Raw genomic sequence first — 115343 nt, forward strand, 5'->3', positions numbered from 1 at the left:
CGAATTGATAATTCGCTCGATGTCGACCTTCGCGTTTTGCGAGGTCGCGGAGAAATAACAGCCCCAAAATTGGAGGAAGGCGAGCGTTTTAGAACCGGGACGCCTCTTGCGGTTACGGCTGTGCGGGGTACGCAATTTCGCGTCGGTTACGACGAAGAAAGATCGCTCGCACTTACTGAAGTGACCGAAGGTCTCGTCGAAATTTCTGCTGGTGGTGCTGCGGTTTCAGCGCCGGAAGGCGCCGGCGTTGCGAGCAATTTGGGAGGCCTTGGCCGGCCTGAGGATTTGCTCAGGGCCCCTGAGATTTCTGATCGAAGTGCGACTCAAACAAAAGAGTCCGTGAGTTTCGACGTCACACCCTTGGACGGTGCGGTGGCCTATCGCACCCAAATCGCGAGCGATATAACGTTCACCGATGTTATTGATGAACTGATCTCCTCAGATATCGCGATTGAGTTTTCAGGCATTGAAGACGGACGTTTTTCAGTCAGGACGCGCGCGATTGCGCAAAGTGGTCTTGAAGGCTTTTGGCAAAGCGAAGATGCATCGTTCCGGCGCAAGCGTGTAGGAACCTCTGCTGGTGCAGAACCGGCGCCATTCGCAGATGCCTATAAGTTTGCTTGGGTCCCGGTAGGATCGGGCCCGTCGTACACAGCCTTCCAAATGTGGCCCAAAGGTGTGCCAGAAGCCTTGATCGTTGATGAAGTCGGACTTGAGATTTCCGGCCTTTATGTCAGCGATGTGGAGCCTGGTGTCTACACATGGCGCGTTGCAACATGGGTGATTGATGAAGGCGAAGTGATCAAGGTGTGGAGTGAGCCACGCGATCTGACGGTTAGCGAATAGGACCATTTTGTTTGGCGGGACAAAACTGCTTAAGTCGAGGCTTACTGCTGAATGGGTGATCCTGTTTCTAGCGATGCTTGCGCTTCTTGTGGCTGGGCACCAGCGCGGATGGACAGAGCGGTTTGACCTATTTCTTTTGGACCTTGAAGGGCAAGCCAACGCCCCTGCAACCGACCCTTCGATAATACTCCTGAAGATCGATGATCGCGCGCTTGAAGAGTTGGGGGCATGGCCTTGGGACCGCGCGGTTCATGCAGAGCTCATCGAGCGGATTAACTCGTTTGGCCCGCGCGTGATTGCTTACGATGTGTTGTTTGTTGAACCTAGCAATGAAAAAAGCGACGTGGCGCTTGGACAAGCTTTAGCGGCCAGTGGCAAGGTAACATTGCCTCATTCCTTTACCAGCAAGCTGAATACCTTCGATGGTCAGGCGCCATTCTATCCAATCGCGCTGTTTCGCGGGAGTGCGGCGGATATCGGCCATGTTGCGCTCTCGCCCGAAGAGGACGGAGTGGCCCGGCAATTTGACCTGTCATTCAACATTGAAGGTGAACGGTTCCCCCATTTGATGGTTTCGAGCTTAGCTCTTGATGGGGCAAGCCCTTGGTCGGATGACATGCTCCCCGATTCAGCTTTCGTGCGTTATGGCGCCCGAGGTGAATTTCGCGAAGCATCGGCGGCCACAGTCTTGGACGGGAGCGCCGTTCCAGAATATTTTAAGGACGCCATCGTCCTTGTCGGAGCAACTTCGCAAGGGCTGGGTGATCGATATTCAGTTCCTTCTTACGCCGGGGGCATTCTGCCCGGATTGGAAATGCAGGGCGCGTTCGCCAATGCAATACTCACTGACAATTTGATCCAACGTTCGCCTGCCGCGTGGACGCTGGCCGTGCAGATATTCGCAATTGTCCTTTTGTTCGCTGGCTTTTGGCGGTTGTCACCGCGCTCGGCCTTGATCGCGGCCATTGGCCTTATTGCGGGGCTCTTTGGAGTCTTCTTCGCCACATTAATGGTGTTGAATATCTGGATTCCCGTAGGCGGCGCTTTGCTAGCCATTGTGATCTCTTACCCATTGTGGGGATGGCGCAGGCTCGCCTCGGTAAGCCGGTTTCTCGAAAGCGAAGCGGCTGAACTCAGAGGCCTTGCCAGCCTTCCCATTTCCGAGCGATCAGAGGGTTTTGATGTGGTGGCACAACAAGTCACTTTGCTCAAACGGTTGACGAAAGGGGTATCTGGCAACCTCACCCTTATTCAGGATGTTATCAATGCCTCGCCTGATGCAATGTTAGTGACCGATGGTAGGGGTGCGATTTCGATGGGGAACTTTGCCGCACAGGATCTGTTTGGACCCATAAGCCAGATACAGGGATTCCAGCTCAATGAGTTGCTTTATGAATCCGAAGGGCAATTCAATGATAAGCGCGACGAGCTTAGCCTTGGAGATGGACGCACATTCTGGTTAGTCGCAGCAGATCTGGATGCCGATGTGGGCTCGCAAGTGCTTTCATTGCGCGAGGTGACACAGATCAAAGAGGCGGATCGCCATCGGCGCGAAACACTGGAATTTCTGTCGCATGATATGCGCTCGCCCCAAGTCGCGATCATCAGCCTTGCGCAGCAGCAGGACGCGGTTCTGGAGGCGTCAGATCGTTTTGGCCGGATAGAAGACCAGGCTCGCCGCACACTGAAGCTGACCGAAGATTTCGTCCAGATTGCGCGCATTTCTAATGAAGGATTAGAGCGCGAAGAGACCGAGATGAATTCGGTGCTGCAAGAGGCCGCAGATCGAGCGTTCCCATTAGCGCATAAGAAACGAAGCAAAGTGGCGTTTGAACCTGGCGAGGAACCGTTCTTTGCGCGGGTTGATCCTTTTGCCGTAGCAAGGATGCTGGACAATTTGATCAGTAATGCAGTCAAATTCTCGCCTGATAATTCGCAAGTCACACTTGGCCTTAGCACGGGGGCAAACGGGCGCATTGTTAAGTTGACCGTCACTGATCAGGGACCAGGTCTTTCACCAGAACGCCGTGCCGATCCTTTTGCGCGCTTCGGTGCACGTGATGCGAGTGCAGGGCCCAGTTCAGGCTTGGGTCTCGCTTATGTAAAACAGGTGGTTGACCTTCACGATGGCGAAATTGCGATTGAAACCGTGCCAGCTGGCGGCACCAAATTTGTGATCAGCCTTGCCAGCATGTGAGTTGATGAAAGCTCAATTGGCTAAGGCACGGTCGACCAACAATCCAGCCAGTTGGTCAAGCTGCGACAAATCATCAGGACAAGCCAAAAACTCACCAGACGACTTGGCCTGCACTGCTCCGCTGGAGCGGGCATAGATGACCAAACTAGCGCTCACCCTGGCAGGTTTGCATTTATGATACCAATGACTGCGAAAATTGGGTTTGTTTGGCTGAGTTGCTGTTTCGCTATCTGACACAGCTTGTAGGCCAACATCAGCCTTGCGCTGAGAAACAGCAAAGTCCGCAACAAAGTCTGCATTTGGCGCGAACGAAATACCACGCTCGGCAAACTTCCCGGTCAGTTCTTCATGGAAGCGACCTCTAAGGCTCGCCGCGCTGCTCTCGTTCAGCAACTGGATTTCAGCGATCGGTTGCGTACTGCTCCGCGCCGATGTGACAATCGCAGGGGTTGAAACCGCGCAAGCAGACGCAAAAAGTGCTGCCAGCAGAGCAGGTGTCATATGCATGATGGGGGCTTTTCCCTGTTTCATCATTGCGCTGCGTCTCCCTGTGCTATTACCGCATGGTTGCGATCACTCAGGTAGCGCTTCTACCTCAAAATGATCCATCCGGTAACCAAAACCAAAAACGGTTCTAATAACAAGCCCAGATTCAGGGGTAAGGCCCAGTTTTGAACGGAGGCGTGATATATGCATGTCGATGGTGCGAGTTTCGACATCGATATTGCCACCCCAGACGCGTGAGAACAAATAGCTACGCGACAATGGGCGATCGATATTCTCGAACAAAAGAACCGCCAGATCATATTCTTTCGCGGTGAGGGTAACTGCTTCACCATCGCGCGAGATGTTGCGTGCGTGGTGATTGACGACAAACGGACCAAACTCCGCTGTATCCCGGATCTCTTTGACAGCAGTGCGCTTGGCAGCAGCTTCGATACGGGCCTTGATTACCTCTTCGCTCTCGGGCTTTACGATATAATCAACCGCACCTGCCTCTAGCCCAGCGACAATGTCACTTTTGTCCTGTCGGCTGGTAAGCAAGATAACGGGTGGGGGAAACTCTATGTTTTCGGCTGCCCATTCGAGCACCTCAAATCCGGTGCGGCCCGGCATGTTCCAGTCCAACAAAACGACATCATAGGTGTCGCGCTGCAACGCCTTTTGAACATCCAGCCCATTGGTGAATTCATCGACAATATGGCCCGCTTTTTGGACCATGGCCGAAACCTGATCGCGGATGTCCCGGTCGTCGTCTGCGAGCGCTATGCGCATCTTCGAGTGCTCCTAAATCTCAAATGTAACATGAACAGCCTGTTACATTTGATCGCCAATGAATCCAGCCTTTGCGGCTGTTTGAGAGGTAGAAATTACATGTTTTTACCCGCGTGGGCATTTCTTGGGTGAGGCAAGCTTTCATCCCAAAAAGAGTGAGGCGAGCCCCGGGGGGTTAGGATGGGGCCCGCCTCAAACGATTGACTTAGCCTTTGAATACGCTGCACCCGAAGTGCCTAGTCAAACGTCAGTAATTACGTTTTTTGAGTCGTTCAATTTGCAGGGCTTGTCGACACTTCGAGCTTTTGTGCTTCGACGGAGGTCGCTTCGCTGCCCGTGCTCATCGCGGCGAAGTATATTGCCAAAAGGAATGATGCGAGGACTGAAAACCCACCAATTCCGATCGCAAGCCAAAGTGTACTTGCGTCTGGTGCTTGGTCGTTGGCCCTGTGCTCCATCCTTGCATATCCCCCATTCGCGACTCTTATCCGCGCTTAGTAGGAACTTATTCCTTCCAGCACCCGTAAACACTTGCAAATTGTGGAGGGTCAATGAGGCTTAGCGTTTGGCGAGGCCCGCAAGATGCGCGATAATTTCATCCTCAGATACAACGTCTGCATATTTGGCCTGCATGTCGAAGAGATTGGCTTCATGCGGGTCTTCGTGCCTGTCACCGCACGCGTCGCGCACAACAGTCGTAATGAAACCGTGGCTCATTGAATCGACGCATGATGCGCGAATGCATCCGCTGGTTGTGAGGCCGGTCAGTATGACATTGTCCACGCCAAGGCTGGTCAGCGTTGAGGCAAGAGAAGTTCCAAAAAACGCGCTTGGATATTGCTTTGAAACAATCAACTCGTCTTCTGTTGGCTCTAATCCCTTGGGCCAATCCCCCATTGGACTGCCTTCGAGGAAATAGCGCAATGGAGTCGCCTTTTCGAAAAAGCGGCCACCGTTGATTGCTTTAGGGTGATAGACGACGTTTGTGAGAATGACGGGAATGTCGGCCTCATGCGCGGATTTGCGCACTCTAAGGGCCGAAGCGAGCGTTTCGTCGACATCGGCAAAAAGATCGCAGGAGGGATCAAAATACCCTTGGACGAAATCTATCAAAATTAAAGCTGGTGATTTGCCGAAGCCGGCCTTGCCAGCATATGCTTTCGCGTAATTTTGACCCAATCCATCCGTCATGTGCGTGCCTTTATTGTCCCAGTTTGTTCGATCAACCAGCGGGAGCCTATGGTCAAGCGCGAAGCATCGAATGAGCGGATTAATCGAAAACCTCCGCGCACGAATTGTAACGCGTTGCGAAGTTTCGTTTCTCGGCTAAGGTCTCTTTTTAGAGAGTCGTAAAAGGGGAAGGCTTTAAGCCATGAGACATCTTTTCCAATCTGCCGTCCGTGCGATCGCATTGATCTCATTGCTAATGGGCGTTGGCTTTAGCGTACCAACCGCTGCGCAAGATGATGAAAGCAGTGCTCTTTCTTCGCTTCCCTTGCGGTTGATCGGCCCGTCCTATGTTTCAGGGCGCATTTCTGATTTTGCTTTCTTCAAAGGCGGTTCGCACCACTACATCGTAGCTACCGCTTCGAGTGGCCTATGGATGACCAAAGATGCAGGCACGACTTGGACGCCGATTTTTGATCGCGAGGGTTCATACTCAATCGGTGTTGTAGAAATTGCGCCTTCGGATGAGAACACGATCTGGGTCGGCACAGGCGAGAACAATGCTCAACGTTCGGTTGCGTTTGGCGACGGCGTTTATAAATCCACCGATGGCGGCAAGTCTTGGAGGAATATGGGGCTCAAAGAATCAGGTCACATTGGCCAGATTTGGATCAACCCTGAGGACTCCAACCACGTTCTTGTCGCAGCCCAAGGTCCGCTTTGGTCCGAAGGTGGCGATCGCGGGCTTTATAAGACCACCGATGGCGGGGAGAACTGGGAGCTTATCCTCGAGCTAGATGAGCACACCGGCATCAATGAATTTGTAGTACACCCTGACAATCCCGACTTGATCACCGCTTCCTCCTATCAACGCCGCCGGCATGTTTGGGTGTTGATTAATGGCGGTCCGGGTTCTGGTATCCATCGGTCGAACGATGGCGGCGATACTTGGAACAAGGTTTCTGCAGGTCTTCCGGGTAAGGACGATGTGGGCCGGATTGGCCTTGCCATGGCTCCTTCTGCGCCCAACACGCTCTATGCGATAATCGAAGCTCAGGACGATGAAAAAGGTGTCTATCGTTCGACCGACTTTGGCCAGAATTGGACCAAGCGTTCAGGCCACATCACGAGCAGTCCGCAATACTATAACGAGATTGTCGTTGATCCTAAGGACCCCAATGTCCTTTATTCGCTCGATACGTTTTCAAAGCGTTCGACCGATGGCGGCAAGACGTTCAGCAACCTTAGCAATGCGACGCGTCACGTTGACGATCATGCGCTTTGGATTGATGAAGGCAACACGAGCCACATGATCATGGGCGGCGATGGCGGCGTTTATGAAAGCTGGGATGGCGGTCAGAAATGGCGCCACTTCCAGAACCTGCCCATTGTGCAGTTCTACCGCATTCAACCCGACAATGCCGCACCGTTTTACAATGTGTGTGGCGGCACGCAGGACAATAACTCGCTGTGTGGTCCATCGCGCACCACGGTTGTTCACGGCATCACCAATTCCGACTGGCACATCGTGCTCGGCGGGGACGGATATAAGCCGCAAATCGACCCGCGTGATCATAACCTTGTTTATACGCAGTACCAATATGGCGGGCTTGCTCGTTATGACCGACGCACTCAAGAACGGGTGTTCCTCGCCCCGCAACCAGAGCCCGGCGAGCCAGCGTATAAATGGAACTGGAACACGCCTTTGCTGATCAGCCCGCACAATCCCGATCGGATTTACTATGCGGCTGAATACCTCTTTGCTTCCAACGACCAAGGCAATTCGTGGGAGAAGATCAGCCCTGATCTCACCCGTCAGATTGACCGCAATGCTCTGGAAGTCATGGGCCGTGTGTGGAGTGTCGATGCGATTGCAAAGAACGCCTCAACGTCAATCTACGGCGCGGCGATTGCTTTGTCTGAAAGCTCGCTGGTCGAGGGACTTATCTATGTCGGCACTGACGATGGCGTGATCTCGGTGACGGAAAACAACGGCAGCGATTGGCGCAGGCTCTTGAGTGTTCGAGGCGTGCCAGAGATGACTTTAGTTGAGGACATCATCGCCTCAAACCACGATTCCAATGTCGCATATGCGGTGTTCGACAACCACAAGCGCGGTGATGATAAGCCTTACGTTTATCGCTCGAGCGACCGGGGCCAGACTTGGACGTCGATTGCAGGCAATCTGCCGGGCAAAGGCTCTGTCCACACCATCGCCGAAGATCATGTTGATCCGAACCTGCTGTTTGCAGGCACGGAATTTGGCTTGTTCTATTCGCAAAATGGCGGTGGGAGCTGGCAGCAGCTCAAAGCCAATTTCCCGACCATCGACGTTCGGGATATCGAAATCCAGAAGCGTGAAAACGACCTCGTCGTGGGCACCTTTGGACGCGGTGTCTATGTGCTTGATGACTATTCGGCATTGCGCACAAGCGCATCAAGCGTTGCGTCGAACGAAGCCACGCTGTTCGAAGTGCGTGATCCTTGGATGTATATCGAAGGCGACCTTTGGGGCACTTATGGCGGCGCTCAGGCGTCGAACGGCGACAACTTCTGGTTCGCTGAGAACCCGCCCTATGGCGCGGTCTTCACCTACACGCTTCGCGATGGACTTGAGACACGCGCTCAGAGCCGCCGCAAGGCAGAACGTGAGATCGAGAAGACGGGCGGGGATACGCCGTACCCATCGTGGGAAACCCTTCGCCAAGAAGACCGCGAGGATGAACCAGCTATCATCTTTACAATCACAGATAGCGAAGGCCAGATCGTGCGCCGTATGACAGGGCCGAAATCCAAAGGCCTTCACCGGGTTGCATGGGACCTTCGCTATCCTGCGCCGGGCCCTGCGCGCTTGTCGGCTGGCGAAGTCAGCATCTTTGGCAGCCCGCCAACAGGGCCGCTTGTGGTGCCGGGCCAGTACACAGTCCAAATGGGCAAGCGCATCAACGGCGTGGTCACACCTTTGGGAAGCCCGCAAAGCTTCACTTTGAAGCCGCTTGAAAACTCACCAGAGCTTGCCATTGATCGGGCCGCTGTCCTTGCCTTCCAGCAAGAGACCGCCGACCTGTCACGCGCAGTATCGGGTGCAGGCGCTGCCTCGCGTGAACTGTGGGGTCGCGTCGCTCACCTGAAAGTTGCAGTAGAGGCTCTTACCCAGCCCAATGAAGCACAGCGCACCACGATCCAGCAGATCGAGATCATCCTCGATCAATCGGACATGGCGCTGTTTGGTGACCGTTCGGTTGCCAGCCGGAACGAGCCTGTGCCGTTCTCCATTGCTCAGCGCGTGGGCCAGATCGAAGGCTGGGGTTGGAACCACCAATCGCCAGTCACCGGCTCTGATAAAAGAGCGCTCCAAATCGCGAAAAACGACTTTGCAGGCGTCCTTGCCCAGCTTCGCGATGCCGAGCTGCGGGTTGAGGCGCTTGAGAGCGAACTGGCTAGCCTTGGCGCGCCGTACACGCCGGGCAGCGGGGTTCCCAGCTACCCGCAATAAGCCGGGCACAACAATCCGGGTAGGCCAAACGCAAAAAAAGGGGCGGGTGAGATCATCTCATCCGCCCCTTTTGTATGTCTCGAAAGGTCGGCGTCAGGCTTCAGCCAAGGACCCCGGCTCACCATGTGCAACAGTCATGCGCTTGCGCGTCTTGATCGAACCGCCACGCCGCGACACATATTCCATCGTCTTGAACTCAGTCGTCCATTGGTTGCGGGTCACATCACACATGACATAGCCGCGCTGTGCATTGTGCCATTTGAGGCATTCGTTCTCTTTCTGGATCTGGGCGGTATCGCCGCGCTTATCCTCACCATCGCCGCCCGACGAGATAGAGGTTGAGACAAATTCGGTCGCAATCGGTTTTGCGCCCGGACGCTGTCCATCAAGGTGAAGCTCGCCAGCATAATTCTGGTGCTCATCACCCGTTAGAACAATCACGCTGTCGCGCCCAAGTTCTTTGACCTGCGCGAGCACACGGTCGCGCGGGGTTTCATATCCGCCCCAACTATCCAGATTTCGTCCCTCGCCATCGCCAATGCGGCGGTCGAGGTCCATCATCATGATCTGCTGCGCCAGCACCTGCCATTGTGCCTTGGAAGACCCCAGCCTTTCAAACAGCCAGTCCTCCTGTTGCTTGCCCAGCACTTGCGCGGCGCGGTCATCAACACCATCACAATATTGTGCCCAGCGGTCATCGCATGGCTGATCAGTGCGGTATTGGCGGGTATCGAGAAGGTTCAGGTCGAGCAAATCGCCAAAGCGTTGCTGGCGGTAAATCTGCATCCGATTGCCCAGCGGCATGGAAGACGCGCGCAGCGGCATATGTTCGTAATAGGCCTGCATCGCCATTTGTTGGCGCAGAGCAAAGATCGAAGCGGGCGTGCCGTCCTGATCAATATCCGCGACCCAATTGTTGTCGATCTCATGATCGTCCCACGTCACAATCCAAGGAGCAGAGGCGTGGGCAGCCTGAAGGTCTGGGTCCATCTTATACTGCGCATAGCGGCGGCGATAATCTTCGATCGTGTGGATCTCTTGGCCAAAGTGGGGCCGTACATTCTCTTCCACCCCGCCATGCCAATTTGCGCGTAGGCGGTCGCCGCGATATTCGTAGATATAATCGCCATAGCAGAAGACGAAATCTGCCTCTTCGGCGGCAAGGTATCGGTGCGCTGTGTAATAGCCTTCTTCGTAGTTCTGGCATCCGGCAACGGCAAAACGCAGGCTATCAATGGGCTGTCCCATGGCGGGCGTTGTCTTCGCCCGCCCAATTCCGCTGCGTTCATTGCCAGAATAAAAGCGGTAGAAATAGGGGCGGTTTGCCTCAAGCCCGGCAACGTCAACATGGACCGCATGGCCAAGTTCAGGGCGAGCCACGGCCGTTCCTTCGGCGACCTTATTGCGCATGCGTTCATCGCTCGCCACCTCCCAGCGCACTTCGACAGGCGCGGGCAGCATGCCATATCCGGGCTCAAACGGTTGGGGCGCAAGGCGGGTCCAGATGACGAAGCCATCGGGCTCAGGTTCCCCACTCGCGATGCCAAGCTGGAACGGGTATTGCCTAAAAACCGGCTGAGCAATCGCGCCTGTAGCGGTCACCAAAGAAAGCCCAAGAATGGCGGAGGACCCGAAGGATTTGAGCGCCAGACGCCGAGAGAGTTCTAACCGCCGTGATCGATTGTCATTCATTGATGAAGGTCCCGATTAATTGTGTCGCTGCTTAGTGGCTCCACCATATTGCAGCTTGATGGCTTTAAGGGCGTCTTCTTAGCGCAACAAAAGAAAAAGGGCAGGTCTGTTAAAGACCCACCCTTTTGCGACGCTGGAAGCGCTCTTTTGTATGCCAGCGTTAGAAGTTGTAGCCAACTTCCACGCCAACGAGGCGCCGAGCACCCGGCGAAATGAAGGAACCACCAAACTCAATCGCGGGAATGACCTCGTTGAGGTATTCTCGGTTCAATGCGTTTTCTGCGAAGACCGTGGCCGTAAAGTTCCCTATTTCAACGCCTGCACGAAGGTTAAGAACCCCAAACGCTTCACGCTGGGCTACGCTGAAATCGGCGTCACCGACAGATGCCGGCAACGCAAGAGCAGAGCCTGGCAACAGGCCAGAGAATAGCGTCGGTGAGGTTTGATCTTGGAACGAGTGGAACGATGTCGGTCCGGTGATCCGATAATCGGCGCGCACGATAAGATCCACATTGTCGCTCATCGGAGTGTCGATTTCGGTGCCCAGATTGATAGTATAATCTGCGGTGTAGGGGCTCTCATTACCCACGGTTGAAGGACGCGAGCTATTCGCTTTGATTTCGCTCTCTGTCACATTGACGGAACCGAAGAATTTCCAGCCCTCGACGATTTCAACGCTTGAGTTGAATTCAAGGCCATAAACCTCGACATCGTCAATGTTGGAGACCACACGAAGCAGACCGAACGAGCCAACGAAGAATTCGAAGAACTGCATGTCGTCAATTTCTGTGTAGTAACCCGCAAGATCGAAGGTTACGCGCCCGTTCCAAAGCTGTCCTTTGACGCCTGCTTCAAAAGCGGATGAGACCTCTTTGTCGTACACATCATTGATGCTGACATCCGCGCCGATAAACTGGACGAAGTTTGCATCGATGATGGCAGACGAGCCTTGGTTGTTAAAGCCGCCTGACTTAAATCCAATGCCCCAGTTGGCATATAGGTTGAGGTCTGGGCTCGGCTGATAGCTAAGGCTAACTTTTGGCTGAAGTTGTTTAAAGGTCTCGCTAACTGGGCTGAACGCGCCAAAGGCAAGGCCGGGATTGATCGGACCGCCCGTGAACGGGTCAAGCGCGCCGGCAGGCACAAGGCTTTCTGACGAACGGTCTTCGACATCGTACCGCAGCGCAAGGCCAAGCGTTAGGTCATCCCACTCATATTCAACATTACCAAAGACGGCATAAACCGTGGTGTCGAATTCATCATTCAGCAGGAGGCTGGTTGGGTTCGAACTGCCAGGCGCATTGAACAACGTTTCGCTAACTCCAGCACCTGTGTCGCCGCCAATGCTGACGCCGGTTTCGCGGTCGATATTAAGGAAGTAGGCACCGATCTGCCAGCTGAGTGCATCGCCGCCGTTTGAGGCAAGCCTAATCTCAGCACTGATGTCCGATTGTTCGCGGATTTGAAGCTGCGTGCCATCGCAAGTGGTCGGACTATATGCGCCGAAAGTCGATCCATTGGCCGGTGCAAAGATAAACGGCACGGGAATTTGGCCGATAAAGCCGGGCTGTGCCACTGGAAATCCGGTGAGCTCAGCTGTCGTTGCAAAGCAGCTATCAACGACTCCTTGGGCGGCGGGGTCTGCTGCGTTGATGAAACGTGCAAAGTCGGCGCTGGTTCCATCGGCGGTTAAGAGCTGATCAACGTCAGAATACAAAGCCCAAGCGGTCAATGTCATATCGCCAAAGTCGTGCTCTACCTTGGCAGAAATGTCGAAGCTGTCCTGTTCGTTGGTAGGGCGAATATTGCCGTTATAGACAAAAGGATGATCGTTCACGTCTTCGAAGAAGGCCGGATTGGTTCCGCCAAATGCGGGGATATGGAATGAGGAGTTGAAGTTGATTGAAGCACCGCGAAGCTGCGAGTAGCGGGCCTTCACATCAAGCTCGGTTGCCTCTCCAAGATTGGCAATTAGTCGGCCATCGACTGACCAAACTTCCTGATCGTCAACAACGTCAGCATCCAGGAAGTCATTGCGGAAGAAACCATCAGTGGTGCGATAATACCCTGACGCAACGAGACCAATGTTGTCGCCAAGGGGGCTTGAGATATATGCAGTGCCCTCAAAAGTGCTATCGTTGGCGTAGGATGCTCGAACTCCGCCTTCTACAACGTCGCTTGGCTTGATGGTTTGAAGGACAATCGCGCCTGCTGCGGCGTTGCGTCCATAAAGAGCGCCTTGAGGGCCCTTGAGGATTTCAACTTGGCGCAATGTCCCTTGGTTTTGGTTTAGCTGAGCGGTGTTGGTCTTGAGGATGCCGTCAACCACAAGAGCGACAGAGCTCTCCGCATCGCGTGCGCCATTAATACCGCGGATGTTGATCTGGGTGTCGCCTGCTTCTGCTGTTCCGGTCACGATTGTGACACCCGGCGTTAGCTGAGAGAAGTCTGCTGCGTTTTGCGCGCCGGTCTTTTGAAGCGCATCCGCCGTAAGGACGGTCACTGAAGCTGGCACGTCTTGCAATCGTTCGTTTTGACGACGGGCAGTCACGATGATGGCGTTGTCATCTTCTTCGGCTGCGGTGTCCGGGGCGGAATTACTCTGCGCTGCGGCAGGTGCAGCGACGGCTAGACTTATGAATGAAGCTGCAGTGAGCAGTTGAAACTGACGCATGTGAATTTTCTCCTCCAATCGCTCCTCTCCCGTGGAGCGATCTCGTGACACGTTTGTTCTTTCGGCACCTAACCAACTGTCCCAAGCTTGGGGTTGATCAAAGTGGATCTCGCCACTTTCCAAGACGGCTTGAACAGACCGCCTTGCAAGGGCCTTGCTTTATTGTATACAATTAAACGGAGTCAAGTTCATTGATGCCCTATTTGCGAGTTGAGGATTATCCATGACCAAAGCGTCAGATCGCGCCTATGAAGCGATCCGTGGGATGATCCTTTCGGGGGAGTTGTCCTCGGGAGATCCTTTGCGTGAAGAGGCATTGGCGCAAGTTTGCGGCGTATCACGGACACCCATTCGCGAAGCGTTGAAGCAACTTGAAGTGGATATGCTTGTCACTCGCACCGAGTCGCAGCGCAGCTATGTTGCGGATTGGTCTCTGGATGATGTGGCCGATGCCTTTGAACTTCGCGCGATGTTAGAAGGGCATGCGGCAAAGCTGGCGGCCGAGCGAATGACGGATGAAATCCTGATCGCATTAAGGTACTGTAATAATGCAATTTATGAGGCGATTTCTAAACCTGATCCAGATGTTAACGCCTTCTTGGATCATAATCGTGAACTGCATGCTTTGGTTCTTAAGGCTGCCGGATCGCGGCGTCTTACGAACCTTTTGACAGCCCTTATTGAGCAACCAGTCGTTTGGCGTACGGCGCACCACTACGACCCCAAGGCGTTCGAGTGTTCGCACAGTGAACACGCCGATCTTATTTCCGCCTTTGAGCGCCGCGATGGGGCATGGGCTGAAGCCATCATGGCAGGTCATATCCGCCGTGCCTTTCATGCCTATGCCGATGCACACAAGGGTATGACAAAGGGTGTAGGCGAGACCGAGCGAGGTGCGGCATAGTGGCAACAGTGTATACAAAAACCATCGAAATCGTCGAAGTGAGTCCGCGCGATGGGCTCCAGAACGAGAAGGTTTTGGTCTCTACCGCTGACAAGATTCGATTGATTGAAGGCGCGATTGCCGCTGGCGCGCGCCGGATTGAAGTCACCAGTTTCGTCAATCCCAAAGCTGTCCCGCAAATGGCAGACGCCGATGAGGTTTGCGCCGGACTGCCTCAGCGTGATGATGTGACCTACATCGGTCTTGTCATGAACCAGCGCGGGGCTGATCGCGCTTTGGCAACGGGGCGAATTGATCAATTGGGTGCGGTTTGTGTGGCGACCGACACTTTTGCCATGCGCAATCAGGGGCAGACGTCTGACGGCTCGGTCGAAGCGGCGAAGGCGATTATTGAAAGCGCTAAGGCGGCTGGAAAGGCGGCTCAGGCCACAATTGCGGCGAGTTTTGGCTGCCCGTTTGAGGGTGAAGTTGCTGAGCGCCGCGTTATTGAAATGGCCAAGGCTGTTGCTGAGGCAGGGCCAGTAGAGATCGCGTTTGCCGACACAATTGGGGTGGGCAACCCGGCTCACGTCACCCGTCTGATCGCAGGGGTGAAAGAGGCTGTTGGCGATCTGCCGATCCGTATGCATTTTCACAACACGCGCGGGACGGGTCTTGCCAATGTGTGGGCCGCGATTGAAGCGGGCGCCTCGACCATTGACGCCTCCATCGGCGGGCTGGGCGGTTGTCCGTTTGCGCCCGGAGCGGCTGGCAATGTCGCCGCCGAAGACGTCCAATATATGTTGGAGCGCGCCGGGATCGATACAGGGCTCGACCTCACCAAACTTATCGAAACCAACACCTGGCTTGCCCCCATTATGGGCAAAGACCTGCCAGCCATGGTTGCCAAATCCGGCGGTTTTCCGACCGCCCAATCTGAAGAGAAGGAACTCGCCTGATGCGTTACCGTCTGGGTGTAGATGTGGGTGGCACGTTCACCGACTTGCTGTTGTTTGATCAGGAAAGTGGTGCGTTCTGGCGGCACAAGACGCCATCGACTCCGCATGACAGCTCGGAAGGCATTTTGAACGGTGTGCTCGCCATCACAAGCGAGGCGGGCGTTGATCCAGGCGATATCGAGTTCTTTTTGCACGGCACGACGGTTGCAACCAATGCGGTGCTGCAGAACAAGGGCGCGCGGGTGGGTCTCATCACCACAGAAGGTTACCGCGACATCATGCAGATCGCGCGCAGCTTTGTGCCCGGAGGCCTTGCCGCGTGGATAATATGGCCAAAGCCGCAACCTCTCGCAGCGCTCGAAGACACGCTTACCGTGGGTGGCCGGATGGATGCCGATGGCAATGAAGTCCGCCCCGTTGATGAAGCGGGCGCCCGCGCTGCTCTCGAACAGCTAAAGGCGCAAGGCGTTGAGGCGATCACGGTCAGCCTCATCAACGCCTATGTAAACGGCGCGCATGAGAAACAGATCGGCGCAATTGCGGCGGAAGTGTTCGGCGCGGATGTGCCGATTTCACTCAGCCACGAAGTGCTTCCCGAAATGCAGGAATATGAGCGCACGCTCTCAACCGTTGCGAACGCGGCGGTGCGTCCGGTGGTGGGCAATTACATCTCAAACTTGCGCGACAAGCTGGTAGAGGCAGGCGTGAAGGGTAAGCTTTCATTGCTGCGCTCTGACGGCGGATTGATGAGCAGCGAGAAAGCGCAAAAGCACCCTGTGAACATCCTTATGTCGGGCCCAGCTGGCGGTGTGACGGGCGCCGTATGGGTGGCGAAGAACGCAGGGCTTAAGAACATTCTCACCCTCGATGTCGGCGGGACCTCGACCGACGTTGCTCTTATCGAAAATCTCGAACCGCGCCGGGTGCGCACGACCGAAGTTGGGCACCTTTCCGTGCGCGCGTCGGCTCTCGATGTGAAGACGGTTGGGGCTGGGGGCGGCTCTATCGCTCACGTTCCGGAATTGACCGGCGCGCTTCGCGTGGGACCTGAAAGCGCAGGCGCTGTGCCGGGGCCGGTGGCCTATTCCAAGGGAGGCGAATTGCCGACCGTGACCGATGCCAATGTGGTGCTTGGCTATCTGCCCGAAGATCTTCTCGGCGGATCGTTTAAGCTTGACCGTGAGGGCGCGAAAAAGGCGGTGCAAACCATCGCCGACGCACTTGGCGTATCCTTGATGGATGCAGCGCGCGGGATCATTGATATCGTCAATGAGAACATGTTCGGCGCGCTGCGCATGATTAGCGTTCAGCAAGGTTATGACTCGCGACACTTTGCCCTCATGGGCTTTGGCGGGGCAGGGCCTTTGCATGTGAATGCGGTGGCGAAACTCATGGGCTCCTGGCCTGCGGTCTCGCCTGTCTCGCCCGGCGTTTTGTGCGCTCTGGGCGATGCAACGACACGGATGCGGACTGAGACAGCGCGTTCTTTCAGCAAGCTTGCGGACCAGACCGATGTGGCGGACCTCATCGCATTGCTCGATGAGATGGCAGCACAAACGCGGGCCGAATTGGAAGCGGACGGCATTCCGTCAGACTCCATCACATCCGAGTTCGAAGTTGATGTGCGTTATGCAGGTCAAGCCTTTGAAGTTCCGCTTACAATCGATCAAGCGACCCTGCGCGAGAAGGGCATCGAAGGCATCCTCGCCCGCTTTGATGAAGAGCATAATCGCCTCTTCACCTTCAACATGGATACCCCGCATGAGATCGTGAACCTGCGCGCAGTGGCTCTTGGCGAGTCGCTTGAGCTGGAGGCGCAGGAGCTTGCCAAAGGCAATGGCGACCCGTCGGCGGCCAAGGTCAAAGATCACACGCTTTGGATGGACGGAGAGGAGCGCGCCGCTGTCATCTACGACCGCGGCAAGTTGCTCCAAGGGGACACCATCCCCGGACCCGCCATCATCACAGAGATGGATTCCACAACGCTTGTCGAACACGATTGCACCGCAACCATCGATGCGGTCGGCAACATCCTCATCAACCCTACTGAGATGGAGGGCTAAACGATGCCAGCACAAATCATCGAAACCAACACAACGCCTTTCAAAAAGCTCGACCTTGATCCGGTTACGCTGGACATCATTGAGAACGCGCTACGCAATGCGCGGATCGAAATGGACGCGACGCTTGTGCGCACCGCCATGTCGCCCGGCATTCGTGAGCAAGGCGATGCATTCCCGCTGATCGCTGACCCATCGGGCAAGATGATCGTGGGCCAGTTCGGCAGCTTTATCGGCGGCTTCCTCAAAAGTTTTGAGGGCACCATCGAAGACGGGGACATGATTTTCCTGTCCGATCCATACTCCTGCGAAGGCGCGATTAGCCACTCGAACGATTGGCTTGTCATGCTGCCGGTTTTCAAAGACGGACGCCTTATCGCTTACACCGCCATGTTCGGGCACCAGTCCGATATTGGCGGCATGGTGCCCGGCTCCATGCCGATCGAGGCAACTTCAATCTTCCAAGAAGGCGTGCGCATTCCGCCCGTTAAGATCTGGAAAAAAGGCGAATATAATGACGACTTGATGAAGCTCGTCATGCACCAAACGAGGAAGCCCGATTGGTGTCAGGCAGATTTGAACGCCCTTATCGCAAGCTGCCGTGTTGCCTCCAACCGCCTTGTCGAGATGGCAGAGCGGTTTGGCGATGATGTGTATTATTCCGCGACGCAGGAACTGCTTGCGCGCAACCACCGCGCGATGAAAGCGCTGATCGGGCAGGCGATCCCAGAGGCGAAGAACAGCTTCGAAGATTTCATCTGCGACGATGGTAAGGGCTATGGCCCGTACAAAATCAAATGCACCATGTGGCGCGAGGGTGATAAGGTCATCCTAGACTTCGACGGCACCGATCCTCAAAGCGCGGCCTCGATCAATTTCTATCTAAACGAGAACATGTTCAAGATGTTCTTTGGCATCTACATGATCATGGTTTTCGACCCGCAAATCCTGTTCAATGATGGGTTCTATGACCTCATCGAGGTCCGCATTCCCGATGGATCATTGCTCAAACCCAAATTCCCCGCAGCTCTCTCAGGCCGCACCCACGCTTTGGGCCGGATTTTTGACATTCTGGGCGGACTTTTGGGTCAGGGCACACCGGAGTTCCTCAACGCGGCTGGCTTCTCGTCATCGCCTCACCTGTTTTACTCCGGGTTCGATAACCGCGAGGGCAAGAAACCGGATTGGTTCCAGCTGTTCCAAATCGGCTTTGGCGGCATTCCGGGACGGCCCCTTGGCGATGGTCCGGACGGTCACTCACTCTGGCCGGGCTTTACCAATGTGCCGAACGAATTTTTGGAACGGTATTTCCCGCTGCGGATCGAGCGTTATGAGACTGAAAAGGATAGCGGCGGCGCTGGGCTTCACCGGGGCGGCAATGGCATTCACATGACCTATCGCTTCCTCGCGGACGGGGCGATTGCGATCCACGATGACCGCTGGTTCGTGCCCCCATGGGGCGTGAATGGCGGCCATCCGGGTAAGCGCGCGACCAAGCTGCTCGAACGCGTCGATGGCACCACCGAAATCGTCGGCAATAAGGTCGAAGACGTTGAGGTGAAGGCGGGCGAACAGCTCCACTTTATCACTTGGGGCGGCGGAGGCTGGGGTGACCCGCTTGAGCGTGATCCTGAGCTGGTGGCATTGGAAGTGCGCCAAGGTCTGGTCACGGTTGAGGGCGCACGCGATTACGGCGTCGTCATCACGGACACGCATACGGTGGACGCAGGCCCAACCGATGCTTTGCGCGGCGAGATGAAAGAGGGCCGCGGCGAGCTTTCCCTCTTCGACTACGGCCCCGGCATCGAGGCCCTTCGTGCCAATTGCGAAGAGGAAACCGGACTCAAGGCCCCGATCCAACCTTCGTGGGATCAGCAACGTCATGGGTGAAGCGGCGAATACAGGAGCGCTCGTCGGCCTTCGCGTTGTAGAGATGGGACAGCTGCTGGCTGGCCCGTTTTGCGGCCAATTGCTGGGCGATATGGGCGCAGACGTCATCAAGATCGAGGCGCCCGGCAAAGGCGACCCGATGCGCGTTTGGGGGCAGGGTGAGGAAAAGGTCCAGTGGGAAGTGATCGCGCGCAACAAGCGCTCTGTCACCTGCAACCTTCGGGTTCCCGAGGGGCAAGATATTGCCCGCCAATTGATCGCAAAGGCGGATATTCTCATCGAGAATTTCAAGCCCGGAACGCTGGAGAAATGGGGCCTTGGTCCCGATGATCTTCACGCGATCAATCCCGGCCTCATCATCGCGAGAATGTCTGGCTATGGTCAGACGGGGCCTTACTCAACCCGTGCCGGATTTGGCGGCATTGGAGAGGCGATGGGCGGTTGGCGCTATATTGTCGGCGATCCTGATCGTCCGCCTGCGCGCATGGGCATTTCCATTGGCGATACGCTTTGCGCGACTTACGGCACGATGGGCGTGCTTGCCGCGCTGCACCACCGTGAAAAAACCGGTGAAGGTCAAGTGATCGATACCGCCCTTTACGAAGCTGTGCTTCAGGTCATGGAAGGTTTGGTGCCCGAATATGACGAGAACGCATTTATCCGTGAACGCTCTGGATCGATCCTGCCCGGCATCGCGCCAAGCAATGTCTACACCTGCTCTGATGGTCCGTTTATGATCGGCGCCAACAATGACGCGATCTTCGCCCGCTTTGCAAAGGCGATGGGGTGTCCAGAACTTGCCGAAGACGAACGTTATGCCACGCACCTTGCGCGCGGTGTGCATCAAACCGAGCTCGACATATTGATCAATGAGTGGACCGCCACTTTAACGATCGACGAACTCGACGCGCTGATGATCGAATATTCAATCCCTGCAGGCCGGGTTTACACCGCCAAAGACATGCTCACCGACCCGCACTTTCAAGAGCGCGAGGCGATCATTGAGGTTGAGACTGAGGGGCATGGTAAGCTCAAGATGCAAAACGCATTCCCGCGCTTTTCCAAAACCCAAGGCGGTTTCCGCCGATCAGCGCCCGTCACACCGGGGCAGCATAATGCCGAGGTTATGAGCGAGGTTTTGGGCTGGGATGCTGCAGAGATTGAGGAAAAGACCAAGAGCGGGCTCATGTAGCTTGGCATTCCATTAACGGCTTGGGCAACAATCCTGTTACGTTGAAGGCTGTACGGGCCTACTTTAAGAGCGGCTTCGAATGCTGGCCAAAGGTTAACCGGCGAACGTTGCGGCTTGCGCCGCCCGTGCCTTGATCTCATCAAGACCAGCTCCGTCTGGAACGATCCAACTGCCCCCTACACACAGTACATTCTTCAAGGCGAGCCATTCGGGCGCTGTCTCAGCCGAGATGCCGCCGGTTGGGCAGAATAGGCATTGGCCAAATGGCCCTGACAAAGCCTTCAAAGCTGGAATGCCGCCTGATGCCATCGCTGGGAAGAATTTGAAGTGTGTGAGCCCTAAATCCAACCCTCGCATAATGTCACCAGCATTGGCGATACCGGGGAGGAAGGGAAGGCCGCTGGTTAGGGCCGCTTCGCCCAGATTATGTGTTAAGCCGGGCGAGACGATAAATTCTGAACCGGCTGCGCGCGCTTCTTCCAATTGCCGGGCGTTTGTGACTGTGCCGGCGCCCACAATTGCGCCGGGAACAAGGTTCATTCGCTTAATGGCTTCCAATGCGTCAGGAGTGCGAAGCGTTACCTCAAGCACTTTGAGACCGCCTTCCACCAAAGCGGCCGCCTGTTCGCGCGCTTTTCCGACATCTTTGACGACCAAAACCGGTATTACGGGCGCGGTCTTCATCACCCTTTCGATTTCGCTCGGATCGTAATTTTGAGTGTCGCTCATTCGCTTGTCCTTGGCTGTGTGCAACGCTGATGATCGCTGCTGCACAATATGTGGGAGAGTATAGAAAATTCCCCTTCGTTGAGCGAGGGAAAATCACAGCACCGAATTCGTATTCAAACACTCGCATGACCTATGCGGCGTGATTAACAGAATTGATAGCAATCTGGGTTAGGTCCCGTGGTGAATTTTTCGTTCATTCATACGAGGGCAAATACGCAGGTGGCCGAATGACAGGACTTGCATCAGTTACCGATGGCAAATGCCTGCTTGGCGCGACCGGCTTTGTGGGCTCTGCATTGCTGCGCCAGACGCAGTTCGATGCGTGCTTCAACAGCCGCACAATCGGTGACATTGAGGGCGGCGAATTCTCACACCTTGTATGCGCGGCGGCGCCAGGTTCCATGCTTGAGGCCAACACTGTGCCTGAGCGTGATCGCGCGTTGATGTCTGAGTTGATGGAGCGTCTTTCAAAAGTGAAGGCGCACCGGTTCACATTGATCTCCTCCATCGCAGTGTTGTCGAACTTTGCAGGCCAGGATACTGAAAACACGAATAGTTTCCAAGTCGACCTCGCCTATGGACGTCATCGCCGCGAGCTCGAAGTGTTCGTGGAAGAGCACTTTGACCAAAGTTTGATAGTACGACTTCCCGCTTTGTTCGGACATGGTTTACGCAAGAACTTTATATTCGATTTGCTTAATCCGGTGCCTTCGCTGTTGACGCGGGAAAAACTGATGAGCTTGCGGGAAGGATTGCCGGTCGGGCTCTCGGATTGGGTGGGGGAGCTGTATGGAGAAGATTCATCGCTTGGCCTGCTAAAACTCAACCGAGAAGCGCTGAATGCTGATCCACGGCGGCGCATTTTGGATTGCGCGGTGGATGAGCTTGGAGCCAGCGCAACCCAGTTTCACAATCGCGAGACGACTTACCAATATTACGAAATTGATCGACTTTGGCGTGATTTTGATATCGCCACAAAGGCGGGCCTTTCGCATCTGCATCTGGCCAGTGAGCCTGTGCAAGCCAAGGAGATATACAAGCGTTTGGCCGGGCGCGAGATGCCCCAGACCAATGCGCGTCTCCACGAAGAAGATATGCACTCGGCGCATGGTGCGCTTTGGGATCGCGAAGGCCCCTATCTCTTTGGCGCAGAGACGGTTCTAGAGCGTTTGGAAACGTTCTTCGAAAGTGAGAAAGCGGCAAAGGATGGGGCGGCGGCATGAAGTTTGCGATGTCGAACATTGCCTGGGCTCCCGAAGAACGCTTGGCGGCGTATACTGCGATGGCGGGTGGCGGTCTTACAGGACTTGAAATTGCGCCGGGTCTGTTCTTTCACAAAAGCACCGATCCCTTTGATCCGGGTGAAAATGAGGCGCGTGAAGCCTTGACCGAGATGGCCGATCACGGGCTCTCTTTGGTCTCTATGCAATCGCTCCTATTCGGCGTTCAAGGCGCCGGACTTTTCGAAGGTGAGGCAGCGCGCGGGGCGTTCATCAACGGAATGGAACGGGCGATTGATCTGGCGGGCCGCTTTGGCATTCCAAACCTCGTTTTCGGGTCACCTGCACAGCGCCGTGTCCCCAGTGGTATGGCGATGAAGAGAGCGATTGGCGAAGCAGCCGAGATCTTTCGCAAACTGGGAGACCGAGCGGCGCAAGCGGGCACATGCATCACAATGGAGCCCAATCCTGCTGCATACGGGACAAACTTTCTGAACACTCTTGAGGAAGTTGTTGAGTTTACGGCAATAGTTGACCACGCTTCGATTGCCGTGATCCTCGATCTTGGCGCCATGCATATGAACTCTGTTTTTGAGGCAGTTCCTAATAGGCTCAAAACGCTCACGCCAATGCTCAATCACGTGCATGTCAGTGATCCTGAACTTTCCCCGGCTCCAAAAGATGCGCAGGGATTGGTGCCCATCCTCGCATCGCTCGATGCAAATGGATACACCAAGGCAGTCTCAATCGAGATGCGCCGGGACAATAGCGGCATGAAAGCGGTCAGTTCCTCCATTGCATCGCTTGGCAATGCGGCGCGCGCGGCTAGGCTTGAATGGGAGGATGCTCATGCATGAACCCATCGCTGCAGATTTTGTTAAACAACGCGAAGATACCGTTGTATCTATCTGTTTCGCCACACCTAAAGCGAATGCCAAAACCCTTGAAACGATCCGCAAGGTCGCGGCGGCGCTTGATGAAGTGTACCGTTTCCGCGAGACCATTCTCGTGGTCGAAGATAACCATCGCGATGCGTTCCTGCCTCTGGTTGAAGACGTCAGAGATGTGCGCCTATTTGTCGTGCGCAAAGGCACAGAATATTACGAACGCAGAGTAATCGCCGCCGAAGAGGCAATCGGTGATCTTGTCCTGATCGCTCAAGAGGATGAGGTTGCAGACTTGGATGTGTGTGCTTTCCTCGATCACGCTGAAAGTGCCAATGCAATCGCGCTCGCCAATTGCGGTAAGCGTCAGCCCATCAAAACCCTCTTAAGCGCGCCGTTCATCGCTTTGGGGCGGCTTGCCGGCTTTACCGTTTATCCAAGCGATTTTCAGTCAATTGCGATGCCGCGAACACTTCTTAATCACATCCTTGCGCATGATGAGCCGCGCCTTGCCTTGCGTTATCCACCGCGTGATCCGCGCCTTCCCACTTCGTCATTCAAAGCGTCCAACGAAGTTTCCTCACGAGGGGCATTCAAGGACATTGGGCGGCGAATGCAATTGCTCCAAACGCTGTTGGTTTATTTGACGCCAATCATCCTGTCAGCGGTCGCGATTTCGTCAACGATCCTGACCCTTCTCGGACTTGGCTATGCAGCTTGGATAATCGGCGCTGTGATCGTTGTGGATACGCTGGCGCCGGGATGGCTTACGACCAATATTATGCTTGCGGTGAGCGCCGTCTTCATGGGTGTTTCGACCTTGGGGCTCAGCCTCGGCTTGCAGCATCTGCTGCGCGGGCAGAACCGTGAGAAAGGTGAACGCGTCTCTGAAGAGGTGAACCGGATTGACCTTTTCGGAAAAGTTGCAGTTGACCTTAACGTTGAACTTGAGAGTGAAGACTGGGCTCGGAAAAACGGCGGCTTTGACCCACAAACAAAGGGTACAGCTGGCTGATGGCGCGGCCTTTTTCCACCACATATGATTACATTGTCATAGGCGGCGGTTTCTATGGCTGCTGTCTTGCGCTGTACCTGCGATCAATCTCGGACAAAGTGCTTTTGGTGGAAGCGTCAGATGCATTGATGACGCGTGCAAGCCGAGTTAATCAAGCCCGGGTCCACACAGGGTTTCACTATCCGCGCTCGGCGGTGACTGCGGTTAAGTCGATGTTGCTGCATCGCAAATTCCTCGAAGATTTCCCCGAGGCAATCGTCGATGAATTTCAGATGCTCTACGCCATTGCAAAACGACGCTCCAAGGTCACAGCCAAGAAGTTCCACCGCATGTTTGGCGATATGGGCGCACCGATTGAAATCGCTTCACCTAATGATCGCGCACTGTTCGATGCTGATATGGTTGAAGAGGTATTCGCATGTTTCGAAACCGCTTTTGACTATTCAGTCCTCGCGAGCCAGATGGCCGAACGCCTCGATGCGGCAGGGATCGAGGTACGGCTTGCGACACAGGTTAACACCCTCGAGGCAAAACGCGGCGGTGCAATCGCAGGGCTTAGCGATGGCCACGAAGTCACCGCGCGATATGCCTTCAACATCACCTATGCCCAGATCAACAATCTTCTGGAAAAGGCGAGCTTACCCAAAGCATGCCTCAAATATGAAGCCGCAGAGCTTGCCCTGATTACACCGCCTGACCAGCTTCGGGAGCGGGGGGTCACGGTGATGGATGGTCCGTTCTTTTCGGCCATGCCATACCCGTCCGCCTCGCTCTATTCGCTTACTCATGTGCGATACACGCCGCACGAAAGTTGGAGCGATGACGTTGGACCAAGTGATCCTTATAAGCACTTCGCTCAGCGGCATTATGAAACACGCTATGCCTTTATGCTGCGTGATGCCCAGCGGTATTTGCCGTGCCTTGCAGGTTCGACTTATGATCGTTCGATCTTCGATGTGAAGACAGTGTTGGTAAAGAACGAGCAGGATGATGGCCGCCCGATCCTATATCACCAATCGCCAGCAAGTAGCCGGGTGATCTCAATCCTAGGCGGCAAGATCGACAACATTTATGATCTATTTGAAGCGGTAAAGGGCACTGCGCCAGAGTTCGGTAAACTCCATTCTGGTTTCGTGCTTGGGGCACAGTATGCCTAAGCGCAGTTTGAGTAATTCAGGTGCGTCCTTTGGCTCGCTAGCCTCTCTCCCAAAGCAGCAATATAGATGGCTGCTCTTGGCGGCGCTTGGCATAGTGTTGCTGGCTTTGCGAGGCGCCTTGCTCCTCTATGATCATAGCCTGCATTCCATCGACGGTGCGATGCAAACATGGTATGCCGCGGACAATTTCGCCGACGGCGCGAGGTTAGGCGATGACTTTCAGTCTTACCTTGGGATCACTATGATCCTTTCACTTTTGCCGGTGTTTATGGCCTTTGGTGAGACCCTTTGGGCCTCGACTTTTTCGGCATATGCATTGGTGATGGCAGGATGCTTTGCAGGTGCCTACGCGATTATTTGGATGCTGCGCCCCGTACCACGCAAACAAAATTGGTTGTGGACGATCCTGCTGATTTTCACCTTCTACTTTGCTGGCAAATGGGTGGCTGGAAGCGTTGGATTACCGTATCCTGCGACCTTTGATCCCGGTGTATCGTTAAGGCCACTTCGCGGGGCGTTGCCATTCTTTGTTTTGCCTGTCTTCGTATGGGCGGTGCGCCGTATTCATTCGGCCGGCCAAGCGCGTTACGCTTGGGCGTTGGGTCTTGTCGGTGGACTTGGCCTTTTGTGGTCGAATGACGCCGGTATCCCGCTTGTGATCGCAAGCGCAATCGGCCTCAGTGTGGCCCTGTTTCAGAAGCCCTTTCTCCTTGTAAAGTCCCTAAGCTGTTTTGCCACTGGCGTAGCAATTTCGGCGGTGCTGACGCTTGTGTTGGTGACGCATGGTCAGCCGTGGGGCTGGCTTCAGTACAACTTCGTCGATGTGCCAAGTGATCAATATTGGTACTTTGCCCCATGGAATCGCGAGGCGCGAGTATTGGGCATCACCGATTTGCCCAACCTATTCCTGCAGGGGCAACTGCTTTCCACACTCAGTCTCAACTTGTTGACAGCCTTTGTGATTATCGCAGGTGTAAGGCGGGTGATGAGACGCGGATCGGTTTTGCGTCTGAGTGCCTTCATCTTTGTCGGGGCAAGTGTGCTGGGAACCGTGATTGTTCCGCAGATCGGTGGTCATATTGGGGCTGAGTACAATGCGGCGACGTTTGTCCTTGGGATATGTGCGCCCCTGATTGTGTTCCAAGATGTTCTTATCCCTTTTGCGAAGCCGATCTTACGTGCGCCTCCAAAATGGGCGGTTCCTCTTGTTGCTGGCATTGCAAGTCTTGGCATGATCGCAGCGGATGCGGGCCAGCTGGTTCAAACGGTTTCAAGCACCGACCGCACGGTTTATGCAGAAAAGCTGGGATTTTATGTGTCACCTCAAGCGGCGCAAGATCTTGCCGCTATGGAGCGACTATCGCTGGATTTGGAAAGGCGCGGCTTTCCTCGGGACGAGCGCCTCTTGTCGGTTTACACATCTGCGCTTGATATTGCGGCGGGCACGAAAAGCCCCGCGCCAGTGGGCTCTCTTATCCATGCTCTGGGCGAGGAAAACCGCATCGACTATATCGAGGCGCTCACCAGAAAATCGGTCGCGGTCACAACGATTGCGCCAGACTTTACCGGCTGGGCAGGCTGGAATGAGAGGGCAAATTGGCGGTTTTTTAAAAACTTACGCGACCAATACCTACCTGTCGCTCGCAATGATCAACATGTGTTGTGGATCCGTACTGGCGGCTTGCCTAGTTGGCATGAAGGTCAATGCGAGGTTGCCGATTGGGGTTCTGCGCGGATGGAGGTCACAATCTCCAGCCCAAACTCTGGCCTAGCGTCGGTTTTTATAGAACGTTCAGGCTTTGATGCCGGATCGCGCACCGCCTTGTTAACTGTCTCAGAGGATTCCCCCTTCACGCGTTCAGTCAAGGCGCCGCAATGGAGTGATTTTCCGCGGTATGGCGTCGCAAACACGCGGCAAATAGAGGTTTCTGCTCCCGTGAAATCAGGCGAGCAGACGCGCCTTACATTCGAGGTGCTCGATGGGTCGGTAATCGGGTGGGGTGAGTGTTTCGTGCGCGTTTACGAGCCTATCGACTATGCTCAATTGCCGAGCCTTTCTGCCGGTATTGATCAATTGATCGGGGAGGCGGGGCAATGAACGAGGTGCTGCGCTTCTTCGTTGTCACTGTGCTGGGTGTGATACTGGATATTGGCATTGCCTATGCGCTGCATGAACAAGGCGACGTGCCTCTAGCTTGGGCAGCTGTGATCGGCTTTGTATGTGCAGCAACCATGAATTACGTGCTCCATCAACTTTGGAGCTTTCAGGGCGGAACAGGGGCATTGTCTTTCGCACGAGCGGCGAAATACGCAGCAGTCGCAGGGGTTACCCTTGGGGTTCGGGTGATGGTCGTTGCATTGCTTGCCATTTGGACGGGAGGTGCATACGCGCTGCTAATCCTGATATGCGGGGCCGGGGTGTCGTTCTTCGTCAATTTCACTTTGAGCAAGTGCTTTGTGTTTGAAAGAAATTCTGCACAAGGAAGCGCTTCATGACAGGCACGGTCAACCTTGATGACAGTGATTGGGAAGTGCCTTCCTATGACGCCGCGATCTTTGCTGAAAAGGCGCACAAATATGCGCTTGTCATCCCAGTCATCAACGAGGGAGATCGCATTCGAGGCCAGCTTAGCCGGATCAAGGATGCTGAGCTTCCAGTTGATGTGATTGTCGCTGATGGGGGGTCAAATGACGGCTCCCTCGATGCAGAGTTTGTGGGCCCGATTGGTGTTCGCGCAGTACTTACCAAAACCGGGGCGGGTAAGCTAAGTGCGCAGCTGCGTATGGCGTACGCATGGTGCCTTCGTGAAGGTTATACGGGCATTGTGACGATTGACGGCAATGGCAAAGATGGAGTTGAGGCGGTCGCTGAATTCGCCGCGAAGCTCGATCAGGGCTGCGATTATGTTCAGGGGTCGCGGTATCTTCCCGGAGGTGAGGCAGAAAATACGCCGCTAGAACGAACAATCGCCAATCGGTTGATCCATGCGCCGGTTTTGAGCTTGGCTGGGCGACACTTTTTTACCGACACCACTAACGGTTTTAGAGCCTATTCCGCGCGCTATCTCACTCACCCGCAGGTTCGCCCGTTCCGCGATGAGTTTAAGGTCTATAATCTACTCTTTTACCTCACTGTGCGAGCAGGGCAGTTGGGACTGAAGGTCGATCACGTTCCGGTGGTCCGGCGCTATCCCGAAAATGGCAAGGTCCCGACCAAAATCGGCGGCTTTGGCTCCAAACTTGCTCTGCTTGGCGAGACGGTGACTGCCGCGACCGGAGGGTATACTCCTGATGCTTCTTTGACCCAGAAAGCTTCACTCGGATGGGCCGGGCTTATTGCAGCATTTGTGCTTTTGCCGCTCTTATTCAGTGTCATTGCTGCGCCCAATTATTCACCTGACAGTTGGGCCATGTATGAACTGAGCAAGACTGTGTTTGCTGATTTCTACCGGTTCAGTCATTTCCGCAGTTACGCCAGCGTTTCCGAGTATTCGAGCGCCTTTGCACCGCTTTGGCCGACACTGATCGCAATGGTTGATGGCGCGGTTGGAACCGGTGCGCGCACGGGGCTGTATCTCGCTTTCTTAAGCTATTTCGCCTTCTCATGGACGTCTGAGCATGTCGGTCAAAAGCTCACCGGCGTGCGTTGGATTGGCCTAGCTATGGCGATGATTCTGCTGCTGGGCCCCAGCATGGTTTGGAACGAAATCGAGGCGGGCCGGACAATACCTTTGCAATTGCTGCTCTATGCTTTGGTCTTGAACGGCTTGATGGCTGGAAGAGAGATGAACCTCGCTCGCGCCTTGGGCATTGGTTTTGTCGCTGGACTGGCCGTTATGAACCGATTTGATGCCGTTCTCTTGCCGGTTCTTTTGGCCCTCGCGCTTCTTTGGATCAAACGGAGCCCTGCGTGCGCCCTTGCATCCTTGACGGCTTCGATTGTCGCGGTGTCACCTTGGATCGCATATTCTCTCAGCACCTTTGGGACAGTGTTTGCCACCGATAATTCAGCCGTTGCATTGACGCTCGATCAGAACGCGTTTGTGACCGATTGGTGGCCCGCGCCGCGGCCGGATTGGTCAGATGACCCCAATGCATGGACAATGAAAGTCTCCGGCCATTTCGGCCAATGGATTGTGAATGGAGTATCGCTTATTCTCACCCCTCTTGGCGCTGTCTTTGTGTTAGGAGTGGGCGCTGCCGGCGGTGTGCAAATTCTATGTAGTAAAGCGCCATTGGCCCGGTCATACATGCCGCGCTCCAGCGCAATCCGGCTAACAGTGATCTTTGCGGTTATTCTCGTATGTATGATGGTGCCGCAAATTGTCACAGGATACCTTGAATATCGCTATTATTCTGCGTTGCTTTGGACGTCATTCTTAGGGCTTGCCGCGTGGCAGATTGCACAGGGCCGAACCCATAGACAGCGACAATGCTATGCTAATTGTTTTGCTGGATTGGCAGCGCTTTGGGTCGCAGGGTTTGCGGCGTTCCAGGTCACAGGAATGACCTTAGCACAGCGCTCCACCGAAGCCGATTGGGCGCAATTCGAGGCGCCTAGTGACATCGAAGTTCTTAAGCAATGCCTCGGCGAGGATCGCGCTGCACGCGTCTTGGTGATGGGAGATGATGAGTTCGCGGCCAAAGCGGGCGCTCTTGCGTCCCTTCATACCATGATGGAGCCGCGCAATATGGTTGAAGGGCGTTTGGATAACGGTGGACGAGCTCAATTCTTGCGGTCGTGGGATGTGAAATATGTCCTTAACCGGAGGGGTGAGGGTGACGCCCTGACAGAGACTTTTCCCGAGTTTGAACAAGTCGCAGATTGCGATGCACGACTATTGAAACGCGCGTATTAAAGTTCAGCACAGAGTCAGTTTGAGGTGATTGCTTCCCGACGCGCGCGAATAGACCGCGTCTTCGCCCCAAGTGTTGATGATCGCCAGTCCAATCCCTCCGCCTGTCGCCGGATCTGGGCCGGTGATAGGTGCGACGGTAAAGGGATCAAATTTCGGACCGTCATCCACCATTTCAACTGTTATTACGTCTTCATTGCCTTGAAGGATAAGCAACAAGGCGAGGTCTTGTGATTTCCCGCCGTGGCGCAGAGAATTTGTAACGAGCTCTTCAACCAAAATAACGAGTTTGATCTTGAGGCGTGGTTTGCAATCCAGATCCTCCAGAAAGCTACGAGCGAATCTAAGAGAATGCGCAATCGGAATCGCGCAATTGCTATCTTTTGTAACAAACGCCGAAAATCGTCTCCATTGCCCCATGTTTCTATGCTAACACAGCTTCAACGGGGGAAGAAACATGCGAAACCTATTTTTACTTCTAGCCGCAATCTTTGCGATGGCAGCCCAACCTGTTGCAGCACAAGCTGTCGCAGAACGAGAAATCGGGCGGATCAAGAATGTGACGCAAGGCGGCATCGAAGTCGTGCGGGATGGTAATAAGCTTACAGGCACCTCGGGGTTTCGTTTACGCGAGGGCGATATTGTTGTCACACGCTCGGGGCAAAGGGCTGGCATCACATTCGTTGACAATACGCGCTTGGTCATCGCTCCAAAGAGCCGGATGATTATCTCTCGCTATCGTTTCGACCGGGCCCGGCGCACGGGAGAATCCCAAATGCAGATTGACCGCGGCGCAGTGGGTGTTGATTCCGGCGAGCTTGCTCGCTCTGGCCGGATGAAATTCAAAACACCGACTTCGACATTGGGTGTTCGCGGAACCACTTTTGTCATCGAAGTGGATGAGTGATGCGAAAATCTCTTGGACTTACCGTATGTATTAGCGCTCTCGCATTGGCGGGGTGTTCGGTCGCTAAAGAGCGTGTGACGCTGCTGTCACCGGCGCAAGATGGCAAAGACATTGGCGGTGTCGTCATCGAGTATGATGACGGCCGCGAAGCTTATTTGGGCTTCGACAGTCAGCAGGCAAAGCTTCGGGGCGAAAAAGTGCCGCACCTCGTCAGGCAGTATGACGAGGCCGATCCATTTTACTCTGACCTGGCGAGCAGTCTTCCCGCGAACGTTGTGCGTGAATATTTCTATTTCGCGCTTGGCAAGGATGAACTTGCTCCTGCTGAACTGGATCGATTGCAGGCATGGCTCAATGAGAACATTCAAAACCGCCCGGGACTTTCTGTAGAGATCGCAGCTCATACGGATGTCTCTGGCGGCGAAGAATTAAACACGGGTCTGGCAAAGAGAAGAGCCGCCGAGGTGCGCAAGCAAGTCGAAGAGCGCATTAAAGAAGGGCAAATCGCGGTGAAAAGCGAAGATATAGAAGAGCTTCCCGGCTCTTTATGGTGGGCGCAGTCGATCATCGATTCCGGGCAAAACTATGTCCCCGAAGACTACCGTGTGGCTGTGGTGACTATTCGTTAGTCTGCGGCTCCTTGCCCAAAAATCGAAGGGCGAGAATTGTAAGGTCGTCGGCGGGGTCCATGCCATGTTCGTATGAGCGGACTTTGCCGGCAATTGCTCTTGCTTGCTCGGGAGCGGATTTGTTTCCGCCCGAGCCAAGCACTTCGAGCACCCGTTGCAATCCAAAGCGGTCTTCCTTTTTGTTCATGGCATCGGTTGCGCCATCGGTGATGATGACCAATGTTTCACCTGCCTGAAGTTGCAGTGTTTCAACGCTGTATGGGAAGCCATCAAGCGTGCGAAGGCGAAGACCGCCGCGCATTTTCACGACTTCGACACTGCCATCGGTTTTGACACGCATGGGGTCTTCATGGCCTGCGTTGACCATTTCGACATGACCTGTCGTACAATCAATGATGCCCACCAGCATGGTAAGGTCCATCTCCTCATCCTCTTCGGCCATAAGGTCAGAATTCATCTGACGCACAGCCGCCTCCAGATCGCAGTTTGAACGCAGGAGATTGTTCTTGGACACTGACTTGGAAAGCGCCATGAAAAGCGCTGCACGAAGGCCTTTGCCGCTCACATCCCCGACGAGGAATGCCAGTCGGTTGCCTTCTAATTCCATTGCATCATAGAAATCGCCGCCTACCGATTTCGCTGGCTCCAACACTGCGCCGATTTCCGTCCGAGTGCCCAACTTTGCAAGCCGTGCGGCACTTGGCACCATGGTAAGTTGAAGCTTGCGTGCGCTTTCATTCTCTTTCTCCTGTTCGGCTGTGAGGACGCGCTGCTCTAACAATTCAGCGAATGTCAGCGCATAGCGGGCCAACACCAGAGCGATGCCTGCACAAAGGGCGATGATGAGAGGGCGAGCAGGGTCGATTAGCAACCCTGCGCTGTCATAAGCTGCAAATGAGCCGATCGGCAGCAGCGCGGCCAAAATACCCGCCGGAAGAAATAGCCACTTGGCCAAACCAACGCCTGCTACAATCAGCATCGCGACAAGCAGCAAGGCGAAGGCAAATTCCAGTCCTTGAGCCCAGCCAGGCCGCGACAACCAGTGCCCGTTCAAAATCGCATCGACAGCCTGCGCTTGTACAAGTGTGCCTTGCATCTCACTTGCGACAGCTGTTGCGACGATATCGGTTGTGCCGGTTGCTCCAAAACCGACGATGACTGCCTTTCCTTTCATCTCTTCGACATCGAACTTGCCGTTCAATACGTCGAGCGCGGTGATAACATTCGCATCCCAACCGGCAGTCATTTTGAACTCAAGGCTTGCGGCCTCATCAGATGGAATGATCTGCTCACCCATTTTAAGGCCATTGTCAGTCCATTCGGGTGCCTCCTGCCCAGTTTTCATGTTCGCGATTTGCAAGGCGAAGCCTGCGACTGTTGTTTGTCCAGCCATCACTGAAAGGGGCACTCTGCGAACAATCCCATCGGCATCCGGCGGGCCATCGACTACCCCTCTTGCGAGAGCCGCTGCATCGAATAATGGGATGCTTGTGAGCAAGAACTGAGCTTTGGCAATATCGCGAGGCGGCGTCCCGCCAAGGGCCTCAAAGGTGAGACCATCTATGCCGCGTTCTTGATCGGTGGTGGTTACACGGGCCAGCACCGTCGGCGCTTCTTCGATAACGCTCGCTAGATATGGGTCTCCACCGGGCAATTCGAGGACTTTGCCACGGGTCGCAGCATCCAACGCGTCTTCGTTGTAAAGTTCCAGAAAATTGCTTGGGTCAAGGCGATCGGGTTCTACGAAAAAGATATCGATGCCAATCGCGGCGGGCTGCGCGTAAGCGATGTTTTCGATTAATGCGGCCACATCGGTGCGCCGCCATGGCCATTGGCCTTTTGCCTCGACACTTGCATCGTCGATCATCACGACGACAACATCATCGCTTGAAGCGTGGCGCGGCCCCCATTGCTGCCAGCTGTCAAAAACAAGGCGGCGCTGAAATTCTCCGCCCAGCACACTCACCAATACGCCAACAAGGGCGCCGGCGAGGACCGCTGCGGTGATTATGCGCTTGGGTTTGGACTGCATCTGCGGTCTAGTCGCGCAAGCTCAAAGCTCAACGCACAACCCATCATATGAACACAGTACGTCAAGCGGTTTGCCCTCGCGCACGAGCTCTTCATACCGTTTCGTTTCTGCATGCATCCGGCTAATGTCAGCATCGGAATATGTTGGCTCGTGATGGAACAGAGCAAGCCGTTTGGCCCCTGCCTGATGGCAAAGGTCAACTGCGACAATGTTGGAGGAATGCCCCCAATCCTCTTTCATCGAAACACTATCGGCGAGCGAATACATCGTATCGGCGATAACCAGATCCGCGCCCGACATGAATGCAGCCATGTCGTCTTCTTCGTCCATCTTGTCGATTTTATATTCGGCATCAGTAGAATACACCGCGCTGCGTCCGTCCGCGTCGGTGAAGCGAAAGCCATAGCTGTCATGGCTATGTTCTTGACGGGTCAAAGCAACGGTCAGTTCGCCAACTTGATAGTCTTTGCCCGTTTCAAGTGTGCGAAATTCGATGTCTGCTTTGAGCCAGTCGAACGGCACTGGGAAGGAAATTTCCTCTTGTTGGCGCCGCAAAGCGGTTTCGGCATCGCTGTGTCCTGCGTGAATGATGACTTTCGTGCCATCCACGAATGCGGGCAGAAAGAACGGGAAGCCCATGATGTGATCCCAGTGAAGATGGGATAGGAAGAAATGCCATTCCTTTGGGCGGTGCCCATCAGAAAGCCGTCGCAACGTGTCGAGACCAAGCTCGCGTAGTCCCGAGCCCATGTCGCAAATAACAAAAGCGCCTTTGCCTACGTCGATCTCGACACAGCTGGTTGCGCCGCCATATCCTTGACCGACTGCGAATTCGAGTTCGTTATGCGCAAAGTCGAGAGCGGCTTGTTTATCCGCAAAGCTCCTACCTTCAGCCAGTAGGAGCGCGTCAGCCACCTTGTCAGCAATGGTTGCCGCCTTAGGCGCAACCGGTAGCGAACCACGCGTTCCCCAAAACCGGATCTGCATATTCCCCCCTCATTGTTACGCTAATTCCCGATTGCGTCTTCAATCGTATCAGCCACCCTGAACACCATGTCATAGCGGCTGATGGCAAGAATTTCACGCATCGTATCATTCGGGCAGGCAAGCACAATAGTGGTGCCGCGTTCATTGGCGGCGCGCTGCGCCAAGGTCAGGCCGCGTAGGCCCCGTGATGACATATATTCAATACAAGATAAATCGATGATGGCGGTTTCCAACTTGGTTCCAACCGCATTCACGAGGTATTCTTTGAAAGCGTCGGCGCTGGTTTCATCAACCCGGCCACTGGGCAAGAGCACCAAAGCGCCCTCTTGTTCCCTGCTCGTCCATTGCAATACATCAGCCGACATATCGATTGCATAGCGTGAGTTAACGCGATTGCCAAACGATCTGCTGGCTATTGGCAAAGTCGCGGCACAGGGCGGCGCTGTGTTTGCGCCGTATGGACCAAGTACGGGTGCGATTTTGGCAAGGTTGTGCATAAGCGGCCTGATTGGTTTTCTACGCTCGGCATGAAACCATGAGATTGTGAATTTTTTCCTATTCTAACCCTTTTTTCCAATCGCATAAGCGTGATCACCAACTGTTCATTGGGCAGGCTCCGTACTTGTCCTTAGTTAGTTTACCGTTTGAGCAAGGGGAAAGGACATAGGTGCGCCTTTGCCCTTGCTCGCCCGCGGTAAACCTGCTTTCCAAGCCGTGATGACAGATCAGCGTCTGTCAGGGGTCTAGGGGGATTGGCAATGGCGGATGACGCCACCGGAAAAAAGCGCTTAGGCGCGTTTGCACGCAATGTTCGAGGACTTCGAGAGGCGGGCACGGTGCAGCTTATCAGCATGGTCATCTTTGTGCTCTTCTCGGTCTTTATCGCCCGTTACAGTTGGGCATTGCCCGGCGATGGTGAACCGACGCCGCTTACCAATGACGCGGAACGTGCGCTTTACGACACTCGCGCCTATCTCGCCGCGGACTTGGTTGACCAAGATGACCGCATCGTTCTTGTCGTCTATGATGATGAGGCGCTCATCAATCTGGAGAAGCGTTCTCCTTTGCCGCGTGATGCATTGGCTGAGGCATTGCGCAATCTGGACGTTATGGGGGCAAAGGCGATCGGGATCGATGTGCTCTTCGACCAACCTCAAGCCGAAGACCCTGAATTGGTTGAAACCTTGCGTGCGATGGAGACACCGACATCGGTTGCCTATGCGACGCTTGCCACCAATAAGGCTGATGTTGTCTTTCAACAACAGCAACACCTCGATGAATTTATGCAAGCGATTGAGGAAGGCGGCACCAACGCAAGGCGCGCCAGCATCCGCTTGGACGATGAATTTGGCGCAACACGGGTCTGGCCCAATATCATTCCCGACTTGCCGCCATTATTGGGCCGGGCAATGCTCGAAGATGCCGGTGGGCCGTTTGAGGGATTTGAAGGCTATGAAGGCGCAATCGAATATCGCCGCGCATTGAAGGCCGATTTTGCTGATGATGTGGACCCTGAAGCGCCAGTTGAAGGGCAAGTTGAGGAACCCTTGTTCTTCTCACTTTCAATCGAACTGTTCCTAGATTTAGATCCTGATGTGGCCCAATTTGTCGCGCAGGAAATTGAGGGGAAATATGTCCTGATTGGCGGCGATATCCTTGATTATGACCGGGTAGCGACACCGTTTACGTCTTGGACTGGGTTTGAGCCCTCGGGGCTATCTGTGCATGGTGAGCTCATCGCGCAAATGCTCGACGGAAAGCGCCTTACTCAGATCCCTGTGTGGAGCATCTGGATCATGGCTCTTGTCGTCGTGGGAAGCGCGATGGTGGTTGCGCTTCTTGAATGGTCTGCGCCAAAACTCGTGCCGCTCATGCTGGGGCTAGGCGCTATTTATGTCGGCCTTCCATTCATGCTTCATTTCCATGAGGTGGACACCTATGGTTTGCCCGCCGTGGGTTGGCTGGTCGCCTGGATTATCACCTTCACCGTAGTGACCGCAGCCGCACGTTCAGCAGGCGCGGCGCAGCGCTCGTTCGCGCAAGGGGCGCTTGGCAAATACATCCCTCGCGATATCGCTGAGGCGATCATTGATGATCCCGACCTGCTCTCCCTTGGGGGACAAAAGCGTGAGATTTACGTCATGTTTTCCGATCTCGAAGGCTTCACCAAAATGAGCCACGCGATCGAACCAGAAATGGTGGCGAAGCTGCTTAACCGCTATCTTGAAATGCTCAGCAAGGTGGTGCTCGACCATGGTGGAGTGATCGACAAATATGTCGGCGATGCGGTGGTCGCGTTTTGGGGAGCACCAATTGCGCGCGGCGACGATGCAGAGCGCGCATTGAAAGCAGGCTATGCGATTTGGCAGGCGGGTGAGGATTTCCGTAAGGAAGTCGCAGCGATGGACGCCAGCCTGCCCAAGATCGGTAAGACCCGCGTAGGGCTTCACTTTGGCGAAGCGGTTGTTGGCAACTTTGGCGGGGAAACTCGCATTCAATATACCGCGCTTGGCGATTCCATGAACACCGCCGCACGGCTTGAAGCAGCGAACAAACCGCTTCAATCGAGTGTTTCCGCCAGCCGCGAGATTATCGAACAAGCCAATTTGGATTGGTGGGTGCCGATGGGCCGTATTGTCCTTCGTGGGCGCGCGCAGCCGGTTGATATTTACCAGCCCAAGCCAGGTTTTCCTGAAGGCGATCGTCGCAAACTTGAAGAGGTTGTTCAGGTTTCAGATAGCAACCCTGAACTAGCATCGCAGTTAATAGATCAGGTGGTCGCTGGTCATTCCAAGGATTCGGCGCTAGAAAACTACAGCAATCGAATTCGAAATTTGAACAATGGGGGAGCATATGTTCTCGGTTAAATTTAAAGCCCGCGCAGTGGGCCTAGCGCTTGCGGGCGCATGTTTGTCAGTGTCAGGGGCTGCTGCTGCTGGCGTTGTTGTGAAATCATCTGGCCCTTCGGCGGGAACATATCCCGTGGGTAAGAAGGTGGCCGATGCTTCTACAATCACGCTTCGCGCAGGCGATAAGATTACGGTACTCGTCAATGGCGGTTCGAAAGTCATGCAAGGTCCCGGTACTTTCCGCGTTGGTGAAGGTGCCACGCGAACCCGCGCTCGTTTTGCACGACTGACGCGTCAAGGCGCATCAAATCGCGCCCGGACAGGAGCCGTTCGTGGCGGGGCAAAAGGATCGGTCAGAATGCCAAATTTGTGGCTCGTGAATGTCGCCGCATCGGGGACCACTTGCCTTTATGATCTTGAGAACGTGCAGCTTTGGCGTCCAACCGCCGATGAAGGCGCCACCTACACTGTCGCTGAAAAAGGGGCTGATAGGCAGGTCGAGGTCAATTTCGTAACAACGGAACCGAACCGCGCTCTCGATCCCGAGGGTTTGAAGCTTGCGGATGGTTCGACATACACGATTACCGGCCCAGCAACCGACGAATCCAATGCGCAAACGGTTGATGTGAAGATTGTTGCTTTGACAGAAACATATCGCCAGCCCGACCAACTGGCAGCGGCCCTCGCTGATAATGGTTGCATGGGGCAATTGGCTGCTCTTGGCGATACCGCCGAAGCAGAAGCGTCCTAATCGGCCGCTTGTAGAGACTAGGGTGCCGGGCGGTGATCGCTCGGCGCTTCGCTTTTGGGGCAGCCCCGATGTCAGAAATCGAGCGTCCTTCCAGTCTTGCTGATGTCCTTGAGGCACAGCGTCCCCGCTTTGTACGGTTCCTTGTCGCACGAACACGTGATGCCGATGTGGCAGAGGACCTTTTGCAAGACGCGCGCGCCAAGCTTTTGGTTGATGCAGGCGATAGGTCCGTCTCCAATCCAGTTCCCTACATTTTTCAGATGCTCGCGAATCTTGTGGAGGATCGACGCCGCTCTGAACATGCTCGGAAACAGCGCGGCCGTGATTGGGGTGATCGCGGGCAAGGGCTTGAACCGGACCGCGCGGATCATATCACTCCTGAACAAACTGCGAGCGACCGCGATATGTTGGTCAAGACGCTAGAAGCGCTGGGTGAAATGCCCGAGCGCACGCGATCAATATTTCTCGCCTATCGTGTCGAGGGCAAAAACCAAAAGCAGATCGCCTCCGATCATGGAGTTTCGCTCAGCAGCGTCGAAAAACACCTGCAACGCGCCTACCGTGCGGTTATCGACATTCGCAGCAAACTTGATGCGGGTTTGTAATGAGGTTTCCGTCTCATCTTGTATGGCGCGTTAACAGCGTGCCGCAAACACCAGCTATTGCATGGGTGTTGGGGCCAGGGGCAAGGCGTAGATCATGAGTGACGAAGCAAAACAAGTCGCTGCAAAGCAAGAAGCGGTCCATTGGCTGCTGCGCACTCGTGCTGGCGATATGGATGAAATCGAATGGGACGCGTTTACCCGGTGGCTTGAAGTGTCGAGCGATCATGCGATCTTTTTGGATGAGGCCGAGGCCGCGGACGATTGGACGGTTGAGAATACCGCTAATCTATCAGCTTCGCTATCAGAGCTTTCCGAGAGTGATGCACCTCAGCCGGAAGCCGCCAATGACAATCAGATGATGCGTTTCTTGCCGCTTGCTGGGATGGTTGCGGCTGCTGTCGCCATATTTGCATTGTGGCCAAGCGCGGCTCCAACCGCCACTTTGATCACCACGCAGCCGGGAGAAACCCAAACCGTTGCGGTCTCTGATGAGATTGTGATGACCCTCAATGGCGGAAGCAAGGTTACTTTAGTCGAAGCAGAGACCCGCGTGCAAATCGCGCGCGGTGAGGTTTCTTTCGCTATTAATGCCGACGAACCATCTCCGCTTCGCGTCGAAGTCGCTGATCTAGTGCTGACGGATTACGGGACCATTTTCAACGTCGTGCTAAACGACGCGTCGGTCAGTGTCGCGGTTGCAGAGGGCATTGTCGGCATCAACCCGGAGAACGAAAATGTCCAGGTACAGGCCGGCGAAAAGGTGACGAAGGCTCTTGATGACGGCAAACTTGTTCGCGAGCGTGTTGATTCAGAAACCGTTGGCACTTGGTCACAGGGGCGGCTTGAATTCGATAACACGCCCGCGCAGGAAGCCGTCGCAATGTTAGAGCGCAGCATTGGCTCGCGCGTAACATTGGCTGAGGTTCTAAAAGGCGAAACGCTCACGGGCACGTTGATTGTTTCGGAAGATGACAGCGAAACTGTTGCGCAATTTGCCGAGTTCCTTGGAGCGCAGGCGAGGCCTGAACGGGTTTCCGGAGCGAGGACGGTTTGGGACGTGCGCTGAGCGTCGGGGATAGGTCGCCAAGATGCTTGCCGCCTTCTGCTTGATGCCTTCTCTCGATTTTCATAGGTAACAATCCATGGAAAGCAGGCGACTTGAAACGCAGATAAGACAGCTGCGATTAGCGACGGTTGCAGCGTTCTTGGGCGTGCCATTAGTTATCGGTGTACAACTGGCGCCCGTCTCCGCTCAATCGCACCAAGAGGTCAATGTACCTGCCGGGCGTCTGTCTAGCGCGATCCGGACCCTCTCGCGCCAAACAAGGGTTAGCATCGTCAGCTCTGATCGCGGCCTTCGATCAATCCGTTCGCGCGCGGTTCGAGGCAATCTGAGCGCGGAGGAGGCGCTTCGTCAACTTCTGCAAGGGACGCCGTATCGCGCCGCAAGCGTTCGCGGCGGCGGATTTCGGATCGAGAAACGCCCACCTACACGCATAGCGGGATCGCGGGTCTTAGCGCGGGCCACGCCGCCACCGCCACAACCGATTATTGTTGAAGCGACCAAACGCTCTGCCGCCTCAACCGATTACGCTGGTGGTCTAAGGACTCTCGATTTGACGACACCGGGCTTAATATCTGGGGCATCTGGGCTGGATGATTTGTTGGCCAATGTTCCATCTGTGAATGGTACGGCACTTGGTCCAGGGCGAAACAAAGTGTTTCTGCGCGGCATCGCGGATAGCAGTTTTAACGGACCGACCCAGTCCACAATCGGCCTGTATCTGGGTGAGCAAAGGATTATCTTCAGTGCGCCCAATCCCGACCTTCGACTTGTTGATGTCGAAACGGTCGAATTGCTCGAGGGGCCGCAAGGCTCGCTTTACGGGACCGGCACGCTAGCGGGTTTGTTGCGTATCAATCCGCGAAAACCTGACCCCACTGCACTGGAGAGCGAAGGTTGGGTAGGCGTGGGGTTTACCTCAGGAGCAGAGCAGAGTTGGGATGTGGGGAGTCTCTTTAACCTGCCTGTCAGCGACAGCGCGGCTGTGCGGGTGGTTGGCTATGGTGGCCGGGAAGGGGGGCATGTCGACGACGCAGCCCGAAATCTCTCAAACATCAATTCTGCCAAATTCTATGGAGGGCGCGCGGCGTTAGCATTTGATCTGGGGCCGGATTGGAATGCGACACTGTCTGGCTTTGGCCAGCAGGTCGATGTTGACGATGGGCAATATGTTGACGCGGGTTTGCCCGGTTTATCGCGCGCAGACCTCATCGCGCAGCCATTCCGCTCACGCATCTATAGCGGAGCGGTCACTGTGCGTGGTTATCTTGGCGAGGTTGGGATCGTGTCTACCACTGGGCTTGTCGACAACACCCTAGATACAACTTTCGATTCAAGCGCACTCACCCAGCGTCCCGGAAGCCGTCAGGCCTTCGAAGAAACCCGCGATATTCGCCTCATCACTCACGAAACCCGCATCTCTGGCGGCGATCTTGAGGGGTTTAATTGGGTCGCCGGTTTGGGTACACTGCGCACCCGTGAAGATGTCACCCAACTGATAGAAAATGTGCAAGGCGATGTGAATGACCTGCCACCATTTGCTAGGCAGCGTTTCAAGCTGGACGAGGTCGCAGTGTTCGGTGAGGGAAGCATCCCGCTCACCTCAGAAGTCTCGGCCACTGTAGGTGCGCGCGTGCTCTACACTTGGAGTACGGGGGAACGATCATTCGGTCAAAACACCGTAGTAGAGCCGCGTAATGGCCCCACCCGTCTTTTGCCCACTCTGGCGCTATCATGGAAACCTGACTCGCAGATGATAATCTATGCGCGGTTGCAAGAGGGCTTTCGCACCGGGGGCGTGGCAATTGAACGCAGCGAAAACGGTGACCCTAACACCGCGCAATTTGACCCGGATGAAATCCGTTCAATCGAATTGGGCGTGCGCGGGTCAACGTCAGGCAAGGTCAAAGTCAAATACTCGGCCGTTCTTCACAGCTCCGACTGGGATGATATTCAGGCCGATCTGATCGACATGCAGGGCTTTCCCATCACTCGGAATATCGGCGATGGGAATGTTATGGGGGTGGATGCCAGCCTTGGGTTAGAGACGGGTTCAGGCTGGCATTTTGATTTGGCTGCGGCATACAATGCGTCCCAAGTGGATCGCTTGGCCCCAATGGATGCGCCGATCAGTAGGACGACTATCCCTAATGTTCCTGAATTTGCGCTTAGCGCAAGATTGGCGCGCGAATGGGAGATTGGCGATACTGAGAAAGCAGGAGCAGCACTCGATGCGCGCTACACCGGGGAATCGTTTCTCGACCTCGATCAACAGGTTCGTGCGGAACAAGGTGAATTTGGTTCGTTGGACTTAACTGCTTGGTGGAGCAAAGGCGGCGTCGAAGTACGGTTGGAGGCGCTCAACCTTACGAACACGCAGGGCAATCGGTTTGCGTTTGGCAATCCCTTTAATGCAAGGCGTGAAGATCAGGAAACGCCGCTAAGGCCGTTTACCGTGCAAGCCCGGATCAGCATAAAGCGATAGGTTTGTTCTGCTTGAGTTTAGAGAAGCGAAACCGCACCTTTCCTCCCTATGAAAGCCAGCACAACCACATTCACAAAAGCCTGGTTCGAAGGAGCGCCCCTGCTTTGTCAGTGTGAGAATGCGTTTTTGCGCGCGCGACTGAGCTTGATAAAGCTCCTTTATTAAGCCTGCTCACTTTTTCTCGCAAAAAGACTTGCCGAGCGAGCGTGCTTGGGTTCAAGCTCTTATCCAAAGCACAGATCAGAGAGGACACCCCATGCACAATTTTGGCGGTATGCAGAACGAGATTTACAATGCAGGGCTGCAAGGGATCCTACCCGATTTCCCAGTTGATTTTGCGACTTTGGAAAAGCGCGGCCAGCAAGCTTTGGGTGAAATGCTGACCAACTATGTCGCAGGCGGTTGCGGAGATGAGCATACGCAGGAGAGCAATTCCGGCGCGTTTCACCATTGGGGGATGATTCCGCGCATGATGGTTGATTGCAGCGAACGTGATTTGTCCATCGACCTGTTCGGGATGAAGCTCAAAAGCCCGCTGTTTATGGCGCCGATTGGCCTAACAGGAGAGGCTACACAGGACCGGCACGGCGATTTGGCCGCCGCGCGCGCCTCTGCCGAAGTCGGCGTGCCATTTTGCGTCTCGACCCTTGGCAACGACCCGATGGAGGGTGTGTTCAAGGCTTGCGGCGGCACGCCCGCCTTTTTCCAACTCTATACCCCGCGCAGCCGCGAACTTGCGACAAGCTTGATCAAACGCGCTGAGGCTTCGGGGGCCAAGGCGATTGTGGTCACACTCGACACTTGGCTCACCGGCTGGCGTCCGCGCGATCTTAATGCATCCAACTTTCCGCAGCTACGCGGCAAAGTCATGCAAAATTACTTTACCGACCCAGTGTTTAGAGGAATGCTTGAGAAGCCGCCCGAAGAAGACCCCAAGGCGGCAATCATGTTGTTTGCGGCTATTTTTGGCCAAGTCCTGACCTGGGAAGACATGGAATGGTTCAAATCTGTGACCGACCTTCCCATCGTCCTTAAGGGCATTTGCCATCCCGATGACGCGCGCCGGGCGGTCGATCACGGGGCGGATGCGGTCTATTGCTCAAATCATGGCGGGAGGCAGGCCAACGGAGGCATCGCTACCATCGACTTGCTAGCCGATGTGGTGAAGGCGAGCGGCGATTTACCGGTGCTATTTGACAGCGGCGTTCGCTCTGGCAGCGACGCAGTCAAGGCGCTTGCCCTGGGCGCGACAGCTGTCGGTATAGGGCGGCCTTACACCTACGGCCTTGCGATTGGCGGCGCGAAGGGAGCGGCGTGGGTGCTGCGCTCTATGCTCGCGGAAGCTGATCTGCTGATGGCTGTCAATGGCTATCCAGATCTGGCTGCCGTTCGTGAGGCCGGAGCCCAGCGCACAGACCGAGCGTGATCACAATTATATGATGGTTCAACCGGATAGGGCAGGCCACCAAGGTGGATGAAACCGGATGTTAATTGTAAACTTCTAGCACTGGAGTTAAATTTCGACTCAGTTTTCCACAGGAACGGTGTTAGCCTCGGATTCATAATAAAACGCGATTCGGGGACGCGACAAAAAATGGAACGACCAACCATCATCTCATCTGGTCCAGACGCTATGGGCCGCACTGTATGCTTCGGAAATGAAAGTTCACGCAGAGCGCGCTATGGGCGCATCCAGCCTATGCCATCGAAACGGACATTGACGCGGTTTATTGCGGGCCTTTTCCGGTTGCGTTAAACCTCGCAAGCAAGCCCAATTCAGAATTGTCGCGCGTAGTCACGGCGCCGATTTGGCAACCGTGACCAATTTTGTTTCGGTGTAGCCGAGATACCCTTCGACCCCGCTTTCAGAACCAAAACCGCTGTCACCGATCCCGCCAAAGGGCGTTTCGGGTGATCCGACGGCGAAGTGGTTGATGGCGACCATGCCTGCGCGAATGGAACTGCCAAGGTAATGGCTTTCATCAAGTGAACCGGTGAAAGCATACGCGGCTAACCCATAGCGCAACGAGTTTGCGATTCCGACGGCCTCTTCGATCGTGTCGTAAGGAACAATCCCTGCGACCGGGCCGAAGGGTTCTTCGTTCATAAACCGGCTGGTCGCAGACGGTCCTGCGATCACGGTGGGCGCAAAGAAGTACCCTGGCCCTTCAAGCGCTGCGCCGCCGCTGACGATTTCGCCCTCGCTTCCGCCCATTGATGACATCAGGTCAGCCATCGCCGAAACACGGCCATGGTGGGCAAGCGGTCCCATATCGACGCTATCATCGACGCTCGCATCGCCAATTTTGAGAGCTTGTGAACGAGCCGCAAATTCGGCGACGAACTTGTCGTAAATGCCGCGGCCAACAAGGAACCGTGTGGGTGAGACACACACTTGTCCCGCGTTGCGGAACTTGGTTGCTGCGCATGCAGCGACTGTGCGCTCAAAATCTGCGCTTTCACCGATTACCACTGGCGCGTGCCCGCCGAGTTCTGATGTAAACCGCTTCAATCCTTGTGCAGCCAAAGCACCCAATTGTTTGCCCACTGCGGTGGATCCGGTGAAACTCACTTTCCGCGTGGAAGGCGCGGTGATCAGATGCTTGGAGATCATCGCTGGATCGCCATAAACAATGTTGAGTACACCTGCTGGTAGTCCTGCATCAACAAAGCACTCCGCGAGCATCTGAGCAGTTGCTGGCGTCGTTTCGGCAGGCTTGAGAATGGCACTGCAGCCAGCTGAAAGTGCACCAGCGATCTTCTTGGCTGGCAGGTTGATTGGGAAGTTCCAAGGAGTGAACAGAACCGCTGGACCAACAGGTTCCTGCGTCACGCGTTGCTCAAGCAGATTATGGCTGCGCACTGGAACCAACCGGCCGCCTTGGCGTTTTGCTTCTTCGGCAAGGAATTCAATCAGGTCGGCTGCGCCCGCCGTCTCTCCCACTGCCTGCGCATGAGGCTTTCCCATCTCAAGGGTCATCACGCGGGCAATGATCTGTGTGCGTTCGCGCAAGAGATCGGCGGCCTTCCGGATTACGCGGTAGCGCTCAATCGCTGGCGTTTTTGACCACACGATGAAAGCGTCACTAGCAGCGGCAAGTGCAGCGTCGAGTTGCTCTTTGGATGCTTTGGGCGCGCGGCCGATTTCTTGCTCATTGGCGGGGTTGATGACCGCCATCGATCCATCGCCGCCGCTCTCAACCCATTCGGCCCCGATCAGCATTTTGATTGTGGGATAGGTCGTCATGGCGGCTCCTTGGTGCGCAAGTTAATTCAATTGAAATTGGCTAGCAGAAGGGGCGCGGTTTTCAATCTTTGTCAGCGCCGTCCTAACTTTGCGATCGATTATTGGCAGCTTCCCCAAGATGCACGTCTTCGCGAGGTTATTATCACGATGCGCACAGACGCAGCGGAACATCGCGATGTGATTCATAATTTCGTCGATGCGATCGACGCCAAGAGAGGCTGATCTCTCACCCTTACTTTGTAGCCTTGACCATTTTTCTCTCCTGCTGTCTGAGTGCCAGACAAGCAGGAGAAAAGTTGAAATGAAAACCAGAGCCGCCGTCGCCTTTGAAGCCAAAAGACCGCTTGAAATCGTCGAGCTTGATTTGGAAGGGCCCAAGGCGGGCGAAGTTCTCGTTGAGCTTATGGCAACGGGCATTTGCCACACGGATGCCTACACCTTGGACGGCCTCGACAGCGAAGGCATCTTCCCCAGCGTTCTGGGTCATGAAGGCTGCGGCGTGGTTCGCGAAATCGGCTCCGGAGTGACTTCGGTGGCGCCCGATGATCATGTGATCCCGCTCTACACGCCTGAGTGCGGGAAGTGTAAATTCTGCCTCTCTGGAAAGACCAATTTGTGCCAAGCGATCCGGGTGACGCAGGGCCAAGGCCTGATGCCCGATGCCACTTCTCGCATGAGTTATAAGGGGCAGACGATATTCCACTATATGGGGTGTTCGACCTTTTCGAATTTCATCGTTCTGCCAGAGATTGCGGTGGCGAAGATCCGCACCGATGCGCCGTTTGATACGGCTTGTTATGTGGGCTGCGGGGTGACCACGGGTGTGGGCGCGGTGACAAAGACCGCGAAGGTCCAGCCCGGCGACAATGTTGTTGTCTTCGGCCTTGGCGGTATTGGTTTGAACGTCATTCAGGGCGCAAAGATGGCAGGGGCAAAGCGCATTGTCGGCGTCGATATCAACGCATCGAAACGTGAATGGGGCGAGAAGTTCGGCATGACCGACTTCGTAAACCCAAAAGAGACACCCGATGTCGTTGGACACCTGGTCGAGATGCTTGACGGCGGCGCGGATTACTCCTTCGATTGCACAGGCAACACCGACGTCATGCGCGATGCGCTGGAGTGCTGTCACAAGGGGTGGGGCACCTCGATCATTATTGGCGTTGCCGAAGCGGGCAAAGAGATCGCTACGCGCCCCTTCCAATTGGTCACGGGCCGCAATTGGCGCGGTACTGCCTTTGGCGGGGCGAAGGGACGCACTGATGTGCCAGAGATCGTCGATTGGTACATGAACGGCAAGATTGAGATCGATCCAATGATCACTCACCGCCTAACGCTGGAAGAGATCAATAAGGGCTTTGACCTGATGCACGCAGGTGAGAGCATCCGCAGTGTGGTGGTTTTCTGATGGCATCGAAGGTCACTCTCTCTGACAAGTTTGCCCTATTCGATGAGCAGTGGGCCCCGCGTTTGGCGGCGCGGTACAATGGCAATGAAGTGCGGATCGCCAAGGTGGAGGGAGAGTTTCATTGGCATTCCCACCCTGATACCGACGAGCTTTTCCTTGTGATCGAAGGCGAGCTGGACATGGAGTTCAAAGACCGAACCGAGGCTATGATTGCGGGCGATTTGATCGTCGTCCCCAAAGGCACCGAACACCGACCATGCGCGCGCAAAGGCGAGGTGAAGCTGCTTGTGATGGATGCAGATGGCACGCCCAACACCGGCGATGAAGCCACAGCGTCCAAGCCGGTGGAACTTTAGATTAAAGCCCGGCCTAAACGAGCCGCATCGTCACATATGGTTGCCGGAGACCGCATAGCCGTCATTCATCTTTTTACGGACAAAGTTGAGCCCCAAAAGCAGCGTGTTTATGTCTGGCCGTGCGAACGGGACGTTTGAGATATCCATCACGCGCAGATTGCGGTCCTGATCCACCACGAACAATCCTGGCTCTGCGAAAGGACCGGCAACGTCTTTGCCGTTGTGAGGGCCAGAAATCATCAAACCCATTTGCTGCATCTGATCGACCGACAATCCATAGCCCACGCGGTAGGTCGATTTGACCTGCGCGATTTGATCGCTTGCCCGGTCTTCACAGTCGGAAGATACCGCAACCAATTCGATGCCCAGTTCATCAAATTCCGCGCGGCGTTTTTCGAATTGCTGCAAATATCCAGTGCAGACCGGGCAGTGTTTGCCGCGGTATACAATCACTAGCTGCCAGTCATGATCACCACCGGCTAAACCAAGGGTCATCGCCCCGCCGCCCAGCTGCGGAACGGTGATTTCGGGGAATGTGCTGCCGGGAACAAGCGGGGTGATGGGCATGGGATGGCCTTCTTTCTTGGTTTGGGAGATGCACGGCCGGGTGACGCCCTGGCAGTGTTAGAATTTGCCTTACTAATTCATATTTTTGGCAGCGCTAGCTTTGAACGACCGTCTGCTCAATCGCGCCAAAGATTGAATGGTTGTCCTTATCACGCATTTCGACCTTCACCGTGTCGCCGGGGACCATAAACGGCGTTTTCGCAGCGCCGTCGGCAATGGTTTCGATCATGCGGATCTCTGCAATGCAAGAATATCCGAGCCCGCCATCGGAAACAGGCTTGCCCGGGCCGCCATCGCTGCCCTTGTTCGAGATTGTACCAGAACCAATGATTGCACCTGCGCAAAGCGAACGGGTTTTGGCCGCGTGGGCGACCAATTGTGCCATGTTGAAGGTCGCATCAACGCCAACTTCAGCGCGGCCAAAGGGCTCACCCTTATAGTCCACCATGAGTGGCAAGTGGACGAGGCTGTCACGCCATGCATCACCCAGCTCATCCGGTGTCACCGCAACGGGGCTGAACGCGCTTGAAGGCTTTGATTGGAAAAAGCCAAAACCCTTGGCAAGTTCACCCGGGATAAGACCGCGAAGACTAACGTCATTGACCAGCATGATGAGCTTGATGTGTTTCGCTGCATCCTCAACCGAAACGCCCAACGGCACATCATCTACCACAACCGCGATCTCGCCCTCCATGTCGCAGCCCCATGCAGTGTCACCCAAGGGAATTTCGGCGCGTGGCGGCAGGAAGCTGTCCGAACCGCCCTGATACATCAACGGATCGTGGTAAAAGCTCTCTGGCACCTCGGCACCTCGCGCTTTACGGACCAGCTCAACGTGATTGATATAGGCGCTGCCATCGGCCCATTGATAGGCGCGCGGCAGAGGCGAATGCGCTTGGCGTTCGTGGAACCGTTCGCACGGCACCGCTTCGTGTTCTACATCACGCGCGAGCACTTCGAGTTCAGGTGCAACCCGTTCCCAATTGTCGAGCGCAAATTGCATCGTGGGCGCAATATACCCCGCAGCGCAGCACCGCGTTAGGTCTTTGGAGACCACCACCAACTTGCCGTCGCGTGTACCGTCGTTGAGGGTTGCAAGCTTCATGTTTGTTGCCTTTCGGGATTATCGCTTTGATTGTCAGGATGCGCGCGTTGAAACTCTGGCAGTGCAAGACACGCTGCCTCAATGCGCACCATATGCGGCGCAGCGGAAAAGTCATAGGCAAAGCGGCGGGCATTATAAATTTGAGGTAGGAGCACGACCTCAAAAAGGCCGGGTGCATCGAATAAGAAATCGCCCGTCTTTAGTTGAGCAAGGCGCCGTTCCACCGGTTCAAGAGTGCGCGCAAGCCAATGGCAATACCATTTGTCCACCTCTTGCTGAGACTGGCCGTATTCGCTCTTCAAATATTTGAGAACGGGCAGGTTTAAAGGCGCGTGAAGCTCTGTTGCAATGGCATAGGTCAGTTCGCGCGCGGTGTACCGATCTTCGACATCAACGGGCAGGAGTGGTTTTTGTGAATAGGCTTCATCGAGCCATTCAATCATTGCCATCGATTGCGCCCGGTCGCGGCCATCCGCTTCAAGCAAGGGCACACTGGCAAATGGATTGCGGCTGGTGAAGGCCTCGTCCTTTTGTTGAGAGTGGAGCAGATTGACGCCGATATTCTCGTAAGCCAATCCCTTCAATTCGAGCGCGATGCGTAAGCGATAGGAGGTTGAGCTTCGGAAATAGCCGTGAAGTTTCATAGTTTGGCCCCTAACGCGTCAGATGTTTGACACACTTGACACACTGTCCAAGGACAAAAAATCTCCCTATCCATATAGGCACCTTCAAGCGGGCCCCGGATTGAGTTGAGAGATGCCATGTATCCACCCTTATATCGTCCGCGAAGTGTAGGATAGCGGATAGCGCAATAATAGTTTCTCATGAAACTTGTTTGCCCCGCTTTGGCATGAGTTTTCCGGCCGAGCAAGGAGTTTGCGAGGGGAAAATTGGGAGCAACGGACTAAACGGTGCTTACCTCTCTATTGTTCCGCAGGCGCCACACCCAAGGCATCGGGCATATGGGCCTCCTCCCATTCCGATCACGGTCAGAAGGCTAACGCAGTTTTAGACAGAAACCGTTTCCAATACGGATTGATCCCGTGAGACTTAGCCGTTGTTTCCGAATGTTTCGCTAAACCCGCTTTCATCTCCTTCGACGAGCAGCTTTGATTGTTCGACCCATTTGTCCCGGGTGATGCGCCCTTGAAAACGGCCAAGCTTCGCATCCACTCGTTCGACATCCGCATCAGTCCACGCCGCGATCTGAGCAAAGCTTGTGATGCCTTGTTCGTTCAATATACCGACAAGTTTGGGTCCTAATCCTTTGATGCGTTTCAAATCATCAGATGCACCAGCATCTTTCGTTTCAGTCGGTGCGGGAACCGGTGGTTCAGCAGGTGCCGTTAGCGGTACCGGCTCATTCGAAAAGACGGGTTGAGTTTCTTTCGTGTCGGCAGTTTCCAAAGGTACGCCAGTGTGGGTTGATGTGGATGGCTGTGCATCAATAAGCGCCTGATTGCGGGCCGCAGGGCCAACGCCTTCGTCCAGAACGTCGCCTTCTTGCTCGCCGATAACTTTGGTTTTGCGCGATGCTCGCAGGATAATCCAGACCGCGACGAGGAGCGCGATCGCGAGCAGGATGAATGGGAGAGCTTCTTGGAAGTTGGCTGGCATAACCATGGCGCTTCTTTCAAAATGTTGAGCGTTTGCAAAGGGCTCTTAGCAGCAAGGTCTGGACGAGCGTAGCCCTTTTTGTGTGGGGGACCCGCCCGCGCAATAGACAGCGGCCGGGGCTTCCGTGGGTAAGCGTTGGAAGACCCGGCCGCCTATGGCAAAACGCCAATTGAATGGAAAAACCTAGCCTCCGCCGCGCTGTATTGGGTTTGCCGCCCCAGCGAGCGCGTTGAGTTCTAAGAATTCTTGCCGCCAGAAATTGCTTTGACGGCCGGCTAAAACGCCGACGTCATCATGCGAAAATTCCATCATCAATTCGTCGCCGCGTAGGAGCTGGCCATAGGCAGCAACAGCCGCAGCAAAGGCGAAGTCTCCGCGCGGCGCACGGGCCCTTGTGAAGGCATCGCTCATCACCACATTTTCAAGCAGTTTTGAACGTGTGCCGTTTGGCATTTTGTATCGCAGCTTCATATGGGCCGCCTCTGCGACACGGTTTGTGGCTGCTTGCTGGGGCTGATCCTCATACCGGCGCGGCGCAATCCAACCTTTGGTTCCGGTGGGAACAACTTCGTAGATTGCGGTCACTTGGTGGCCTGCTCCAATATCGCCTGCATCCACGGCGTCATTGTCGAAATCTTCTTCGCGAAGGGCCCGGTTCTCATAGCCAACAAGCCGATATTGACTGATAACCGCCGGGTTAAACTCAACCTGGATCTTCACATCTTTGGCAATGGTGAAAAGGGTCGAGCTCATCTCGTCGCCCAACACCTTCTTTGCCTCCAAAGCGCTGTCGATATAGGCGTAATTGCCGTTACCATGATTGGCGATCTGCTCCATCAAGGCTTCGTTGTAATTGCCCGTGCCAAAGCCAAGTGTCGTCAAGGTAATGCCCCGGTCGCGGTTCCTCTCGACCATTTCGACCAAGGCGTCGCGGTCAGAGACACCAACGTTAAAATCGCCATCCGTCGCCAGGATCACACGGTTGACGCCGCCCTCGATAAAGTTGTCTTCGGCAATGTTGTAAGCAAGTTCAATCCCGGCACCGCCAGCTGTAGAGCCGCCTGCGTTGAGTTGGTTCAAAGCGCTGCGAATTTTTGCGGTGGAATTGGTCGGTTCGAGAACAAGGCCAGCTGCGCCTGCATACACAACTATGGATACGCGGTCTTGTTCGCCCAGTTCATTGGCCAGTCCTGCCAATGCGGTTTTGACCAGCGGGAGCTTGTCTGGGCGGCCCATGGAACCCGACACATCCATTAAGAACACGAGGTTCGAGGCAGGCCGTTCATCGCGCGCAATGTCATACCCCCGAAGACCAACGCGCATGAGGTAGGTATCGTCATTCCACGGCGTTTTCGCGACATCAATATTGGTGGTGAAGGGCGCCGATTTGCCAGTTGGCTTGTCGTAGTCGTAGCGGAAGTAATTAATCATTTCCTCGGTCCGCACGGCATTACGCGGTGGCAGCGCCCCTTGGCGAAGGAAACGCCGCGTATTGGCATAGGCGCCTGTATCCACGTCCACGCTAAATGTGCTGACAGGTTCTGCATTGGTGAGTTTGACGGGCGCGACTTCCTCGCCATCATAGCGCTCACGGCCTGGATCGCGGGGCACAACCACAGGCGGTGCGTAAAAGCCATTTGCGCCCACCTTCGCCACGCGTGACCCGGTCACAGCTACGGTTTCCGCCTGTAAGAGCGATGGCGGCGGCGGAGGTGGTGGCGGCGGGGAGACAGCGACTTCCGTGGGGGCGTCACTAGTGCTTGCGAGATCACCCGGCCCTGTGCTGCACGCGGCGAGCAATGCGATATGACCGATAATCACGCCGCCTAAAACTGTAGCCCTGCGCCCTTTTAACCTACCTTGAGAAAATTGTGTTCCGACACCTTTAAGTGGCATTGTTCAGTCCTCCATTCCCACCTCAGCTCTTTGGACTTGAATGCTCGCGGCAGAAGCAAACCACTGCCAAACCGCAATATTTCAATAGCATTCGAGACCCATTTGCTTAAGGTCGCACCCTGTTTGCCCCGCTCATAGAAATCTGACTCTCAAGATTAACGGTGCATGAGTTGCGCTGAACAACGGCAATTTGAAGGCGGAAAAGTCGCAAAGTCGCGGGTTATTTGGCCTCAGTCTGAGATGCCTCATCAGCCGTTTCCGGCACCACATTCTTGCGGAAGAGCACCTTATCTGATTCGTCGAAGCCCCATTTCCAGATGACCCAGAAGTAAGCCGCAAAGATGGCTGGACCGCCTAAAATGATCTCGACCCATTCAGGCGTGAACTCAGTGAAAAGGAAGCCGACCAGAACAGCCGGACCCACAGCCCACACCAAAGCCCAACGCCAGTTAGAAACGGGCGCTTTCAAAAGGGTTTTGAGCACCAAAGATTTCACAAGGCTAGCCACGCTCAGAGCCACGAACAGAGCCGCGGCCGCGCCTGCTGCCTGAAAGCCCTCGGGATAGCCCCAGTGCTGGACGAGCAAGATGAAAGCGACCGTGAGAACGCCTTGCAAGGTGATTACGCCCACAGAGATCGCGAGATTGCGTTTCCTTGCGATGTAAACGAGCACGCTTTCCGAGACGACGGCCATGGATGCAATCACTTCTGCTGCGAGCAGGGTCGCGAGTGCGCCTGTGCCTCCGACAATATCGGGTCCGCCAAGCCCCATAACCGCTTCGCCTGGGATCGCGAGCGTTAAGGCAATACCAGCCTGAAGCGCGATGATCCAAAAGCCCACTTGACGCACTTGTGATGCGATTGCCGCCATATTGCCGGTTAGCAAGTTCTTTGTGATTACGGGGGCAAGGATGGGCTCAAAACTGGTTTTGAGTTTCTGCGGCAGGCTCACCACTTCTTTTGCGAACCAATAGATGCCCACTGTGCCTGCGGAGGTGAACTGGCCCAGAAGGAAGACGTCGAGAAGCCTTGTGCCGCGCTCGATCACATCTGCACCAATGAGCGGCACCGCGCGCGATGTCATTTTGCCTAAATAACGCGGTCGTGGGCGCCATCCTTTGGGCAGGCCGTAAGTCTTCAAGAAGGAATAGAGCGCGGTAAGGAATGCCGCATAAATCGCCCCAAGGAATGCCAAGGCAATGCCGCCAGCGGCAAGTGCAGGTATGAAGAAGAGCGCTGCGACCAGGATCGATTTGACCCAAGGCTCCACCAAAGCGCGCGCGCGCACTGTGGTGGCGATGTCGTATCTATACGCCTGTGCTGCGAGTAATATCTCAGTGAGGGCAAAAGCCGGGATTGCCGCGATCATCCACATATCGAACTCGCTGCCGGTCCCGCTTGGAAATATGATCCTTGGAAAGACGATAAGCAGTAGGCATGCCAGACCTGAAAAGATGAGCGAGACAAGCATCGCGTCAAACACAAGGTTGGCGGGCGTGTCCTCGTGGCTTTCAATCCCTTCGGTCAGCCGCTGGGCAAGGCCGCGCTTTTCACCAAGCGCACATATCAGCGCAAATATCTCAATGACGACAAAGGCGGCCGCGAACCGTCCCATCTCATCAACACCGTAAAGCCTGAAACCCACGAAAAGGAACGGCAACCCGCCCAGCAAACGCAGGAGAAAGCCAAGTGTGTTGGTCCGCCCGCCTTTGGCAAGCGTTGCCATATCGTCGTCGCCTTTATTGGGCGGCGGCGTTGTAGCAGGAGAAGGGGGCGCAGCGCTCACGCAATATCCGATTGGTCGCTGCCAAAATCGTCATTGGGTGTTTCAGCGGTGAGAGGGCGCGAAAGGAGTTTCGTCACAACATCGCCGGGCATTTCGCCTTGCAAAATTGCGTTCACTGCAATGACGATGGGCATCGCGATCTGCCGGGTTTGAGCAAGCTCAGCAAGCACAGGAGCAGTGTGTGCGCCTTCGGCTACGGTTGTGCGGTTTGCCATTAACTCGCTTGCCGATTGACCCTCGCCCAAAGCTTTTCCAAGTGAGAAATTACGGCTTGAGGTTGATGAGCAGGTGAGAACCAAATCGCCAAGTCCGCAAAGGCCGGCCAATGTTTCAGCTTCGGCCCCCAATGCCTCTCCAAACCTTAGCATTTCTGCATAACCGCGCGCGATAAGGGCCGCCCTTGCGTTCTGTCCAAGGCCAAGTCCATCGACAACACCGCAAGCGATAGCGAGCACGTTTTTGATCGACCCGCCGATTTCTGCGCCGGTTACATCGTCGGAATAATAGGGGCGAAATGCAGGACGCGCGATTGCGGCGGAAAGGCGCTGCCATTGTTCGCGCCCACCCTCGCAAGCCAGGGTGACTGCGGTTGGCAGGCCGCCTGCGACTTCATGCGCGAAAGTGGGGCCAGAAAGGATCGCGATTTCGCTGCCGGGGCAAGCGGTGCGTGCGACATCATTCATGAGCCGGCCTGTGCCCGCTTCGATCCCCTTTGAACAAAGGACAAGATCGCGTGGAGGACGCGAAAGATCTCCGAGCACACGGCCTAGAACCTGTGCCGGAGTGACCGCAAGAATGATGTTGAGATCGGCCAAATCTCCAAGATTGCCTGTGGCGCGGACACCGGGAAAAAGTTCAGCGCTGGGAAGATACAGCGGGTTGCGATGGTCTGCATTGATCGCCTCGACCACTTCTGCCTCAAACGCCCAAAGCATCACATCGCGGCCATCGCTGCTGAGCATTTGAGCCAAAGCCGTGCCCCACGCGCCTGCGCCAACAACGCCAATGATTTCTTTTTCGCTCATGCCTTCACTCCTGCCCCGCGAACGGGTTCTGCATCAGGGTCAAGTGGCCAGCGAGGCCGCGCTTTCAAGTCCAGAGGGTCCCCTGTAAGGTCGGGGTTCGACAAAAGCCGCTCACAACCCGCCCAAGCAATCATCGCTGCATTGTCCGTGCACAGTTTGAGCGGCGGTGCGACGAATTGCATATTGTGACGGCTGGCAAGCTCTTCCAATGCGCCGCGCACCGTCTGGTTAGCGGCGACGCCGCCTGCAACAACCAAGGCGGGGTGGAGGCCGGCTTGCCTCAGCGCTTTTTCCAGTCTGTCGATCAGGCAATCGACCGCCGCTTGCTGAAAACTGGCGGCGATATCGGCATCTTTGTGATCGCCGCTTTCATAGGCGCGCAAAACTGCGCTTTTGAGGCCAGCGAAGGAGAAGTGCGGTTCCTTTGATCCCTTTAGAGGCCGCGGCAGAGGTACAGCCTTTGGATCGCCGTCAAGCGCCAGCTTTTCCACCTTTGGTCCGCCAGGATATCCAAGACCCATAATTTTGGCGCTCTTGTCGAAAGCCTCCCCCAAAGCATCATCGATTGTTGTTGCCAAACGGCGATATTGGCCGACGCCTTCGACGCTCAAAATTTGGCAATGCCCGCCAGAAACGAGCAGGAGAAGATAGGGAAAGCCGAGCTTCTCATCCGCTAAACGCGGAGAAAGGGCATGACCTTCCAAATGGTTGACACCGATCAAAGGCTTTCCTGACGCCATCGCCAGCGCCTTTCCGCTCACAAGGCCAACCATCACGCCGCCGATAAGGCCGGGCCCAGCAGTGGCCGCGATTGCAGCGACCTTGTCTAACGACATCCCTGCATCGCTCATGACCGCTTCAATCATCGGCGCCAATCGTTCTGCATGCGCGCGCGCCGCGATTTCGGGGACAACCCCGCCGTAGGGTGCGTGCTCTTCTTCCTGACTAGCGATCCGTTCAGCAAGAATGCGCCGGTCGCTTGTCACCAACGCGACTGCGGTTTCATCGCAGCTCGATTCAATGCCAAGAACAATGTGCCGATCAGGTTCCATGGTCCTTCCATCTAGTCCATGTGCCCGCTAGAGCAAGCGCGACAGGAGACATGATTGGTGACACAAGAGGCAGATAGCGCGGTAAAACTCCGGTTGGGGACGCGCAATTCCCCCCTTGCGATGGTGCAGGCTGTCGAGACGCGAACGCGCCTTTGTGCCGCGCACGGATGGAACGAGAGCCAAGTTGCACTTGTTCCGGTACTGGCCAGTGGTGACAAAATTCTCGATAGGCCGCTTGCTGAAATTGGCGGAAAAGCACTTTGGACCAAGGAGCTTGACGCGTGGCTTGGAGAGGGGCGTATTGATGTCTCGGTTCATTCGGCCAAGGATGTTGAGACAATCCGCCCACCTGAATTTTGTTTTGGTGCGGTTTTGCCCCGCGCTGACCGGCGCGATAGTCTGGTAGGCGCGGTCAGTATCGCCGACATTCCGGATGGTGCAGTGGTCGGCACGTCGGCGCCGCGCCGGGCGGCTCAGCTCCTCAACTTGCGGCCCGATTGCAAGGTTGTGACCTTCCGCGGCAATGTCGCCACACGGCTTGCCAAATTGAAATCCGGAGAGGCGGATGTGACCTTTCTTGCAGCGGCGGGCCTTGAACGCTTGGGGGAAGGCGCAGTGGGCGTTCCTCTCGAAGTCGATGATTGGACACCGGCGGCCGGACAGGGCGCAATCGTCCTCGAATGCCGAACGGATGACGCTGAGACTGGGGCGTTGCTAAGTGCGATTGACGATCATGAGACGCGGGCCGAGCTGCAAGCAGAACGTATGTTGCTGGCTGAACTGGGCGGGACATGTCATTCGCCTATCGCAGTGCTGTGTCAGCCGGGGCGCGAAGGTTTGACCATGCGTGCAGCACTTTTCAGCCCTGACGGAAGCGAACGGATCGAGGGTGAGGCGTTGTTCGATGCGCTTGACTTTGCACCTGTGAGAGCGCTTGCGAAAGACCTTCTGACCCGCGCGACGCCGGGTATCGCGCCGCATTTTAACGCCGGAGTTTAAGGCGTGTCATGGGCGGTATGATCCTAGTAGTGCGACCAGAGCCGGGCCTTGCCTCTACGCTCGCTGCTGCAAAGGAAATGGGCCTTAACGCAGTGGGTTACCCGCTGTTTGAAATAGAACCCGTTGGTTGGCATTGCCCCGATCCTGACGCGATAGACGCCCTGTTAATCGGAAGTGCAAACGCGTTTCGGCATGGCGGGGATGCCTTGGACGGGTTGCGCAGCAAGCCGGTATATGTCGTCGGGAACGCGACGGGTGAGGCGGCAAGAGAGGCCGGATTTGACGTCGCTGTGATCGGTGCAGGCGGGCTGCAAAATGTTTTGGATGATGTCCCTTCTGGAACAAGGTTGCTGCGGCTTGCTGGAGCTGAGAATGTACCGCTTGATCTGCCCCGCGATGTCGGGGTTGAGACACGGACCGTGTACAAAGCAGTCCCGCTTGAATTGCCCGAACCTTTGCGTGCGCTCCAAGGATTAAAGCTGACAGTGCTGCTTCATTCCGCTGCTGCTGCGCGCCAGTTTGATGCAGAAGCGCGGCGAATGGCGCTGCATCGCGGAGGTATAAACCTTGTCACGATTGGACCGCGCGTTGCGTCAAATGCAGGCAAGGGCTGGGCTGATATCCACGTCTCTGATGCTCCAAATGACAAGGCAATGTTGGAATTGGCGCGGGCAAGGTGCATATAGAGGGCACGCCCGCATTTTCTTCGGCCCGCGTTTTCTTCGTTTAGCGGGAAGAGATCAAAAGAACGGGCACGCAAGGTAAGCTCAAGATGGACTCAAAATTTGGTAGCCGCAGAAAGCCATCCTTGATGAAGGGTGCATTGCTTGCTGGAGTGGCATCTTTCGGCATTGGCGGCGCATTGGTTGGGTATGTGGTTTGGTATAATCTTCAACCAGATGAGCCCAGCATCGAGACTGTCCAGGCCGTGCCGGAGCTGCCAGAGGCTGCGCCCGTAGAAGGCGAAAGCTCTCCAAATCCCGCCGCAACTGTTTCCGCTTCTCCAACCCCTTTGGCAGAGGCAGCTGCTGCGCTTGAAGATGGGGATACAGAGGGTGCAGCGGAAGTTGTGACCCGGGTTGTTGACCAACAAGGCGGCATCGATTCCCGCCTCGCAGCTGCTGAACAACGCCTTGCGCGCCTTGATCTTCAAGCACAGGCGGCAGCTGGTAATGCGGCGCGCGCTGAAGGCTTGCTGATCGCTTTTGCAACGCGCCGAGCTGTCGAACGCGGTGCGGAGTTGGGATACCTTGCGGATCAATTGCGTCTGCGATTTTCGGACCAATGGCCCAATGCTGTTGCAACGATTATTGGGTTTTCGCGCAACCCCCTTCGGGTTGATAATTTAACCGCCCGGCTCGAAGGGCTTGGTCCGCAATTGGTCGAGCAAGAAGAGAGCTTAAGTTGGGCACGCATTCAACGTGAGCTTAGCGAATTGTTTGTGGTGCGGCGCGAAAGCACACCATCACCCCAGCCGCAATTGCGCCTGCAAAGGGCACGCATTGCCTTGGAGCAAGGGCGCTATCAAAACGCGATTGATGAGATCAAAGGCATGCCCGGCGCTGCGCAGGCCGAGGCGTGGATTGTCGATGCTGAGCGTTTCAAAGCCGCGATGGAAGCGCTTGAAGTGATCGAAACCGCTGCGGTCCTCGACCAAAGCGGGCTTCGCGACGGGGCAGGCAATGTCGTGACACAGCCGAGCCCAATTGACGGCGAAGGCTAAGTTTGAGTTTGGTTTTAGGCTTTCAGGAGCTCTGGCAGATCGCCAGAGACACCGCGCGCTTCGTCCATAAAGAATGTCTTCAGCAAAGGCGTGCGTTGAACCGCTGCCATGCCGAGCCGCCGAACTGCGCTTGCTGCACCTGTTGGCACTCCGAAGAGACGCGTTAAGCCATCGGTCGCCAGTGCCACCATAAAGCTGTCGAGCCCGCGCCACGTTTCATAGCGCTTCAGGTTCTCCGGATCGCCCGGATCAAGCCCAATGCGCGCACCCTCGACCAGCACCTGTACCAAAGCGCCCACGTCGCGAAGGCCAAGGTTGAGCCCTTGACCTGCGATCGGGTGAATGCCGTGTCCGGCATCGCCAATAAGCGCCAGACGCTCGCTTGTAATCTTGGCCGTGTGGTGGAAACCCAGTGGATAGCTCGAGCGTGCGCCCACGCTCGTTACTTCGCCCAGCACACCGCCCATGCGTTTTTCCAGCTCAGCAATGAATGCGCGGTCGCCAAGCTTGCTCACGCCTTTGCCGTCTTGTTCTGACACCGTCCAGACCAGTGATGAACGATGCGTACCATCCGCATCGTCCTTCATCGGGAGCAGCGCGAAGGGCCCAGCAGGATAGAAAATCTCCCATGCGACATTGCCATGCGGTTTCGAATGGGTGAGCCCGGCGATGATCGCGCGGTGTTTGTAATCCCATTTCGCAATGGTGATGCACGCCTGATCGCGTGTGGGTGATCCGCGCCCTTCTGCTGCAATCATCAAGCGGCCTTTAAGCTTGCGGCCGTCTTCAAGCACGGCGGCAACCCCAAATTCGCCGCGTTCGCGCTCGCCAATTTCTGCCAATGGCACCCAATTGATAAGCGGTTCTTTGGCGGCCGCTTCAAACAATGCGAGGCGCAATCGGCGGTTCGGGAACATACGGCCCAAAGTGCCCTCATGCGCCTCAGGTGTGAAATCAAGTCGGCCCGGCTTATTCTGGTCCGTCACAGCAATGCTGGCGATATCGCAGGCGAAAGGTTCGAGATAATCCGCGATCCCGATGTTGGTGAACATATTCCAGCTCGCGGTTGAGATCGCGGTGGCGCGGTCATCAAAGCCTTCTTTGGTCAGCTCCGCCGGGTCCGCACGGTCGATGACATGGCTGGAAATTCCTTGCTTTGCCGCGGACAAGGCCAGCGCCATGCCGACAAGCCCTCCGCCAAGGATCAAAAGGTCACGGGTTTCAGAATCTGCCGATTTGGTCATTCTTGCTTCGTAACCGTTCAAGTGTTCTTTGCGAAGACCAACAATGCCGCTAGGGCGCAATTAGGTTCACCCACCAATCAAAGGCAAGCCATGTTCGCTGCATCCCCTTTTGCAAATCATGCATGGTTCAAAGCGCTCATTATGGCGATTGCGGCCCTGTTGGCGTTGCCGCAGAGCGTGTTGGCGCAAGAGGTGGATGAAGACCGAAGCCGCGCACTCCAGCGGATTGCAAGGTCCGGCGACGCGCATATTTCGGTCGATCTTTATGCGGACGGTGCGCCGACGGCGGGCGAGACTTGGATGTTGGCACTGCGTTTCACCCCGAGCGCGCCGGAATGGCATGGTTATTGGTCTAATCCGGGTGATGCAGGGCTAGGGATGCAATTGGTGCTAGACCTGCCGGAAGGCTGGGAAGCAGGCGAGGCGCTGTACCCGGTGCCCAAACGCCTTTTGATCGCAGAGTTGATGAACCACATTTACGAAGGTGAATACGCGGTTCTGGTCCCGGTCGAAGTTCCGGCAAACGCGGTGTTTGACGGTATTCCAGACGTCACTGGCACTGTCGAATTTCTCGCTTGCACAGATGAGATTTGCGTGCCGCAAGGGGCGGTTTTGAACGCAGGTCAATCCGGTGATTTTGCCCGGTGGCGCGCCGAAGCTGCACCGATGTTGGATGCGCAAGGCACTTTTGCGATAGCGGGAGAGACTTTGCGGATCGGTATTCCTCTTCCCGAAAGCGTTGAGCTTCCCGAACCCTATGTCTTCATCGCGAACACCCAATTGGTCGAATACGCGCCCTTCCAAAACTTCTGGCGCGACGGCGACCGATTGGTCGTTGAAATTCCCTTGAGCGAATTCCGCAGCGGTGAAGCCGATCGCATTGAGGGCATCGTGTCCTTTGGCGAAGAAGCAGGTGTGCGCTTTGTCGCAAAGGCTGGCGAAGTTGCCGCTGGCGGAGAACGTCTGGTTACGATGAATAGCGCAGAGGGGGCTACGCCGCCGCTCTGGTCGCTTATTCTGGGTGCTTTCGTCGGCGGGTTGATCCTCAACATCATGCCGTGTGTTTTCCCAATCCTAAGCCTCAAAGCGCTGAGCTTGGCCCGCGCAGGCGGCAGCGAGGCTGAGGCGAGGGCTGAGGGCACCGCCTACACAGCGGGCGTGGTTCTCGCCTGCGTTGCCCTTGGCGGGACGATGCTGGCCTTGCGCGCGGCGGGTGAGCAGGTGGGTTGGGCCTTTCAATTGCAAAGCCCCGGTGTTGTGATCGCACTGCTTGTGATGGCGGCGGTCATCACCATGAATTTTGCAGGTCTATTCGAATTGCCCAGCGTCGACACTGGCAACAATCAAGGCCGCAGCGCATTTGGTACAGGGCTCCTCGCAGCGGTCGCGGCAACGCCGTGCACCGGGCCCTTTATGGCGGCGGCCTTGGGGGCAGCATTGCTTTTGCCAACTCCTTTTGCGCTCCTGCTGTTTGGAATGCTCGGGTTGGGCCTTGCTTTGCCATTCCTTATCATTGGGTTTGTGCCTGCGCTTCGAAAACGACTGCCAAAGCCCGGTCCATGGATGGAAACATTTCGCCGCTTTATGGCGATCCCCATGGGGCTGACTGCATTGGCGCTTGTTTGGCTGACCGTGCAATTGGGCGGGCGCGGCTTTGCTCTGTTTGCGCTGGTGATGCTCTTCGGGATTGTGCTTGCGCTGTTTGTGGTCGGACGCTTGCAGCAAGCGGGCAAGATGGCTTGGCCAGCATTTGGTCTTATCGCGGCTCCCTTCCTGATTTTTGGAGCCTTCGCGCTCCCCTACGCCTATGCCCCGCCGGAGCGTGATCTTAGCGCGTCTTTGTTGGAGCCCCAGGCCTTTAGCCGCGCGACCCTAGCCGAAGCGCGCGCCTCCGGTCAGCCGGTCTTTGTCTGGTTCACCGCTGATTGGTGCGTCACCTGCAAAGTCAACGAAAGCGTCGCAATTGAACGCGAGGCCACCGCCGAGGCTTTCGAGCAAGCAGGCGTTATCGCGATTGTCGGTGATTGGACGGTGCGCGATGAGGAAATCACCATGTTCTTGACCGAGCAAGGCGCGGCAGGCGTACCGCTCTACCTGTGGTACGAGCCGGGCCAAGAGGCAGAGCAATTGCCTCAGGTTCTAACCTCGGAAATGCTTGCGCAGCGCACGTTAAGGGACCGGTGAAGTCTCACCTTCGGGCTGTGCTGCCGTGATTAAGGTCTCTGTATCCAAGGCTTGGCCAGCTCTGCATGATGCAATCATTGAGCCGGGCAAGGCGCTTGGGTTGAGGGTTACCATCCCGGCACCTGGAACAGTGGCAATCAGTTCGCGCGGTCCGGTCAATGGTTCCCAAACTTCGTCACTGGCAGGCGCATCACCTACCCAAAAGCGTTGATCTCCCACTTCGGAGGCATCGACTTTGACCCGCCCGATATGCCCATTGCCGACAAGCGCCAACAAGGCACCTGCTCCTTCATCAGCGGCTGCGGTGCGCGTGATCTGAATTGTTGGTTGATTGGAAGTGTCGCAGTCCAGCAAGAGCAGTGCCGGATTGCCGGGATTGCCATAGAGGATGCGGCCTTGCACCCGAGTGCTCATCGCCCAAACGGCGCTTTCGGTTTCAGGGGAGGACAGCGGAGCAGAAGCGAAGGCTGTCGCAGCTTCCGGCATATCGCGCAGCATATCCGCGTCCGTTGGAGGCGGTTTGCAGGCGAAGCAAAACATGCAGCAAAATGACGCGGCTGTCCGGATGCCCATATGGCTCTGCAATGATTATCTTTCCTTTATCTGGTGCAGGAATCGTAACCGTTCAGCACAAGTGCGATCCGCTGACTGGGTGTAGGATATCCAGGAGACGCGCCCATCTCGTGAAGTGTACGTGCCATCGGCAATAGATTGCTGCGTCCCGCACCGGCAAGCGCAAATGCACATCCTGCATATTGGTCTGCAGTCGCCTCCCGATCCGCTCGACTGATTTCGAGTTGTGGTGGACGTCTTGCGAAATCGATTATGTGCCCCAGTTCATGCGCGAGGATCGCTGTAGTCGCGCCCGAACCATGTCGTCCTAGGACGGAGTTCATAAATTCTGGATTGTAACGGATTACGTATCCTTGAGGTGTGACGCTCGCCATCGCGTTGCCACTCTGAGGATTCGACCAGAACGAGTAGTTTGGACATCCGAAGCGACCGCACAGTACCGAATTGACATCTTGCATAGCACTCCATGCGACGGGAGAAGGATTAATGTCAGTTCTTGGATTGTGATTTGGGGAAGCCAACGCACAAAGTGGCTGCCCTTGTGCTTGTGCGATAGTTGGCGTCGAAAATATGATTGAGGTAGCGACTGCCATCCGAGTCAAAACTCTGCTCTTCATTATAACCCCCCCTTTTTTCAAGTTTCCTTTTTCAGACGTTACCAAGTAAAAACCGATAATCTTGAGCATAGATTCAGTTTTTGAATTGCGTCAAGGCTTACCGCCCATAAACTTCGTGCGCTTTTTGCCGTAGCGTGTGTTGCGTGTGCCCGGTCGCCCAGCGTCGGAACGGCCAACCTTGGGCGCTTTCTTCTCAGTGTCCGGCAGGCCCAGCTCGTCATTCTCCAACCGCCGGATTTCGTCGCGTAGGCGTCCCGCTTCCTCAAACTCAAGGTTAGCGGCGGCATCGCGCATGCGTTTTTCGAGGTCTTCGATGTAGGCACGAAGATTGTGGCCGACGAGATTGTTTGTGTCGTCATCCTCGAGATCGACTGTGACACCGTCTTGGCTTGCGGTGTGAGCGACGATGTCAGCGATATCACGCTTGATCGTTTGCGGGGTTATGCCGTGTTCTTCGTTATAAGCGCGCTGTTTTTCGCGCCGGCGGTCGGTTTCGGCCATCGCGCGTTCCATGCTGCCCGTGATGCGGTCGGCGTAAAGGATCACGCGGCCGTCCACGTTACGCGCCGCGCGGCCAATGGTTTGGACAAGGCTCGTCTCTGAGCGAAGGAAACCTTCTTTATCCGCGTCCAAAATCGCGACCAATCCGCATTCAGGAATATCCAGCCCCTCACGCAGAAGATTGATACCGATAAGTACATCGTAAACGCCCATGCGAAGGTCGCGGATAAGCTCAATGCGCTCCAATGTCTCAACATCCGAGTGCATGTACCGCACGCGAACGCCGGCCTCGTGCATAAATTCGGTAAGATCCTCCGCCATGCGTTTGGTCAGCGTGGTGACGAGCGTCCGGTAGCCTTTCTTGGCGGTGGCAAGGCATTCCTGGATGCAATCTTGCACTTGATCTTCGACCGGACGAATTTCGACAGGCGGGTCAATTAGGCCGGTGGGGCGGATGACCTGTTCGGCAAAAACGCCGCCCGTCTGTTCCATCTCCCAAATGCCGGGTGTGGCGCTGACGGCGAAGGTTTGCGGGCGCATCGCGTCCCATTCGTTGAAACGAAGCGGGCGATTGTCGATACAACTTGGGAGACGAAAGCCGTGCTCTGCCAGAGTGATCTTGCGGCGGTGATCGCCTTTGGACATCGCGCCGATTTGCGGCACCGTCTGGTGGCTTTCATCGACAAAAAGCAGGGCGTCTTCCGGTAGATATTCAAATAAGGTGGGCGGAGGTTCACCCGGCAAACGGCCGGTGAGGAAACGGGAATAATTCTCAATCCCTGCGCAGCTTCCCGTGGCGGCGATCATTTCCAAATCGAAATGGGTGCGCTGTTCAAGCCGCTGATGTTCAAGCAATTGCCCGTCGGCCTCTAGCTCCTTTAGCCGCTCTGCAAGCTCAAACTTAATCGCTTCGGCGGCCTGTTTCATCGTTGGGCCCGGCGTCACGTAGTGCGAGTTTGCGTAAACCCGTACCCGGTCCAATTTTGCACCCGTTTTTCCGGTCAAAGGATCAAATTCGGCAATCTCTTCAATCTCATCGCCAAAGAAACTGATGCGCCATGCCATGTCTTCATAGTGGCTTGGGAAAAGCTCCAAATTGTCCCCTCGCACCCGGAAACACCCGCGCGTAAAGGCGGCATCGTTGCGTTTATATTGGAGCGCGACGAGCTTACGGATAAGTTCGCGCTGATCGACGCTCTCATCCTTTTTGATGTCAAAGATCATCGCCGAATAGGTCTCAACCGAACCAATGCCGTAAAGGCAGGACACAGAGGCAACGATGATCACATCATCGCGTTCAAGCAGAGCCCGCGTGGCAGAGTGGCGCATCCGGTCGATGGCCTCGTTCACGCTCGACTCTTTTTCGATATAGGTGTCAGAGCGCGGCACATAGGCTTCAGGTTGGTAGTAGTCGTAATAGGAGACGAAATATTCGACCGCGTTTTCGGGAAAGAAGCTTTTCATCTCCCCGTATAATTGCGCGGCGAGGATTTTATTGGGCGCAAGGATTAAGGCGGGGCGCTGCACTTCTTGGATGACGGACGCCATGGTGAAGGTCTTGCCCGACCCCGTTACACCCAGAAGCGTTTGCGTTTGTTCCCCTTCGCGGGTTCCGGCCACGAGTTCCGCAATCGCGGTAGGTTGATCGCCTGCTGGTTCATAATCCGAGACAAGCTTGAAGGCTTTGCCCGGCATGGATTTTTCGGGACGGGCCGGGCGGTGCGGGGTGAAATCCTCGCCTGTTTCAGGCTCATCAAGCCCGCGTCTGATGACCAATTCTGACATGCGAACATATATGGTACATCAGATGCCTGTTGTGAAGCTCTGACAGCCGTTCTATTCACGCTATCAAGTAATGTGGGAGGAATTCTCGAAAAATGATGACAGGTAAATCAATGGGCACGCTGGTGCTGGTATCCGCGTTTGCACTTAGTGCGTGCGGCGGCGCGCCAGAGGCGGATGCAGATGGTGATGGCACAATTACGCAAGCTGAGGCTGAAAATGCACTGGCTGCGTCCGATGTCGTGATTTCGCCAGGCGAATGGGAAAACACCGTCGAATTCGTCGATATCGAGTTTGACGAGAGCCAATTGCCAGCCGAAGCGCGCGGCATGATTGGTCCAATGCTTCAATCTATGCGCGGACAAACGACGACAACCAACTCGTGTGTTACAGAAGAGCAAGCGAATGAGCCTGCGGCCGAGATGTTTTCTGGCAGCGATGCTGCAGACTGCGAATATTCAAAGTTTGAGTTTTCGGGCGGCTCAATTGACATGGCGATGACGTGCAGCGACCCTAATTCCGGCACGGCTAATATCACAAATACCGGCACTTTTGACGAAGAAAGCTATTCCATGGAAATGGAAATCTCCATGGAAGGATCTGAAATGGGGGCGATGAAGATCAAAGCGAAAAGCGCGGGCAAGCGCGTGGGTGAATGCTCAGAGTAAGCGTTTGCTATTGCCGATTATCAAAGGGGGTTGGGGAGACCTGGCCGCCTTTTTCGTCTGAGGTGCTGGCCTGACCCCAACACACCGTCTTGCACTTCACTATGCGTTCGGCGGTGCAGTCTATATATGAGGCGTAATGTCAAAGATTGAGCACTTCCTCGCCTCTTCCAAGGCGGCCCTGAATGAAAGCGAGCTTGCGCGCCGCATTCAACTTGCCTCGGGCGATTATGCAGACGAAGAAAAGGGTAAGCCTAGCCTTCTCAAATTCATGGGCGAGGCTGATTTGTTGATTGAGCCGGCGCGCCGTCTGGTTCGCCAATTCGAAGTGCCCAAAGCCAGGGTTCCGCAAACCGTCATCCTGTTCCCTGGCTTTGGCCATGGACCATCGCGCATGCAGTATATGGCTGACCGTTTGGAAGAAGCGGGACACACCGTCAAACACTGGGGGCAAGGCCGCAATTGGGGCGTTGCAGAAGCGACACTCGATGCGCTTGAAGAACGCCTTGCCGATGTGTGCAATCAAACCGGCGGGCCCGTGGCTTTGGTCGGGTGGAGCCTTGGCGGGCTTTATGCCCGGGAACTTGCAAAACTGCACCCCGAACAGATCACAAAGGTCATCACCATGGGTTCGCCCTTTTCAGGCTCGCGGCGCAGCAACAATATTTGGCGGTTATACTCTGTGATCACAGGTGAAAGCGTGGATCAACCTGCAATTCAAACCGACGCCTCGGAAAAGCCCGATGTCGAAACGGTCGCGTTCTGGAGTCCCAATGACGGCGCGATCGGTCCGCGCAGCGCCGCAGGTAAACCGGGCGAACGCGACCGTGCGGTTGCCCTTCGCTGCACGCATTCTGGTTTCACTTATGATCCCAATGCCATCGTCGCAGTTGTTAACGAGCTCGACCGACATACCAGGTAGGCTGCCCAAATAGACTGGCCGAATGCAGGGCCTTCAGATAAGCAGATGCTTCTCAGCATTAGTGACCTAAGTCGCTCTAAAACGATCATTCAGCCGACTGAAAAATGCGAGGAAGTTCACTGCCTTGCCGGTAGGGCATTAAGTTCCTCTCGCAATGTATCTATGTCTGTCGCTGTAGGGTAGTAGTGAGCTGCAACGTCCAGTGCGGTAAACGCCGCCTGACGATTTCCAACCCTCCGCGCCATAAATTGAGCGTACCCCGTAAGGTGGCGCTTGCGCGGCTTGACTGGGTAGCCGAGGCGATCGGAAAGGTCGTCATAGTGTGAGATGTAATCAGATTTCTGCATTGTCTCGGCGGCCTCAGATTGAATGGTATAATCTGCATACATCCAAGCCAGCGCGTTATATGTGCCCTTAAAGGCGGCGAGCAGGTGATCTGTGTTTGGCATACGGTTTAATTCCCATTTGCCTGATTGCTGCCCGGTTTGCTGAAATACGTCCGCAAGAGCATCATAGCCTTGCTGGATTTGCCCATGCTCCAGTGAACCCAGCGACATATAAATTTGGCTAGATCTCTTATGTTGTTGGCCGAGAAACTCTTGCATGAGCGGGATCATCTGCGGCGCTTGATGTAGGGATGGACTGAGCGCCACAAAGGTTGAAAACGTATCATTGTGTTGTGTGAACATGTGCATTGCGAACAAGCCTGATAAAGAATGCCCGATGATCGTGCGTCCATTGTTCACCCTGTATCTTTCTTCAATCAGTGGAATGACTTCTTGCCTGATAAAAGCAGAGTACTTTTGTGCTTGGGGGTTGAGCTCGTTGTTTTTTGGCGCAGCGAAAGGATAATTGTCACGGGTGTACTGCCCAATGTGCGGCAAGCCGACGATGAGCATATCCTCAATACCGAACTTGGACGCTTGCAAGTCGACAATGTAGCTTGCCCACTCAAAATTGCTTTTCTCGTTCAAAACAAAAAGCACCGGATAGTCTTTTGTCGCGGTCGCAGCGTAATCCGTAGGCAGCCGGACCAACACAGGACGTTCCTCGCCCAGATGTTCAGAGTCTATGTTTAAGGTGATGAAGCTATCTGCAAAGTGGCTGGCTGACTGCTGCGAGACAGGGGTTTCAGATTGTGCATAAGAAGGAACAGACCCGCTCACTATGCATGCGAACATGCATGATATCGCAAGTTTCAGCATGATGGGGTACGGCGAAAATTTGGTCACAAGAATTCTCCTGCACTCGGCTGAGCAACTATATCAGGTATGGAATGGGGCTGGTGTTTACCGAATGGGTTTTGGTTCGGTGCCTCTCTAAATCGCAAGCGAGTTGATAACTTTGGTTGTCCGCCGCGATCCGATGGTCTGAGGCATATGACAGTTCAAAACCGGCGGGTGATTTGGTTCATCTGATTGGCTGGTATCATGCGGCTTGCCTTTCGTTATCCAAGCGCCGTTGTTCGACAGTTTTGCGCTTGATCCTTGCTCGGCGTGTGATGGTGGCTTGTGTTGCGCCAACGTAGACGTCCGCAGGTGTGGCATTTTTTGGCTCTCATGGATGTTCTAATCGACGAACGCTTTAGCCTGCTCTTCCAGTTGAGCTTATGGTGATCGGCAAAGACGGTTTTGCCTCAACCCACAAACGTGGGTTCACGCATGAGGGCGACTATTTCGATTCGATTTCTAATGGATGGGGGGATGCCCTAAGGACTGCTTTCCACTGACCGCCGGATTGCAGTCTCGATTCGAAGTAAGTCAACGCCACTAATCCCCAGATAATTGAGTAAATAGATCAGGCAAATGGTTCGTAATGGAGCTAATTACTGACGATTATTCAGCGATTTGCGTGAACTTACGAATAGTAAGCCTCCATATTGGGTTATGTGCTGCGTGAATTAACACTCGTCTAGGCGCACGACACTAAGCATGTCACGCAAAGCCACCCTCCATTTCATCGATTCCAATAGTCGCCATCGCGCCGAATTGGCTCGCGTCGGGTTTTCACTCGGCCACCATTCGGAAGTGTACGGCGACATATCGGAATTATCCATTCACCCACCGCGAGAAGGGATCATTGTTGCCCGCGATCTGCCTGATCAGGGCGGCGTTTCTATGATCCTTGATCGGCTCAGTCGACTTGGCATTTGGTTGCCTTTGATCGCGATTGAAACCGATCCCCGGCCAGGACGGATCGTAGAGGCAATCAAAGCGGGGGCGCTTGATTACCTTTCCCTCCCGCTTGATCCTGACCGTTTCGAACGCTGTCTCTCTCGGATCGAGAAAGAGGCTGAGGTCTTTGGCGCAGCACGTCGCCGAATGATCGAAGCGCGCGACCGGATCGCAAGTCTCTCAACCCGTGAACGCGAAGTCTTGGAATGGCTCGCTCAAGGAAGCAGTAATAAAGTTATCGCTCGTGAGTTGGAAATCAGCCCGCGCACCGTCGAAATCCACCGTGCCAACATGATGCACAAACTCGGCGCGCGCCATGCCGCCGAAGCCGTCCGTCTCAAACTTGAGGCAAAATTGGAACCTCAGATTGAACCCCAAGTGAACCATTAATCCGGATTAAGAAATGCTGGTCTACTTCCAGCATCCATCCTGCGAAGGGCGCTCTTACGAGTAGCGAAAGCCATCCTGCCCTTGGTACCCGCACGGCCTCGGCGCTTTCTAAGTGCCGGGGCCGTGTACCCGTGTGAGGGACTAAAACGGCGAAACCGTTTACGGCGTCTCGTCGGCGACCTGCTCCCAAAGTTCAATCTTGATGCCGTTGGGGTCGAGAATCCAAGCAAATTTCCCGTAGCCCTCGTCAGCGGTGTCGAGCACTTCGACGCCGCGTGATTTCAGAATCTCGACAAAGTCATCGAGATCGGCAACGCGCAAATTGATCATGAACCCGCCCAAACCAGGCTTGATATATTGGTCGTCCTTGAAATGGCTGATGAGCGAGTAGGGGTTCTGCTTGGGTTCGTCTTCCCAAGCAAATTGAGGCCCGTATTCGCCGTCCACTCCCAGCTTTTCACGATACCAAACGCGGGTCGCTTCCGGGTCAGGTGCGACATAGAAGATGCCGCCTAATCCGGTCACGCGCGGTCCTGACGCTGCGGTCTTGCTCATCGCTCTTTTCCTCCCAATGCGGTGCAGGAACGCCTTATGCTGCAAAGGGAGAGAACTGGCAAAGTGTGTGTCTTAGAACGAAGTCGTAAACAGGATAACCGATTGGGGAAGGGCATCCAGAAGAGCAATCTCGATCACCTTGTCAAAGCCGGTGACCACCATCAGGCCGACCGCCAAGAGCGCTGCTCCAAACAAAGGTTTACCGTACTGTGCAAGAACGGTGAGCGTCTTTCGTCGTTCACCCATGGCTTTTCGAGAACCATAAGCAAAGGCGAGTACGCTCGTGGCAACGCCTAACCCGAAAATAAGGAAGATCAAGAAGCTGGAAAGTAGGTCTTGCCCTTGACTGGCCGCGGCAATTGCCACGCCTAAAGTCGGGCCAACGCATGGTGCCCAGACCACGCCCAGCAAAAGGCCAATCGCAAACTGACCATGCCAACCTTCGCCGCTCAAGGACGACAACCGCTGATTGCCGAAATTGGCAATAGGTGCCGCGGCGGCGCTTAATGCCGCTTGCGCTTGGGGGATAAGCAGGACCAAGCCTGCGACCGCCAACAAACCGCCCGCAAACAAGCGAACATACTGTTCATTGATACCAAGCGAATAGCCAAAGGCGATCACCGTGAAACCAAACAAAGTGAAGCTTGTGACTAAGCCGCCCGCCAATGCGAGCGGCCCGAATTTGCTCTTGCCCAAAGCCGATGCCACCAAAATTGGTACCAAGGGTAGGACACATGGGTTTAAGATCGTCACTAACCCTGCCGCAAAGGACAGAAATGCACTGCCGAACATAGTTTATTACTGCCTGAGGTGTTTGGCTGATTTTGTCGCGGGAATGAACGCTTTAAAGCGCGTTCAGAACCACGCGGCGTAAGCGCGTACGGTTGGTTTCCGCGATCGAACGTGCGACTTCTTTCGTGCCATTAAACACGATTACGGTTGATTGGCGCGGCACTCGGTTTGCGCGAAGAAAAGCCTTCTCGTCGTCAAAATTGACCTTCACAAAAAGAATCTCACTGGTTTGTTTTTCGGCTCGCAGTTCATCAAGGATTGGGGCCTGCGCACGGCATGTCGGACACCAGTCGGCATAGACATCAACAACGATTGTCTTGCCTTTCTTTTGGGCCATCATGAACTCAGCCTCATCATAGGTGTGCCAATCCGCAGCGCTCGCCCGCGCAGTAAGCTGGGTTGCGCCAATGATGAGCGCGCCAATAACGGCGATTGCTAGGAAAAGGCGGGTCATTCTTCAAAAACTCCGTAGGGCATGGACGGCAAAACAGCCGAACTTTCTATGAGTTTCGATGGCGCTGTTCTGAAGGTTACAGTGGGATGAGCAAAAAAGTGACTTTCTCGCGGAACGCGGCGGTCAAGAAGCTTGGCCACGGCAACAAAACTTGCGCAATCTCCATGTTGCGATAAGCCAGAGTGAACACGCGCACATTCAAAGGACAACCAAATGGCACACTCGCAACGCTTCACTGGCAAAACTGTGATCGTCACTGGCTCATCAACCGGAATAGGCGAAGGGATCGCCCGCCGTTTTCACGATGAGGGTGCCAATGTTGTTATCAACGCGCGCAACGCAGAGAAATGCGCAGGCGTGGCGGCAAGCCTTGATGAAAAGCGAACTTTGGTCTTGGCTGGTGATGTGTCGAAGTCGGATTTCGCAAATGAAATTGTGGCCAAAACGGTCGAACGCTTTGGCGGGCTGGATTGCCTCGTCAATAATGCAGGGGTTGGCGGTGGCGGTATCCTCCACAAGACGGATGATGCTGAGATCGACCGCATCATCGATATTAATGTCAAAGGTGTGATCTATTTGTGCCGTGCTGCGATCCCGCACTTGATCGAAACCAAGGGTTCGATCGTGAACATCTCAAGCGTTTCTGGCACGGGCGGCGATTCAATGCTGCCGATCTACAACGCCTCCAAAGGCGCCGTGACCAATCTTACTCGCGGTCTGGCTTTGCAGGTCGGTGCCAAGGGCGTGCGGGTCAATGCGATCAATCCATCGGTCACGCGTTCGGACATGGTGGATGAGATCACCGGCAATGAGATGGCGATGAAGATGGTCCTCAACCGCATGGCATTAAAACGCGTGGGTGAGCCCGAAGACATTGCTGCTGCAACGGCCTTCCTCGCCAGCGAAGACGCAAGCTTTATCACCGGCGTGAACTTGCCAGTGGATGGCGGTGTGAGCGCATCAAACGGCCAAGCTAACTTCTTGGGTTGAAGAACATGAGGGCGGGTGAAGCGTGGCCTGTTTAAGCCGCGTTAGACCTCCCAGCAGGGTTCCGGGATTACCCCACAATCGCCTCTCAATGCGTCTCTCAATGCGCCCGTAAATGCGCCTGTGTTCTTGCCGGTGAAGTGGTGCTCCAAATTCAGAGAGCATAGCCCTCTGCCCAGTTAACGCTCTGGGGATGTGGGCGCTTGCCAATCTATCGAATATCGATGCCGCGCGGGAGAGCTACGACGGCGAGAACGCGGCCTAGAGCCAGGTAATGAAGCGGGAGGCCCAAGGGCTCGGCCTCCCGCCAACATCAACTGTTTGTTTTCAGCCAGTAGAATTCAAACCGCTCGACACCGGTACGGAAGAATTGTTGGTGTGCTTGATATTCCGGTGATTGTTGTACCTTGGCAAAACCGTCCTCATTGTCCCACTCGACAAAGGTGATTTGACCCGGAGCGCCGGGAGGTGAGTTGTGCGCTTCCATTGTGGCACCCCGCATTTTGTAGACAAACCGACCACCAGCGCGTTCCATCGCAGGCTCAATTCCGTCGAGATAGCGGTCATAGTCATCAGTGCCTTCGAGCCATGCAACGACGACAGTGTAGTGCTTGTTCGGATCAAATTCGATCGCGAGGTCATCTTCCAATTTCAAACTGTAGATTTTGAGCTCATCCCAGCCATCGGGACGGGTTGTGGAAAGCGCAGGCCAGCGCGGATCGTTCTGCAATTGTTTATAGGAGGCCTCGTCAGGCCATGAGAAGAAGATGAACGCGCCTGGGTCAAAATCGCTGATGACCTTGCGGCTGACATTGAGCTGGCCGATGCGGGTAAAGCCCAGCGGTTGGGACAGCGGACTGGTGCTATCGTAATAGGTCTGCCGCGCTTCTTGGGCGCCTTCGCGCGCATCAGGGGCGATCAATTGAATGATTTGTCCTTTTCCGGCTTTTAAAGTGAAACCCTGCTTGGCTGGGGCCGCCGCATTGTGGGAATCTTGCGCATATGATGTGTGGGCCGTGCCACCAAGAGCAACGAGCGCGGCGCAAGTGACCGCCAGAAGGGGGGCGTGTTTCGTGAACTTGAACATGGTAGTCTTCCATTGAATGTTGGTAGATATACGCACCATGCCTGACGCTATCTATTAAGTATCGGCTAGATTTCTGAGAACCTTGGTGCAAAAACGTTCCAATGAACGATTGGGATGACTTTCGATTGATACTGTCTTTGTCGCGGGCGGGCACATTGCGCGCCGCTGCCAGCGACCTTGGACTGACCCATACGACTGTCTCGCGCCGGTTAGCGATGATCGAAAATGCGCGCGGCAAGCTGTTTGACAAGCATCCCGAAGGATATCGCGTTACACCCTTGGGCCGCGCTTTGGTCGGTGTGGCGTCAAATATGGAAAGCCTGACGCATGCCGGTGCCCGCTATCAAAAGGCGCTCGATCAGGAATTGTCGGGCATCGTCACTTTGTCCTTGCCCGAACCTGTTGCACAATACTTGTTACTCCAAGATATCTTTGACCTGCACGAAGCCTTCCCACAAATCGATTTAACCATCGAGGCGAGTAGCCGGTTTGCCGATCTTGATCGGTTGGAGGCTGATATCGTTGTGCGCGGAACCAAGGAGCCGCCCGATCACCTTGTCGGACGGCGCCTTTTTCCCAACTGCGTGACCTATTACGCGCACCGTGATTATCTGGTGAACACCCCGCGCGAAAAGTTGCGCTGGATTGCGCCAACCTCAGATGGAATGTGGCCTGATTGGCGTGAAGCGTCACCCTATCCTGATGCCCCCGTCGCTTTGATGATCGATGATATCGTCACCCGGTATCAAGCACTTGCAAACGGTCTAGGGCTTGGCAGAGCAGCTTGCTTTATGGCCGATCCAGTGCCGGAACTTGTGAGGCTGGCGGATGATCCACCGGTGCCTCAACAAGAATTCTGGGTTTTGACCCACCCTGACCTTCGCGAAACGCCTCGCATTCGTGCGGTCATGGAGTTCATAACCCGCGCGATGAAGGACAAGGAAGACCTTGTGATGGGACGATTGGCTTAAGGGCTTGCTTAACTAGCCTTCGAGCGTTTCGCTTTCTTACGTTCGTGTGGGCACAGCAGGCTCTTCCTTAAGCGGATGCTTTGCGGTGTCACTTCGACCATTTCATCATCGTCGATGTAGGCAATCGACTGTTCCAGTGTCATGCGGCGCGGCGGTGTTAGGCGGATGCTGTCATCCTTACCCGAGGAACGGATGTTGGTGAGCTGCTTTGCCTTCATCGGGTTGACTTCAAGGTCATCAGGCTTTGCGTTCTCACCAATGATCATGCCTTCATACAGCTTCATCGATGGACCGACGAACAATTCGCCGCGTTCCTCAAGGAAGTTGAGAGCATAGGCGTTGGATTCGCCGTCACCATTGGAGATGAGGACACCGTTATTGCGCCCTTCGATGGGGCCTTTGTAGGGGCCGTACTTCTCGAACAGGCGGTTCATGATCCCTGTACCGCGCGTGTCGGACAAGAATTCGCCGTGATAACCAATTAGTCCGCGTGATGGGGCGGAGAAAGTGATGCGGGTTTTGCCCTGGCCCGATGGTTTCATCTCGGTGAGGTCGGCCTTGCGGCGTTGCATCTTCTCAACCACGGTGCCGGAGTGTTCATCATCCACGTCGATGACAACCGTCTCGTAGGGCTCTTGTTTCTGGCCGTCTTCTTCACGAAGCAGCACTTTGGGACGGCTAATGCCAAGCTCAAAGCCTTCACGGCGCATGGTTTCGATCAGAACGCCGAGTTGAAGCTCGCCGCGTCCTGCAACTTCGAAGCTGTCTTTGTCGGCGCTTTCCGTAATGCGGATCGCAACGTTGGTTTCCGCCTCGCGGAACAGGCGGTCGCGGATCATGCGGCTGGTGACTTTATCGCCTTCGCGTCCGGCAAGCGGGCTGTCGTTGACGGCAAAACGCATGGCGAGCGTTGGCGGATCAATCGGCTGAGCTTCGATGGGTTCGTTCACCGATGGATCGCAAATGGTGTTGGCAACGGTTGCCTTTTCAAGTCCGGCAAGCGCGATGATGTCGCCTGCCTGCGCGCTTTCCACTGGAACGCGATCGAGCCCGTCGAAGGACAGCACCTTGGTCGCACGGCCAGCTTCGACGACATTGCCGTCGCTGTCGATGGCGTGGATCGGATCGTTGACTTTCAGCGTGCCCGATTGGACGCGACCCGTCAGGATACGGCCCATGAAATTGTCGCGGTCGAGAAGCGTCGCAAGGAAGCTGAACTTACCGCTTACATCAAGTCCGGGTGAGGGGACGTGTTCGGTGATGAGCTTGAACAGCGGATCGAGCGAGCCTTCGCGCGCGGTTTCGCTGTCACTGGCATAACCATCGCGGCCGGATGCGAAGAGTGATGGGAAGTCGAGCTGGTCGTCATTGGCATCAAGCGATGCGAACAAGTCGAACACTTCGTCCAAGACTTCCTGCGGGCGGCCATCGGGACGGTCGATCTTATTGACGACCACAATCGGGCGCAGGCCAAGGGCGAGCGCTTTACCGGTCACGAACTTGGTTTGAGGCATCGCCCCTTCTGCGCTGTCCACCAGAAGGATAACGCCGTCGACCATGCTAAGGATGCGCTCAACTTCTGCACCGAAATCGGCATGACCAGGGGTGTCGACAATGTTGATGCGTGTCGTGGTGCCGTTATGCTCCCACTCAACGCTGGTGCATTTGGCAAGGATAGTGATCCCGCGCTCTTTTTCCAGATCGCCAGAATCCATCGCGCGTTCTTCGACGCGCTGGTTTTCGCGGAATGTGCCGGATTGGCGGAAAAGCTGGTCGACCAGAGTGGTCTTGCCATGGTCAACGTGAGCGATAATCGCGATATTGCGTAGGTCGCGAGACATAAGATTTCTCATTTTGGAAAAGAGGTGCAGGAATTTCTGCGCCCCCCTAGACTGTGTGCTGCGCCGCAACAAGGGCGTTATTCACACACGGATTTTGCGGGCCAATTCTGCAACACACCCTCGCAAGCGCAGCTTGACGCGACGTAAGTCCTTAATCCGAACCTATCTCCGGTCTCAAAAAGCTGCTTTTCTGCGGGTTTTAAGGTGTGACTAGGCCGCAACAGCGTGGCGATTACCCTTCACCTGAGAGTGGTTGAGCGCTTGTCGGCTTTTAACCATTGGCCTAACGATACAGAGATCGCGCGGGAATAAAGGTCTCGCATCTGACGATGCACCCTTAAGGGACCAACCGCTCGCGACGGGATACGAGGAGAAGGATGTCCATGCGTTCTAATACTTTCGGCACTGCCGGATCATTGCGGCTTGCTCTGCTTGCAGGTGCAGCAGGTTTCGCCATCACCGCGCCTTCAGTGGCGCTTGCCCAAGACGGAGATGCTGACGCTGCTGCTGACGCACTTGGCGATGCGGGTGACAGTAATGTCATCATCGTGACTGCTTCCAAGCGTGAGCAAACGCTTCAGGAAACACCGATTTCGGTTTCTGTGACCACGGGTGAAACGCTTGAAAATGCGCAAATCCGCGACGTTCTTGATCTTCAGACCGTTACGCCTTCACTTCGCGTTAGCCAGCTGCAAACGGCTTCGGCTTCGACTTTCATCATCCGCGGCTTTGGTAACGGCGATAACAACTTCGGGATCGAACCTTCTGTTGGTGTCTTCATCGACGGCGTGTTCCGTTCGCGTTCGGCAGGTGCCCTTTCCGATCTGACGAATGTTCAGCGTATTGAGGTTTTGAACGGCCCGCAATCGACCCTGTTCGGTAAGAACGCGTCTGCCGGTGTGATCTCAGTCATCACACGTGAACCACAATTTGAATTTGGCGGTTCGGTTGAAGCGAGCTACGGCAACTTCAACGCGGTCACGTTAAAGGGCGACGTTACTGGCCCGATCACTGACAATATCGCATTCTCGATCGACGGTAGTTACAACCGCCGTGACGGCTACGGACAAATCGTCAATCTTGATGAAGAAATAAATGACCGCAATCGTTGGTCGCTTCGAGGTCAGCTCCTGATTGAGCCTACTTCAGATCTGAAGATCCGCGCGATTGCCGATTATTCAAACATCGATGAGGTCTGCTGTACAGTTGGTACCTTGGTGGCTGGTCCTACCGCCCCTGGTATTTTGGCTGTTGGCGGCGACTTTGAAACTGATGTCTTTGCGCGCGAAGTGTTCCTCAACTTTGTCCCGGAAAACACCGTCGACAATTATGGTGGCTCGGTTCAGATCGACTACAGTACTGGACCTTTGTCTTTCACGTCGATCACTGCCTACCGCGAACTCGACAATGAATTCCTTACGGATATCGATTTTACAAGCGCAGATATTGCGACGGAAACTCGCGCACAAACGGTTGAGACCTTCACGCAAGAATTCAAAATTGCCTCTGATTTTGACGGTCCGATCAACTTCTTGGTTGGTGGTTTCTATTTCGACGAGAGCATCGTTCAGGATAGTGCGATCCAGAATGGCAGTCAGATCCGGAACTTCTTTGAGATTTTGGCCGGTGAAGACCCCGTTGCGGTTCTGACGGGTCAGCCCACGCTCTTCAACGGATTGGAAGCCAACTTTGGCTTCCCTCAGGAAAGCATCTTCACCACGCCTCTGCTGACGCAAGAGCTATTTGAGCTGGACAATACATCTTGGTCGATCTTTGGTACGGTTGATTTCGAACCAGTTGATGGTCTCATATTCACGGTTGGTGGTAACTACACCGATGATGAAAAGGACTTTGCGCTAAGCCAAACGTCTTTCGATCCTTTGGCTCAGGTCAACTTTGTTGATGCTGGAATTATCGCAGGGTCTGGCGGAACAGTTACCAGCCGCGAGATATTCCAGTCGCTTGATGAGGCAACCCAGGCAGCACTGATTGCCGGGGCAACTGATCCGGTGCTGAATCCGCTTTTGGGCCTTGCAGCATTCCAATTCCAGCCGCCATTCCTAGCACTTCCGAACGCGATTGAGCCTGGTGAGACCAGTGATACTGAGTTCACTTATCTGCTGCGTGCTGCGTATCAGGTTTCAAACGAGATCAATGTCTATGCCAGCTATGCAACTGGCTTTAAGGCAAGCTCGATCAATCTGTCGCGTGACAGCCGCCCTAGCGGTGCAGACTTTACGGCTGGACCAGGGGGATCGACATTTGCTGCGCCGAGTTCACCTATCCTCGATGCAGGGCTGGCTCTTCCAAACCTCACTTCAGGCACGCGCTTCGCTGGGCCTGAGGAGACCGAGGTTTACGAAATCGGTATCAAGGCACAATGGGATGGCTTTGGCTTTAACCTTGCGATCTTTGACCAAACGATTGACGGGTTCCAGAGCTTAGCGTTTACCGGAACCGGTTTTGCGCTCCAAAACGCTGGCTCGCAATCGGTGCAGGGTTTTGAATTCGACGCAACGGTTATCCCAACTGACGGCCTCGTTCTAACCTTTGCGATGACGCATCTGGACCCACTGTTCGACGACTTCCCAGGAAGCGTTCTCGGTGATCTTAGCGGCGTTACTCCCGCGGGTATTCCGTCATTCTCCATCGCAACATCGGCGACCTATTCGCATGAATGGGATAGCGGAACCGAGCTGATTACGCGCATTGACTACAATCACGAGAGCAGTGTTGCGATCAACAACGGTCTTCCGACCTTTGGTGCAAACAACTTCACGCGTGAAGTCAACCTTGTGAATGTGTCATCTACACTTAAGCTCAACAATGGCGTTGAGGTTGGCGTTTGGGCGCGTAACCTACTTGACGATGAATTCATCACCACGGTGTTTGATGGCGTTGCGCAGGCAGGTACGGTTTCAGGTTATCCAAACCAACCGCGTACTTATGGCGGTGTTGTTCGCTATAAGTTCTAAGCTAAACAGGCCTTAGTGCCTTACAAGGGCCCCGTGCGAGAGATCGCACGGGGCCCTTTTTTGTTGGGTTTGCTCGGCCGCAGTTCTGGAATGTTGTCCCCGGCAATGGCAATGAAATGCTTGTATCCTCATTCCAAATATGTTCGCTTAGAGTTCTTGTAGAACGAGGGGAGCATATTCATGCATTGGATGATTTTACCGCTTAAGCGATATTTCGACTTTTCAGGCCGCTCGCGCCGAATGGAATATTGGATGTTTATCCTGTTCACGACCCTTGTCGGCGCCGTGCTTGCAGGTCCGGTTGTCTTAGATATTGTGGCAGCATCCATGGCCGATCCGTTGTCCGTTGAGGCCGATCCGCTTGCCGGCATGGGAACATTTGGCGCGATCGGGATCTCGCTTTATGGTCTGTTTTTCCTAGCTATTCTTATCCCAAGCATTGCAGTGACAGTGCGGCGTTTGCACGACAGAGACATGTCCGGCTGGTGGTACTTGGGCTTTATCGTAGCTAGCTTTATTCCGCTTTTGGGGCTGATCGCGAGCATTGCTTTTATCGTTGTAATGTTTTTGCCTGGTACCGAGGGTGCAAACCGTTTTGGCCTGGACCCCAAAGATCCGCATGGTGCAGAGGTTTTCGAGTGAACTTGCCAGTAGGTTCATTATCAAAATTGGGGGAATGAAGAGTGACTTACGGTGGATTTTGGGCACGGGTCGCGGCCTACATAATTGATGTCGTGATACTTATGGTTTTGATTGTGCCGTTGATCTTCATCTTCGGCACATCGAGTGTTGAGACGGCAGGAATGAGTATCAGTGCGAATGCACAGTCAGATTCGCCATTGCTGAACGTGGTTACGACCTTGATCGGCTTGGCGTATTTTGTGGGCTTTGAAAGTTCATCCATGCAAGGGACACCCGGTAAACGGGCTATGGGACTTGTGGTGACTGATCTGCACGGGCGACGGATTTCGATCCTGCGCGCAATTGGCCGCTATTTTGCGAAAATCTTGTCGAGCCTTATCTTGCTGATCGGCTACATCATGATCGCATTTACCGAACGCAAACAAGGGCTGCACGATATCATCTGCAGCACCTTCGTTGTGCACGGGAAGCCCGGTGAAACCAGCACTGATCCCAAAGTCTTCGAGTAACGCTTAAAGCTCTCGTAGCGCTTGGGCGGGTTTCGCTTTCAACAATGGAAGCGACCCGCCCAATGCAAACGCAAGAACCATTGCAAACCCCATGCCCAGAACGGCAAGGACGACGCCCCAATTGGGCAGCCAGTCAAACTCAAACAGTTGAGTGATGATCACCCACGCAAGGCCCGAACCCAGCGCCAAGGCGACGAGTGCAAGCGCGCTTGCGATAAGGCCGTACTCGGCAAGCTGAAGCCCTAGGATCTGCCGCCGACTTGCGCCCATGACCCGCAGAACGACTGTGTCATAAGTGCGGGCCGCGCGCGCGGCGGCAATTGCTCCCATAAGGACCGCAAGCCCAGCCAAAACGGCCACAGCTGCCGCTGCAAGGGTTGCAAGGCCCACTTGCTCCAATATGGTTCGCGCTTGGAGAAGAACCTCACCCACTTCGACGACAGAGCTTGATGGGAACTCTTGCACCATTGCGCGTAGCAATTGCGCGCGAGCCTCAGTGTCCGCATTGTCGGGCAGGTCAATCGTCGCGGAAAGTTTGTGCGGTGCATCGGAAATGGCTCCGCTTGAGAACACCATGGTAAAATTGAAACCCATGCTCTCCCAATCGATCTCCCGGATATTTGCGATGCGCACGTCGCGCTCTTGCCCTAAAATGCCGATGGTCAACATGTCGCCAATGGCGAGACCAGCTCCGTCTGCAAACTCTTTGTCGATAGATACAAGTGCCTGGTTGGCCTCTTCGCCGGTCCACCATTCACCCTCGACGACGCGGCTTCCGATTGGGGGTTCATCGGCGTAGGTAATGCCGCGCTCGCCGCGCAGTGCCCAGGCACCTTCCGGAATTTCCTCTAGATCGGCTGTGCGCTGCATTTCCCCTTCGGAACCAAATGCGAGAACAGAACCGCGCATGGTCGGTACAGCGCGTACATTTGCGTCAGGGAATGGAACCGTGATGAGGGAAGTAAAACGCTCAACGCCTTCGGGCGGCACATCGATGACAAAGTAGTCGGGCGCCTCTTGGGGCACGCGGCTTTGAATATTGCCGTCAATTGCGCTTTGGATAGCGGCAAGCAGGACGAATGCCGCCAAACCAAATCCAAGCGCTGTGACTAGAGCGCTGGTTGGGGCACCGGGGCGGTGGATGTTGGAGAGAGCGGAGCGCAGCAGCGGGTTCGAAGGGCGCGGCAGTTTGCGCGCTGCATATTGGAGACCAAGCCCAAGGCCAGCAAGGATTATAAGAGCAGCACCTGCACCCGCAAGGAACCCAGCGGTCAGCCAAGCTTGGCTCGACGTGAAAAGTGCAAGGGCACAAATTGCCACAAGGCCAGCGGCCGTTGCCAACAAAGCGCGGCGGTCCCGCGAAAGCGGCACAATCCGGCTGCGCATCAATGCCATTGCAGGAAATGAGCGCGCGCGAAGCAGCGGCGCCGAAGCAAAGGCAAAGGCGACAAGCAGACCGTATGCACCTGCAAGGATGAGCGGTGCAGGTTCAATCACAAAGCCGCCTTCGACAGGGAGAAGTCCCTGCAAGGCCATGCCAAGAAGCGGAGTGACCAAAACCCCGGTGGCGATGCCGAGCGCGCTACCGACAAGGGCCGCAACCGCAATCTGGAGCGAATAGATGCGCACTATGTCTCGGCTTGATGCTCCAAGGACTTTGAAGGTCGCAATGCTGGCGCGGCGTTGGTCGAGGTAGGATGAAACACCTCCTGCGATACCAATCCCGGCAATCACTAGAGCGGCCAAGCCAACAAGGGTCAAAAAGTCGCTCATCCGTGTCACAAAGCGATCGGCACCGGGAGATGCGCGGTCACGGTTGCGGAAATCAAATCCGGCATTTGGATATGCTTGCGAAAGCTCTTCCTCCACGCTCTTTGGATCACGCCCGGTATCGGTGAAGGCAATGCGGTACTTGCTTTGAAAAAGAGAGCCGGGCTGCAGCAAGCCGCCATCATGGGGTACTTGTTTAGCGACCAAGACCGTCGGGCCTAATTGGAACCCTTCGGAAAGGCGATCGGGCTCATTTTCAATTACACCGCTCGCGCGAAGTTCCAACGTGCCTAGGCGGAAGGTGTCGCCCACTTCAATGTCGAGCCGATCAAGCGCACCTTGCGCAAGGTACGCATCGTTTCCGGATGGGGCTCCCGGCTCGCTGCCGTCGGTAAGTGTGAAATTGCCAAACAGCGGCCAGTTGGGCTCGACCGCCTTAAGCTCAATAGGTGCAGCAGCGTCACCGGTGCTGGCCATTGCTTGCAAACGGTAACCGCCGGAAACCTCTCCATACCCGCGCAAGGAGGTTTGCTCTTCTTCATTGAGGTCACGCTGCCAAACTTCAACCTCTAGATCGCCGCCGAGAAGTTCGCGTCCTGAACCCTCCAACTCGCGTTCGATCGAAGCGGTAAGGGTGCCAATCGCGGCGAGCGCCGCCGTGCCAAGAAAGATGCAAACAAGAAGGAGCCTGAGCCCCTTAAACCGAGCATTGAGATCACGCCGCGCAATACGCCAAGCATCAACCCAGCTCAGGCCAGCAGACGCGGTATCCGCAGCGCTTGCAGCACTCATTCTGCGGCCTCTGCTGGGACGTTTGGCTGTCCTTTGGAAGTGACGCCGGTTTTACGGTCAGACGCGATCACCCCGTCAGCCATAGTGAGGATCCGTTCGCATTTTTCAGCAAGTGCAGCGTCGTGCGTAATGATAAGCAAGGTCGCGCCCGTTTCGGCGCGGCGTTTGAACAAAAGTTCGACGATTTCCTCTCCAGTGGAGGCATCAAGATTGCCGGTCGGTTCATCAGCGAAAATGAGGGTGGGGCGCGGCGCGGTCGCGCGTGCAATGGCGACACGCTGCTGCTCACCGCCCGAAAGCTGTGTTGGATAGTGACCAATGCGGTGGGCCAGGCCGACGGCGGCCAACTCCACTTGTGCACGCACAGTTGCGTCTTTGCTTCCAGCGAGTTCCATCGGGGTTGCGACATTCTCTGTCGCGGTCATGGTCGGAAGCAGGTGAAAAGCCTGAAGCACAATTCCGATCCTGCCCCTGCGCGCCGCTGCCAATCCGTCTTCGTCTAAGAACGCAAAGTCCTGCCCTGCCACGCTTAGCGATCCGCCGGTGGCGCGTTCCAGTCCGGAAAGCACCGCCATAAGCGAGCTCTTGCCAGAACCAGACGGGCCGAGCAGAGCAACGACTTCTCCCTTGGCGATATCCAGGTCGATCCCTCTTAAGATATCAACCGGCGCATCGGCGCTGCCAAGGGTAAGGGTTAGGCCGCGCGCCCTAATGGCAAGATCACCAGAGGCGACGGGCGTAGGGGCGGGGGCGCTAGATGCGGAAGAAGGCTTGTTCACGACTTTTGTCATGGGGCTCCAGATGGGATAGGAAAGGTTTTCAAACAAGTACCAATCGAAAGGTTTGCAGAACTCTATGCGCTGCTTGCAGATGAATACATTACGAATGAACCCCTTGTGGGTTTTTGCCATTGCGCTTTCCTTGGCGGCTTGCGGAGCGGAGGCTCCTGCTCAAGAGGCCAGTGGTGCCCCCATTGAAGAGGCGTTTACCGATGGCGAGCTGGCGATCCCTATCATGGGCGAAGAGGTGCGTATTCTTGCCTTTGGGGACAGCCTTTTTGCAGGATACAATTTGCCTGAGGCCGATGGTTATCCTGAAAAACTAGAAGCGGCGCTGCGGGCGCGCGGGACGAACGTTCGTGTGATTGATGCAGGCGTATCTGGGGACACCAGCCAAGCAGGGCGCGATCGTTTGGCATTCGTGCTTGAGGGGCAATCGGAAAAACCGGACCTTTTCATTCTTGAACTTGGCGGCAACGATCTCTTGCGCGGGATTTCACCTGAGCAAACCCGTACCAATTTCGATGCAATGCTTGCCACATTGGCCGAGGCCGATGTGCCGGTCCTGATTATGGGGATGCGGTCACCGCCCAATTACGGGCCGGAATATCAGGCCGATTTCGATGCAATCTATGGCGATATGGCTGAAAAGTTTGGAACGGCTTTGATCGGTTTCTGGCTCGAAGATATCTATGAACAACCTCAATTGTTCCAATCTGACCGAATACACCCGACCGCGGAAGGGATCGAGGCACTGGTGTCTTCGACCATTGACGACGTGGCGGCTGCGCTCCCTCAGGATGAAGGTTAAAGCCTCTCCAGCGCTCCGTCGCTGACCCGCCAGATTGCGGCTTCTTCTTGGATGTCAGCAAAGGGGGCAAGTTCTGTCCCTGTCATCCAGATTTGTGCTTTACCTGCGCGCAGACGATCGAACAGCGCCGTCCTTCGTACGGGATCAAGGTGAGCGGCGACTTCATCCAACAGGAGGACGCTGGGCCGACCAGAGGATGCAAGCACACCGTGGCCCAAGGTGATAGCGATCAGCATCGCCTTCTGTTCGCCGGTTGAGCATGATGCCGCGAGCGGACCGGGTGCGCGGTCTTTCTGGGCCATGACCACTTCCAGTTCGTCTCGGTGGGGGCCAGTAAGTGCGCGTCCAGCCGCACGGTCACGTGGGCGATTGCGCGCGAATTCGGCGAGCAACTCCTCTGGTGTCACCGGGCCGCCGGGGCGATAGGTCAGGATGGGCCGCGCGAAAGGTTCTGCGGGAAGGGCGGAAAGTTCGTCCGACAGGCGCGCCACCAATGTTGCCCGCGCCTGAGCCACCATGCTGCCATGTTGGGCGGCCTGTGCTTCAATCGCATCCAGCCAGCGGGCATCGCCGCGTTCTTCGAGCAGTCGGTTCCGTTCGCGAAGAGCGGTTTCCATTTGGTTCACACTTCGCGCGTGTCCCGGTTCAATCGCCAGTGCCATCCGGTCGACAAAGCGCCGCCTTGCCCCGGCACTATCGGTGAAGAGGCCATCCATTGATGGGGTAAGCCACGCGACAGCATGCCATTCGCTTAAAGAGGATGACTTGGCATCTGCCCCATTGATACGCACCAGTCGGCGGGTAGGGCGCTCTATCTGTGTGTAAGTGCCAATGCGCGCGCTGGTTTGGCCTTGTTCGATCAGGCTCGCGCCGATTGCAAAGGCGCTTTGGGGGGCGTCTGCCGCTTCCTTCTGAGCAAAGTCAGCAAGGTTTGCACGCCTTAGGCCCCGGCCCGGTGAAAGAAGCGAGATTGCCTCAAGAACATTGGTCTTGCCCGCACCGTTCTCCCCCACGAGCAGGTTGAAATGCGCGGTCTCGTCAAGCTCGCTAGCCGCATGATTGCGGAAGTTTTGTAAGGATATCTTTGCAAGCGCCATGATGAGCAGACGCGATAGCAGGGGCGCTCTTAAAGCACATCACTTCGCGCATCAAAATCCCCAGTACGAACACTTGGTGTAAAATCCCAAACATTGGGATTTATGAATGGAATGTAAGGGTTGTAACATCGTGTAAGTGGCGGAATTCTGCGGATTTTTGAGTTTGGCACGGCTCCTGCAATGTATCTGTTGTCCCCGGAAAGAACCGGGAAATACAAACGCAGACCAAATTTAGGAGACCAACAATGACCGCCACTAACACCGCAAACCGCCTCGCAGCCGCAGCTTTCAGCGTCGTCGTTTCAGCAGCAATGTTCGCTTATGCAATCGTTCCTGCAAGCCCAACCCTCGCTTGAACTTAGCCGCCTAATCAACCTCATCGAAAAGGACCAAAACCATGTTTGCCAATGAAACCGCCAACCGCCTGTTCGCTGCTGCTTTCTCAGTCGTCGTAACTGCGGGCGTCTTCGCCTACGCAATCGTTCCCGGCTCACCGACTATCGTCTGAACCCGGCCAGCGTAACTCTTCACAATTCCCACTAACAGGACAGGATATGTACTCGTTTTTTGATCTTTCCAGCACCAAAACAGCCCGCGTCATGGCGGCGACTGGAGCGCTGATTATCACCGTTATCTTGATGGCAGGTGCCATCATTCCCGCAGCCCCTGCTGCCACAACAAATACCGTATTTTTGACCACTGGAGTTCTCGCATGAGCAATCTGACCCAAAACAACAGCCGTCCGCCAAGCAGCGGATTCCGCCTCGATAAGCAGAGCGGCAAGCTGATGGGTGTATGCTCAGGCCTTGCCAATTGGTCTGGTGTTGACGCGCTTATCTGGCGCCTCGGATTTGTCGGTGCGGTATTCCTGGGCGTCGGATTCCCGATCCTCATCTACCTCGCAGTCGCGCTGATCGCTGACTAAGGGAACGCTGACCGGTTCTCACCCACGTGGTAGTGTTGGCAGCGGTCTCCGCCAAAATTTGAGAACACCGGTAAAGGGGCCTCTTGCGGGGTCCCTTTTGCTATGGGCGCTATTCGCCGCTCTTCAAAGCCAACTGCGCGATGGCGACAAAGGGGCCGCTCTTGTGGTTGCTTCCCAAAAACTGATGCTGCCTTAGCCCGGTGCCGTTTGACGATGCGAACCGTGCCAGCACGCCCTCGGCATCACCGGCAAAGTCTAAGCCAAAGTTTGTCTCCTCGCCCGTCATCTCCAATGACCAGCTGATCGCTTTGTTTTTCATCAGCTTCACGATGCGCTGAGCGTAAATGTCGGTCAGGACAATGCTATCGGCCGAGGCGTTCAGTTGGAGTGTTTCAAAGGTCGCCGAGACGCTGGCTTGCGAGAGGTAAAGTGTGACGCCCTCCCATAAGAACACAGTCCGGCAACTAGGATCATAGTCGCTCGGAAGGAGGGATTGGATCCAATCGGCTTGCCCAAAGTCTGCCTCTACAAATCGCACATGCTCACTATCGATCCCGGCGGCTGCCAAGTGCGCGCGTTTATGTGCTTGGTTTGCCGCTTCATCGACCTCGTAAATCCTATCGAAGCGTTCACGAAGCGGGCCATATGCGCGGGTGTCCAAGCCCGCACCAAGGATTACGAGCTGATCTGCGGTCGCCGCATTGGCCTCAATAAGCGCGTCGAATTCGGCGGTTCGCGAGGGCACCAGATTAGCAAAGGTGGCTTTTTCGGGAGCAGGCCGGGTTGGATAAAGGAACGGCCTGCCCAATAGTCTTTGAACCGCCCAGAGCGGAAACAAGCAAAGCCATAGTCCAATGGTCGAATTGTTCGGGATCGCGGCGGCCAGTTTGCGCGCCGTGACGTCCTGACGAAGGCCGAAAACATCCATGGTCCAGCGGCCATTGATAATCTCAACCGCAGTCTGGGACAAGCCAAGCCGCTTGCTCACCACAAGCTGGCGATAGCCGACCAGCGTTGCACCGATTACGCTAATCGGCAGCCATAGGAGCTGCAAAGGGACAAACAGTAAGAATGCAAGAATGAACATCTCAGCTCCCCTAAACGGCTCTTCGTCGCTCCATTACATCGCCGAAATGCCGCCATCGAGCTTGATCTCTGCGCCCGTCATAAAGCGGCTTTCGTCGCTTGCGAGATAGACGATTGCGTTCGCGATATCATTGGGCTCACCCACGAACTTCAATGGGATTTGCCGAGCGAGTTTTTCAAGGAGCACATCCTTGTCGAGCTGGGCCGATTTGGCGGTACCATCAAGGATCGGCGTATCCACGAACGTCGGGTGCACTGAGTTACAGCGGATCTGCATATTCTTCTTCGCACAGTGCAGTGCGATGGACTTGGACAGCATCCAAACTGCCGACTTTGAGGCGTTGTAGGCCGGCATGGTGTCGCTCGCTATAAGGCCCGCGATGCTGGAGATGTTGATGATGGACCCCGGCGCGTGTTCGCGCATCAAGGGCAGGGCCTTTTGACAGCCGTGGAAAATGCTATCGACATTGATCGAAAAACACCGCTGCCAATCGCCAAAGTCGCATTGTTCAATATTTCCGGGAACGCCGATCCCCGCATTGTTCACCAGCACATTCATTCCGCCCATGTTCTCGCGCGCGGCATCGACGGCGGCTTCCCATGCGGCCGGGTCGGTGACGTCGTGCTGAACGCTAAACGCTGTGCCAGCGCCCATTTCGGCATTGACGATTTCGGCGGTTTCCGCCGCGCCTTCGCCGTTGATGTCGGTGGCAAGGACGCGTGCGCCCTCTTGTGCGAGCCGGATGCAATGCGCACGGCCAAGCCCTTGTGCGCCGCCAGTAACGAGAGCCAATTTGCCTTCGCAGCGTTTAGTCATGTGAATTCTCTCTCTTTTAGATTTGGCCCAAATATTCCGGCGTCAACAGCATTGCGATGCGCACATCGACGCCGTGGCCTGCCTCGCGCCATTTGGCAACAAAGTCTGATAGTCCGCTCAATGCAACGCGGTGCACCAGGATGTTCTCATCTTCCAATCCGCCGCCTTCGCTGACCTTTGTCAGATTGCTGGCGCGAAGCAGGGTGAACATTTCCGAGACCATGCCGGGCGACGAGTAAAATTCGCCCAAGACCTCCAACCGGGCCGCTCTATATCCGGTTTCTTCTTCAAGCTCGCGTGCGGCTGCATCGGAGGCAAGTTCGCCTTCCGCGGCGTCGTCATCGCCGACAAGTCCCGCCGGTATTTCAAGGCAGAAGCGCCCAAGGGGCACGCGGTATTGGCTCACCAAGATTACATGACGCGTGCCGTCGGGGTCTTCATCAAGGGCGATGATTGCAGCCGCGCGAATGCCGCGCGTGCGTCCGACATATTCCCATCGTCCCCGCGTTTTGGCGGCGATAAATCTGCCTTCCCACCGGGTTTCTTCGGGGAGGTCGGCGTCTCTGTCTCGGATAAACTCTGAGTTGCTCATATGAGCGATGGCTTAGACCTCGATCAGGCGATCGGGCAACTCGTTTTCGTCATCCTCGCCGCGCGGGAAATGCTGGGATAGGACAAAGCCGACATCCCGAACGCCCACCGCCATGCCTTCGGCAATCCGCCCGTGCTTAATCTGGCCGAGCATATCGCCCATGGCCTCGCCCCAAACTTCTGCATTTACCTTTTCGGCAATGCTGTCGTCGGCTACGATCTCGGCGCGGTGTTCGCGCATGGATAGGTAGATAAGCACACCGGTCGCGCCGGTGGTGCGGCGTTCTGCGCCAACCTTGAAGTGTTTGATTGCCTGATCATGCACGCGCGATGCTTTGACAGGGCCGGGGATTAGGAAAAACTTCAAAGGCTGCCACTGTTGAACGACCAATGCGATCACAAAGGTGATCAATCCGAGGCCTATTGTCATGCTGGCCAGTTCGCCTGTGGTCCATTGATGACTCCACCCGCCGATCAGCGAGGCCCAGAAATCCAGAAACGGTTCTGGCAGGGCTGCAAACAGGCTCATCAAGGTAAAGCTAAGCCCAGCAGCCCACCACAAGGCCACATCGGTGTAACCATCTGAGCGGTCGGCCAGAACAGTGACGATCTCGCCAGATGTGGTGAGTTCCGCCTCTTTAACTGCGCTAGAGACGATCTCGTGCTGCTCTTCGTTCAAATAGGCCATTTGTCACCAGCCTCCTGAGGCGCCGCCGCCTCCAAATGATCCGCCACCGCCGGAGAAGCCGCCGCCGCCTCCGCCCCAGCCGCCGCCACCACCGCCGCCACCAGACATGGCGCCGCGCGCGATAGCTGTGCCGATTTCCCATAGGATGATGTTGCCAACGGCATTACCGAAATCGTCATCATCATCGTCGTCATCCCGGCGTTTGCCCCCCCGAGCACCCCACGGCCCTTTGCCTTTGGAGCGGTATTTGCGCCTTCTGCGGCTTCCACGAATGATCGGGAGCACGAAGAAGAAGAACATGAAGCCGATCCAGATGAGGAAACCAAACGGAAAGCCGCCATCGCTTTGGCGGGTTTGGGTGGCCTCAGCCGCGATTTTTGCAGCCTCATCAGGGGGAAGCACCAATTGTGCGATGATTGCGTCGGTCCCGCTCACGATGCCGCCCGGCATATCGCCATCGCGGAAACGCGGGAGAACTTCGTTTTGGATGATCACCGAAGACAGCGCATCGGTGAGATAACCTTCGAGGCCATAACCCACTTCGATGCGCACTTTGCGATCATTGGGCGCGACGATCAAAAGCGCACCGTCATTCCGCTCTGCATCGCCAAGGCCCCATTCGCGGCCCAGCTGATATCCGTAATCGGAAATATCGTACCCCTGAAGATTGGGCACGGTGGTCACGACAAGCTGGCGCTGAGACTGGGTCTCTAACGCTTCGAGCTTGGCGGTGAGCTGAGCCTCCACATCAGCGGGGATGATATCAGCAGTGTCCACCACGCGCCCAGAGAGCGCCGGGAATTCAGGCTGAGCCAACGCAGGGCCAGAAATCGTGGACGCAAGCAGCGCTGCGAACGCGGCAAATAGGAGCGCGAGGCGCTTCATGCAGCTTCCTTCAATTCAAATGATGTGACTTCGGAAATGAGGTTATCGACGCCGGCGTTGATGCCGCCCTCGAAGTCCTCAGACCTGAATTTTGGAAGAATATCCTCACGGATTATCCGCCCAGCCTCCTCATCGTTGACGCTCGCTTCGAGGCCAAGACCGAATTCGATCCGAACTTTCCTCTCATTGGGCGCGACCAGCAGCAGCAAGCCATCATTGCGCTCGGCATTGCCTAAGCCCCACGCATTCGCGAGATCGAGCGAATAGTCCGAAATCTCGCGGTTCTGAAGGTCTGGCGTGGTTGCCACTACGAGCTGCACGAGCGTCCTTTCTTCAAGATTACCAAGTTTGCTGGCGAGCCCTGCCTCAAACTCCGGAGACAGGACATCCGCCGCATCAACCACCCTTCCGGTCAACTCAAGCGCAGGGGCGGGCGGCCCCGCCAACGGAGCGCTATCAGTCTCAGCAGCGCAGCCCGATAGGAGCAGCGTTGCCAAACCGGCAAGGGCGGCTGTTCGGACCAAGATTAGCTCGACGTCAGATCGAGCGTTGGAGCAACCTCTGCGCCTTCGGTCACTGCGCTGTATGGAGCCAGTGGCTCTGCGCCGTGGATGATGTTTGCGCCGATCGTATCGGGGAAGGTGCGGATCGTGGTGTTATATTTGCGAACCGCTTCGTTATAGTCGCGAAGGGCCACTGCGATCCGGTTTTCGGTGCCTTCCAACTGGCTTTGCAGCGCGAGGAAGTTCTGATTCGATTGAATTTGTGGGTAGGCTTCAAAGCTTGCCAGAAGACGCCCGATCCCTTGACCCAATTGGCCTTGTGCTGCGGCAAATTCTTCCATCTTGGCCGTATCACCAAGATCATCGGCGGACACTTGAACGCTGGTCGCTTTCGCGCGCGCTTCGGTCACGCCGACTAGGATCGATTGCTCGTTTTCCGCTGCACCTTTGGCGATTTCCGCAAGGTTCGGGATCAGGTTGGCGCGGCGTTGGAATTGAGCCTCAACGTCCGCCCACTTGGCTTTCGCTTCTTCCTCAGCTGTTGGAACCGAATTGATGCCGCAGGCGGCCAGCGTCAATGAAACGGCAGCGACGACAATGCCGCGCCCCAAATTGCGAATATTCATGGGTATCCCTCCTTTGTGCCGCATCCAACGCGCAGGGGCGTTTGCAGCGAAACTCACGTGTATTGCTAATATAGGGCACCTTGCGGTGTTTTCAAGGCGTGTAAAGCTCTGTTCACAGCCCTTGGCAAGGCGCCTGGTAAGCTGTAAAAAGAGGATAATTAAAACGACCAATTGGGGATCATTATGCTGAACGAATTCAAGGAATTCATTGCCAAAGGCAATGTTATGGAACTGGCTGTAGCGGTTATTATCGCAGGCGCGTTTGGCACTATCGTCGCATCGCTTACGGGTGATGTGATTATGCCGATTGTCGGCCATCTGTTTGGCGGGGCGGATTTCTCTTCGCAGTTTATCCTGCTTTCCGCGCCAGAAGGCTACGAAGGCTCGATGACTGATTATGCCGCCCTCAAAGAAGCAGGCGCAGCGATGATCGGATACGGCGCACTGATCACAACGATCATCAACTTCATCATCTTGGCCTTCATCATCTTCTTGCTGGTGCGTTATGCCAACAAGATCAAAGAAGCGACGGAGAAGAAGGAAGCCGAGGCAGCAGCTGAGGAACCAGCAGGGCCAAGCGAAATTGATCTGCTGATCGACATCCGGGATTCGCTTAAGAAGTAACTCCGCCGAATTAGGAGGGCGCCCGTCTCGCAGTTGTTGCGGGGCGGGCGTTTTTTGTTTTTAGTGACTTCTGTTTTCCACATGGCGATGTGGCCGCGCGTCCTCGCTAGACGGGGAGGCAAGCTGCCCGCGCGACCTCCTCAGTGACGATTATCCATTTCCTATTCACTCTTGCTTCCCTATATAGGGAGTGCTGGCTTGCCAGCTATGGCGATAAATTGCTGCGTGCAATAGGTACAACGGACCCGGGGGCAGTACCCGGCGGCTCCACCATAACTCTCGGTATTGTCGAGGTTTTTGACGGGGCCGAACTAGGATCGACGTGGACTGAAAAGCGTAGTTTTTGCCCGGGCTGAAAACCCCGTAAAACTGTTCATTTTTATAAGTGCAAACGATAACGAAGCACTCGCAATTGCTGCGTAATGTGACGGCCTAACGGTCTGAATTTACAAAGCCTATGCGCGGTTGGACCCACCGGGCAACAGAAGCGGATTCCGGGGCTCCGGGGGTAGCTAGCAACAGAAACCCCCACTTTCACCATCTTGCGGAGACGAGAATTGGAATTCTCAGGCGCTAAGATCGTTCTCTAAATGGATCAGCACCTAATCGCTTATCAGCGCGATGATAAGCCCGGCATTCCGTTTCCCAACCAATGGGATTTGCCAGGCGGTGGCCGCGAGAATGGTGAAACACCCGCCCGATGTGCTTTGCGTGAGGTTGAAGAGGAGTTTGGGTTGCAGCTGTCAGAAGATAGGATCGTTTGGTCACGATGTTATCCAGCCCAAAATCAGAAATCGCGAGACAGCTATTTCTTAGCGCTGCCCCTATCGACCGAAGAAATTGATCTCGTGAGCTTTGGAGATGAGGGTCAACGTTGGAAAATGATGAGCTTCGATGAATATCTAAAGCATCCAAATGCCGTTAGCTTTATGCAAAATCGGCTCCGCGATTTCCTTGATCATGTGTCTTCGTAAACTGGGACGCGGCAGTGATCAGCTTTCGCCAATTGCGCCTTCAGTTCCGCCAGCTCATTCTTAGTCTTAAGCCCGTCCAAAATCGCCGCGCCGCCCATCATCACCGCACAGCATGCCGCCAGAAATAGCGCTTCGCCCCAATAAGGCGGGAAGGTTTCGAGATAGATCAAACCCCGGTTCGTTGCGCCAAGCGCAAGGGCGTAGATAATCGCGAACGCTTCAAAGCGGTTCTTGATTATGAAAAGTCGCCCGATCTTGCGCAGCATAGTTACTCCTTGGTCCGTTTCTATCAGAGCAAGCAGTATGCCAGATGCGGTTTACTGCGGCTCTGAAAGGTTAACGCTGACCTGAGTGTAAACGCGTCCGACACGAGGTTGCAAACGCATTAACCCTATTACCGAGGAGTTTTATGCAAGGGATTGAAGTTCAAGGGCTTCGAGCAAGGTAAAACGCGCTGCAATGACGTCTTTGGCAAGCACTTTGCTGCCAATATCCGATGGGTCGATTTGTTCGGGCCAGGCGGCGACGATAACCTTTTCGATTCTGTCGGCTTTGGCCTCATCCAGCAGGAAACGCGGATCAACGGTTGCCGGATCACACACCACGCGCAGACGCAGGCAAGCAGGACCCCCGCCATTGGCCATCGACTGCCGTACATCGACCGGTACCACCTTCCGGATGGGGCCGTTGCTGGCCATCATCTCTTCGCAATAGGCCCAAACGCTAGGGCTCTCGCGGCATTCCTCGGGAACGATCAGGTTCATGGTGCCATCAGGCAGAGTGATAAGCTGAGCGTTGAAGAGATAGGTGCGGATTGCCTCGGCCATAGTGACCGCGCTGGAGGGGACTTCGACCACTTGAAGCGCGGGGAATTTGGCCCGGATCGCGTCATAAGCGCCTTGCTGGTCGGCAAAAGCCTCTTGGTGGGTGAAGAGGACGCGCTGGTTTACAACGCTCACCACATCATTGTGGAATGCGCCTGCCTCGATCGCCGCAGGGTTTTGTTCAATGAAGACGCATTTGTCGGGAGCTAGGCCGTGGCCGCGGGCGACAAGGCGGCTTGCCTGTTCGTGCTGGCGCGCGGGGAATTTTCCACCGAGGCTGCCGTATACGAACAGCTCTACGCCTTCGCCGCCGTGGCTTTCGCAAAAGCGCCCATGATTGGCTGCACCCTCATCGCCAAAGGTTGACGGCACGGCGTCGTGCACGGTGAAGTGGTGTTTGTCTCCAAAAGCAACCTCGAGCTGCGCCTTGGTGTCTTCCCATTCCTGCGCGCGGTGGAGCATGGTGATGAGGTTCGCCGGCGTCAGATGACATTTGCCGTCGGCTGTGTCGGGCGCTGGAGAAACCGTCGCCGCATTGGCCGTCCACATGCTTGACGCAGACCACGGGGCCGCCCGCAAAGCTGCGGCTTCGCTTCCATCAAGGTGGAGCGCATCTTGCAGAGCGCCATTTGGGCGGGGCAGGGGTAGCAAGAACCCCTGCACACCTAGAGCGGTAAAGCTGCGGCGCATCTTGGCCACCCCTTGAAGGGCTGCCGCGCGCGGGTAAGACGGATCGCCCTTGTGACTTGCACTGGCGATATTGCCGAGGCTTAGCCCTGCGTAATTGTGGCTTGGGCCAACAAGGCCGTCGAAGTTGATTTCCGTAAGCGCGGTCGTATCGCTCAAAGTCCTATTTTGTGCCATCAGCTGAGCCTTAAATGACCATTAGGACAAGTCCACTATAATTGCCCACATGCATCTCAGAACGCTCGCCTGCACAGCGCTGTCAAAGCGCCTGATGTCGCCCCCAGAGGCGAAGATGTCAGACATGGGCGATTATGCCCAATGGCGCGACGCATCGCTTACTAGCAGTTGGCGGCACTTTTCTGACGACGAGCTTATTGGCAAAGACGTTCTGGATTTTGGGTGCGGGGCAGGGCAGCTCAGTTTTTTGCTGGCATCAAAAGGCCTTGCCCGATCTATCACTGGGATAGACATCGACACCGCCGCCTTGGGACGGGCTCAAGCGCAGTTGGAGGGCGAACCTGATACTCGCGATATATTGCGGTTTATCGAAGGCGATGTCGAAGGCTTGCCCCTTGAGGCGGCCAGCATTGATCTCATCACCGCTTTTGATTGTCTAGAACACGTGATGGACCCTGAAAGCATCCTTGCCGATTGGGAACGCGTGCTTCGCCCCGGTGGGCGTGTGCTGATCGAATGGTTTCCTTTCAAAGGACCTTGGGGCCCGCACATGGAGGCGCTTATCCCGCTGCCATGGGCGCATGTGTTATTTGGTGAGAAAGCGATGTTCCGTACTGCTCAGGCAATTTACGATGACCCCAACTTTGTGCCGCGCCATTGGGATTTGAACCGGGATGGGAGCAAAAAGCCCAACAAATGGAGCCAGTGGTCAAGTTTTGCAGAGCAGGGATATGTCAACGGGCTCGATATTGCCGATTTTCGTACAATGGTGCGCAGTGTTGGTCTTAAGATTGAGCGTCTCGACAAGTCTGGCTTTGGGCAATCGGGCGCGAAAAAGGCGATTGGAGACACGCTTATGGCTCTGCCGATTTTGGGCGAATATGCGACGAGCTACACGGTCATAGCGCTCGAAAAACCTCGGTAGAGTGCTTTAACGCGCAACGCTCCATACGGTATCGCCTTCTGACACATCTAAAGCGTCGGCGGCCGCTGAATCGATGGCAATCCCGCCGTCTTCATCCAACACCCGCGCGCCGTAGCATGACCGGAAATCGGACAACCTACCGGTCGCAAGGATCGCTTTTTCGCCCTCTTCAATATCCATCGCTGTCACGCGGGCCTCGACACTATTCTGGACGCTTGTAACTTGATCTGTGCGCGCAGTCATACTGGGGCCGCCGTCAAAAATATCGACATAACCTTCGTAGGCAAAGCCCTCATTCTCCAGCATTCGCATGGCAGCGCGGCCCGACAGGTGAGGCACACCGATTACCTTGCGCGCTTCCTGGTCCAACATCGCCACATAGACAGGGTGCTTGGGCATAAGGTCAGCGATAAACTGATTACCGTTGATCGCATTGAAATAGTCGGCTTCGTTAAAGCTCATCCCGAAGAAGCGGCCAGCGACATTGTCCCAGAAGGGGCTATCTCCGCGCTCATCAATAATCCCGCGAAGCTCTGCGAGAATGCGGTCGGCAAAGCGTTTTCTGTGCATGGCGATGAACAGATACCGGCTGCGTGCCAGCAATAGTCCGTGCCCGCCTGCGCGTTCATTGGGGTGAAGGAAGAGACCGCCCACTTCGCTGGATGCTTCAAGGTCAGTGACCAGGTTCAGCATTTCAGTGCGCACTGTTCGGTCGAGTTCCTGAGAGTACTGCGTCAGCGTGTTGAGGCGGTAGGAGTAGAACGGCCATTGCTGTCCCACCATCGTCATAAGCTGACATGTGCCTCTTACCGCGCCTGATTTGGGGTCTTCGAGGACCAGCACGAATTGTTCATCGACAAGTTCGTTATCGGTATTCTCAAACGCTGCGACTGCGCGTTCAAGCTTTGTTGTGAGAGCCTTGCGATCCGCTGGCAGATTGGTGAAGCCGCCGCCCGTTAGCTTCGCCATCTCATAAAGATATTCCAGATCGGAAAGGCGCGCGGCCCGCAGTCGAAAGCTCAAGAAATCGCCCCTTCATCAAGTCGCTGGATCACGCGCGCTGAAAGTGCGGCCCTCTCAGCCAGACTTTCGGTGATCAAAAATTCGTCAGCGGAATGGATTGATCCTCCGCGCACGCCCATGGTGTCCACGACTGGGATGCCTTGAGCAGCAATATTGTTGCCATCGCATACGCCGCCTGTCGACTTCCATTTGATGTCTTGGCCAAGCTGCGCCCCGCATTCGCGTACGAGGTCGAAGAGCATCTGCGCTTTTTCATCAACCGGTTTTGGCGGACGGGTCACGCCGCCATGAGTGTGGGCGGAGACCTCGTGCTGGCTTTCAAGGGATGTGAGCAGAGTTTTGAGATTACGCTCAAATGCCTGGGCTGCCTCGGTACTCTGCGGGCGGATGTTGAAACGCAGAACGGCATGGTCGGGGACAACATTGTTAGCAGAGCCCCCCTCGATTTTGGCAGGGTTCACCGAGATATCGGGACAGTGCAACGCTTTTAAACGCACAGCCAAATCGGCGGCGGCAACAATGGCATTGCGCCCGTCATCGGGATTGCGGCCAGCGTGAGCAGATTTGCCAGTAATGATAACAGAGTAATTCCCGCTGCCCCCGCGCGCATGGGCAAGGGTGCCATCGGGCAGGGCGGCTGGTTCATAGGTGAGCGCAGCAAGCTTTCCGCGCGCCATCTCTGCGATCAATCCATTGCTGGAAAGCGACCCGGTTTCCTCGTCCGAATTAAGCAGCACGTCATAGCCGAGCGATCCAGCACCCGCGGACGCTTCGAAAGCCATCAACGCATGCAGCATCACTGCGATCCCGCCCTTCATATCCGCAACGCCGGGGCCGCCCAGTACACCGTCCTCAAGCCATGTAAGCTCTTGAAAGCTGTGATCCTTGGGGAAAACGGTATCCATGTGACCCGTCAACAAAATACGGCGATTGGCCGTTGGACGTACACGCAAGACGAAATGTTGCCCGTGCAGTTTTTCCACTTCGCATCCATCAGCATCAACTGCTGTAACCGGAGCGGGGTCAACGCGTTCAATTTTGCAGGGTAGTACGGAAAATGCCTTTTCCAACACGTCCAACTGCCGCGCGAGGCCTTCGAGATTGGCGGTGCCAGTATTAATGCTGCACCATGATCGGACCTGATCCAGCATGGCGTCGGCATCAATGTCTGCGATTGCGGTTGGTTTCATGGGAAACGATCTCTAACGGCCCGCTGCAAACTATCAAGGCTCGCTTGACGCCACGTCACGATTGCAATGTCATTGCCGCTTGGTCATAGAGGATATGTCCTCCTCCCCAGGTTCCATATCATTATGGCATTTGAGGACACACATGCACAATTACACCACCCGCGCTGGCCTTTCTATTCATGCACCGTTGGCTGAGCTGTTGGAATCCCAAGTTCTGGCGCCGTTGGGCCGGAACGTCGAGGCTTTTTGGCAAGGGTTCGCTGACCTTTTGGCAAGCCATGCTCCGCGCAATGCCGCGCTGCTAGCCAAGCGCGAGGATTTGCAGGCAAAGATCGACGCCTACCACGATGAACGGGCGGGCGAACCGCACGATGCGGCAGGTTACGAGGCATTCCTGCGCGAGATTGGTTATCTCGTGCCGGAGCCGGATGACTTTCAAATCGGTACGCAAAATGTTGATCCAGAGATTGCAACCATGGCCGGGCCTCAGCTTGTGGTGCCTATCCTCAATGCGCGCTTCCTATTGAACGCAGCCAATGCGCGCTGGGGCTCGCTCTACGATGCGTTTTACGGCACCGATGCGCTGGATGCGCCAGCAGCACGCCCAGGCGGCTATGACGACGAACGCGGCGCAGCGGTGATCGCTCGTGGACGGCAATTCCTCGACCAAGCCGTGCCGCTTGCTGAAGGAAGCTGGGCGGATTTGGAAACTTTGTCCGATGGCACTGGCAAATGGGTCGCGATTGCCGACAACTCCCAGTATATTGGCAAGACGGAGAAGGGGCGTCTTTTCAAGAACAACGGTTTGCATTTTGAAATCATCTTTGATCCCGAAGATCCGATCGGCAAGAATGATCCTCTCGATATTGCAGATATCAACATAGAAGCGGCTCTCACCACAATTGCTGACTGCGAAGATTCTGTCGCGGCGGTTGATGGTGAGGATAAACTTCTGGCTTACACCAATTGGCTGGGCGTTATTCGCGGCGATTTGCAGGAGAGCTTTGACAAGGGCGGACGCACGCTCACCCGTAAACTTAGCGGCGATAAAACCTATAAGGATAGCTCTGGGATTGAGCATAGCCTCTCAGGGCGCAGTCTCATGTTTGTGCGTAATGTCGGGCATTTGATGACCAATCCGGCTATCTTGCTGCCCGATGGAAGCGAGATTCCTGAAGGCGTTATGGACGCAGTTTTCACCAGCGCGATCAGCACCTTGGATGTCGAAGGTCAGGCCAAGTATGGCAATTCCAAACCCAAAAGTGGTGAGGCCAGCATCTACATCGTAAAGCCCAAAATGCACGGGCCGGAAGAATGCGGTTTCACCAATGATTTGTTCGATGCGGTGGAGGATTTGCTGGGGTTCAAACGCCACACGATCAAGGTCGGCGTGATGGACGAAGAGCGCCGGACATCTGCCAACCTTGGCGCGTGTATCAAAGCGGTGAAGGACCGGATCGTCTTTATCAACACGGGCTTCCTCGACCGGACAGGCGATGAAATCCACACCTCTATGCGTGCTGGGCCAATGATGCGCAAAGGCGCGATGAAAGGTTCGGATTGGCTGCGATCATACGAAGCGCGCAATGTCGCCATTGGCCTTAAGCACGGCCTGTCAGGTGTCGCGCAAATCGGGAAGGGCATGTGGGCCGCGCCCGACCTTATGGGGCAGATGATGGCCGAGAAAATCGGCCACCTTCGTGCTGGCGCAAACACCGCTTGGGTGCCGTCCCCCACGGCCGCAACGCTCCACGCGCTGCACTACCATTCCGAAAACGTGTTCGACATTCAGAATGACCTGCCAGAGCCTGCTGGTCTGGATGCGCTTCTTTCCATCCCGCTGGCAGAAGGCACCAATTGTTCGGATGAGGAACTCACCGCAGAGCTCGACAACAATTGTCAAGGGCTTCTGGGATATGTCGTGCGATGGGTCGATGCAGGTGTCGGCTGTTCCAAGGTTCCCGACATCAACGACGTTGGGCTAATGGAAGACCGCGCCACCTTACGTATTTCGTCACAGCATCTTGCGAACTGGTTTCTTCACGGTGTTGTCACCGAAGAGCAGATTATGGACAGCCTCACGCGCATGGCGGCCAAAGTGGACGCGCAGAATGCTGGCGACCCCACCTACACGCCGCTTATCGGCAATGAGGACGCGCCCGCATTCCAAGCGGCGAAAGATCTCATCTTTAAGGGTGTAGAGCAACCTTCTGGCTATACCGAGCCGCTGCTTCATGCTTGGAGATTGCGTAAAAAGGTCGGTTAAGCCATCTTGCTGCTATGCGGAGCAAGATCATCATAATGGCAATCCTCACCGTAGCGACTGTGTCACTAGCTGCGGTCGGGGATGTTGCAAGCTCACCAAACGAAGCAGGTCCCAGCTCTGCTGAAGCCTTCAATCGATGGCACTTTTCCCCACATCCACATACCATGGATTCGAAAGCTGCGTCGTTTGCCAGCTTTCAGGCCATGCTTGAAGAAGAGGGCGTCGCTGAAGTGGTTCCGGCTTGGCAGCTTTGGCGAGTGGACGCGCATTATGCAAAACGTTGCGGAACCGATTACTTTCTCGTGCCTCCAGAAAGTCGCTGGAGGCAGATCATCCCAACTCTTCGATTGTTAAGAGACGAAGTAATTCCTGTCACCGGTCCTCTTGAAGTGGCGTCGGGATACCGGTCACCTGAAATCAACGACTGCGTTAATGGCGCTAGCCGTAGCAAGCACCTGAATTTCAAGGCTTTAGATTTAGTCGCTACACAGATCACTGGGCGAGAAGACATCTTCAAAAAGCTCTGCATTTTGCAGAACCAGATTGGAAGAAGTAAGTCGATGGGGCTTGGAGCTTTCTACGATCCCGAAGATACTCAGCGGGGCGAGATGGGGCGATTTCACATCGACGTGGAAGGTTATCGGACTTGGGGCTTTGACTACACCAGCAAAAGCAATCCGTGCCCAAAAATTCTCTAAGTCAGTGTTCTTGCCAACCTCACAAACTCATCAACACTCAGCGTCTCAGCGCGCCGTGTCGGATCAATGCCCACTTTCTCCAACGCTTCCAATGCGCCGGGTACACCTTTGAGGCTTTGGCGGAGCATTTTACGGCGTTGTCCAAAGGCTGCTTCGGTGAGGCGCTCAAGTGACCTGGCCTCCACACCTTCTGGCGCCTTGCCCGGGGTCACGTGCACAATTGCGCTCATCACTTTGGGGGAAGGGGTGAAGGCGCTGCGGTGCACTTTCATCGCAAGCTTCGCCTGAGATCGCCATTGGGCAAGCACGGCAAGACGGCCATAGGCGCTTGTGCCCGGTTTAGAGACAATCCGCATCGCCACTTCGCGTTGAAACATCAGGGTTAGCGACTGCCACAAGGGAGGCCACCCTTCACCCGTTAGCCAGCGCACAAACAGCGCAGTGCCGACATTATAGGGCAGGTTGGAGAGCACATGGAACGGCGCACCGCCCATAATTTCGCCGTGATCCAGCTTCATCGCGTCGCCTTGGATGACCGTAAGCGCTCCGGGAAAAGCTTCGCTCAGCTCTTCGAGTGCTGGCAAACAGCGGCTATCCATTTCAATCGCTGTGACATTGGCACCGGCGCGCAGCAATGCGCGGGTCAGACCCCCGGGACCGGGCCCCACTTCAAGGACATTCGCACCTGATAAATCGCCGGGAAGCGCTGCAATGCGGTCAAGCAATTGCTCATCCAAAAGGAAATTTTGCCCCAGTGCCTTGCTCGCAGAAAGGCCGTGGCGGGCGATGGTTTCTCTGATGGGTGGAAGGTCGCTCACTTAAGCTCTCACACGTGCACGGGCCATTTGCCCTGCCATTCTGATCGCGGCGATCATCGCGTTTGCATCGGCTTTGCCCGTGCCAGCAATGTCAAACGCGGTTCCATGATCGGGAGAAGTGCGAATTATGGGTAGGCCAAGCGTCACATTAACACCCTGATCGAATTCAAGCGCTTTGATCGGGATAAGAGCTTGATCGTGATACATGCAAAGCGCTGCATCGTATTGGGGACGCATGATCTTTGTGAAAAGCGCGTCACCGGGCACCGGACCAAATGCGTCAATCCCTTTGCTTTTCAACGCTTCAATCGCGGGCTCAATCACGCGCACTTCTTCATCGCCAAATTGGCCGTTTTCGCCAGAATGCGGGTTTAGACCAGAAATAGCGAGGCGTGGACTAGCGATCCCAAAATCACGTTTGAGCGCGGCATCAACGATTGCGGCCTTATGCTGGATGAGTTCTGGTGAAATCAGGCCGGCAACAGCTGATAATGCGACATGCACAGTGAGGGGAACTGTCCGCAATGTAGGCCCCGCAAGCATCATCACCGCGTCATCAGGCGCAAGGCCGCAAACGCTCGCCAAAAATTCAGTTTGACCCGGGAAATCGAAACCCACCTTGGCAAGTTGGGACTTGCTGACGGGCGCAGTTGCAACGCCGCTGGCTTTGCCCAGCAATACGGCGCGCACCGCCTCGGCCAATGAATGAAGTGCAAGCGCCGCGCCTTCGTCGCCGGGCTTACCGGGTGTGTAGCTCGCATCGGCGCCGAGCAGGACCGGCAGCCCGTCGTTAAAGGCTTCTTGTGCCTCGCTTGCCTCTGCAATTGCGATGATCTTGCATGGGACCGGCAGTGCCTCGTTACAGCCCCGAAGGACATCAAAGCCGCCAACCACAAAGAAGGGTTGGACTAAGCCTTTAAGTTCATGATAGGCGCTCAGAATTACCTCAGGCCCAATCCCTGCTGGATCACCTATAGAGAGGGCAAGCGGTAAGGTGGACACCGCCGCGTTTGCCTTAGTTATATTCGATATAGGCATCGTTGCGCAGGTCGCGCAGGTAACGCTGTGCACGCTTGTTGACGCGCTCTGCCTCAATCGTGTCCATCACAGAATCGAATGTAGGCGCGCCTGCATCTGCCGGGTCTTCGCGTCCACACACCATCAGCACGCGCACACCATCTTCGGCTGTGCCAAAGGGTGGTGTGGTCTGCCCAATTTGCAGGCTCAGCAGAATTGATTGAAGCTGCTCTGGCAGTTGCCGTATTTGGATTTGTGGGTTGGACACAACCGCTGCGCCGATCGCAGCTGTTGCATTTTCAGCGTCCGTGCATCCGTTCAATGTTTGAACATAGCTGCCGAATTGTTCGATACTAGTGGTTGCATCCTCATCGCTTACCCCCGGAGGAAGGTCGATGGAAATTTGCTTCAGGCTGAGCACTGAATCGCGTGGGTCGGCCATCAATACCTGACGTTTGTCGATCAGATAAATGACGGTGAAACCGCCCGGAATGGGGAGAGGGCCCACCAATTGTCCTGGCTCCATCTGGCGAACAGATTCCGCCATCACTGGTGGCAAGGTGTTAAGTCGCAAAAAGCCGGTATCACCGCCTTGGATGGCAGTGGTTGCTTCTGAGAATTGGCGCGCGTAGGCGACAAAACTGCCGCCTTGTTGAAGTTGTTCAACAATCCGGTTCATGTTCTGGAGCACAGCTTCGCGGTTTTCGTCCGTCGCGCTCAAATAGATCTCGCCAAGGCGATATTCTTCCGTCCCGCGATCGGCTTCCTGTCGTTCCAGAATGCTATTCACCTCTTCAGCAGAGACATTCACGAATGGGGTGATGTTGCGGCGAATAAGGTTTTCCCACGCAAGCTCGCCTTCGATTTGGCGCTTTAGAGCATTTGCGGATGAACCAATCGAGATAAGATAGTTATCCATCGCCTGCGATTCTTGACCGAAATTCTGCGCCGCAAGCTGATTATAAGTAAGGTCAACCTGCGCTTTTTGAACGCCAACTTCTTGGGATTCCGCGGCTTGGATTTTTAGCGTCTCATCAATCAAATTACGCAGAACTTGAGAGCGCAAACGTTGCAATTCCTCTTGGGAAACGTCGGCTTGAGATGCGTTGGTGATGAGCTTCACGCGCTGTTCGATGTCGGTGCCTGTGATGACATAACCATTAACCACCGCAGTCGCGCTGCGTTGGTTGGGATTGCCATCATCGAAGACCGTCACATCGGACGGCAGACCAAATGGTGTTATCGGAGCAGGGGCCGCTGTGCTTTGAGCAAACGCTGGAACCACTGAAGCGGTCGATAATGTCAAAGCGACCGCGCCTAGAGCCAAAAGAGGTGTGCGGATGGTTGAAATTGCCTTCAAGGTCACGTTTTTGATCCTGGTTTCTCGCAATATTTGTGTGTTCAAATTGGTAATGAAAGTGGATTGAGCGGTCGTTGCTCAAACTGATTGGCCGTCCCGTTTCGCCAATCCTATTTCCTCAACTACCAATCGCCGGCTTAACGCAGGCTGAGTGTTATTTGCCGAAGCCCTTAACCCCTTTTTGCCTCGCTGCCAACGCGTATGCGCGGTTTGTTAAGAGCTGTCTTGTTTCGCGGATGATAACGCGGGCATCGTTCGCAGCTTAACGGAAACCCAAATTGCGCAGTGAGAAAAAGACCTGAAAGCTGTTGCCTTCTTCCGCATCACCAAAACTGATGAAGTCGCGCCGCCAGGTGGCGCCAAATTCGATGCAGTCGTCGCGGTATGCAATACCCAACCTTGTGCGGATCGGTTCAAAGCCATCGGGGGTAAAGACCGGGTCTTCATCTTCATTGGTCAAGTTGAAAACACCGGACCCAAAAACCGACCAATTCCGGCCAATGGTAAAGCGCGCGGCGGCGCGCAACTCTTCGCGGTCAGCCAGATCTTCAACCGTTTGAATGTTCCGATTGAGCCTCAAATAGCCGAATTCGAGATAGTTTCGCTGCGAACCCACGGTTGCGTCAATTTCGTTTCGGCGTACGGCAAAGTTGTCTTTGTCGAGCCGGAAGCGGTGGGTGAAGGAGACAAAGTTGCGAAACCGCACTTCGGTCCTTCCAACAAAGTCAGAGAACTTGTCCGAAAGGCCTGTGCCGTCAGGGAAAATCTCTTCTTCATTGGTCAGGCGATACGATTGGCCAATGTTCGATTTTATCCGCCATCCGGGACGGTTGAGTTCCCAATCCACGCCGTATGTAACGCGCGCGCCATCCTCGACACGGTCGTATCCAGAGAAACGATTGAGGGCGAAAAGGTTTGAGTCTTCAAGGTCAATCGCACGGGCATCTTCGTTTGGCACAGCAAGGTTGCGGATCGGAGGGCTAGCAACAAATTGCACACGCGGGGTCAAAACCTGTGTGCCGCCAAACGCTTCCCCGACCAAAGGCCATTCAATATCAACCGCTGCGGTTGCAACGCCGCGCGCGGTCCACCCCTCGTTACCGCGATAAACCGCTGTCAAAGTCGATAGCGTATCATTCGTATTGTAAACATCGCCGCGCACAAGGCCGGTAAGCGTTACCAGCTGTCCAAATTCGGTGAGCGTGCGCAGATCCCACTTTGCCCCTGCAAAGGCGCGCTGCGTATCTTGGCCCTCGTCACGGATAAGGGCGAGCGAGTTCGCCTGAAATTGAAGTTGCCCGCCTAACACTTCATTCTTCAGGATGTTCCGGTAATCAATCGCTGGCAAGGCAAGAGGCACTTGCCCTTGATCCGCCGCGATCCGCAGGGTCTGCGTTGCCCAGCCTGCAAGGCTGAAATATGAGTTGTCGTCAATCCGCTCCAGATTGATCGTCGAACGCAAACGGTCATCGCGGCTTATGTCATAGCGGCGAAGGAAGGTCCGGTCAGAGGCGACCCGAACCGAACCTGTCAAAGTCCATTCGGGCGAAAATATGAAACGTCCATTGGCGAACAAATGGCCGCGCGGCTCGTTGGTTGTTGTTGGTGCAACACCAAAATTGGCAACCCTGCGGCTGCTGGTTGCGTATCCTGTGATTTGATACGCGCCTTTTTCCGTGAAATGCCGGAATTGCGCTTCGACCAATGGCGCTGCATTGGTGAAAACACGCCCGCCCAAGGTGAGATCCTTATTATCGGCAATGCGTGCGTAATACTCACCCGACAGCTCTAACCCGTTGACCTGATCGATGCGGAAATTGGGTGCGAGAAACCCGCTTTCAGCACGGCCATCGGTGCGAAGAGCAAGGCCGGGGAGGGGTAAGAGCCGCGTTCCGAAAATCTCCAACACTGCGCCGTCGAAACGAATGCGGCTTTCTACCGGGTCAAATTGCACCCTCTCCGCTGTGATGCGCCAGCTTGGATCGCGGGCGCATCCTTGTTCGTCAGTGACCGGACACGCAGAATAGGCTGCGTTGTTCAAAGTGACGATGCCATCTTCGCCGCGTTCAGCGGAGCGGGCAGCCAAGCGACCGCCGGTACGAAGAGCCAGCAAGAGTTCGTCCATTGCGCCCGCTTCAAAGGCGTCGTTGAGCTCGACCGTCTCAGTGAATACTTGATTGCCGGATTTATCAACAAATCGAACTGCGCCGGTGGCTGTGATTATGCCGGACTTACGGTCCCAAATAACTTCATCAGCGCGCACCGAAGCCTGTTCATTGCGCAATATCACATTGCCAATGGCTGTGACTGTGTTCGTCTCGGAATCGAAAGCCACTTCATTGGCTTCGAACTCAATCTGAGAGTTCGGTTCGGTAATTGTCTGAGCTTCTCGCGCTTCGGTAAGGGTAATTGGCTCGAAAATATCGCGCGAGCTTTTTTGACTTGCTAGCGATGGCAAATGCGCATTTTCGTAACCGATCTGCGCATCAATCTGTTCCTGGGATGGGCCATTATCGGTAGCGCGCTCCTGGGCGGCAAGCGTTGACGGCACGAAACAAGCCGCGATTATCGCAGCACTAGAAACGCGCCTACTTCGCTTCAACATGACCCCGAAAGCTCCCGACATGGCTTGCCTATTGCACCGCTCACGCCTAATCGCAATCGGGTTTAGAGGGATGGGAACTTTTCCCCCCAGTCAGGTGCTTATAATCGCCAGACAAAACGTTCATTTTACAGGCTCAGTTGGTGAGCCAATACGACGGAGCAAGCATGCAAATCGTCCTTACCCAAGCTCTTCCTACTCAAGCGGCTACCGTCGCAACAATCGTAAACCAAGGGACAATGCCCGATGGTTTTGACCCGGTATTGGCAGAAGGTGCCAATGCGTCACGCTTCAAAGGCACAGCGGGCCAAGTCTTTGAAGGATTTACGAGCTCGGACGGTAAGGCTGCACGTGTCGCCGTGGTCGGGGCCGGTGAGGCAAGCTCAGATAGTCGCCGCCACAACCTCGAGCGCGCAGGAGGGGCAGCGATTGCGAAATATCTGCGATCTGGCGAAACAGAATTGATTCTGGATCTCAGTCAGGCAAGCCTTTCTGCTGAGGATGCAGGCGCTGTCCTTTTAGGGGCAAAGCTTCGCAGTTGGGCACATGATGAATACCGCACAAAACTGACAAGCGACAAAAAGATCTCGCTTGAGACGGTCCATGTTGTCGGCGCACCAGAAGGAACCGATGCCGATTGGGAACGGGCGGCTGCGATTGCTCGCGGGGTGGAGCTCACCAAGAAGTTGGTCACTGAGCCTGCAAATATCGTTTATCCACAAAGCTTTGTCGCGCTTTGCAAAGAAGCTTTTGCGGGAACGGGTGCGGAACTGATCGTGCTTGGCGAAGCGGAAATGGCTGAGCTTGGCATGGGCGCACTTCTGGGTGTGGGCCAGGGCTCACGGCGCGAATCGCAATTGCTCGCGATCCGCTGGAACGGCGGCAATGAAGGAGATAAACCTTCTGTGTTCGTCGGTAAGGGCGTAACCTTTGACACCGGCGGTATCTCGATCAAACCCGCTCCGGGCATGGAAGACATGAAATGGGACATGGGCGGCGCTGGCGCAGTGGCCGGCGGCATGCTCGCGCTCGTCTCGCGCAAGGCTAAGGCCAACGTCGTGGGCGTTATGGGCTTGGTCGAGAACATGCCAGACGGCGATGCAATCCGTCCGGGCGATGTGCTCACTACGATGAGCGGTCAGACAGTGGAAGTGCTCAACACCGATGCCGAAGGCCGGCTTGTCCTGTGCGACGCGCTTCATTGGGCTCAAGAGACTTTCGACCCTGCACAAATCGTCGATTTTGCAACCCTGACTGGTGCGATGATCGTCGCGCTTGGCAATGAGCATGGCGGCTTGTTCGCCAATGACGATGCGCTGGCTGACAAGCTTTTGGCGTCGGGTAAGGCGACCAATGACAAGCTGTGGCGTATGCCAATCGGCCCTGCCTACGATAAGCTTATCAATTCACCCATCGCCGATATGAAGAACATTGGCGGACGCTGGGCGGGTTCCATTACGGCCGCGCAATTCCTGCACCGCTTTATCAAGAAGGGCACTCCTTGGGCGCACTGCGATATTGCGGGCATGGTGTGGTCGGACAAGCCGGGAGCCACGCACGAGAAAGGGGCGACCGGCTACGGCGCCCGATTGATTGATCAGTTTGTTGCGGACAACGCTGAATAGCCCGCTAATGCCTCGCCAATTGGGTGCGCTTGGTATAGCGTTGGGTTGATGAAAGTCGATTTTTGGCAGCTCTCGCGCGACCCGGTGGAAAAGGTCGTCGCTCTTATCGCGGCCCGCGTGATGGATGCGGGCGAGCGGTTGCTTGTGGTGAGTGCGTCGCCTGAACAACGCCAAACGATTTCACGCGAATTGTGGAAAGCGGGGCCAGATAGTTTCCTTGCCAATGGTGAGGCGGGCGCTGTGGGTTCGGAAAACCAGCCAATCCTGCTTTCCGAGACGCTCGATGCGCCAAACACAGCCAGTCATGTGATTTTTGCCGACGGCGAATATCGTGAACAATCGGGTTTTGAGCGCGTGTTCCTCCTGTTTGATGACAACACAGTTGAGGCAGCGCGCGGCATTTGGCGTGGGCTTGATGGAACAGATGATCTAGAGCGAGCGTTCTTTCGACAAGACGGCGGCAAATGGGTTAAGGTCGCGTAGACGCGAATTGGGGGAAATTGTTATGCGGATTTCGTTGATTGCATGCGCTGCGGCGGGCGCATTGGTGCTAACTGCCTGCGGGTCTGAGACTTCTGGTGAATTCACGACTGAAGAAGGTGAAACCGGGGAGTACATTATCGACCAAGACAGTGGCTCGTCCACTATGACCGTTGAAACGCCGGATGGCACGGTGAGTATGCGCTCGGGCGCCGATGTGACAGAGGAATTGCCCGCAGGTTTCACAATGGTGAGCGGTGCAAATGTTCTCAGCAACACGATTGTCGACCAAGGTGAAAGCAAGGGTAGCCTGACGACATTCCAATCTGACAAGAGCCCGGACGAAATCGTCGCACATTTCCGCGCCGAGGCGGAGAATGCTGGCATCTCCATTCAGATCGAAACGTTGATTAATGGCGGGAAGATGATCGGCGGAGAGAATGAGGACAACGGCACGACATTTTCAGTCAGTGCATTTCCCGGTGATGACGGTGTTGTAACCGGCCAACTCACGATCAGCGAACAGCCAGGTTAACCGACCGAACACTCTTCAAGACAAACCTTGAACTTGGCCTTGAACTTGGCCGCGCCCGGGGCTAGGGGCGCGCCAACCATTTTTGGTGCGCGGGCAACCCCTGCGCGTCCCTCTCTTAACTCAAGGAACAATCCAATGGCGGTTACCCGCACCTTTTCGATCATCAAACCTGATGCAACCAAGCGCAACCTGACAGGCGCCGTGACCGCTAAGCTGGAAGAAGCTGGCCTTCGCGTTGTTGCATCAAAGCGCATCCACATGAGCCAAGAGCAAGCCGAAGGCTTCTACGCGGTTCACAAAGAACGTCCTTTCTTTGGCGAACTCACCGAATTCATGATGAGCGAACCCGTTGTGGTTCAAGTCCTCGAAGGCGAAGACGCTGTAAAGCGCAACCGCGACGTCATGGGCGCAACCAACCCAGCAGACGCAGCCGAAGGCACGATCCGTAAGGAATTTGCTCTCTCCATCGGTGAGAATTCAGTCCACGGTTCAGACAGCGAAGAGAACGCAGCGATTGAAATCGCATTCTTTTTTGGCGACGACGAAATCGTCGGCTGATCCTCGACATCACACTTGTTTTGAAAGGGTCGTCCTGCGGGGCGGCCCTTTTTCGTTTTAGCTTTGTTTTGCGAAGCGTTCGAGCTGGGCGGAGTGATCATGGTGCGCGCCCTTGGCGCTTCCTCTCATTTGCTCAGCCATGGCCTTTTCGGCTTCTTCACTTAATGGAAGGCCAAGCTGATTGTAGCAGGCTTTGATCGCGCTCTGCCAATTGGCGTTCAGATCATCGAATTCAAGCTTTGCTATTGGGCCTTGCCAGTCGGCCAATGTATCAGCCATCCGGCGCTCTCGAAGGGTGATCTTATGCTCCCAGAGCGTTTCGATGGCGCTTAGATCGCAATGGTCGGATTGGATTGCCATTTGGTTTGCACATAAAGACACAGCGCTGCGAAAAACCGCTTCCCTGTCGCGGTGGGCCAGAACAAGACGCGCGCCCGGAAATTGTTCCAACATCGCGGGGAGGTCTTCCGCAAAGGCGGGAACTTTCATAACACGCGGTCTGTCGGCGTTACCCCGCATCGCTGCATCGGTCCGCAAAATCCGCGCAAACTCACGGTAAATCGGGGCGGGGCCGCGATCTTCGCTAAACGCGCTATAGCTGGGAATGTGCCACTGTGTTTCGTAGATCGAATGATGAAGCGCTGCTGAAATCCAGGCGAGTTCTTCTTCCACTTCGTCTGCTGCCATTGGATGAATTGACTGAAGCCAGGGGTTCAAAGCTCCCAGCATGGCGAGCTCCACCGACGACTTTACCCGGTTCATGCAGAAGCGAGACGGCACCGGGTGAAACGCATCTTGATAGCGCGTATGCGAATGGGCTGGATCTGCTGCCAATAGTTTGTGGATGCGCGTGGTACCGCCTCGCATATGGCCAATCACAATGACTGGATCAGCCAGTTTGGTTTCAAGCAAATGGGGTTGATCGCGCCATAGCTTGCCAAAGGCCAAACGGTTGCGGATCACTCTTACCAACTGCCCATATGCCATCGTTTGACCCAACGCGTTAAGCTGCGCCTCGTCTGTCACAGCTTGGCAGAGCTTTTCGAGCCTCAAGCGAAAGTCGGCGACTTCTTCTTCACTCCGCCCAAATGTCTCGGCATCTTTGGCTTGCGCAACTCCTTTTTGCGCGGCGGCCCACAATGCGGTCGGCGAAAGGTCGGGCGGTGGCAGCCACCCACGTTCCCATGCTTTTGTCAGAAACACATTCACACGATCTGCCAATTTGCCGCGCGACAAAAGGTGTTCGCGCTTTTGTGCGGCCATCAGAATATATCCGCTGCATCAAGCAGCTTGGTCAAACGCGCCGGCGCGCTGCTTCTCCAAGAACGGCCAAGCCAATCGGCGATATGGTCCCAATCGACATTTGGTCGATTGAGGATGAGCCCAACCCACCCGCTGGCACCGTAATAGTCGGGTTTGTAATAAACCTCGGGCTGTGTCTCCACGAGGTTGAGGAGTTCATCCATGCCGCTGGTCTTAACCAGCACTGCAATGTGCTGCGACCCGTAGTGTTGCTGGCTGAAATGGGCGAAAAACTTGCCCGATTTCTCCGTCCCAACCCGGAAGCCGGGCGAACCGTGGCTGGAACGCTCATGCGTTTCAGGAAGGGCAAGGGCAAGCTCGCGCAACTTTGAAAAAAGGAACTCTGGATCGTTCCCGCGGCTCACATAATCGGCAACCGCGCGCGGATAGAGCTGGTGCTCAGCGATTTTGACCCGCTGTGCGAGGGTTGCGGGCGTGTCGTCAGACGCAATCGCAACCCGGACTTGTGCCAAGACCTCGCCTGCATCCAATTCATGCGTCACCAAATGGACGCTTGATCCGGCATGACTGTCGCCTGCATCAATTGCGCGCGCAAATGTGTCGAGGCCTTTGTATTTGGGGAGCAGCGAAGGGTGGATATTCAGCATCCGAGCTTCCCAACGTTCCACAAATCCTTGGGACAAAATCCGCATATAACCTGCAAGGACGATATAATCCGCGCCTGCATCAAGAACGGCCTGTTCCATCGCCGCGTCTTGGTCTTCGCGTGAGTGCCCTTTATGCGAATGGGCAAAGGTAGGCACCCCCTCAATGGCCGCGAGGTTTAGGCCGTCTGCATCCTCAACATTACTTGCGACCAAAACAATCTCAAACGCAGCGTCCTTAAGGCGGCTGGCAAAGAGCAAAGCCGCCATATTGGTGCCCGTACCCGAGATAAAGACCGCGAGTTTGGCTTTGTTCAGAGGAGCATCAGCCAAGATGCGTGGCCTCCCACTCCTCGCGTCCACCCCAAGTGCCTTGAGAACCGCGTACAGTGCAACCCCGGTCTCCGGCCTCGATCGTGCCAACTTGGACGACGGTTTCGCCCGCCGCTTTCAACCGCTTTGTCACAGTTGCCGCTTGATCTGCGGCCACGCTAAGCACCATGCCAACCCCGCAGTTGAAGGTGCGCGCCATTTCTTTCGGCTCAATCGCACCTTGCGCCTGCAAGAAAGCCATCAAGCGCGGCTGATCCCAAAGATCAGCGTTCACCTGTGCATGAGCGCCCTTGGGCAGGATGCGCGGAATATTCTCAAGCAGGCCGCCGCCTGTGATATGTGCAAGACCGTGGACCAACCCCTCGCGGATGAGCGGAAGAAGGCTTGCGACATATATCCGTGTTGGCTCAATCAAAGCATCAATGAGCAAGCGATCAGGGTCAAACAGGGCAGGGCGGTCAAGTTTCCACCCCTTATCCTCAGCGAGTCGCCGGACCAATGAATAGCCATTGGAATGGACGCCAGAGCTAGCAAGTCCGATCAAAACGTCGCGAGCGGCCACTTTGTCTCCGGTCAATTGCTCGCCGCGCTCAACTGCGCCTACACAAAAGCCAGCAAGGTCATAATCGCCGTCAGCATACATGCCCGGCATCTCTGCGGTTTCGCCGCCGATCAACGCGCAGCCTGCCTGTTTGCAGCCATCCGCAATGCTCGCAACGACGCGCTCGGCAATGCCGTTTTCAAGTTTGCCCGTTGCAAAATAATCTAGGAAAAACAGCGGTTCGGCACCTTGGACGATGAGATCGTTCACGCACATCGCAACAAGATCAATTCCCACTGTGTCGTGCTTATCATACTCGATTGCGAGTTTGAGTTTGGTGCCAACTCCGTCATTGGCCGCGACCAAAAGCGGGTCTTTATACCCTGCTGCCTTTGGGTCGAAAAAGCCGCCAAATCCGCCAAGCTCACTGGTCGCGCCAGGACGCGCTGTGGCTTTGGCTAGGGGGGCAATGGCTTTGACTAGAGCATTGCCTGCTTCGATCGAAACGCCTGCATCGGCGTAGGTGTATGATGAATTTTTTTCGTCCATTTTTTGCGCTTTACCCCTTTGGGCTTGGAATTCCACGCTGGTTTGGGCAAAGACTGACAAGATTTCCCCGATGACGGCAATTTCGCACCCTTCAGGCCCAATTTCGAGAGCCTCTTTCCGCGCCCGCTGGGTGGTCGCGATTGTGTTGGCGCTTGCCTTTCTTGCCGGTGGATATGCGCTTGTGTTGGCGCAGGTTTCTGGCGATCGAGGAATCGCTCCGACCGCATCGAGCGCCGATATCGAAGTGCGCGGAATTGAAGTTGACGTCACCGGCGACAATGCGGCGGATGCACGCAGCAAAGGTTGGCGCGAGGCGGCACGCAAGGCATGGGCACAAGCGGGCGGTCCGGCGGTCTCCGATGATCAACTTTCGGGCTATGTCGCAGCAATCGTTATTCAACGCGAGCGCTTGGGGCCGAAACGCTATGTTGCGACATTGGGCGTTAGCTTTGATCGGCAAAGAGCTGGCCGAATTCTGGGCGGGGCCCGTTCAGGCCGCTCATCGGCTCCAATGCTGCTTATGCCAGTTGTGGTGAGCGGGGGGAGCTACACCGCTTTTGAGGTACGCAATCCATGGCAAAGAGCGTGGGCCGAGTTCAATCCCGGCACCAGCCGCATCGATTATGTAAGACCAACCGGCGCAGGAGGCGACTCGCTGCATTTGAACTTTGGACAGGCCGGACGCCGCAGCCGTGCATGGTGGAGATTGACGCTTGACCAATATGGTGCGGCCGATGCCCTTATCCCAATCGCCAAGCTTGATCATCAATTTCCCGGTGGCCCGATTACGGGCACATTCACTGCTCGTTACGGCCCGGATAGCCTCTTTCTCGATAGCTTTACCCTAAATGCAAAGGGACCCAGCGAACTGCCCAAAATGCTTGGCGAGGCAGTGGACCGTGTTGACCGAATTTACGAACAAGCCTTGGTCGATGGGAAACTTCAGCCCGATCCCACCTTGCGTGTTGGCGGTTCAGGTCAGGTGGACCCCGCGATTGCGCGCTTGATTGAGATTGGCCGGGCAATCGAGGCACGTGACCGCGCTCAGGAACAAGCTACAGCTGCGGCGATTTCGCCAGAGACCCCGCGTCCAAACACGCAGACGCCTGTTCCC

At 55.5% G+C, this 115343-nt stretch carries 104 protein-coding genes and 1 other RNA gene (2 of these 105 cut by a window edge); 54 read left to right on the forward strand and 51 right to left on the reverse strand.

The window, feature by feature from the left end:
• Window positions 1-846, forward strand: partial view of a FecR domain-containing protein gene (locus ABJ205_RS12350; RefSeq protein ID WP_348160831.1) — the 3' portion only. 471 nt of this gene lie to the left of the window's left edge; only the last 846 of its 1317 coding nucleotides appear in the window; its start codon lies off the left edge, out of view; it ends in the stop codon at window positions 844-846.
• 7 nt (window positions 847-853) lie between these two features.
• Window positions 854-3043: a CHASE2 domain-containing protein gene (locus ABJ205_RS12355; RefSeq protein WP_348160830.1), complete on the forward strand. Its 2190-nt coding sequence runs from the start codon at window positions 854-856 to the stop codon at window positions 3041-3043.
• 12 nt (window positions 3044-3055) lie between these two features.
• On the opposite strand, the gene ABJ205_RS12360 is transcribed toward ABJ205_RS12355, so the two are convergent.
• The 4 genes from ABJ205_RS12360 to ABJ205_RS12375 form a co-directional block, all read right to left on the reverse strand.
• Window positions 3056-3577 (reverse strand): hypothetical protein, encoded by a 522-nt coding sequence (locus tag ABJ205_RS12360; protein WP_348160829.1) that lies wholly within the window; start codon window positions 3575-3577, stop codon window positions 3056-3058.
• 39 nt (window positions 3578-3616) lie between these two features.
• Window positions 3617-4318, reverse strand: a complete 702-nt coding sequence (locus ABJ205_RS12365) for a response regulator transcription factor (RefSeq protein ID WP_348160828.1) — start codon at window positions 4316-4318, stop codon at window positions 3617-3619.
• Between the two features lie 272 nt (window positions 4319-4590).
• A complete protein-coding gene (locus ABJ205_RS12370; RefSeq protein WP_348160827.1) occupies window positions 4591-4776 on the reverse strand; it encodes a hypothetical protein in 186 nt (61 codons plus the stop codon).
• Between the two features lie 100 nt (window positions 4777-4876).
• Window positions 4877-5509: an isochorismatase family protein gene (locus ABJ205_RS12375; protein WP_348160826.1), complete on the reverse strand. Its 633-nt coding sequence runs from the start codon at window positions 5507-5509 to the stop codon at window positions 4877-4879.
• A gap of 181 nt (window positions 5510-5690) precedes the next feature.
• On the opposite strand from ABJ205_RS12375, the gene ABJ205_RS12380 reads away from it, so the two are divergent.
• Window positions 5691-8981 carry a glycosyl hydrolase gene (locus ABJ205_RS12380; protein ID WP_348160825.1) on the forward strand — a complete coding sequence of 1097 codons (3291 nt, stop codon included), beginning with the start codon at window positions 5691-5693 and terminating at the stop codon, window positions 8979-8981.
• A 93-nt stretch (window positions 8982-9074) separates the two neighbouring features.
• Here the strand turns inward: ABJ205_RS12380 and ABJ205_RS12385 are convergent, their stop codons facing one another.
• Both ABJ205_RS12385 and ABJ205_RS12390 read right to left on the reverse strand, forming a co-directional pair.
• A complete protein-coding gene (locus ABJ205_RS12385) occupies window positions 9075-10673 on the reverse strand; it encodes an alkaline phosphatase D family protein (protein WP_348160824.1) in 1599 nt (532 codons plus the stop codon).
• A gap of 160 nt (window positions 10674-10833) precedes the next feature.
• The gene (locus ABJ205_RS12390) at window positions 10834-13347 is read right to left on the reverse strand and encodes a TonB-dependent receptor (RefSeq protein ID WP_348160823.1); all 2514 of its coding nucleotides are present in this window, start codon (window positions 13345-13347) and stop codon (window positions 10834-10836) included.
• A gap of 223 nt (window positions 13348-13570) precedes the next feature.
• Between ABJ205_RS12390 and ABJ205_RS12395 the strand changes: the two genes are divergently transcribed.
• From ABJ205_RS12395 to ABJ205_RS12415, 5 genes are read left to right on the forward strand one after another with little or no spacing between them, the layout of a single operon-like run.
• Entirely contained in the window at window positions 13571-14251 is a 681-nt protein-coding gene (locus ABJ205_RS12395; protein ID WP_348160822.1) for a GntR family transcriptional regulator, read from the forward strand.
• An 8-nt stretch (window positions 14252-14259) separates the two neighbouring features.
• Window positions 14260-15189: a hydroxymethylglutaryl-CoA lyase gene (locus tag ABJ205_RS12400; protein WP_348160855.1), complete on the forward strand. Its 930-nt coding sequence runs from the start codon at window positions 14260-14262 to the stop codon at window positions 15187-15189.
• On the forward strand, window positions 15189-17252 hold the full coding sequence (locus tag ABJ205_RS12405) for a hydantoinase/oxoprolinase family protein (protein ID WP_348160821.1): 2064 nt from the start codon (window positions 15189-15191) through the stop codon (window positions 17250-17252). Before ABJ205_RS12400 ends, ABJ205_RS12405 begins: the two co-directional genes overlap by 1 nt.
• 3 nt (window positions 17253-17255) lie before the next feature.
• The gene (locus ABJ205_RS12410; RefSeq protein ID WP_348160820.1) at window positions 17256-19139 is read left to right on the forward strand and encodes a hydantoinase B/oxoprolinase family protein; all 1884 of its coding nucleotides are present in this window, start codon (window positions 17256-17258) and stop codon (window positions 19137-19139) included.
• Complete coding sequence (locus tag ABJ205_RS12415) at window positions 19132-20331, forward strand: CoA transferase (RefSeq protein ID WP_348160819.1); 1200 nt, start codon at window positions 19132-19134, stop codon at window positions 20329-20331. Before ABJ205_RS12410 ends, ABJ205_RS12415 begins: the two co-directional genes overlap by 8 nt.
• 93 nt (window positions 20332-20424) lie before the next feature.
• On the opposite strand, the gene eda is transcribed toward ABJ205_RS12415, so the two are convergent.
• The gene (gene eda / locus ABJ205_RS12420; RefSeq protein ID WP_348160818.1) at window positions 20425-21060 is read right to left on the reverse strand and encodes a bifunctional 4-hydroxy-2-oxoglutarate aldolase/2-dehydro-3-deoxy-phosphogluconate aldolase; all 636 of its coding nucleotides are present in this window, start codon (window positions 21058-21060) and stop codon (window positions 20425-20427) included.
• A gap of 227 nt (window positions 21061-21287) precedes the next feature.
• Here eda and ABJ205_RS12425 point away from each other — a divergent pair, with 227 nt between their 5' ends.
• From ABJ205_RS12425 to ABJ205_RS12455, 7 genes are read left to right on the forward strand one after another with little or no spacing between them, the layout of a single operon-like run.
• On the forward strand, window positions 21288-22283 hold the full coding sequence (locus tag ABJ205_RS12425; protein WP_348160817.1) for a hypothetical protein: 996 nt from the start codon (window positions 21288-21290) through the stop codon (window positions 22281-22283).
• Window positions 22280-23137 carry a sugar phosphate isomerase/epimerase family protein gene (locus ABJ205_RS12430; protein ID WP_348160816.1) on the forward strand — a complete coding sequence of 286 codons (858 nt, stop codon included), beginning with the start codon at window positions 22280-22282 and terminating at the stop codon, window positions 23135-23137. Before ABJ205_RS12425 ends, ABJ205_RS12430 begins: the two co-directional genes overlap by 4 nt.
• Window positions 23130-24179, forward strand: coding sequence for a hypothetical protein (locus ABJ205_RS12435; RefSeq protein WP_348160815.1), 1050 nt, complete (start codon window positions 23130-23132; stop codon window positions 24177-24179). Before ABJ205_RS12430 ends, ABJ205_RS12435 begins: the two co-directional genes overlap by 8 nt.
• Window positions 24179-25336, forward strand: coding sequence for an FAD-dependent oxidoreductase (locus tag ABJ205_RS12440; protein WP_348160814.1), 1158 nt, complete (start codon window positions 24179-24181; stop codon window positions 25334-25336). The genes ABJ205_RS12435 and ABJ205_RS12440 overlap by 1 nt, the downstream gene beginning before the upstream one ends.
• Window positions 25329-27434, forward strand: coding sequence for a hypothetical protein (locus tag ABJ205_RS12445; RefSeq protein ID WP_348160813.1), 2106 nt, complete (start codon window positions 25329-25331; stop codon window positions 27432-27434). Before ABJ205_RS12440 ends, ABJ205_RS12445 begins: the two co-directional genes overlap by 8 nt.
• On the forward strand, window positions 27431-27832 hold the full coding sequence (locus ABJ205_RS12450) for a GtrA family protein (RefSeq protein WP_348160812.1): 402 nt from the start codon (window positions 27431-27433) through the stop codon (window positions 27830-27832). Before ABJ205_RS12445 ends, ABJ205_RS12450 begins: the two co-directional genes overlap by 4 nt.
• On the forward strand, window positions 27829-30195 hold the full coding sequence (locus ABJ205_RS12455; RefSeq protein WP_348160811.1) for a glycosyltransferase family 2 protein: 2367 nt from the start codon (window positions 27829-27831) through the stop codon (window positions 30193-30195). Before ABJ205_RS12450 ends, ABJ205_RS12455 begins: the two co-directional genes overlap by 4 nt.
• A gap of 3 nt (window positions 30196-30198) precedes the next feature.
• On the opposite strand, the gene ABJ205_RS12460 is transcribed toward ABJ205_RS12455, so the two are convergent.
• The gene (locus tag ABJ205_RS12460) at window positions 30199-30612 is read right to left on the reverse strand and encodes an ATP-binding protein (RefSeq protein ID WP_348160810.1); all 414 of its coding nucleotides are present in this window, start codon (window positions 30610-30612) and stop codon (window positions 30199-30201) included.
• Window positions 30613-30649: 37 nt separating this feature from the next.
• Between ABJ205_RS12460 and ABJ205_RS12465 the strand changes: the two genes are divergently transcribed.
• On the forward strand, window positions 30650-31099 hold the full coding sequence (locus ABJ205_RS12465; RefSeq protein WP_348160809.1) for a FecR domain-containing protein: 450 nt from the start codon (window positions 30650-30652) through the stop codon (window positions 31097-31099).
• Window positions 31099-31728: an OmpA family protein gene (locus ABJ205_RS12470; RefSeq protein ID WP_348160808.1), complete on the forward strand. Its 630-nt coding sequence runs from the start codon at window positions 31099-31101 to the stop codon at window positions 31726-31728. The genes ABJ205_RS12465 and ABJ205_RS12470 overlap by 1 nt, the downstream gene beginning before the upstream one ends.
• Here ABJ205_RS12470 and ABJ205_RS12475 read toward each other — a convergent pair.
• Genes ABJ205_RS12475 through ABJ205_RS12485 form a run of 3 tightly spaced genes read right to left on the reverse strand, consistent with a single transcriptional unit; the run spans window position 31718 to window position 35244 of the window.
• Entirely contained in the window at window positions 31718-33760 is a 2043-nt protein-coding gene (locus tag ABJ205_RS12475) for a CHASE2 domain-containing protein (protein ID WP_348160807.1), read from the reverse strand. The genes ABJ205_RS12470 and ABJ205_RS12475 overlap by 11 nt on opposite strands.
• A gap of 21 nt (window positions 33761-33781) precedes the next feature.
• A complete protein-coding gene (locus ABJ205_RS12480) occupies window positions 33782-34747 on the reverse strand; it encodes an MBL fold metallo-hydrolase (RefSeq protein ID WP_348160806.1) in 966 nt (321 codons plus the stop codon).
• 20 nt (window positions 34748-34767) lie between these two features.
• Window positions 34768-35244: an STAS domain-containing protein gene (locus tag ABJ205_RS12485; RefSeq protein ID WP_348160805.1), complete on the reverse strand. Its 477-nt coding sequence runs from the start codon at window positions 35242-35244 to the stop codon at window positions 34768-34770.
• A 261-nt stretch (window positions 35245-35505) separates the two neighbouring features.
• On the opposite strand from ABJ205_RS12485, the gene ABJ205_RS12490 reads away from it, so the two are divergent.
• The 6 genes from ABJ205_RS12490 (at window position 35506) to ABJ205_RS12515 (ending at window position 43926) form a co-directional block, all read left to right on the forward strand.
• A complete protein-coding gene (locus ABJ205_RS12490) occupies window positions 35506-37614 on the forward strand; it encodes an adenylate/guanylate cyclase domain-containing protein (protein ID WP_348160804.1) in 2109 nt (702 codons plus the stop codon).
• Complete coding sequence (locus tag ABJ205_RS12495) at window positions 37601-38347, forward strand: hypothetical protein (protein ID WP_348160803.1); 747 nt, start codon at window positions 37601-37603, stop codon at window positions 38345-38347. Before ABJ205_RS12490 ends, ABJ205_RS12495 begins: the two co-directional genes overlap by 14 nt.
• A 68-nt stretch (window positions 38348-38415) precedes the next feature.
• Window positions 38416-38952, forward strand: coding sequence for an RNA polymerase sigma factor (locus ABJ205_RS12500; RefSeq protein WP_348160802.1), 537 nt, complete (start codon window positions 38416-38418; stop codon window positions 38950-38952).
• Between the two features lie 94 nt (window positions 38953-39046).
• On the forward strand, window positions 39047-40018 hold the full coding sequence (locus ABJ205_RS12505; protein WP_348160801.1) for a FecR domain-containing protein: 972 nt from the start codon (window positions 39047-39049) through the stop codon (window positions 40016-40018).
• Between the two features lie 76 nt (window positions 40019-40094).
• Window positions 40095-42500, forward strand: coding sequence for a TonB-dependent receptor (locus ABJ205_RS12510; RefSeq protein ID WP_348160800.1), 2406 nt, complete (start codon window positions 40095-40097; stop codon window positions 42498-42500).
• A 256-nt stretch (window positions 42501-42756) separates the two neighbouring features.
• Entirely contained in the window at window positions 42757-43926 is a 1170-nt protein-coding gene (locus ABJ205_RS12515) for an alpha-hydroxy-acid oxidizing protein (protein WP_348160799.1), read from the forward strand.
• A 369-nt stretch (window positions 43927-44295) separates the two neighbouring features.
• Here the strand turns inward: ABJ205_RS12515 and ABJ205_RS12520 are convergent, their stop codons facing one another.
• The gene (locus tag ABJ205_RS12520) at window positions 44296-45747 is read right to left on the reverse strand and encodes an NAD-dependent succinate-semialdehyde dehydrogenase (protein WP_348160798.1); all 1452 of its coding nucleotides are present in this window, start codon (window positions 45745-45747) and stop codon (window positions 44296-44298) included.
• Between the two features lie 12 nt (window positions 45748-45759).
• Between ABJ205_RS12520 and ABJ205_RS12525 the strand changes: the two genes are divergently transcribed.
• From ABJ205_RS12525 to ABJ205_RS12535, 3 genes are all read left to right on the forward strand, one after another.
• Window positions 45760-45969, forward strand: a complete 210-nt coding sequence (locus ABJ205_RS12525; protein ID WP_348160797.1) for an alternative oxidase — start codon at window positions 45760-45762, stop codon at window positions 45967-45969.
• 79 nt (window positions 45970-46048) lie between these two features.
• A complete protein-coding gene (locus tag ABJ205_RS12530) occupies window positions 46049-47155 on the forward strand; it encodes an S-(hydroxymethyl)glutathione dehydrogenase/class III alcohol dehydrogenase (RefSeq protein ID WP_348160795.1) in 1107 nt (368 codons plus the stop codon).
• Complete coding sequence (locus ABJ205_RS12535) at window positions 47155-47511, forward strand: cupin domain-containing protein (protein ID WP_348160794.1); 357 nt, start codon at window positions 47155-47157, stop codon at window positions 47509-47511. Before ABJ205_RS12530 ends, ABJ205_RS12535 begins: the two co-directional genes overlap by 1 nt.
• A gap of 30 nt (window positions 47512-47541) precedes the next feature.
• Here ABJ205_RS12535 and ABJ205_RS12540 read toward each other — a convergent pair whose 3' ends face one another.
• The 8 genes from ABJ205_RS12540 to tsaD form a co-directional block, all read right to left on the reverse strand.
• Window positions 47542-48078: a redoxin domain-containing protein gene (locus tag ABJ205_RS12540; protein WP_348160793.1), complete on the reverse strand. Its 537-nt coding sequence runs from the start codon at window positions 48076-48078 to the stop codon at window positions 47542-47544.
• 94 nt (window positions 48079-48172) lie between these two features.
• Entirely contained in the window at window positions 48173-49183 is a 1011-nt protein-coding gene (locus ABJ205_RS12545) for a fumarylacetoacetate hydrolase family protein (protein ID WP_348160792.1), read from the reverse strand.
• On the reverse strand, window positions 49180-49827 hold the full coding sequence (maiA, locus tag ABJ205_RS12550) for a maleylacetoacetate isomerase (protein ID WP_348160791.1): 648 nt from the start codon (window positions 49825-49827) through the stop codon (window positions 49180-49182). The genes ABJ205_RS12545 and maiA overlap by 4 nt, the downstream gene beginning before the upstream one ends.
• Before the next feature lie 406 nt (window positions 49828-50233).
• Entirely contained in the window at window positions 50234-50806 is a 573-nt protein-coding gene (locus ABJ205_RS12555; protein ID WP_348160790.1) for a hypothetical protein, read from the reverse strand.
• Between the two features lie 177 nt (window positions 50807-50983).
• Window positions 50984-52696, reverse strand: a complete 1713-nt coding sequence (locus tag ABJ205_RS12560; protein ID WP_348160789.1) for a VWA domain-containing protein — start codon at window positions 52694-52696, stop codon at window positions 50984-50986.
• 220 nt (window positions 52697-52916) lie between these two features.
• On the reverse strand, window positions 52917-54422 hold the full coding sequence (locus tag ABJ205_RS12565; protein WP_348160853.1) for a lipopolysaccharide biosynthesis protein: 1506 nt from the start codon (window positions 54420-54422) through the stop codon (window positions 52917-52919).
• Window positions 54423-54478: 56 nt separating this feature from the next.
• On the reverse strand, window positions 54479-55507 hold the full coding sequence (locus ABJ205_RS12570) for an NAD(P)H-dependent glycerol-3-phosphate dehydrogenase (protein ID WP_348160788.1): 1029 nt from the start codon (window positions 55505-55507) through the stop codon (window positions 54479-54481).
• Entirely contained in the window at window positions 55504-56559 is a 1056-nt protein-coding gene (gene tsaD / locus ABJ205_RS12575) for a tRNA (adenosine(37)-N6)-threonylcarbamoyltransferase complex transferase subunit TsaD (RefSeq protein ID WP_348160787.1), read from the reverse strand. Before tsaD ends, ABJ205_RS12570 begins: the two co-directional genes overlap by 4 nt.
• 57 nt (window positions 56560-56616) lie before the next feature.
• Here tsaD and hemC point away from each other — a divergent pair, with 57 nt between their 5' ends.
• From hemC to ABJ205_RS12590, 3 genes are all read left to right on the forward strand, one after another.
• Window positions 56617-57558: a hydroxymethylbilane synthase gene (gene hemC, locus ABJ205_RS12580; RefSeq protein WP_348160786.1), complete on the forward strand. Its 942-nt coding sequence runs from the start codon at window positions 56617-56619 to the stop codon at window positions 57556-57558.
• Window positions 57559-57575: 17 nt separating this feature from the next.
• The gene (locus tag ABJ205_RS12585) at window positions 57576-58244 is read left to right on the forward strand and encodes a uroporphyrinogen-III synthase (RefSeq protein WP_348160785.1); all 669 of its coding nucleotides are present in this window, start codon (window positions 57576-57578) and stop codon (window positions 58242-58244) included.
• 125 nt (window positions 58245-58369) lie between these two features.
• Complete coding sequence (locus ABJ205_RS12590) at window positions 58370-59281, forward strand: hypothetical protein (RefSeq protein ID WP_348160784.1); 912 nt, start codon at window positions 58370-58372, stop codon at window positions 59279-59281.
• A gap of 14 nt (window positions 59282-59295) precedes the next feature.
• On the opposite strand, the gene ABJ205_RS12595 is transcribed toward ABJ205_RS12590, so the two are convergent.
• The gene (locus tag ABJ205_RS12595; RefSeq protein WP_348160783.1) at window positions 59296-60525 is read right to left on the reverse strand and encodes an FAD-dependent monooxygenase; all 1230 of its coding nucleotides are present in this window, start codon (window positions 60523-60525) and stop codon (window positions 59296-59298) included.
• Window positions 60526-60615: 90 nt separating this feature from the next.
• Between ABJ205_RS12595 and ABJ205_RS12600 the strand changes: the two genes are divergently transcribed.
• A complete protein-coding gene (locus ABJ205_RS12600) occupies window positions 60616-62709 on the forward strand; it encodes a thioredoxin family protein (RefSeq protein WP_348160782.1) in 2094 nt (697 codons plus the stop codon).
• Here the strand turns inward: ABJ205_RS12600 and ABJ205_RS12605 are convergent.
• The 3 genes from ABJ205_RS12605 to uvrB form a co-directional block, all read right to left on the reverse strand.
• Window positions 62695-63207, reverse strand: coding sequence for a hypothetical protein (locus tag ABJ205_RS12605; RefSeq protein ID WP_348160781.1), 513 nt, complete (start codon window positions 63205-63207; stop codon window positions 62695-62697). The two genes, ABJ205_RS12600 and ABJ205_RS12605, sit on opposite strands and share 15 nt — an antisense overlap.
• Before the next feature lie 101 nt (window positions 63208-63308).
• Window positions 63309-63656 carry a hypothetical protein gene (locus ABJ205_RS12610; protein ID WP_348160780.1) on the reverse strand — a complete coding sequence of 116 codons (348 nt, stop codon included), beginning with the start codon at window positions 63654-63656 and terminating at the stop codon, window positions 63309-63311.
• 333 nt (window positions 63657-63989) lie between these two features.
• Entirely contained in the window at window positions 63990-66185 is a 2196-nt protein-coding gene (gene uvrB, locus ABJ205_RS12615; RefSeq protein WP_348160779.1) for an excinuclease ABC subunit UvrB, read from the reverse strand.
• Between the two features lie 92 nt (window positions 66186-66277).
• On the opposite strand from uvrB, the gene ABJ205_RS12620 reads away from it, so the two are divergent.
• Together ABJ205_RS12620 and ABJ205_RS12625 are read left to right on the forward strand one after the other, a co-directional pair.
• Entirely contained in the window at window positions 66278-66850 is a 573-nt protein-coding gene (locus ABJ205_RS12620) for a DUF3617 domain-containing protein (protein WP_348160778.1), read from the forward strand.
• 136 nt (window positions 66851-66986) lie between these two features.
• Window positions 66987-67769, forward strand: coding sequence for an alpha/beta fold hydrolase (locus ABJ205_RS12625; protein WP_348160777.1), 783 nt, complete (start codon window positions 66987-66989; stop codon window positions 67767-67769).
• 116 nt (window positions 67770-67885) lie between these two features.
• Here the strand turns inward: ABJ205_RS12625 and ABJ205_RS12630 are convergent, their stop codons facing one another.
• Window positions 67886-69001: an alpha/beta hydrolase-fold protein gene (locus ABJ205_RS12630; RefSeq protein WP_348160776.1), complete on the reverse strand. Its 1116-nt coding sequence runs from the start codon at window positions 68999-69001 to the stop codon at window positions 67886-67888.
• Window positions 69002-69700: 699 nt separating this feature from the next.
• On the opposite strand from ABJ205_RS12630, the gene ABJ205_RS12635 reads away from it, so the two are divergent.
• Window positions 69701-70333, forward strand: coding sequence for a LuxR C-terminal-related transcriptional regulator (locus tag ABJ205_RS12635; RefSeq protein ID WP_348160774.1), 633 nt, complete (start codon window positions 69701-69703; stop codon window positions 70331-70333).
• 159 nt (window positions 70334-70492) lie between these two features.
• Here the strand turns inward: ABJ205_RS12635 and ABJ205_RS12640 are convergent, their stop codons facing one another.
• The 3 genes from ABJ205_RS12640 to ABJ205_RS12650 all read right to left on the reverse strand — a co-directional run bounded on the left by ABJ205_RS12640 (window position 70493) and on the right by ABJ205_RS12650 (window position 72134).
• Window positions 70493-70888, reverse strand: a complete 396-nt coding sequence (locus ABJ205_RS12640) for a VOC family protein (RefSeq protein ID WP_348160773.1) — start codon at window positions 70886-70888, stop codon at window positions 70493-70495.
• Window positions 70889-70960: 72 nt separating this feature from the next.
• Window positions 70961-71680 carry a cytochrome c biogenesis protein CcdA gene (locus ABJ205_RS12645; RefSeq protein WP_348160772.1) on the reverse strand — a complete coding sequence of 240 codons (720 nt, stop codon included), beginning with the start codon at window positions 71678-71680 and terminating at the stop codon, window positions 70961-70963.
• Between the two features lie 52 nt (window positions 71681-71732).
• Complete coding sequence (locus ABJ205_RS12650) at window positions 71733-72134, reverse strand: thioredoxin domain-containing protein (RefSeq protein WP_348160771.1); 402 nt, start codon at window positions 72132-72134, stop codon at window positions 71733-71735.
• Window positions 72135-72347: 213 nt separating this feature from the next.
• Here ABJ205_RS12650 and ABJ205_RS12655 point away from each other — a divergent pair, with 213 nt between their 5' ends.
• Window positions 72348-73124, forward strand: coding sequence for an SDR family oxidoreductase (locus ABJ205_RS12655; RefSeq protein ID WP_348160770.1), 777 nt, complete (start codon window positions 72348-72350; stop codon window positions 73122-73124).
• 310 nt (window positions 73125-73434) lie between these two features.
• Here ABJ205_RS12655 and ABJ205_RS12660 read toward each other — a convergent pair whose 3' ends face one another.
• Window positions 73435-74208, reverse strand: a complete 774-nt coding sequence (locus tag ABJ205_RS12660; RefSeq protein ID WP_348160769.1) for a DUF1330 domain-containing protein — start codon at window positions 74206-74208, stop codon at window positions 73435-73437.
• 101 nt (window positions 74209-74309) lie between these two features.
• Here ABJ205_RS12660 and ABJ205_RS12665 point away from each other — a divergent pair, with 101 nt between their 5' ends.
• On the forward strand, window positions 74310-75179 hold the full coding sequence (locus tag ABJ205_RS12665) for a LysR family transcriptional regulator (RefSeq protein ID WP_348160768.1): 870 nt from the start codon (window positions 74310-74312) through the stop codon (window positions 75177-75179).
• A gap of 8 nt (window positions 75180-75187) precedes the next feature.
• Here ABJ205_RS12665 and typA read toward each other — a convergent pair whose 3' ends face one another.
• Window positions 75188-77020, reverse strand: coding sequence for a translational GTPase TypA (typA, locus tag ABJ205_RS12670; protein WP_348160767.1), 1833 nt, complete (start codon window positions 77018-77020; stop codon window positions 75188-75190).
• A 383-nt stretch (window positions 77021-77403) separates the two neighbouring features.
• Here typA and ABJ205_RS12675 point away from each other — a divergent pair, with 383 nt between their 5' ends.
• The 3 genes from ABJ205_RS12675 (at window position 77404) to ABJ205_RS12685 (ending at window position 81146) form a co-directional block, all read left to right on the forward strand.
• Entirely contained in the window at window positions 77404-79995 is a 2592-nt protein-coding gene (locus ABJ205_RS12675) for a TonB-dependent receptor (RefSeq protein ID WP_348160766.1), read from the forward strand.
• Window positions 79996-80175: 180 nt separating this feature from the next.
• Window positions 80176-80637 (forward strand): DUF805 domain-containing protein, encoded by a 462-nt coding sequence (locus ABJ205_RS12680; RefSeq protein ID WP_348160765.1) that lies wholly within the window; start codon window positions 80176-80178, stop codon window positions 80635-80637.
• Window positions 80638-80678: 41 nt separating this feature from the next.
• On the forward strand, window positions 80679-81146 hold the full coding sequence (locus ABJ205_RS12685; RefSeq protein WP_348160764.1) for an RDD family protein: 468 nt from the start codon (window positions 80679-80681) through the stop codon (window positions 81144-81146).
• A gap of 3 nt (window positions 81147-81149) precedes the next feature.
• Here ABJ205_RS12685 and ABJ205_RS12690 read toward each other — a convergent pair whose 3' ends face one another.
• Window positions 81150-83708: an FtsX-like permease family protein gene (locus ABJ205_RS12690; protein WP_348160763.1), complete on the reverse strand. Its 2559-nt coding sequence runs from the start codon at window positions 83706-83708 to the stop codon at window positions 81150-81152.
• A complete protein-coding gene (locus ABJ205_RS12695; protein ID WP_348160762.1) occupies window positions 83705-84499 on the reverse strand; it encodes an ABC transporter ATP-binding protein in 795 nt (264 codons plus the stop codon). The genes ABJ205_RS12690 and ABJ205_RS12695 overlap by 4 nt, the downstream gene beginning before the upstream one ends.
• 79 nt (window positions 84500-84578) lie before the next feature.
• Between ABJ205_RS12695 and ABJ205_RS12700 the strand changes: the two genes are divergently transcribed.
• Window positions 84579-85298: an arylesterase gene (locus tag ABJ205_RS12700; RefSeq protein WP_348160761.1), complete on the forward strand. Its 720-nt coding sequence runs from the start codon at window positions 84579-84581 to the stop codon at window positions 85296-85298.
• Here the strand turns inward: ABJ205_RS12700 and recF are convergent.
• Window positions 85295-86395 carry a DNA replication/repair protein RecF gene (gene recF / locus ABJ205_RS12705; protein ID WP_348160760.1) on the reverse strand — a complete coding sequence of 367 codons (1101 nt, stop codon included), beginning with the start codon at window positions 86393-86395 and terminating at the stop codon, window positions 85295-85297. The genes ABJ205_RS12700 and recF overlap by 4 nt on opposite strands.
• Before the next feature lie 245 nt (window positions 86396-86640).
• Between recF and ABJ205_RS12710 the strand changes: the two genes are divergently transcribed.
• From ABJ205_RS12710 to ABJ205_RS12725, 4 genes are read left to right on the forward strand one after another with little or no spacing between them, the layout of a single operon-like run.
• Window positions 86641-86751, forward strand: coding sequence for an enoyl-CoA hydratase (locus ABJ205_RS12710; RefSeq protein ID WP_348160759.1), 111 nt, complete (start codon window positions 86641-86643; stop codon window positions 86749-86751).
• A 41-nt stretch (window positions 86752-86792) separates the two neighbouring features.
• The gene (locus tag ABJ205_RS12715; protein ID WP_348160758.1) at window positions 86793-86903 is read left to right on the forward strand and encodes an enoyl-CoA hydratase; all 111 of its coding nucleotides are present in this window, start codon (window positions 86793-86795) and stop codon (window positions 86901-86903) included.
• 46 nt (window positions 86904-86949) lie between these two features.
• Window positions 86950-87111 (forward strand): hypothetical protein, encoded by a 162-nt coding sequence (locus ABJ205_RS12720; RefSeq protein WP_348160757.1) that lies wholly within the window; start codon window positions 86950-86952, stop codon window positions 87109-87111.
• A complete protein-coding gene (locus ABJ205_RS12725; protein ID WP_348160756.1) occupies window positions 87108-87320 on the forward strand; it encodes a PspC domain-containing protein in 213 nt (70 codons plus the stop codon). The genes ABJ205_RS12720 and ABJ205_RS12725 overlap by 4 nt, the downstream gene beginning before the upstream one ends.
• Before the next feature lie 109 nt (window positions 87321-87429).
• Here the strand turns inward: ABJ205_RS12725 and ABJ205_RS12730 are convergent, their stop codons facing one another.
• From ABJ205_RS12730 to ABJ205_RS12760, 7 genes are read right to left on the reverse strand one after another with little or no spacing between them, the layout of a single operon-like run.
• Window positions 87430-88407, reverse strand: a complete 978-nt coding sequence (locus ABJ205_RS12730; RefSeq protein WP_348160755.1) for a class I SAM-dependent methyltransferase — start codon at window positions 88405-88407, stop codon at window positions 87430-87432.
• Window positions 88408-88440: 33 nt separating this feature from the next.
• Window positions 88441-89223, reverse strand: coding sequence for an SDR family oxidoreductase (locus ABJ205_RS12735; protein ID WP_348160754.1), 783 nt, complete (start codon window positions 89221-89223; stop codon window positions 88441-88443).
• A gap of 16 nt (window positions 89224-89239) precedes the next feature.
• The gene (locus ABJ205_RS12740) at window positions 89240-89815 is read right to left on the reverse strand and encodes an NUDIX hydrolase (RefSeq protein WP_348160753.1); all 576 of its coding nucleotides are present in this window, start codon (window positions 89813-89815) and stop codon (window positions 89240-89242) included.
• A gap of 12 nt (window positions 89816-89827) precedes the next feature.
• Complete coding sequence (locus ABJ205_RS12745) at window positions 89828-90502, reverse strand: hypothetical protein (protein WP_348160752.1); 675 nt, start codon at window positions 90500-90502, stop codon at window positions 89828-89830.
• Between the two features lie 3 nt (window positions 90503-90505).
• Window positions 90506-91387: a TPM domain-containing protein gene (locus tag ABJ205_RS12750; RefSeq protein WP_348160751.1), complete on the reverse strand. Its 882-nt coding sequence runs from the start codon at window positions 91385-91387 to the stop codon at window positions 90506-90508.
• Complete coding sequence (locus ABJ205_RS12755) at window positions 91384-91911, reverse strand: TPM domain-containing protein (protein WP_348160750.1); 528 nt, start codon at window positions 91909-91911, stop codon at window positions 91384-91386. Before ABJ205_RS12755 ends, ABJ205_RS12750 begins: the two co-directional genes overlap by 4 nt.
• Window positions 91912-91913: 2 nt before the next feature.
• Window positions 91914-92516: a LemA family protein gene (locus ABJ205_RS12760; protein WP_348160749.1), complete on the reverse strand. Its 603-nt coding sequence runs from the start codon at window positions 92514-92516 to the stop codon at window positions 91914-91916.
• A gap of 183 nt (window positions 92517-92699) precedes the next feature.
• Between ABJ205_RS12760 and mscL the strand changes: the two genes are divergently transcribed.
• From mscL to ABJ205_RS12775, 3 genes are all read left to right on the forward strand, one after another.
• On the forward strand, window positions 92700-93140 hold the full coding sequence (gene mscL, locus ABJ205_RS12765) for a large conductance mechanosensitive channel protein MscL (RefSeq protein ID WP_348160748.1): 441 nt from the start codon (window positions 92700-92702) through the stop codon (window positions 93138-93140).
• Between the two features lie 153 nt (window positions 93141-93293).
• Window positions 93294-93637, forward strand: a transfer-messenger RNA (tmRNA) gene (gene ssrA, locus ABJ205_RS12770).
• Window positions 93638-93730: 93 nt separating this feature from the next.
• On the forward strand, window positions 93731-94114 hold the full coding sequence (locus tag ABJ205_RS12775) for an NUDIX hydrolase (RefSeq protein WP_348160747.1): 384 nt from the start codon (window positions 93731-93733) through the stop codon (window positions 94112-94114).
• Here the strand turns inward: ABJ205_RS12775 and ABJ205_RS12780 are convergent.
• Both ABJ205_RS12780 and ABJ205_RS12785 read right to left on the reverse strand, forming a co-directional pair.
• Window positions 94099-94380 carry a hypothetical protein gene (locus ABJ205_RS12780; RefSeq protein ID WP_348160746.1) on the reverse strand — a complete coding sequence of 94 codons (282 nt, stop codon included), beginning with the start codon at window positions 94378-94380 and terminating at the stop codon, window positions 94099-94101. The genes ABJ205_RS12775 and ABJ205_RS12780 overlap by 16 nt on opposite strands.
• Before the next feature lie 141 nt (window positions 94381-94521).
• Window positions 94522-95802 carry an N-succinylarginine dihydrolase gene (locus tag ABJ205_RS12785; protein WP_348160745.1) on the reverse strand — a complete coding sequence of 427 codons (1281 nt, stop codon included), beginning with the start codon at window positions 95800-95802 and terminating at the stop codon, window positions 94522-94524.
• 124 nt (window positions 95803-95926) lie between these two features.
• Between ABJ205_RS12785 and ABJ205_RS12790 the strand changes: the two genes are divergently transcribed.
• A complete protein-coding gene (locus ABJ205_RS12790) occupies window positions 95927-96727 on the forward strand; it encodes a class I SAM-dependent methyltransferase (RefSeq protein WP_348160744.1) in 801 nt (266 codons plus the stop codon).
• Between the two features lie 6 nt (window positions 96728-96733).
• Here the strand turns inward: ABJ205_RS12790 and ABJ205_RS12795 are convergent, their stop codons facing one another.
• Complete coding sequence (locus ABJ205_RS12795; RefSeq protein ID WP_348160743.1) at window positions 96734-97750, reverse strand: arginine N-succinyltransferase; 1017 nt, start codon at window positions 97748-97750, stop codon at window positions 96734-96736.
• Complete coding sequence (locus tag ABJ205_RS12800) at window positions 97747-98940, reverse strand: hydrolase (protein WP_348160742.1); 1194 nt, start codon at window positions 98938-98940, stop codon at window positions 97747-97749. Before ABJ205_RS12800 ends, ABJ205_RS12795 begins: the two co-directional genes overlap by 4 nt.
• Before the next feature lie 142 nt (window positions 98941-99082).
• Between ABJ205_RS12800 and ABJ205_RS12805 the strand changes: the two genes are divergently transcribed.
• Both ABJ205_RS12805 and ABJ205_RS12810 read left to right on the forward strand, forming a co-directional pair.
• On the forward strand, window positions 99083-101206 hold the full coding sequence (locus ABJ205_RS12805; protein WP_348160741.1) for a malate synthase G: 2124 nt from the start codon (window positions 99083-99085) through the stop codon (window positions 101204-101206).
• Between the two features lie 35 nt (window positions 101207-101241).
• A complete protein-coding gene (locus ABJ205_RS12810; protein WP_348160740.1) occupies window positions 101242-101904 on the forward strand; it encodes a D-Ala-D-Ala carboxypeptidase family metallohydrolase in 663 nt (220 codons plus the stop codon).
• Here ABJ205_RS12810 and rsmA read toward each other — a convergent pair.
• The 4 genes from rsmA to lptD all read right to left on the reverse strand — a co-directional run bounded on the left by rsmA (window position 101901) and on the right by lptD (window position 107650).
• Window positions 101901-102722: a 16S rRNA (adenine(1518)-N(6)/adenine(1519)-N(6))-dimethyltransferase RsmA gene (rsmA, locus tag ABJ205_RS12815; RefSeq protein WP_348160739.1), complete on the reverse strand. Its 822-nt coding sequence runs from the start codon at window positions 102720-102722 to the stop codon at window positions 101901-101903. The two genes, ABJ205_RS12810 and rsmA, sit on opposite strands and share 4 nt — an antisense overlap.
• The gene (pdxA, locus tag ABJ205_RS12820) at window positions 102723-103760 is read right to left on the reverse strand and encodes a 4-hydroxythreonine-4-phosphate dehydrogenase PdxA (protein WP_348160738.1); all 1038 of its coding nucleotides are present in this window, start codon (window positions 103758-103760) and stop codon (window positions 102723-102725) included.
• Window positions 103738-105105, reverse strand: a complete 1368-nt coding sequence (locus ABJ205_RS12825) for a peptidylprolyl isomerase (RefSeq protein WP_348510062.1) — start codon at window positions 105103-105105, stop codon at window positions 103738-103740. Before ABJ205_RS12825 ends, pdxA begins: the two co-directional genes overlap by 23 nt.
• Before the next feature lie 256 nt (window positions 105106-105361).
• Window positions 105362-107650, reverse strand: coding sequence for an LPS assembly protein LptD (gene lptD, locus ABJ205_RS12830; protein WP_348157135.1), 2289 nt, complete (start codon window positions 107648-107650; stop codon window positions 105362-105364).
• Window positions 107651-107868: 218 nt separating this feature from the next.
• On the opposite strand from lptD, the gene ABJ205_RS12835 reads away from it, so the two are divergent.
• The 4 genes from ABJ205_RS12835 (at window position 107869) to ndk (ending at window position 110899) form a co-directional block, all read left to right on the forward strand.
• Window positions 107869-109326: a leucyl aminopeptidase gene (locus ABJ205_RS12835; RefSeq protein ID WP_348157138.1), complete on the forward strand. Its 1458-nt coding sequence runs from the start codon at window positions 107869-107871 to the stop codon at window positions 109324-109326.
• Between the two features lie 48 nt (window positions 109327-109374).
• Window positions 109375-109809, forward strand: coding sequence for a DNA polymerase III subunit chi (locus tag ABJ205_RS12840; RefSeq protein WP_348157140.1), 435 nt, complete (start codon window positions 109375-109377; stop codon window positions 109807-109809).
• Window positions 109810-109831: 22 nt separating this feature from the next.
• A complete protein-coding gene (locus ABJ205_RS12845; protein WP_348157143.1) occupies window positions 109832-110341 on the forward strand; it encodes a hypothetical protein in 510 nt (169 codons plus the stop codon).
• 135 nt (window positions 110342-110476) lie between these two features.
• On the forward strand, window positions 110477-110899 hold the full coding sequence (gene ndk / locus ABJ205_RS12850; RefSeq protein ID WP_348157146.1) for a nucleoside-diphosphate kinase: 423 nt from the start codon (window positions 110477-110479) through the stop codon (window positions 110897-110899).
• A 57-nt stretch (window positions 110900-110956) separates the two neighbouring features.
• Here ndk and ABJ205_RS12855 read toward each other — a convergent pair whose 3' ends face one another.
• The 3 genes from ABJ205_RS12855 to purM are packed head-to-tail and all read right to left on the reverse strand — an operon-like array spanning window position 110957 to window position 114229.
• Window positions 110957-112162, reverse strand: coding sequence for a sulfotransferase (locus tag ABJ205_RS12855; protein WP_348157148.1), 1206 nt, complete (start codon window positions 112160-112162; stop codon window positions 110957-110959).
• Entirely contained in the window at window positions 112162-113139 is a 978-nt protein-coding gene (gene purN, locus ABJ205_RS12860) for a phosphoribosylglycinamide formyltransferase (RefSeq protein WP_348157151.1), read from the reverse strand. Before purN ends, ABJ205_RS12855 begins: the two co-directional genes overlap by 1 nt.
• Window positions 113132-114229 (reverse strand): phosphoribosylformylglycinamidine cyclo-ligase, encoded by a 1098-nt coding sequence (purM, locus tag ABJ205_RS12865; protein WP_348157154.1) that lies wholly within the window; start codon window positions 114227-114229, stop codon window positions 113132-113134. The genes purN and purM overlap by 8 nt, the downstream gene beginning before the upstream one ends.
• A 70-nt stretch (window positions 114230-114299) precedes the next feature.
• On the opposite strand from purM, the gene ABJ205_RS12870 reads away from it, so the two are divergent.
• Window positions 114300-115343, forward strand: the 5' portion of a protein-coding gene (locus ABJ205_RS12870) for a heavy-metal-associated domain-containing protein (protein ID WP_348157156.1). Its footprint extends 249 nt past the window's final position; the window shows 1044 of its 1293 coding nt (coding positions 1-1044); its start codon is at window positions 114300-114302; its stop codon lies off the right edge, out of view.

The organism is Erythrobacter sp., from assembly GCF_039988855.1.
Lineage (GTDB): Bacteria > Pseudomonadota > Alphaproteobacteria > Sphingomonadales > Sphingomonadaceae > Erythrobacter.

Coding starts and splice junctions, on each gene's coding strand:
- ABJ205_RS12360 (WP_348160829.1), bottom strand. CDS start 3,577: ATGATGAAACAGGGAAAAGCCCCCATCATGCATATGACACCTGCTCTG.
- ABJ205_RS12365 (WP_348160828.1), bottom strand. CDS start 4,318: ATGCGCATAGCGCTCGCAGACGACGACCGGGACATCCGCGATCAGGTT.
- ABJ205_RS12370 (WP_348160827.1), bottom strand. CDS start 4,776: ATGGAGCACAGGGCCAACGACCAAGCACCAGACGCAAGTACACTTTGG.
- ABJ205_RS12375 (WP_348160826.1), bottom strand. CDS start 5,509: ATGACGGATGGATTGGGTCAAAATTACGCGAAAGCATATGCTGGCAAG.
- ABJ205_RS12380 (WP_348160825.1), top strand. CDS start 5,691: ATGAGACATCTTTTCCAATCTGCCGTCCGTGCGATCGCATTGATCTCA.
- ABJ205_RS12385 (WP_348160824.1), bottom strand. CDS start 10,673: ATGAATGACAATCGATCACGGCGGTTAGAACTCTCTCGGCGTCTGGCG.
- ABJ205_RS12390 (WP_348160823.1), bottom strand. CDS start 13,347: ATGCGTCAGTTTCAACTGCTCACTGCAGCTTCATTCATAAGTCTAGCC.
- ABJ205_RS12395 (WP_348160822.1), top strand. CDS start 13,571: ATGACCAAAGCGTCAGATCGCGCCTATGAAGCGATCCGTGGGATGATC.
- ABJ205_RS12405 (WP_348160821.1), top strand. CDS start 15,189: ATGCGTTACCGTCTGGGTGTAGATGTGGGTGGCACGTTCACCGACTTG.
- ABJ205_RS12410 (WP_348160820.1), top strand. CDS start 17,256: ATGCCAGCACAAATCATCGAAACCAACACAACGCCTTTCAAAAAGCTC.
- ABJ205_RS12415 (WP_348160819.1), top strand. CDS start 19,132: ATGGGTGAAGCGGCGAATACAGGAGCGCTCGTCGGCCTTCGCGTTGTA.
- eda (WP_348160818.1), bottom strand. CDS start 21,060: ATGAGCGACACTCAAAATTACGATCCGAGCGAAATCGAAAGGGTGATG.
- ABJ205_RS12425 (WP_348160817.1), top strand. CDS start 21,288: ATGACAGGACTTGCATCAGTTACCGATGGCAAATGCCTGCTTGGCGCG.
- ABJ205_RS12430 (WP_348160816.1), top strand. CDS start 22,280: ATGAAGTTTGCGATGTCGAACATTGCCTGGGCTCCCGAAGAACGCTTG.
- ABJ205_RS12435 (WP_348160815.1), top strand. CDS start 23,130: ATGCATGAACCCATCGCTGCAGATTTTGTTAAACAACGCGAAGATACC.
- ABJ205_RS12440 (WP_348160814.1), top strand. CDS start 24,179: ATGGCGCGGCCTTTTTCCACCACATATGATTACATTGTCATAGGCGGC.
- ABJ205_RS12445 (WP_348160813.1), top strand. CDS start 25,329: ATGCCTAAGCGCAGTTTGAGTAATTCAGGTGCGTCCTTTGGCTCGCTA.
- ABJ205_RS12450 (WP_348160812.1), top strand. CDS start 27,431: ATGAACGAGGTGCTGCGCTTCTTCGTTGTCACTGTGCTGGGTGTGATA.
- ABJ205_RS12455 (WP_348160811.1), top strand. CDS start 27,829: ATGACAGGCACGGTCAACCTTGATGACAGTGATTGGGAAGTGCCTTCC.
- ABJ205_RS12460 (WP_348160810.1), bottom strand. CDS start 30,612: ATGGGGCAATGGAGACGATTTTCGGCGTTTGTTACAAAAGATAGCAAT.
- ABJ205_RS12465 (WP_348160809.1), top strand. CDS start 30,650: ATGCGAAACCTATTTTTACTTCTAGCCGCAATCTTTGCGATGGCAGCC.
- ABJ205_RS12470 (WP_348160808.1), top strand. CDS start 31,099: ATGCGAAAATCTCTTGGACTTACCGTATGTATTAGCGCTCTCGCATTG.
- ABJ205_RS12475 (WP_348160807.1), bottom strand. CDS start 33,760: ATGCAGTCCAAACCCAAGCGCATAATCACCGCAGCGGTCCTCGCCGGC.
- ABJ205_RS12480 (WP_348160806.1), bottom strand. CDS start 34,747: ATGCAGATCCGGTTTTGGGGAACGCGTGGTTCGCTACCGGTTGCGCCT.
- ABJ205_RS12485 (WP_348160805.1), bottom strand. CDS start 35,244: ATGCACAACCTTGCCAAAATCGCACCCGTACTTGGTCCATACGGCGCA.
- ABJ205_RS12490 (WP_348160804.1), top strand. CDS start 35,506: ATGGCGGATGACGCCACCGGAAAAAAGCGCTTAGGCGCGTTTGCACGC.
- ABJ205_RS12495 (WP_348160803.1), top strand. CDS start 37,601: ATGTTCTCGGTTAAATTTAAAGCCCGCGCAGTGGGCCTAGCGCTTGCG.
- ABJ205_RS12500 (WP_348160802.1), top strand. CDS start 38,416: ATGTCAGAAATCGAGCGTCCTTCCAGTCTTGCTGATGTCCTTGAGGCA.
- ABJ205_RS12505 (WP_348160801.1), top strand. CDS start 39,047: ATGAGTGACGAAGCAAAACAAGTCGCTGCAAAGCAAGAAGCGGTCCAT.
- ABJ205_RS12510 (WP_348160800.1), top strand. CDS start 40,095: ATGGAAAGCAGGCGACTTGAAACGCAGATAAGACAGCTGCGATTAGCG.
- ABJ205_RS12515 (WP_348160799.1), top strand. CDS start 42,757: ATGCACAATTTTGGCGGTATGCAGAACGAGATTTACAATGCAGGGCTG.
- ABJ205_RS12520 (WP_348160798.1), bottom strand. CDS start 45,747: ATGACGACCTATCCCACAATCAAAATGCTGATCGGGGCCGAATGGGTT.
- ABJ205_RS12530 (WP_348160795.1), top strand. CDS start 46,049: ATGAAAACCAGAGCCGCCGTCGCCTTTGAAGCCAAAAGACCGCTTGAA.
- ABJ205_RS12535 (WP_348160794.1), top strand. CDS start 47,155: ATGGCATCGAAGGTCACTCTCTCTGACAAGTTTGCCCTATTCGATGAG.
- ABJ205_RS12540 (WP_348160793.1), bottom strand. CDS start 48,078: ATGCCCATCACCCCGCTTGTTCCCGGCAGCACATTCCCCGAAATCACC.
- ABJ205_RS12545 (WP_348160792.1), bottom strand. CDS start 49,183: ATGAAGCTTGCAACCCTCAACGACGGTACACGCGACGGCAAGTTGGTG.
- maiA (WP_348160791.1), bottom strand. CDS start 49,827: ATGAAACTTCACGGCTATTTCCGAAGCTCAACCTCCTATCGCTTACGC.
- ABJ205_RS12555 (WP_348160790.1), bottom strand. CDS start 50,806: ATGGTTATGCCAGCCAACTTCCAAGAAGCTCTCCCATTCATCCTGCTC.
- ABJ205_RS12560 (WP_348160789.1), bottom strand. CDS start 52,696: ATGCCACTTAAAGGTGTCGGAACACAATTTTCTCAAGGTAGGTTAAAA.
- ABJ205_RS12565 (WP_348160853.1), bottom strand. CDS start 54,422: ATGGCAACGCTTGCCAAAGGCGGGCGGACCAACACACTTGGCTTTCTC.
- ABJ205_RS12570 (WP_348160788.1), bottom strand. CDS start 55,507: ATGAGCGAAAAAGAAATCATTGGCGTTGTTGGCGCAGGCGCGTGGGGC.
- tsaD (WP_348160787.1), bottom strand. CDS start 56,559: ATGGAACCTGATCGGCACATTGTTCTTGGCATTGAATCGAGCTGCGAT.
- ABJ205_RS12585 (WP_348160785.1), top strand. CDS start 57,576: ATGATCCTAGTAGTGCGACCAGAGCCGGGCCTTGCCTCTACGCTCGCT.
- ABJ205_RS12590 (WP_348160784.1), top strand. CDS start 58,370: ATGAAGGGTGCATTGCTTGCTGGAGTGGCATCTTTCGGCATTGGCGGC.
- ABJ205_RS12595 (WP_348160783.1), bottom strand. CDS start 60,525: ATGACCAAATCGGCAGATTCTGAAACCCGTGACCTTTTGATCCTTGGC.
- ABJ205_RS12600 (WP_348160782.1), top strand. CDS start 60,616: ATGTTCGCTGCATCCCCTTTTGCAAATCATGCATGGTTCAAAGCGCTC.
- ABJ205_RS12605 (WP_348160781.1), bottom strand. CDS start 63,207: ATGCTGCGCGATATGCCGGAAGCTGCGACAGCCTTCGCTTCTGCTCCG.
- ABJ205_RS12610 (WP_348160780.1), bottom strand. CDS start 63,656: ATGGCGAGCGTCACACCTCAAGGATACGTAATCCGTTACAATCCAGAA.
- uvrB (WP_348160779.1), bottom strand. CDS start 66,185: ATGTCAGAATTGGTCATCAGACGCGGGCTTGATGAGCCTGAAACAGGC.
- ABJ205_RS12620 (WP_348160778.1), top strand. CDS start 66,278: ATGATGACAGGTAAATCAATGGGCACGCTGGTGCTGGTATCCGCGTTT.
- ABJ205_RS12625 (WP_348160777.1), top strand. CDS start 66,987: ATGTCAAAGATTGAGCACTTCCTCGCCTCTTCCAAGGCGGCCCTGAAT.
- ABJ205_RS12635 (WP_348160774.1), top strand. CDS start 69,701: ATGTCACGCAAAGCCACCCTCCATTTCATCGATTCCAATAGTCGCCAT.
- ABJ205_RS12640 (WP_348160773.1), bottom strand. CDS start 70,888: ATGAGCAAGACCGCAGCGTCAGGACCGCGCGTGACCGGATTAGGCGGC.
- ABJ205_RS12645 (WP_348160772.1), bottom strand. CDS start 71,680: ATGTTCGGCAGTGCATTTCTGTCCTTTGCGGCAGGGTTAGTGACGATC.
- ABJ205_RS12650 (WP_348160771.1), bottom strand. CDS start 72,134: ATGACCCGCCTTTTCCTAGCAATCGCCGTTATTGGCGCGCTCATCATT.
- ABJ205_RS12655 (WP_348160770.1), top strand. CDS start 72,348: ATGGCACACTCGCAACGCTTCACTGGCAAAACTGTGATCGTCACTGGC.
- ABJ205_RS12660 (WP_348160769.1), bottom strand. CDS start 74,208: ATGTTCAAGTTCACGAAACACGCCCCCCTTCTGGCGGTCACTTGCGCC.
- ABJ205_RS12665 (WP_348160768.1), top strand. CDS start 74,310: ATGAACGATTGGGATGACTTTCGATTGATACTGTCTTTGTCGCGGGCG.
- typA (WP_348160767.1), bottom strand. CDS start 77,020: ATGTCTCGCGACCTACGCAATATCGCGATTATCGCTCACGTTGACCAT.
- ABJ205_RS12675 (WP_348160766.1), top strand. CDS start 77,404: ATGCGTTCTAATACTTTCGGCACTGCCGGATCATTGCGGCTTGCTCTG.
- ABJ205_RS12680 (WP_348160765.1), top strand. CDS start 80,176: ATGCATTGGATGATTTTACCGCTTAAGCGATATTTCGACTTTTCAGGC.
- ABJ205_RS12690 (WP_348160763.1), bottom strand. CDS start 83,708: ATGAGTGCTGCAAGCGCTGCGGATACCGCGTCTGCTGGCCTGAGCTGG.
- ABJ205_RS12695 (WP_348160762.1), bottom strand. CDS start 84,499: ATGACAAAAGTCGTGAACAAGCCTTCTTCCGCATCTAGCGCCCCCGCC.
- ABJ205_RS12700 (WP_348160761.1), top strand. CDS start 84,579: ATGAATACATTACGAATGAACCCCTTGTGGGTTTTTGCCATTGCGCTT.
- recF (WP_348160760.1), bottom strand. CDS start 86,395: ATGGCGCTTGCAAAGATATCCTTACAAAACTTCCGCAATCATGCGGCT.
- ABJ205_RS12710 (WP_348160759.1), top strand. CDS start 86,641: ATGACCGCCACTAACACCGCAAACCGCCTCGCAGCCGCAGCTTTCAGC.
- ABJ205_RS12715 (WP_348160758.1), top strand. CDS start 86,793: ATGTTTGCCAATGAAACCGCCAACCGCCTGTTCGCTGCTGCTTTCTCA.
- ABJ205_RS12720 (WP_348160757.1), top strand. CDS start 86,950: ATGTACTCGTTTTTTGATCTTTCCAGCACCAAAACAGCCCGCGTCATG.
- ABJ205_RS12725 (WP_348160756.1), top strand. CDS start 87,108: ATGAGCAATCTGACCCAAAACAACAGCCGTCCGCCAAGCAGCGGATTC.
- ABJ205_RS12730 (WP_348160755.1), bottom strand. CDS start 88,407: ATGTTCATTCTTGCATTCTTACTGTTTGTCCCTTTGCAGCTCCTATGG.
- ABJ205_RS12735 (WP_348160754.1), bottom strand. CDS start 89,223: ATGACTAAACGCTGCGAAGGCAAATTGGCTCTCGTTACTGGCGGCGCA.
- ABJ205_RS12740 (WP_348160753.1), bottom strand. CDS start 89,815: ATGAGCAACTCAGAGTTTATCCGAGACAGAGACGCCGACCTCCCCGAA.
- ABJ205_RS12745 (WP_348160752.1), bottom strand. CDS start 90,502: ATGGCCTATTTGAACGAAGAGCAGCACGAGATCGTCTCTAGCGCAGTT.
- ABJ205_RS12750 (WP_348160751.1), bottom strand. CDS start 91,387: ATGAAGCGCCTCGCGCTCCTATTTGCCGCGTTCGCAGCGCTGCTTGCG.
- ABJ205_RS12760 (WP_348160749.1), bottom strand. CDS start 92,516: ATGAATATTCGCAATTTGGGGCGCGGCATTGTCGTCGCTGCCGTTTCA.
- mscL (WP_348160748.1), top strand. CDS start 92,700: ATGCTGAACGAATTCAAGGAATTCATTGCCAAAGGCAATGTTATGGAA.
- ABJ205_RS12775 (WP_348160747.1), top strand. CDS start 93,731: ATGGATCAGCACCTAATCGCTTATCAGCGCGATGATAAGCCCGGCATT.
- ABJ205_RS12780 (WP_348160746.1), bottom strand. CDS start 94,380: ATGCTGCGCAAGATCGGGCGACTTTTCATAATCAAGAACCGCTTTGAA.
- ABJ205_RS12785 (WP_348160745.1), bottom strand. CDS start 95,802: ATGGCACAAAATAGGACTTTGAGCGATACGACCGCGCTTACGGAAATC.
- ABJ205_RS12790 (WP_348160744.1), top strand. CDS start 95,927: ATGGGCGATTATGCCCAATGGCGCGACGCATCGCTTACTAGCAGTTGG.
- ABJ205_RS12800 (WP_348160742.1), bottom strand. CDS start 98,940: ATGAAACCAACCGCAATCGCAGACATTGATGCCGACGCCATGCTGGAT.
- ABJ205_RS12805 (WP_348160741.1), top strand. CDS start 99,083: ATGCACAATTACACCACCCGCGCTGGCCTTTCTATTCATGCACCGTTG.
- ABJ205_RS12810 (WP_348160740.1), top strand. CDS start 101,242: ATGGCAATCCTCACCGTAGCGACTGTGTCACTAGCTGCGGTCGGGGAT.
- pdxA (WP_348160738.1), bottom strand. CDS start 103,760: ATGCCTATATCGAATATAACTAAGGCAAACGCGGCGGTGTCCACCTTA.
- ABJ205_RS12835 (WP_348157138.1), top strand. CDS start 107,869: ATGCAAATCGTCCTTACCCAAGCTCTTCCTACTCAAGCGGCTACCGTC.
- ABJ205_RS12840 (WP_348157140.1), top strand. CDS start 109,375: ATGAAAGTCGATTTTTGGCAGCTCTCGCGCGACCCGGTGGAAAAGGTC.
- ABJ205_RS12845 (WP_348157143.1), top strand. CDS start 109,832: ATGCGGATTTCGTTGATTGCATGCGCTGCGGCGGGCGCATTGGTGCTA.
- ndk (WP_348157146.1), top strand. CDS start 110,477: ATGGCGGTTACCCGCACCTTTTCGATCATCAAACCTGATGCAACCAAG.
- ABJ205_RS12855 (WP_348157148.1), bottom strand. CDS start 112,162: ATGGCCGCACAAAAGCGCGAACACCTTTTGTCGCGCGGCAAATTGGCA.
- purM (WP_348157154.1), bottom strand. CDS start 114,229: ATGGACGAAAAAAATTCATCATACACCTACGCCGATGCAGGCGTTTCG.